At 67.6% G+C, this 109,765-nt stretch carries 105 protein-coding genes and 3 pseudogenes; 39 read left to right on the top strand and 69 right to left on the bottom strand.

Annotation, left to right across the window (positions count from 1 at the left end; all coding sequences use genetic code 11):
• Positions 1-298: pseudogene (locus A5752_RS27080) on the bottom strand (hypothetical protein); the annotation flags it as partial.
• Here A5752_RS27080 and A5752_RS10005 point away from each other — a divergent pair.
• From A5752_RS10005 to ngg, 3 genes are all read left to right on the top strand, one after another.
• Positions 245-1,558 carry an amino acid permease gene (locus tag A5752_RS10005; RefSeq protein ID WP_353612395.1) on the top strand — a complete coding sequence of 438 codons (1,314 nt, stop codon included), beginning with the start codon at positions 245-247 and terminating at the stop codon, positions 1,556-1,558. The pseudogene A5752_RS27080 and the gene A5752_RS10005 sit on opposite strands and share 54 nt — an antisense overlap.
• A 121-nt stretch (positions 1,559-1,679) precedes the next feature.
• Positions 1,680-3,485 (top strand): N-acetylglutaminylglutamine amidotransferase, encoded by a 1,806-nt coding sequence (locus tag A5752_RS10000; RefSeq protein ID WP_067084767.1) that lies wholly within the window; start codon positions 1,680-1,682, stop codon positions 3,483-3,485.
• The gene (gene ngg / locus A5752_RS09995) at positions 3,482-5,248 is read left to right on the top strand and encodes an N-acetylglutaminylglutamine synthetase (protein ID WP_067084765.1); all 1,767 of its coding nucleotides are present in this window, start codon (positions 3,482-3,484) and stop codon (positions 5,246-5,248) included. The genes A5752_RS10000 and ngg overlap by 4 nt, the downstream gene beginning before the upstream one ends.
• A 1-nt stretch (position 5,249) precedes the next feature.
• On the opposite strand, the gene A5752_RS09990 is transcribed toward ngg, so the two are convergent.
• The 11 genes from A5752_RS09990 to dxr form a co-directional block, all read right to left on the bottom strand.
• On the bottom strand, positions 5,250-5,813 hold the full coding sequence (locus A5752_RS09990; protein ID WP_067084764.1) for an alpha/beta fold hydrolase: 564 nt from the start codon (positions 5,811-5,813) through the stop codon (positions 5,250-5,252).
• Positions 5,814-5,878: 65 nt separating this feature from the next.
• Complete coding sequence (locus A5752_RS09985) at positions 5,879-6,544, bottom strand: hypothetical protein (protein WP_067084762.1); 666 nt, start codon at positions 6,542-6,544, stop codon at positions 5,879-5,881.
• Positions 6,541-8,028: a cobyric acid synthase gene (locus A5752_RS09980; RefSeq protein ID WP_082963824.1), complete on the bottom strand. Its 1,488-nt coding sequence runs from the start codon at positions 8,026-8,028 to the stop codon at positions 6,541-6,543. Before A5752_RS09980 ends, A5752_RS09985 begins: the two co-directional genes overlap by 4 nt.
• 79 nt (positions 8,029-8,107) lie before the next feature.
• Complete coding sequence (map, locus tag A5752_RS09975; protein ID WP_067084760.1) at positions 8,108-8,965, bottom strand: type I methionyl aminopeptidase; 858 nt, start codon at positions 8,963-8,965, stop codon at positions 8,108-8,110.
• 19 nt (positions 8,966-8,984) lie between these two features.
• Positions 8,985-9,569 carry a DUF1707 SHOCT-like domain-containing protein gene (locus A5752_RS09970; protein WP_067084759.1) on the bottom strand — a complete coding sequence of 195 codons (585 nt, stop codon included), beginning with the start codon at positions 9,567-9,569 and terminating at the stop codon, positions 8,985-8,987.
• A gap of 31 nt (positions 9,570-9,600) precedes the next feature.
• On the bottom strand, positions 9,601-11,409 hold the full coding sequence (locus A5752_RS09965) for a penicillin-binding transpeptidase domain-containing protein (protein ID WP_067084757.1): 1,809 nt from the start codon (positions 11,407-11,409) through the stop codon (positions 9,601-9,603).
• 141 nt (positions 11,410-11,550) lie between these two features.
• Entirely contained in the window at positions 11,551-12,207 is a 657-nt protein-coding gene (locus A5752_RS09960; protein WP_067084755.1) for a GNAT family N-acetyltransferase, read from the bottom strand.
• A gap of 35 nt (positions 12,208-12,242) precedes the next feature.
• Positions 12,243-13,097 carry a GNAT family N-acetyltransferase gene (locus A5752_RS09955; RefSeq protein WP_067084754.1) on the bottom strand — a complete coding sequence of 285 codons (855 nt, stop codon included), beginning with the start codon at positions 13,095-13,097 and terminating at the stop codon, positions 12,243-12,245.
• Positions 13,098-13,151: 54 nt separating this feature from the next.
• Positions 13,152-14,312 carry a flavodoxin-dependent (E)-4-hydroxy-3-methylbut-2-enyl-diphosphate synthase gene (ispG, locus tag A5752_RS09950; RefSeq protein ID WP_068292922.1) on the bottom strand — a complete coding sequence of 387 codons (1,161 nt, stop codon included), beginning with the start codon at positions 14,310-14,312 and terminating at the stop codon, positions 13,152-13,154.
• A gap of 15 nt (positions 14,313-14,327) precedes the next feature.
• Positions 14,328-15,551, bottom strand: a complete 1,224-nt coding sequence (locus A5752_RS09945) for a M50 family metallopeptidase (protein ID WP_067084750.1) — start codon at positions 15,549-15,551, stop codon at positions 14,328-14,330.
• The gene (dxr, locus tag A5752_RS09940) at positions 15,548-16,738 is read right to left on the bottom strand and encodes a 1-deoxy-D-xylulose-5-phosphate reductoisomerase (RefSeq protein WP_067084748.1); all 1,191 of its coding nucleotides are present in this window, start codon (positions 16,736-16,738) and stop codon (positions 15,548-15,550) included. Before dxr ends, A5752_RS09945 begins: the two co-directional genes overlap by 4 nt.
• Positions 16,739-17,053: 315 nt before the next feature.
• On the opposite strand from dxr, the gene A5752_RS09935 reads away from it, so the two are divergent.
• On the top strand, positions 17,054-17,572 hold the full coding sequence (locus tag A5752_RS09935; RefSeq protein ID WP_502686709.1) for a fasciclin domain-containing protein: 519 nt from the start codon (positions 17,054-17,056) through the stop codon (positions 17,570-17,572).
• Positions 17,573-17,644: 72 nt separating this feature from the next.
• Here the strand turns inward: A5752_RS09935 and A5752_RS09930 are convergent, their stop codons facing one another.
• Both A5752_RS09930 and A5752_RS09925 read right to left on the bottom strand, forming a co-directional pair.
• A complete protein-coding gene (locus tag A5752_RS09930) occupies positions 17,645-18,055 on the bottom strand; it encodes an ester cyclase (RefSeq protein ID WP_067084744.1) in 411 nt (136 codons plus the stop codon).
• The gene (locus A5752_RS09925; RefSeq protein WP_067084743.1) at positions 18,052-18,924 is read right to left on the bottom strand and encodes a TIGR03619 family F420-dependent LLM class oxidoreductase; all 873 of its coding nucleotides are present in this window, start codon (positions 18,922-18,924) and stop codon (positions 18,052-18,054) included. The genes A5752_RS09930 and A5752_RS09925 overlap by 4 nt, the downstream gene beginning before the upstream one ends.
• A gap of 39 nt (positions 18,925-18,963) precedes the next feature.
• On the opposite strand from A5752_RS09925, the gene A5752_RS09920 reads away from it, so the two are divergent.
• Positions 18,964-20,256 (top strand): cryptochrome/photolyase family protein, encoded by a 1,293-nt coding sequence (locus A5752_RS09920; protein WP_067084741.1) that lies wholly within the window; start codon positions 18,964-18,966, stop codon positions 20,254-20,256.
• Here the strand turns inward: A5752_RS09920 and A5752_RS09915 are convergent.
• Positions 20,249-21,106, bottom strand: a complete 858-nt coding sequence (locus A5752_RS09915; RefSeq protein WP_231983370.1) for a mycofactocin-coupled SDR family oxidoreductase — start codon at positions 21,104-21,106, stop codon at positions 20,249-20,251. The two genes, A5752_RS09920 and A5752_RS09915, sit on opposite strands and share 8 nt — an antisense overlap.
• Before the next feature lie 92 nt (positions 21,107-21,198).
• Between A5752_RS09915 and A5752_RS09910 the strand changes: the two genes are divergently transcribed.
• On the top strand, positions 21,199-21,453 hold the full coding sequence (locus A5752_RS09910; RefSeq protein WP_067084737.1) for a DUF2631 domain-containing protein: 255 nt from the start codon (positions 21,199-21,201) through the stop codon (positions 21,451-21,453).
• Here the strand turns inward: A5752_RS09910 and A5752_RS09905 are convergent.
• Both A5752_RS09905 and A5752_RS09900 read right to left on the bottom strand, forming a co-directional pair.
• Positions 21,450-22,004, bottom strand: a complete 555-nt coding sequence (locus A5752_RS09905; protein WP_082963823.1) for a hypothetical protein — start codon at positions 22,002-22,004, stop codon at positions 21,450-21,452. The two genes, A5752_RS09910 and A5752_RS09905, sit on opposite strands and share 4 nt — an antisense overlap.
• 103 nt (positions 22,005-22,107) lie before the next feature.
• Positions 22,108-23,535 carry a WS/DGAT/MGAT family O-acyltransferase gene (locus A5752_RS09900; RefSeq protein ID WP_067084734.1) on the bottom strand — a complete coding sequence of 476 codons (1,428 nt, stop codon included), beginning with the start codon at positions 23,533-23,535 and terminating at the stop codon, positions 22,108-22,110.
• 117 nt (positions 23,536-23,652) lie between these two features.
• On the opposite strand from A5752_RS09900, the gene A5752_RS09895 reads away from it, so the two are divergent.
• Complete coding sequence (locus A5752_RS09895; RefSeq protein ID WP_067084732.1) at positions 23,653-24,330, top strand: DUF427 domain-containing protein; 678 nt, start codon at positions 23,653-23,655, stop codon at positions 24,328-24,330.
• Between the two features lie 67 nt (positions 24,331-24,397).
• Here the strand turns inward: A5752_RS09895 and A5752_RS09890 are convergent, their stop codons facing one another.
• Positions 24,398-25,312: an LLM class F420-dependent oxidoreductase gene (locus A5752_RS09890; protein WP_067084730.1), complete on the bottom strand. Its 915-nt coding sequence runs from the start codon at positions 25,310-25,312 to the stop codon at positions 24,398-24,400.
• Positions 25,313-25,420: 108 nt separating this feature from the next.
• Between A5752_RS09890 and A5752_RS09885 the strand changes: the two genes are divergently transcribed.
• Entirely contained in the window at positions 25,421-26,353 is a 933-nt protein-coding gene (locus tag A5752_RS09885) for an LLM class flavin-dependent oxidoreductase (protein WP_067084728.1), read from the top strand.
• An 80-nt stretch (positions 26,354-26,433) separates the two neighbouring features.
• Here the strand turns inward: A5752_RS09885 and A5752_RS09880 are convergent, their stop codons facing one another.
• Positions 26,434-27,603, bottom strand: a complete 1,170-nt coding sequence (locus A5752_RS09880; RefSeq protein ID WP_067084726.1) for an acyl-CoA dehydrogenase family protein — start codon at positions 27,601-27,603, stop codon at positions 26,434-26,436.
• Between the two features lie 68 nt (positions 27,604-27,671).
• Between A5752_RS09880 and A5752_RS09875 the strand changes: the two genes are divergently transcribed.
• Positions 27,672-28,145, top strand: coding sequence for a polyketide cyclase (locus A5752_RS09875; RefSeq protein ID WP_067084725.1), 474 nt, complete (start codon positions 27,672-27,674; stop codon positions 28,143-28,145).
• Positions 28,146-28,233: 88 nt separating this feature from the next.
• Here the strand turns inward: A5752_RS09875 and A5752_RS09870 are convergent, their stop codons facing one another.
• From A5752_RS09870 to A5752_RS09840, 7 genes are read right to left on the bottom strand one after another with little or no spacing between them, the layout of a single operon-like run.
• Positions 28,234-29,148 (bottom strand): alpha/beta hydrolase, encoded by a 915-nt coding sequence (locus tag A5752_RS09870; protein WP_067084723.1) that lies wholly within the window; start codon positions 29,146-29,148, stop codon positions 28,234-28,236.
• A 4-nt stretch (positions 29,149-29,152) separates the two neighbouring features.
• Positions 29,153-30,661 carry a flavin-containing monooxygenase gene (locus A5752_RS09865; protein WP_067084721.1) on the bottom strand — a complete coding sequence of 503 codons (1,509 nt, stop codon included), beginning with the start codon at positions 30,659-30,661 and terminating at the stop codon, positions 29,153-29,155.
• On the bottom strand, positions 30,646-31,371 hold the full coding sequence (locus A5752_RS09860) for an SDR family NAD(P)-dependent oxidoreductase (protein WP_067084719.1): 726 nt from the start codon (positions 31,369-31,371) through the stop codon (positions 30,646-30,648). The genes A5752_RS09865 and A5752_RS09860 overlap by 16 nt, the downstream gene beginning before the upstream one ends.
• Positions 31,368-32,114, bottom strand: a complete 747-nt coding sequence (locus tag A5752_RS09855; RefSeq protein WP_067084717.1) for an HpcH/HpaI aldolase family protein — start codon at positions 32,112-32,114, stop codon at positions 31,368-31,370. The genes A5752_RS09860 and A5752_RS09855 overlap by 4 nt, the downstream gene beginning before the upstream one ends.
• The gene (locus A5752_RS09850; RefSeq protein WP_067084716.1) at positions 32,111-33,079 is read right to left on the bottom strand and encodes a zinc-binding dehydrogenase; all 969 of its coding nucleotides are present in this window, start codon (positions 33,077-33,079) and stop codon (positions 32,111-32,113) included. The genes A5752_RS09855 and A5752_RS09850 overlap by 4 nt, the downstream gene beginning before the upstream one ends.
• Position 33,080: 1 nt before the next feature.
• On the bottom strand, positions 33,081-34,304 hold the full coding sequence (locus A5752_RS09845; RefSeq protein ID WP_067084715.1) for a cytochrome P450: 1,224 nt from the start codon (positions 34,302-34,304) through the stop codon (positions 33,081-33,083).
• Positions 34,301-35,038 carry an NIPSNAP family protein gene (locus A5752_RS09840; RefSeq protein ID WP_067084786.1) on the bottom strand — a complete coding sequence of 246 codons (738 nt, stop codon included), beginning with the start codon at positions 35,036-35,038 and terminating at the stop codon, positions 34,301-34,303. Before A5752_RS09840 ends, A5752_RS09845 begins: the two co-directional genes overlap by 4 nt.
• Before the next feature lie 72 nt (positions 35,039-35,110).
• On the opposite strand from A5752_RS09840, the gene A5752_RS09835 reads away from it, so the two are divergent.
• Both A5752_RS09835 and A5752_RS09830 read left to right on the top strand, forming a co-directional pair.
• The gene (locus tag A5752_RS09835; protein ID WP_067084714.1) at positions 35,111-35,929 is read left to right on the top strand and encodes an SMP-30/gluconolactonase/LRE family protein; all 819 of its coding nucleotides are present in this window, start codon (positions 35,111-35,113) and stop codon (positions 35,927-35,929) included.
• A complete protein-coding gene (locus A5752_RS09830; RefSeq protein ID WP_067084712.1) occupies positions 35,926-36,741 on the top strand; it encodes a thioesterase family protein in 816 nt (271 codons plus the stop codon). The genes A5752_RS09835 and A5752_RS09830 overlap by 4 nt, the downstream gene beginning before the upstream one ends.
• On the opposite strand, the gene A5752_RS09825 is transcribed toward A5752_RS09830, so the two are convergent.
• Genes A5752_RS09825 through A5752_RS09815 form a run of 3 tightly spaced genes read right to left on the bottom strand, consistent with a single transcriptional unit; the run spans position 36,742 to position 38,997 of the window.
• Positions 36,742-37,503: a MarP family serine protease gene (locus A5752_RS09825; protein WP_067084710.1), complete on the bottom strand. Its 762-nt coding sequence runs from the start codon at positions 37,501-37,503 to the stop codon at positions 36,742-36,744.
• 51 nt (positions 37,504-37,554) lie between these two features.
• Positions 37,555-37,746: a ferredoxin gene (locus tag A5752_RS09820; protein ID WP_067084708.1), complete on the bottom strand. Its 192-nt coding sequence runs from the start codon at positions 37,744-37,746 to the stop codon at positions 37,555-37,557.
• A gap of 9 nt (positions 37,747-37,755) precedes the next feature.
• Positions 37,756-38,997, bottom strand: a complete 1,242-nt coding sequence (locus A5752_RS09815) for a cytochrome P450 (RefSeq protein ID WP_156613748.1) — start codon at positions 38,995-38,997, stop codon at positions 37,756-37,758.
• A gap of 44 nt (positions 38,998-39,041) precedes the next feature.
• On the opposite strand from A5752_RS09815, the gene A5752_RS09810 reads away from it, so the two are divergent.
• Complete coding sequence (locus tag A5752_RS09810) at positions 39,042-39,584, top strand: TetR/AcrR family transcriptional regulator (protein ID WP_231983369.1); 543 nt, start codon at positions 39,042-39,044, stop codon at positions 39,582-39,584.
• A complete protein-coding gene (locus tag A5752_RS09805; protein WP_067084705.1) occupies positions 39,581-40,627 on the top strand; it encodes a phosphotransferase family protein in 1,047 nt (348 codons plus the stop codon). Before A5752_RS09810 ends, A5752_RS09805 begins: the two co-directional genes overlap by 4 nt.
• 14 nt (positions 40,628-40,641) lie before the next feature.
• Here A5752_RS09805 and A5752_RS09800 read toward each other — a convergent pair whose 3' ends face one another.
• Genes A5752_RS09800 through A5752_RS09790 form a run of 3 tightly spaced genes read right to left on the bottom strand, consistent with a single transcriptional unit; the run spans position 40,642 to position 44,011 of the window.
• A complete protein-coding gene (locus A5752_RS09800; protein ID WP_067084703.1) occupies positions 40,642-41,685 on the bottom strand; it encodes a phosphotransferase family protein in 1,044 nt (347 codons plus the stop codon).
• On the bottom strand, positions 41,682-42,809 hold the full coding sequence (locus A5752_RS09795) for an Rv3169 family protein (RefSeq protein WP_067084701.1): 1,128 nt from the start codon (positions 42,807-42,809) through the stop codon (positions 41,682-41,684). The genes A5752_RS09800 and A5752_RS09795 overlap by 4 nt, the downstream gene beginning before the upstream one ends.
• A 29-nt stretch (positions 42,810-42,838) precedes the next feature.
• Positions 42,839-44,011: a CaiB/BaiF CoA transferase family protein gene (locus A5752_RS09790; protein ID WP_067084699.1), complete on the bottom strand. Its 1,173-nt coding sequence runs from the start codon at positions 44,009-44,011 to the stop codon at positions 42,839-42,841.
• Between the two features lie 44 nt (positions 44,012-44,055).
• Here A5752_RS09790 and A5752_RS09785 point away from each other — a divergent pair, with 44 nt between their 5' ends.
• Genes A5752_RS09785 through A5752_RS09770 form a run of 4 tightly spaced genes read left to right on the top strand, consistent with a single transcriptional unit; the run spans position 44,056 to position 47,690 of the window.
• Complete coding sequence (locus tag A5752_RS09785) at positions 44,056-45,159, top strand: phosphotransferase (protein ID WP_067084782.1); 1,104 nt, start codon at positions 44,056-44,058, stop codon at positions 45,157-45,159.
• A gap of 21 nt (positions 45,160-45,180) precedes the next feature.
• Positions 45,181-45,726 carry a TetR/AcrR family transcriptional regulator gene (locus A5752_RS09780; protein ID WP_067084697.1) on the top strand — a complete coding sequence of 182 codons (546 nt, stop codon included), beginning with the start codon at positions 45,181-45,183 and terminating at the stop codon, positions 45,724-45,726.
• Between the two features lie 57 nt (positions 45,727-45,783).
• Positions 45,784-47,271, top strand: a complete 1,488-nt coding sequence (locus tag A5752_RS09775; RefSeq protein WP_067084696.1) for an aldehyde dehydrogenase family protein — start codon at positions 45,784-45,786, stop codon at positions 47,269-47,271.
• Positions 47,268-47,690 (top strand): nuclear transport factor 2 family protein, encoded by a 423-nt coding sequence (locus A5752_RS09770; protein ID WP_067084694.1) that lies wholly within the window; start codon positions 47,268-47,270, stop codon positions 47,688-47,690. The genes A5752_RS09775 and A5752_RS09770 overlap by 4 nt, the downstream gene beginning before the upstream one ends.
• A 73-nt stretch (positions 47,691-47,763) precedes the next feature.
• Here the strand turns inward: A5752_RS09770 and rlmN are convergent, their stop codons facing one another.
• Positions 47,764-48,888 (bottom strand): dual-specificity RNA methyltransferase RlmN, encoded by a 1,125-nt coding sequence (rlmN, locus tag A5752_RS09765; protein WP_067084692.1) that lies wholly within the window; start codon positions 48,886-48,888, stop codon positions 47,764-47,766.
• Positions 48,889-48,956: 68 nt separating this feature from the next.
• Here rlmN and A5752_RS09760 point away from each other — a divergent pair, with 68 nt between their 5' ends.
• Positions 48,957-49,910 (top strand): DMT family transporter, encoded by a 954-nt coding sequence (locus A5752_RS09760; RefSeq protein ID WP_067084781.1) that lies wholly within the window; start codon positions 48,957-48,959, stop codon positions 49,908-49,910.
• A 3-nt stretch (positions 49,911-49,913) separates the two neighbouring features.
• Here the strand turns inward: A5752_RS09760 and A5752_RS09755 are convergent, their stop codons facing one another.
• A complete protein-coding gene (locus A5752_RS09755) occupies positions 49,914-50,387 on the bottom strand; it encodes a MarR family winged helix-turn-helix transcriptional regulator (RefSeq protein ID WP_064398791.1) in 474 nt (157 codons plus the stop codon).
• An 86-nt stretch (positions 50,388-50,473) separates the two neighbouring features.
• Between A5752_RS09755 and A5752_RS09750 the strand changes: the two genes are divergently transcribed.
• From A5752_RS09750 to A5752_RS09720, 7 genes are all read left to right on the top strand, one after another.
• The gene (locus A5752_RS09750; protein ID WP_067084690.1) at positions 50,474-51,532 is read left to right on the top strand and encodes a glucose 1-dehydrogenase; all 1,059 of its coding nucleotides are present in this window, start codon (positions 50,474-50,476) and stop codon (positions 51,530-51,532) included.
• Position 51,533: 1 nt separating this feature from the next.
• On the top strand, positions 51,534-53,348 hold the full coding sequence (locus A5752_RS09745; protein WP_067084688.1) for a glycoside hydrolase family 15 protein: 1,815 nt from the start codon (positions 51,534-51,536) through the stop codon (positions 53,346-53,348).
• A 53-nt stretch (positions 53,349-53,401) separates the two neighbouring features.
• On the top strand, positions 53,402-53,911 hold the full coding sequence (locus A5752_RS09740) for a hypothetical protein (RefSeq protein WP_156613746.1): 510 nt from the start codon (positions 53,402-53,404) through the stop codon (positions 53,909-53,911).
• A 90-nt stretch (positions 53,912-54,001) separates the two neighbouring features.
• Entirely contained in the window at positions 54,002-55,798 is a 1,797-nt protein-coding gene (locus A5752_RS09735) for a thiamine pyrophosphate-requiring protein (RefSeq protein ID WP_067084685.1), read from the top strand.
• Positions 55,795-56,919 (top strand): enolase C-terminal domain-like protein, encoded by a 1,125-nt coding sequence (locus A5752_RS09730; protein ID WP_082963822.1) that lies wholly within the window; start codon positions 55,795-55,797, stop codon positions 56,917-56,919. The genes A5752_RS09735 and A5752_RS09730 overlap by 4 nt, the downstream gene beginning before the upstream one ends.
• 15 nt (positions 56,920-56,934) lie before the next feature.
• A complete protein-coding gene (locus A5752_RS09725; RefSeq protein ID WP_067084683.1) occupies positions 56,935-59,829 on the top strand; it encodes an FAD-binding and (Fe-S)-binding domain-containing protein in 2,895 nt (964 codons plus the stop codon).
• On the top strand, positions 59,826-60,188 hold the full coding sequence (locus A5752_RS09720; protein WP_067084681.1) for an ANTAR domain-containing response regulator: 363 nt from the start codon (positions 59,826-59,828) through the stop codon (positions 60,186-60,188). Before A5752_RS09725 ends, A5752_RS09720 begins: the two co-directional genes overlap by 4 nt.
• Positions 60,189-60,195: 7 nt before the next feature.
• On the opposite strand, the gene A5752_RS09715 is transcribed toward A5752_RS09720, so the two are convergent.
• Positions 60,196-61,191: an LLM class flavin-dependent oxidoreductase gene (locus tag A5752_RS09715; RefSeq protein ID WP_067084777.1), complete on the bottom strand. Its 996-nt coding sequence runs from the start codon at positions 61,189-61,191 to the stop codon at positions 60,196-60,198.
• A gap of 36 nt (positions 61,192-61,227) precedes the next feature.
• Positions 61,228-61,776 (bottom strand): methyltransferase family protein, encoded by a 549-nt coding sequence (locus A5752_RS09710; RefSeq protein WP_067084679.1) that lies wholly within the window; start codon positions 61,774-61,776, stop codon positions 61,228-61,230.
• Positions 61,777-61,869: 93 nt separating this feature from the next.
• Here A5752_RS09710 and A5752_RS09705 point away from each other — a divergent pair, with 93 nt between their 5' ends.
• On the top strand, positions 61,870-62,463 hold the full coding sequence (locus tag A5752_RS09705; protein WP_067084775.1) for a TetR/AcrR family transcriptional regulator: 594 nt from the start codon (positions 61,870-61,872) through the stop codon (positions 62,461-62,463).
• On the opposite strand, the gene A5752_RS09700 is transcribed toward A5752_RS09705, so the two are convergent.
• The 4 genes from A5752_RS09700 to A5752_RS09685 form a co-directional block, all read right to left on the bottom strand.
• A complete protein-coding gene (locus A5752_RS09700; protein ID WP_067084678.1) occupies positions 62,460-63,338 on the bottom strand; it encodes a phosphatidate cytidylyltransferase in 879 nt (292 codons plus the stop codon). The two genes, A5752_RS09705 and A5752_RS09700, sit on opposite strands and share 4 nt — an antisense overlap.
• Positions 63,338-63,895 carry a ribosome recycling factor gene (gene frr / locus A5752_RS09695; protein WP_067084676.1) on the bottom strand — a complete coding sequence of 186 codons (558 nt, stop codon included), beginning with the start codon at positions 63,893-63,895 and terminating at the stop codon, positions 63,338-63,340. Before frr ends, A5752_RS09700 begins: the two co-directional genes overlap by 1 nt.
• A gap of 72 nt (positions 63,896-63,967) precedes the next feature.
• Positions 63,968-64,750, bottom strand: a complete 783-nt coding sequence (pyrH, locus tag A5752_RS09690) for a UMP kinase (protein ID WP_067084674.1) — start codon at positions 64,748-64,750, stop codon at positions 63,968-63,970.
• Between the two features lie 87 nt (positions 64,751-64,837).
• Positions 64,838-65,515 (bottom strand): class I SAM-dependent methyltransferase, encoded by a 678-nt coding sequence (locus A5752_RS09685; protein WP_067084672.1) that lies wholly within the window; start codon positions 65,513-65,515, stop codon positions 64,838-64,840.
• 45 nt (positions 65,516-65,560) lie between these two features.
• Here A5752_RS09685 and A5752_RS09680 point away from each other — a divergent pair, with 45 nt between their 5' ends.
• Together A5752_RS09680 and A5752_RS09675 are read left to right on the top strand one after the other, a co-directional pair.
• Positions 65,561-65,986 carry a MarR family winged helix-turn-helix transcriptional regulator gene (locus A5752_RS09680; protein WP_067084671.1) on the top strand — a complete coding sequence of 142 codons (426 nt, stop codon included), beginning with the start codon at positions 65,561-65,563 and terminating at the stop codon, positions 65,984-65,986.
• Between the two features lie 20 nt (positions 65,987-66,006).
• Entirely contained in the window at positions 66,007-67,128 is a 1,122-nt protein-coding gene (locus A5752_RS09675) for a glycerate kinase (RefSeq protein WP_067084669.1), read from the top strand.
• On the opposite strand, the gene A5752_RS09670 is transcribed toward A5752_RS09675, so the two are convergent.
• The 3 genes from A5752_RS09670 to rpsB all read right to left on the bottom strand — a co-directional run bounded on the left by A5752_RS09670 (position 67,125) and on the right by rpsB (position 70,344).
• Positions 67,125-68,534 (bottom strand): amidase, encoded by a 1,410-nt coding sequence (locus tag A5752_RS09670; RefSeq protein WP_067084667.1) that lies wholly within the window; start codon positions 68,532-68,534, stop codon positions 67,125-67,127. The genes A5752_RS09675 and A5752_RS09670 overlap by 4 nt on opposite strands.
• A gap of 120 nt (positions 68,535-68,654) precedes the next feature.
• A complete protein-coding gene (gene tsf / locus A5752_RS09665; RefSeq protein ID WP_067084666.1) occupies positions 68,655-69,482 on the bottom strand; it encodes a translation elongation factor Ts in 828 nt (275 codons plus the stop codon).
• Between the two features lies 1 nt (position 69,483).
• The gene (rpsB, locus tag A5752_RS09660; protein WP_067084664.1) at positions 69,484-70,344 is read right to left on the bottom strand and encodes a 30S ribosomal protein S2; all 861 of its coding nucleotides are present in this window, start codon (positions 70,342-70,344) and stop codon (positions 69,484-69,486) included.
• 292 nt (positions 70,345-70,636) lie between these two features.
• Here rpsB and A5752_RS09655 point away from each other — a divergent pair.
• Positions 70,637-71,128 (top strand): annotated as a pseudogene (locus A5752_RS09655) (murein hydrolase activator EnvC family protein); the annotation flags it as partial.
• 106 nt (positions 71,129-71,234) lie between these two features.
• Here the strand turns inward: A5752_RS09655 and A5752_RS09650 are convergent.
• The 7 genes from A5752_RS09650 to A5752_RS09620 all read right to left on the bottom strand — a co-directional run bounded on the left by A5752_RS09650 (position 71,235) and on the right by A5752_RS09620 (position 78,218).
• Positions 71,235-72,119, bottom strand: coding sequence for an alpha/beta fold hydrolase (locus A5752_RS09650; protein ID WP_067084662.1), 885 nt, complete (start codon positions 72,117-72,119; stop codon positions 71,235-71,237).
• Positions 72,119-73,021, bottom strand: a complete 903-nt coding sequence (locus A5752_RS09645; RefSeq protein ID WP_067084774.1) for a tyrosine recombinase XerC — start codon at positions 73,019-73,021, stop codon at positions 72,119-72,121. The genes A5752_RS09650 and A5752_RS09645 overlap by 1 nt, the downstream gene beginning before the upstream one ends.
• A 33-nt stretch (positions 73,022-73,054) precedes the next feature.
• Entirely contained in the window at positions 73,055-74,215 is a 1,161-nt protein-coding gene (locus tag A5752_RS09640; RefSeq protein ID WP_067084660.1) for a lactate 2-monooxygenase, read from the bottom strand.
• A gap of 24 nt (positions 74,216-74,239) precedes the next feature.
• On the bottom strand, positions 74,240-75,088 hold the full coding sequence (locus tag A5752_RS09635; RefSeq protein WP_067084772.1) for a siderophore-interacting protein: 849 nt from the start codon (positions 75,086-75,088) through the stop codon (positions 74,240-74,242).
• 128 nt (positions 75,089-75,216) lie between these two features.
• Positions 75,217-76,341, bottom strand: coding sequence for a DNA-processing protein DprA (dprA, locus tag A5752_RS09630; protein ID WP_067084658.1), 1,125 nt, complete (start codon positions 76,339-76,341; stop codon positions 75,217-75,219).
• Positions 76,338-77,849: a YifB family Mg chelatase-like AAA ATPase gene (locus tag A5752_RS09625; RefSeq protein WP_067084656.1), complete on the bottom strand. Its 1,512-nt coding sequence runs from the start codon at positions 77,847-77,849 to the stop codon at positions 76,338-76,340. The genes dprA and A5752_RS09625 overlap by 4 nt, the downstream gene beginning before the upstream one ends.
• Positions 77,850-78,218, bottom strand: a complete 369-nt coding sequence (locus tag A5752_RS09620) for a YraN family protein (protein WP_067084655.1) — start codon at positions 78,216-78,218, stop codon at positions 77,850-77,852. It lies immediately after the preceding gene.
• Positions 78,219-78,355: 137 nt separating this feature from the next.
• On the opposite strand from A5752_RS09620, the gene A5752_RS09615 reads away from it, so the two are divergent.
• Entirely contained in the window at positions 78,356-79,174 is an 819-nt protein-coding gene (locus A5752_RS09615) for a DUF1206 domain-containing protein (RefSeq protein WP_067084771.1), read from the top strand.
• Here A5752_RS09615 and A5752_RS09610 read toward each other — a convergent pair whose 3' ends face one another.
• Positions 79,175-79,543: a heme-binding protein gene (locus A5752_RS09610; RefSeq protein WP_067084653.1), complete on the bottom strand. Its 369-nt coding sequence runs from the start codon at positions 79,541-79,543 to the stop codon at positions 79,175-79,177.
• 263 nt (positions 79,544-79,806) lie between these two features.
• Here A5752_RS09610 and A5752_RS09605 point away from each other — a divergent pair, with 263 nt between their 5' ends.
• Genes A5752_RS09605 through A5752_RS09590 form a run of 4 tightly spaced genes read left to right on the top strand, consistent with a single transcriptional unit; the run spans position 79,807 to position 85,927 of the window.
• Positions 79,807-80,823: an iron ABC transporter substrate-binding protein gene (locus tag A5752_RS09605; protein ID WP_067084651.1), complete on the top strand. Its 1,017-nt coding sequence runs from the start codon at positions 79,807-79,809 to the stop codon at positions 80,821-80,823.
• Positions 80,824-82,404, top strand: coding sequence for an ABC transporter permease (locus A5752_RS09600; protein ID WP_067084650.1), 1,581 nt, complete (start codon positions 80,824-80,826; stop codon positions 82,402-82,404).
• Entirely contained in the window at positions 82,401-83,450 is a 1,050-nt protein-coding gene (locus tag A5752_RS09595; RefSeq protein WP_067084648.1) for an ABC transporter ATP-binding protein, read from the top strand. Before A5752_RS09600 ends, A5752_RS09595 begins: the two co-directional genes overlap by 4 nt.
• Entirely contained in the window at positions 83,447-85,927 is a 2,481-nt protein-coding gene (locus tag A5752_RS09590; protein ID WP_067084646.1) for an AMP-binding protein, read from the top strand. Before A5752_RS09595 ends, A5752_RS09590 begins: the two co-directional genes overlap by 4 nt.
• An 8-nt stretch (positions 85,928-85,935) precedes the next feature.
• Here the strand turns inward: A5752_RS09590 and A5752_RS09585 are convergent, their stop codons facing one another.
• The 5 genes from A5752_RS09585 to A5752_RS09565 form a co-directional block, all read right to left on the bottom strand.
• A complete protein-coding gene (locus A5752_RS09585) occupies positions 85,936-86,739 on the bottom strand; it encodes an acyl-CoA thioesterase (RefSeq protein WP_067084645.1) in 804 nt (267 codons plus the stop codon).
• Positions 86,736-87,956: a CoA transferase gene (locus A5752_RS09580; RefSeq protein ID WP_067084643.1), complete on the bottom strand. Its 1,221-nt coding sequence runs from the start codon at positions 87,954-87,956 to the stop codon at positions 86,736-86,738. The genes A5752_RS09585 and A5752_RS09580 overlap by 4 nt, the downstream gene beginning before the upstream one ends.
• A 33-nt stretch (positions 87,957-87,989) precedes the next feature.
• A complete protein-coding gene (locus A5752_RS09575; RefSeq protein WP_502686708.1) occupies positions 87,990-88,730 on the bottom strand; it encodes an HAD-IIA family hydrolase in 741 nt (246 codons plus the stop codon).
• Between the two features lie 64 nt (positions 88,731-88,794).
• Positions 88,795-89,136: a heme-binding protein gene (locus A5752_RS09570; RefSeq protein WP_067084639.1), complete on the bottom strand. Its 342-nt coding sequence runs from the start codon at positions 89,134-89,136 to the stop codon at positions 88,795-88,797.
• A 469-nt stretch (positions 89,137-89,605) separates the two neighbouring features.
• Entirely contained in the window at positions 89,606-90,394 is a 789-nt protein-coding gene (locus tag A5752_RS09565; protein WP_067084638.1) for a spirocyclase AveC family protein, read from the bottom strand.
• Between the two features lie 202 nt (positions 90,395-90,596).
• Between A5752_RS09565 and A5752_RS09560 the strand changes: the two genes are divergently transcribed.
• The gene (locus A5752_RS09560) at positions 90,597-91,253 is read left to right on the top strand and encodes a TetR/AcrR family transcriptional regulator (RefSeq protein ID WP_067084636.1); all 657 of its coding nucleotides are present in this window, start codon (positions 90,597-90,599) and stop codon (positions 91,251-91,253) included.
• On the opposite strand, the gene A5752_RS09555 is transcribed toward A5752_RS09560, so the two are convergent.
• From A5752_RS09555 to A5752_RS09510, 10 genes are all read right to left on the bottom strand, one after another.
• Positions 91,250-92,128: a mycofactocin-coupled SDR family oxidoreductase gene (locus A5752_RS09555; protein WP_067084634.1), complete on the bottom strand. Its 879-nt coding sequence runs from the start codon at positions 92,126-92,128 to the stop codon at positions 91,250-91,252. The genes A5752_RS09560 and A5752_RS09555 overlap by 4 nt on opposite strands.
• 23 nt (positions 92,129-92,151) lie before the next feature.
• The gene (locus A5752_RS09550; protein ID WP_067084633.1) at positions 92,152-93,420 is read right to left on the bottom strand and encodes a cytochrome P450; all 1,269 of its coding nucleotides are present in this window, start codon (positions 93,418-93,420) and stop codon (positions 92,152-92,154) included.
• Positions 93,417-94,328: an SDR family NAD(P)-dependent oxidoreductase gene (locus A5752_RS09545; protein ID WP_067084631.1), complete on the bottom strand. Its 912-nt coding sequence runs from the start codon at positions 94,326-94,328 to the stop codon at positions 93,417-93,419. Before A5752_RS09545 ends, A5752_RS09550 begins: the two co-directional genes overlap by 4 nt.
• The gene (locus tag A5752_RS09540) at positions 94,325-95,548 is read right to left on the bottom strand and encodes a cytochrome P450 (protein ID WP_067084629.1); all 1,224 of its coding nucleotides are present in this window, start codon (positions 95,546-95,548) and stop codon (positions 94,325-94,327) included. The genes A5752_RS09545 and A5752_RS09540 overlap by 4 nt, the downstream gene beginning before the upstream one ends.
• Positions 95,549-95,557: 9 nt before the next feature.
• Positions 95,558-97,009, bottom strand: coding sequence for an aldehyde dehydrogenase family protein (locus A5752_RS09535; RefSeq protein WP_067084769.1), 1,452 nt, complete (start codon positions 97,007-97,009; stop codon positions 95,558-95,560).
• A 19-nt stretch (positions 97,010-97,028) separates the two neighbouring features.
• Positions 97,029-97,916: an SDR family oxidoreductase gene (locus tag A5752_RS09530; RefSeq protein ID WP_067084627.1), complete on the bottom strand. Its 888-nt coding sequence runs from the start codon at positions 97,914-97,916 to the stop codon at positions 97,029-97,031.
• Complete coding sequence (locus A5752_RS09525) at positions 97,909-99,051, bottom strand: spirocyclase AveC family protein (protein ID WP_067084623.1); 1,143 nt, start codon at positions 99,049-99,051, stop codon at positions 97,909-97,911. The genes A5752_RS09530 and A5752_RS09525 overlap by 8 nt, the downstream gene beginning before the upstream one ends.
• A gap of 3 nt (positions 99,052-99,054) precedes the next feature.
• Positions 99,055-100,167 (bottom strand): ABC transporter substrate-binding protein, encoded by a 1,113-nt coding sequence (locus tag A5752_RS09520; protein ID WP_067084621.1) that lies wholly within the window; start codon positions 100,165-100,167, stop codon positions 99,055-99,057.
• Positions 100,168-100,228: 61 nt separating this feature from the next.
• Positions 100,229-101,035: a CbbQ/NirQ/NorQ/GpvN family protein gene (locus tag A5752_RS09515; protein WP_067084619.1), complete on the bottom strand. Its 807-nt coding sequence runs from the start codon at positions 101,033-101,035 to the stop codon at positions 100,229-100,231.
• Positions 101,036-101,091: 56 nt separating this feature from the next.
• Positions 101,092-102,792 (bottom strand): nitric oxide reductase activation protein NorD, encoded by a 1,701-nt coding sequence (locus A5752_RS09510; protein ID WP_067084618.1) that lies wholly within the window; start codon positions 102,790-102,792, stop codon positions 101,092-101,094.
• 78 nt (positions 102,793-102,870) lie between these two features.
• Between A5752_RS09510 and A5752_RS09505 the strand changes: the two genes are divergently transcribed.
• Together A5752_RS09505 and A5752_RS09500 are read left to right on the top strand one after the other, a co-directional pair.
• On the top strand, positions 102,871-103,800 hold the full coding sequence (locus A5752_RS09505) for an SDR family NAD(P)-dependent oxidoreductase (RefSeq protein WP_067084617.1): 930 nt from the start codon (positions 102,871-102,873) through the stop codon (positions 103,798-103,800).
• Positions 103,801-103,973: 173 nt separating this feature from the next.
• Positions 103,974-105,275 (top strand): TetR/AcrR family transcriptional regulator, encoded by a 1,302-nt coding sequence (locus tag A5752_RS09500; RefSeq protein ID WP_231983368.1) that lies wholly within the window; start codon positions 103,974-103,976, stop codon positions 105,273-105,275.
• Here the strand turns inward: A5752_RS09500 and A5752_RS09495 are convergent.
• From A5752_RS09495 to A5752_RS09485, 3 genes are read right to left on the bottom strand one after another with little or no spacing between them, the layout of a single operon-like run.
• Entirely contained in the window at positions 105,272-106,468 is a 1,197-nt protein-coding gene (locus A5752_RS09495) for a cytochrome P450 (RefSeq protein WP_067084614.1), read from the bottom strand. The two genes, A5752_RS09500 and A5752_RS09495, sit on opposite strands and share 4 nt — an antisense overlap.
• Entirely contained in the window at positions 106,465-107,454 is a 990-nt protein-coding gene (locus A5752_RS09490) for an LLM class flavin-dependent oxidoreductase (protein ID WP_067084612.1), read from the bottom strand. The genes A5752_RS09495 and A5752_RS09490 overlap by 4 nt, the downstream gene beginning before the upstream one ends.
• A gap of 6 nt (positions 107,455-107,460) precedes the next feature.
• A complete protein-coding gene (locus A5752_RS09485) occupies positions 107,461-108,537 on the bottom strand; it encodes an NAD(P)H-dependent amine dehydrogenase family protein (protein WP_067084611.1) in 1,077 nt (358 codons plus the stop codon).
• A 131-nt stretch (positions 108,538-108,668) separates the two neighbouring features.
• On the opposite strand from A5752_RS09485, the gene A5752_RS09480 reads away from it, so the two are divergent.
• Positions 108,669-109,655 carry an LLM class flavin-dependent oxidoreductase gene (locus A5752_RS09480; protein WP_067084609.1) on the top strand — a complete coding sequence of 329 codons (987 nt, stop codon included), beginning with the start codon at positions 108,669-108,671 and terminating at the stop codon, positions 109,653-109,655.
• Positions 109,652-109,765 (top strand): annotated as a pseudogene (locus tag A5752_RS27465) (dihydrodipicolinate reductase); the annotation flags it as partial. The gene A5752_RS09480 and the pseudogene A5752_RS27465, both read left to right, overlap by 4 nt.

Genomic DNA, 109,765 nt, shown 5'->3' with positions numbered 1-109,765 from the left:
CGGCCGACATCTCGCCGATCGAGAAGAGCATGCCGAAGTACATGACGACGATCAGGATCGACGCGATGGCCAGGCCGCCCCAGCCGGCGGCGCCGATACCGAAGTTCCATCCGGAGAAGTCGCCGGAGATGACCGCGGCGATGCCGATGCCCCACAGACCCCAGAACCCGGCAGTCCGCTTGAGTTGCCGCTTCTCGAAGTAGCCGTCGCCGGCCTGGCCATCGCGTCGATCCTGATCGTCGTCATGTACTTCGGCATGCTCTTCTCGATCGGCGAGATGTCGGCCGCGATGCCGCACACCGGCGGTGCGTACTCGTTCGCCCGCGCGGCGATGGGCCCGTGGGGCGGCTTCGTCACCGGATTCGCCGAGACCATCGAGTACGTGTTCACGACGGCCGTCGTCGTGTTCTTCTCGGCGTCCTACGCCAACGCGGTCACCACCGACCTGTTCAACCTGTCGCTGCCGATGTGGCTGTGGTGGATCATCCTGTACGCGATCTTCGTCGGCCTCAACTCGTGGGGCGCGGAGTTGTCGTTCAAGTTCGCGCTGGTCGTCGCGATCATCTCGATCGGCATCCTGGTGCTGTTCGGCATCCTCGCGATCGCCAACGGCGCGGTGGACTTCTCCAAGCTGTTCGACATCGCGCCCGATCCGGAGGCCGCGGGTTCGTCGACGTTCCTGCCCTTCGGCTGGGTCGCGGTCCTCTACGCGCTTCCGTTCGCGATGTGGTTCTTCCTCGGCATCGAGGAGCTGCCGCTGGCCGCCGAGGAGGCGCACGACCCGGCCCGCGACATCCCCCGCGCCGGCATCTGGGGGCTGATCTCGCTGATCGGCTGCGGCGCGATCGTCTTCTTCCTGAACCCGGCGGTGACCGGTTCCGAGTCGCTGGGCAGCTCGGACGAACCACTGCTCGACGGCTTCCGGGCGTTCCTGCCCGCCAACCTCGCCGCGGTGCTGTCGGCGTTCGCGTTGATCGGCCTGCTGGCCAGCCTGCAGGGCATCATGTACGCCTACGGCCGCAACATGTACTCGCTGAGCCGCGCGGGGTACTACCCGAAAACGTTGTCGCTCACCGGTTCCCGGCAGACGCCGTATGTCGCGCTGTTGGCGGGCGCGGTGATCGGCTACGTCGCACTGCTGATCGTCAACTACAACGAGGGCGCCGGCGAGGTGGTGCTCAACATCGCGGTGTGGGGTGCGGTGCTGGCCTACGGGTTGCAGATGATCTCGTTCATCCTGCTGCGCCGCAAGTTCCCGAACGCGCGCCGGCCGTGGGTCAGTCCGACCGGCAACTGGGGCGCGACCGTGGCGCTGATCATCGCGGCGGTGACGTTCGTCGGCGTGCTCGTCAACCCCGACTACCGGCCCGCGGTCATCGCGATCGTCATCTTCTACATCCTGGGTCTGCTGGTGTTCGGCTTCTACGGCAGGCACCGCCTGGTGCTCTCGCCCGAAGAGGAGTACGCCGTCACCGGCGGGCTGCACGGCTTCGACCCCGAGGCCGAGGGGCTCGGGGGGACCATCGAGGACGAGATCCTCAAGGGGCACACCGAGTAAGCGAACCCGTTGCCCGCGGCAGGTCCGGCGGTGCCGCTTTCGCGGCGTCACCAGCGCGGACTAGACCCAAGTCACACCCGTACCAGGTTTCGCTGGCGTCAACAGGGGTAATGTCGAGGGCGTGTGTGGAGCCACCGGCGAGGTGCGTCTCGACGGCCGGGTACCTGACGTAGCAGCTGTCTCGGCGATGGCCGAGGCGATGACGCCCAGGGGTCCCGACTCGGCGGGCGCGTGGTCACAGGGCAGGGTCGCGCTCGGTCACCGACGCCTCAAAATCATCGATCTGTCCGAAGCGGGCGGCCAACCCATGCTCGACTCCGACCTGGGGTTGGCGATCGCGTGGAACGGCTGCATCTACAACTACAAGCAGCTGCGGAACGAGCTCAGCGAGCAGGGCTATCGGTTCTTCTCGCACAGCGACACCGAGGTGCTGCTCAAGGCCTATCACCACTGGGGCGACCGCTTCGTCGACCACCTTTTCGGCATGTTCGCGTTCGCGATCGTCGAGCGCGACAGCGGCCGGGTGCTCCTCGGTCGCGACCGCCTCGGCATCAAACCGCTGTACATCAGCGAGAACTCGTCCCGCATCCGGTTCGCGTCGTCGCTGCCCGCGCTGCTGGCCGGTGGCGACATCGACACCCGCATCGATCCGATCGCCCTGCACCACTACATGACGTTCCATTCGGTGGTGCCCGCGCCGCGCACGATCCTGCGCGGGGTGAGCAAGGTGCCGCCGGCGTCACTGATCGCGATCGAGCCCGACGGCCGGCGCACGACGAAGACGTACTGGGAACCCGACTTCACCCGCAGCGCCGACCGTGCCGACTGGTCCGAACAGGATTGGGAGGACGCGGTTCTCGAGTCGCTGCGCGTCGCGGTCGAACGACGGCTCGTGGCCGACGTGCCCGTGGGCTGCCTGCTGTCCGGAGGTGTCGACTCCAGCCTGATCGTCGGGCTGCTCGCCGAGGCGGGCCAGCACGGGCTCAAGACCTTCTCCATCGGCTTCGAATCCGTGGGCGGCGTAGCCGGCGACGAGTTCAAGTACTCCGACATCGTCGCTCAGCGCTTCGACACCGACCATCACCAGATCCGCATCGGCACCGACCGGATGCTGCCCGCGCTCGACGGCGCGATCGGCGCCATGAGCGAGCCGATGGTCAGCCACGACTGCGTCGCCTTCTATCTGCTCAGCCAGGAAGTAGCCAAGCACGTCAAGGTCGTGCAGTCCGGTCAGGGCGCCGACGAGGTGTTCGCCGGCTACCACTGGTATCCGCCGCTCGGCGGGCCGGATGCGGCGTCCGTCGAAGGCGCGGTGGCCAGCTACCGCAACGCGTTCTTCGACCGTGACCGAGCCGGTTACGACGCGCTGGTGTCCCCCTCGTACGCCGTCGACGGCGACCCGAGCCTGACCTTCGTCACCGAGCACTTCGCGCGGGCCGGCGCCGAGTCCGGCATCGACCGCGGCCTGCGGCTCGACACGACGGTGATGCTCGTCGACGACCCGGTCAAGCGCGTCGACAACATGACGATGGCCTGGGGCCTGGAGGGTCGCGTGCCGTTCCTCGACCACGAACTCGTCGAGCTCGCGGCGACGTGCCCACCCGAGCTGAAGATCGCCCACGAGGGCAAAGGCGTGCTGAAGCAGGCCGCGCGCAAGGTGATTCCGTCCGAGGTCATCGACCGCCCCAAGGGCTACTTCCCCGTGCCGGCGCTGACGCACCTCGAGGGCCCGTACCTGGACATGGTGCGCGACGCGCTCTACGCGCCCGCCGCCAAGGAACGTGATCTGTTCCGGCCGGCCGCAATCGACCGGTTGCTCGCCGACCCGAACGGGCGCCTGACGCCGCTGCGAGGCAACGAACTGTGGCAACTGGCGCTGCTCGAACTGTGGCTGCAGCGACACGGGATCACGGGACCCGCGGCATGACGGCACTGGGGCCGGACGCCGAACAGACCGAGGCCATCACCCTCGGCCTTCACGATGCCTCGCCCCAACATCTCGTCGACGCCATGGCCGACGATGTGGTCATCGAGATGGGTTGGGGCCGACTGATATTCGGTCAGACCTTCGCTGACCCCGCGAAGTTGGCCGAGGTGCTGCGGCACGAAGGGCCGGGGCGCCGCGACATCTGTATGTACGCCCGCGAACCCCACGTCCTGGTGTCGATGGCGCCGGCCGAACTCTTCATCGACCCGAGCCACACGTACCGGCTGCGGTTCGGTGACGACGACCTGGACAAGGCGCCGACAGGCTTCACGGTGCGCACGCTGGAGAGCGCCGACGACGCCGACGAGATGAACCGCGTCTACGTGCGCTGCGGCATGGTGCCCGGGCCTGTCGAGGTGTTGTGGCAGAACCACCTGAATCAGGCTGCGGTCGACTACCTGGTCGCGGTGCGTGACGACGACGGGTCCGTGCTGGGCACCGTGACCGGCGTCGACCACAAACGGTTGTTCTCCGACCCCGAGAACGGATCGAGCCTGTGGACGTTGGCGGTCGACCCGACGACGAGCCTTCCCGGGGTCGGCGCCGCGCTCACCCGGGCGCTGGCCGCGATCTACCGCGACCGCGGCCGGGCCTACATGGATTTGTCGGTCAGCCACGACAACTCCGCGGCGATCTCGCTCTACGAGAAGCTCGGGTTCCACCGCGTGCCGGTCATGGCGGTCAAGCGCAAGAACGCGATCAACGAACCACTGTTCACCCATCCGCCCGAGACGGTCGAAGACCTCAACCCGTACGCGCGAATCATCGCCGACGAGGCCATGCGCCGCGGCATCTGGGTCGAGGTGCTCGACGCCGAGGCCGGAGAGATGCGCCTGTCGCACGGCGGCCGCAGCGTCATCACCCGGGAATCGTTGTCGGAGTTCACCTCTGCCGTAGCGATGGCGCGCTGCGACGACAAGCGCCTCACCCGACGCCTGGTGGCCGAGTCCGGTATCGCGGTGCCCAAGGGCAGGCTGGCGACATTCGACGAGCACGACCACGAGTTCCTCGCCGAGGTCGGCGACGTCGTGGTCAAGCCCACCCGCGGCGAGCAGGGCAAGGGCATCACGGTCGGCGTCAGCAGCGCCGAGGAACTGGACGCCGCGCTGGCACGCGCCCGCGAGGAACATCCGCATGTGCTCATCGAGCAGCGCGCGGAGGGCGATGACCTCCGGTTGGTGGTGATCGACGGCAAGGTCGTGGCCGCAGCGCTGCGCAAACCCGCCGAGGTCGTCGGCACCGGACACCACACGGTGCGCGAGCTGATCGAGGCGCAGAGCCGGCGACGCGCGGCCGCCACCGGCGGCGAGTCCCGCATCCCGATCGACGCGGTCACCGAGTCGACTGTCGCCGAGGCGGGCTGGTCGTTCGACGATGTGCTGCCCGAAGGACAGCGTCTTCGGGTGCGCCGCACCGCGAACCTGCATCAGGGCGGCACCATTCACGACGTGACCGCGAAGGTCCACCCCCACCTGTGTGACGTCGCGGTCCGTGCCGCCCACGCCATCGGCATTCCCGTCACCGGCATCGACCTGTTGGTTCCCGACGTGACCGAACCCGAGTACGTCTTCATCGAGGCGAACGAGCGTCCCGGCTTGGCGAACCACGAACCACAGCCCACCGCAAAGGCTTTCGTCGACTTCCTGTTCCCGGGAAGCCCGGCACTCCCCCAGGCGTGGACGCCGGAAGAGGCGGCCACCTAGGTCACCAGGTGCTGGTGCGCATCACGATCTCGGCGGCCAGTTGCGCCGTCGACTCCGCGGCGTTGCGCCTGCCGAGCAGATCGACCATCCGGTAGTCGCCGTACACGTAGCGCTGGCTGGCCTTGGCGACCGCACGCGCCGCGGGTGTGCTCACCAACGCGGTGGTGTTCATTTCGACCGGCGGACAGTGCTCATCGCGGATCACGCCGGCGGCGTCGGCGACGCGCGGATGCCCGCGGTCGATGACGACCAGCCCGATGAAGCGGTCGAGCCGGGTGGCGGCCAGTTCCCACGCCAGCTCACCACCCACGCGGTCCCCCACCAGCAGCGCCCATTTCACGTCGAGCGCATCGAGGATGGCCACCACCGATTTCGCCGTGAGCCGCGGATCGGGCGGTACGACGACGGTCCGCAACGACGCGGTGTGCAGCCGCTGGCACACGGCGTCGTAGGCGGCGAGCGGCTGGTGTCCCGCCCCGAGCACCACCACGACCGACCCCTTGTCGGGGCCGGCGACGTCGACGGGCACGGAGATTCCCTCGACGGTGACCGTGGTGGATGGCATTTGGGCCACGCTACAGCGGCCGCAGGTCCGACGCGGTCGTTTCGCCGGGAGTGAACGGCCCGAAATCAGAGCGCCGCGACGCGCTCGGCCTGTTCGACCGCGATGTCCAGAAAGGTCTGGGGCAGCGTGGCTTTGACCGGAATCGTCGGATTCGGCGTCGGGAAAGCCACGCCGTAGACCGCCATGTCGCCGATGTTCTCGAAGGTGAAGTAGACCCGGTTGTCGACCCCGCCGAGCTTCATCGTCTGCTCGTAGACGAGCGCCTCGGCGCGGGAGGTGTCCATCCTGGTCGTCGTCATCGGGAGGCCCGGCGAGGATTCGTCGAAGAACGTCTCGAAGCGCGCGCATCGGTCGGCCATGGCCGCCAGCTTCTCCAGGTCCAGCCGCCAGGTCAGCACGGTCATCACGATGCGGGCGCCGTCGTAGCCGACGACGTACTCCGCTGCGCTGCCCGGCCCCCGCTCGCCGGACTGGGCGATCACCCGGGTGAGCCCGTCCGAGCAGCCCGAGGGCCGCGACAGCATGGCCGGCGGGGCGCCTGCCCCATCGCCACCTTCCCCGGAGTCGCGGACGACGCGGTCGAACTGCACGCCCGGCGGGAAGTCGGCCGCGGTCAGCAGCACCTTGTCCAAGCGCGCACCGGGCCACGTCGCCGAGCCCTCGATCGAGTGCGCGCATCCGGTCAGTGTCAGCGCGGTGAGCGCGACCGCCGCCGCGAGTCGCCGGATCACCGCCGCAGTCCCGCCACCACGGTGGGCCTCGGCGGGGCGCCGTCGTCGAGCAGGTCCAGGACCGCGTCCACATCGAGGTGACTGGTCAGCAGGTCGGCCATCAGGTCGAGCTGGGCGTCGCGGCGGGCACGGACGTCGACGTCGTCGGCGACGACGAATCCGCTGCGGCCGGCCGCCTCGGCGACCTCGGTCAGCCACGAGCGCCGCACATCGTCGTTGTCGAGCACACCGTGCCAGTGGGTGCCGTAGACCGCCCCGCGGCGCAACCCGATCCCGAGCCACTGCTCTTCGGCACAGCGGCCGATCTGGCCGTGGTGAATCTCGTAGCCCGCCAACGGTTCTTCGTGATGACGCAACGTCTTTGCCGGCGCGAAGACGATGTCGGCGTCGAGCAGATCCAGTCCCGCGACGACGCCGGCGCCCGACTCCACCGGATCGTCGATGTGCGAGCACAGCATCTGGAAGCCTCCGCACACCCCCAGCACGGGCAGCCCGCGGGCGGCGTGTTGCCTCACTGCGTCGGCGAGGCCGCTGCGGCGCAGCCAATCGAGATCGGCGACGGTGGCCTTGCTGCCGGGCACGACGATGACGTCGGCGTCGACGAGATCGGCGGCATCGCTGACCCAGCGCACCAGCACACCGGGTTCGCACGCCAGCGCCTCGACGTCGGTCGAATTCGAGATGCGCGGCAGCCGGATCGCCGCCACCCGCAGCCACTGCTCACCGCGCGGCGGTTGCGGTTGGCCGACCACGCGCTGGGCCACCACCGAGACGGAGTCCTCGGTGTCGAGCCACAACCCGTCGGCGTACGGGATGACACCGTAGGTCGGCCGCCCGGTCAACTCCTCGAGTTGCGCCAGGCCCGGCGCGAGCAGCGACGGATCACCACGGAACTTGTTGACGACGAAACCGGCGACCAGCCGCTGGTCTTCGGGGTCGAGCACCGCGACCGTGCCGAACAGGTGCGCCAGCAGGCCGCCGCGGTCGATGTCGCCGACGACGATCACGGGCAGATCGGCCGCGCGGGCCAACCCCATGTTCGCCAGATCGGTTGCCCGCAAGTTGATTTCGGCGGGCGATCCGGCGCCCTCACAGATGACGGCGTCGAACTCCGAGCGGAGGTGCGCCAGTTCGTCGGCGACCACCGCGCTCAGGCGGTCGCGGTGGTGGATGTAGTCGCGCGCGCTGACGGTGTCGACCACCCGGCCGCGCACCACCAGCTGCGACGTGCGGTCGCTACCGGGTTTGAGCAGCACCGGGTTGAAACGGGTGTGGGGCGCCAGACCCGCGGCGCGGGCCTGCATCGCCTGCGCGCGGCCGATCTCGCCGCCGTCGACGGTGACCGCGGAGTTGTTCGACATGTTCTGCGCCTTGAACGGCGCGACCCGAATACCCTTGCGGGCCAACAGCCGACACAGGCCGGCCACCACCATCGACTTGCCGGCGTCGGAGGTGGTGCCGGCGACCAGCAGCGCGCCGCTCACGTTTCCTCCGCGAGCAGTCGCAAAAGTGCCCAATTTCGCCGTTTTCTAGGCAGTTTCGCGTCTGCTCGCGGGGAGGGTCTCACAGCTGAGTCAGGATCTCGGCGCCGTCGTCGGTCACCACCAGGGTGTGCTCGAACTGGGCGGTCCACTTCTTGTCGGTCGTGGCGACGGTCCAGCCGTCGTCCCAGATCTCGTAGTCCAGGTCGCCGAGGTTGATCATCGGCTCGATGGTGAACGTCATCCCCGGCTCCAACACGGTGTCCACCGCGGGCTGGTCGTAGTGCAGGACGACAAGCCCGTTGTGGAACGTGGTGCCGATGCCGTGGCCGGTGAAGTCGCGAACCACGTTGTAGCCGAACCGGTTCGCGTAGGACTCGATGACCCGGCCGACGACGGACAGCTGGCGCCCGGGTTTGACGGCCTTGATCGCCCGCATGGTCGCCTCATGGGTGCGCTCGACGAGCAGCCGGTGTTCCTCGGAGACGTCACCCGCGAGGAACGTGGCGTTGGTGTCCCCGTGCACACCGTCGATGTAGGCGGTCACGTCGATGTTGACGATGTCACCGTCCTCGACGACCGTCGAGTCCGGGATGCCGTGGCAGATGATCTCGTTGAGCGAGGTGCAGCAGGACTTCGGGAAGCCCTTGTAACCGAGGGTGGACGGATAGGCGCCGTGATCGATCATGTACTCGTGCGCGATGCGGTCCAGCTCGTCGGTGGTGACGCCCGGCGCGACGGCCTTACCCGCCTCGGCCAGCGCGCCCGCCGCGATCCGGCCCGCGACGCGCATCTTCTCGATCACTTCGGGCGTCTGGACCCACGGCTCGCTGCCCTCGTCGACGGTCTGCTTCCAGGCGTACTCCGGACGCGGGATCGAGTCGGGCACCGGGAGCGTCGGCGAGAGCACGCCGGGGCGAAGAGCGGTACGAACGGGCATGTGACCAGCGTAGTCGAGGCTAGCGGCGGTCGAACGGGCTGAACCGTAACGACCGGCGGGGCCCACGGATGTCCACCGAGCCGCAGACCACCTTGCCGGTCAGGATGACGTGCGGGTTGCCTTCGGCCGGTGCATCCTTGCGGTGGTCGCGGGCGCTGCCCACGTTGACCTCGACGTCGTCGATCGAGGCGCTGGCGCCGTCGGGCAGCCGCAGTTCGAGCCCGCCGAACTTCAGGTCGAGCTCGATGACCACCATCGGACCGGCGAAGCGCGCCCGCGTCAGGTCCAGGTCCACCGATCCCATCCGTCGGTGCAGGGCGAGTCGGCTGGGCACGGTCCACTGGCCCTGGCGCTTGAGCGAGCCGAGCACGCCGCGCAGCTCGACGCGGTCGGCGGCCGATGTGACGATCGCACCAGGTCCGGGCAGGTCGCCGACCAGCGCGTCCAGGTCGGAGTGCAGCCGCGCCCGCGCCACCGCCGCCGAGCGCTCCTCGAACTCGTCGATGTCGATCAGGCCCAGTGCGACGGCGTTGTGCAGCCGCCGCAGGGTGCCGTTGCGGTCGGCATCGGAGACGCGCATGGCGTCGTGGTTGATCTCGGTCATCGCACGTCCACGGTACGGCGACGACGCCGGATCAGGCCAGGTAGTCCGGCGGCAACCCGTCGAGCATGCCCTTGAGCATCCGCACCGCGTACTCCGAGGACCCGCCCCCGACGATCATCGCGGCGAAGGCCATGTCGCCGCGGTAGCCGGCGAACCACGAGTGCGATCCGCCCGCGAACTCCGCCTCACCGGTCTTACCCCGCACGTCGCCCGCGCCGGCCAGATCGTCGGCGGTGCCGTTGGTGACCACCAGCCGCATCATCGGCCGCAGGCCGTCGACGATCTTGGGGTCCATCGGCGCCGGGCTCTCGGCGACCTCGGTTTCCTTACCCTGAATCAGTTGCGGGACAGGGGTTTCCCCGGCAGCGACGGTCGCGGCCGCCAGCGCCATGCCGAACGGGCTGGCCAGCACCTTGCCCTGACCGAAGCCGTCCTCGGTGCGCTCGGCGAGGTCGACGGTGGGCGGCACAGATCCGGTCACCGTCCGAAGGCCCGGGATGTTGTAGTCCGCGCCCAGGCCGTACTTGGCCGCGGCCATCGTCAACCCGCGCGGCGGCATCCGGCTGGCCAACTCGGCGAAGGTGGTGTTGCACGAACTGGCGAACGCCCGCGACATCGGCACGGTGCCGAGGTCGAAGCCGCCGTAATTCGGCACCGTGCGGTGGCCGATGTCCATCGTGCCGGGACACGGGAGCATCGTGTTCGGGGTGGCCATATCGCGTTCGATGGCCGCCCCCGCGGTGACCATCTTGAACGTCGACCCGGGCGGATACAGGCCGGTGGTGGCGATCAGGCCCTCGGTGTCGGCGGCCGCGTTCTGCGCGACGGCCAGGATCTCGCCGGTGGACGGTTTGATGACGACGATCATCGCCTTCTTGCCGGTGAAGTTCACCGCGTTCTGCGCGGCGGTCTGAACCGAGCGGTCGAGGCTGATCCGCACCGACGGCGCCGGCGTGCCGGGCACCTCGTTGAGCACGTCGACGTCCACACCGTTCTGGTTGACGGTGACCACCCGCCAGCCGGCCTGCCCGCTCAGCTCGTCGGCGACGGCGGACTTGACCTCGTTGATGATCGCCGGCGCGAAACTCTCGTCGGTGGGCAGCATTTCGGCCTGCGGCGTGATGACCACACCTGGTTGTGCGCCGATCGCGGCGGCCACGCGGTCGTGGTCGGCCTTGCGCAGCGTGATCAGGCTCAGCGGCTGCTTGGACGAGCTGGCCTGTTCGGCGAGCCGCTGCGGATCGAGCGTGTTGTCGAAGGGCCGCAGGGCGTCGACGACGGTCCGCGCGGTCTGCATCAGCGCCCCGCCCGCCGCCTTCGCGTCGAGTGCATAGCTGTACAGATATCCGGGCACCAGCACCTCGGTGCCGCTGCGCTCGATCACCGACGCCCGCGGCGGCGAGTCGGCGCGCAGGGCGAAGGTCTGGTTCTCGCCGAGCCGCGGATGCAGGCCGGTCGCGCTCCAGCGCACCCGCCAGCGGCCCTCGTCGCGGACCATGTTCAGCTGCCCGTCGTAGGTCCACGTCCGGTCCTTGGGCAGATGCCAGGTATAGCGGTAAGTGACGCTGCCGGTGTCCTCGGCGTACTTGGAGCCCAGGATCTGCGTGTCCAGGTGGGTGGCCTGCAGCCCGGCCCAGGCCTCGTTCAGGTCCTCGCGGGCGTCGGCAGGCCGGTCGCTGAGTTCTGCCGCACCCTCGGTGTCACCGGTCGCGAGCGCCGCGAAGAACTTCGCCGCCGTGGGTTCGGGTCCGGCGGGCTTCGGCGTGCAGGCGCTATTGAGGCCGACGACCACGATTCCGACCGCCGCCAGAGTCGCTATGCGTGTTACTGAAGATGCCATTGGGGCAGATGTTACGAAGTCGAGACCTGCAAACCCGGTAGGCGCACCGAAATGACGCCGCCCAAAGCCTTAACGGGTTGATTGCCCGCACCCGGTGCGTGGGATCAACCCGTCAACGCGATTGCAGCCGGGTGTCGAGGGTCAGCCCGCGGCGGGCGCCCGCACCACCAGCGGCACGCCCGGGAAGTACGCGGCCATCTCCGACCGCGACTTGCGCAGCGCCGCGGTGCCGTAGCCCTGCTTGCGGTGGTCGGGGTGAATCCAGATCCGCAGATTGATCTCACCGGAGACCAGGTCGCCGAACACCATGCCGATCTTCTCCGTGCCGTGGATCGCGACCAGCCACGCCGCCTCCTCGGCGTCCACGCGTCGCAGGCCGGCGCTGATCTCGTCGTCAAGATCGCCCGCCGGGGCGCGCGACCCGTCACCCGCTTCGCGCACGTCCTGGGTGCGCGCGGCGAAGATGTCGCGATCGGCCTCGGCGAGGAACGGGCGCAGCACCATGCTGTCGGCGGAGCGGACCGGTTCGCCCATCGTGAAGCTGAGCTGATTGTTGAGGTCCTCGAGTTCGGCGGCGATCCGGCGCCGCGAAACCTTGGTCAGCCGATCGAAGGACAACCGCAGCACCGCTTCCGCGGCCGCCTGCGATGCGCCGAGCATGCCTGCGATGGCCTCGATCGCGGCGTCGTAGTCCTCGGCGTCGACGATGACGTCGAGGAGTTCGTGCCGCCGTTCGAGGGCGCGCACCATCGTGTCGGCGATCTCCCTGCGCGCGATTGTGCGATCGTCGTCAGCCATGCCGTGAGCGTAAATCAGTCGGGCGGGCAGAACCGTCAGTCGAGCAGAACGGTCGCGAAGGTTCCCACTTGTTGGAAGCCGACGCGGTCATAGGTGGCCCGCGCGACGGTGTTGAAGTCGTTGACGTACAGGCTCGCCGTGCGACCGGACCGCACCACCGCCTCCGAGAGCGTCGCGGTGCCCGCGGTGCCCAGGCCGTGTCCCCGCCAGTCGGGATGCACCCACACGCCTTGAATCTGGCCGACCGTCGGCGACTGCGAACCGACCTCGGCCTTGAACACCACCTCACCGCGTTCGAAGCGGGCCCAGGCCCGCCCCGCGGCGATCAGGCCGGCGACGCGCCGGCGGTAACCGCGGCCGCCGTCGCCGAGCCGCGGGTCGATACCGACCTCACCGATGAACATGTCGATGGAGGCGACCAGATAGGCGTCGAGTTCGTCGGCACGCACCTGGCGCACGGCGGGATCGGTGGGGCACGACGGCGGTGTGCTCAGCGCCAACAACGGCTGCTGCTCGCGCACGTCGCGGGCGGGGCCCCAGGCCTGTTCGAGGCGCCGCCACATCGGCAGCACCAGCTCGGCCCTGCCGACCAGCGACGAGCAGCGGCGCGCGGTGCTCATCGCCTTCTCCGCGAACGCGTGCAGGTCATTCAGCTGGCCGCGCAACGGAATCAGGTTCGCCCCGGCGTAACACAGCGATTCGGTGGGCCGGCGCCGCGTCCATAGTTCCCCGCCGATCGCCGAGGGCTCCACACCGTATTCGGCCACCCGGCACGCCACCATGCATGACCCGACAGGGTCCTCGTCGAGCACGCGAATCACGGCGCCGACGTCGCGCACCACCGACACCCGTCGTTCGTCGACGTGACGAAACAGCGGCGGTGCCGACATGGGAACTCTTTCTAACCGACGCCGGGCGAGGTTACCCAGTGTTTGGGATCACATTCAGCTTACGGTCACGACCGGCGAACCGCTCGCATCTGTTCCACGCTCTTCCGCGATTCGCATGGCCTCTTCGATCAGCGTCTCGACGATCTGCGCCTCGGGCACGGTCTTGATCACCTCACCCTTGACGAAGATCTGGCCCTTGCCGTTGCCGGACGCGACACCGAGATCGGCTTCGCGCGCCTCGCCGGGACCGTTGACGACACAACCCATCACGGCGACGCGCAACGGCACGTCCATGCCCTCCAGCCCGGCTGTCACCTCGTTGGCCAACGAGTAGACGTCGACCTGGGCGCGTCCGCACGACGGACACGACACGATCTCCAGCGACCTCGGCCGCAGGTTCAGCGATTCGAGGATCTGGTTGCCGACCTTGACCTCCTCGGCGGGCGGCGCCGAGAGTGACACGCGGATGGTGTCGCCGATGCCCTTCGACAACAGGGCGCCGAACGCGACGGCGGACTTGATGGTGCCCTGGAACGCCGGGCCCGCCTCGGTCACGCCGAGGTGCAGCGGGTAGTCGCACTGCGCAGCCAGCTGTTCGTACGCGGCGACCATCACGACCGGGTCGTTGTGCTTGACGCTGATCTTGATGTCGCCGAAGCCGTGCTCCTCGAACAGCGACGCCTCCCACAGCGCCGACTCGACCAGCGCCTCGGGTGTGGCCTTGCCGTACTTCTCCATGAACCGCTTGTCCAGAGATCCCGCGTTCACCCCGATGCGGATCGGAATGCCCGCTGCCCCTGCGGCTTTGGCGACTTCACCGACCCGGCCGTCGAACTCCTTGATGTTGCCGGGGTTGACGCGCACGGCCGCGCAGCCGGCGTCGATCGCGGCGAAGATGTACTTCGGCTGGAAGTGGATGTCGGCGATCACCGGAATCTGGCTGTGCCTGGCGATCTCGGCGAGCGCGTCGGCATCCTCCTGGCGCGGGCACGCCACCCGCACGATGTCGCAGCCGGACGCCGTCAGTTCGGCGATCTGTTGCAGCGTGGCGTTGACGTCGTGAGTCTTGGTGGTGCACATGGACTGCACGGCGATCGGGTGATCGCTGCCGACGCCGACATCGCCGACCATCAGCTGACGGGTCTTGCGTCGCGGTGCCAGAACCGGAGCCGGGGGTGCCGGCATGCCCAGTCCTATTTGTTGGCCGGAGGCCATTTACTCTCCTACTGCTTACTGAAAGATTCGGATGGGATTGACGAAGTCGGCCGTCACGGTCAACAGCATGTAGCCGGCCACCACGACGAGGATCACGTACGTGGCGGGCATCAACTTCAGGTAGTTGACCGGGGCCGCGGCAACCTTGCCGCGTGCCGACCGGATCGAGTTGCGGATCTTCTCGTAGAACGCGATCGCGATGTGGCCGCCGTCGAACGGCAGCAGCGGCACCAGGTTGATCGCGCCGAGCACGAAGTTCAACTGCGCCAAGAAGAACCAGAACGCCACCCACAGGCCCTGATCCACCGCGTCGCCACCGATGATGCTGGCGCCGACGACGCTGATCGGGGTCTCGGGATCGCGCTCCTCACCGCCGATGGAGCGCACCAACGCGCCCATCTTGGTCGGCAGCTTCGCCAGCGACTTACCGATCTCGACGGCGAGGTCGCCGGTGAACGCCACGGTCGCGGGCGCCGCCGACAGCGGGTTGTACTGGATGGGCCCGAATTGCGCCGCGGTGATGCCGACCGTGCCGACGGGGGCCGGTTCGGCGGAGTCGCCCTTGGCCACCCACCGCTGCGCGGGCACCACATCGACGAGCGTGGTGAACTCCTCGCCGTCGCGATCGACGGTGAAGTAGGTCGGGCCGTCGAGCGCGCGTACGGCGGTGACCATCTCGTCGAAGTTCGCGACGGGCGTGTCGCCCACCTTGACGACCGTGTCGCCGGCCCGGATGCCCGCGGCCGCGGCGGGCGAGGGCGCCAGGCAGTCACCGAGCTGTCCCTTGCTGACTTCGGCCTTCACACACGACGTCTCTCCGACGATCGCGGTGGTCGGCGCGTGCAGATTGGGCAGACCCCAGACCACGGCGATGCCGTAGATCAGCAGCAGGCCGATGACGAAGTTCATGCCCGGTCCGGCCGCCAGCACCGCGGCGCGCTTCCACGTCTTCTGCTTGTACATCGCGCGGTCGTGCTCGTCGGGCGCGAGTTCTTCCACCGAGGTCATTCCAGCGATGTCGCAGAACCCGCCGAGCGGCACCGCCTTGACGCCGTACTCGGTGCGGTCGCCCCGCTTGTTCGCGCGCCACGTCGACCACAGCGTCGGGCCGAAGCCGACGAAGTAGCGGCGCACCTTCATTCCCGTGGCGCGCGCCACCCACATGTGGCCGCATTCATGCAATGCCACCGAGACCAAAATGGCCAGTGCGAACAGCACGACACCGGTCAGCCACATCATCTGGTGGTGATTACCTCCCGCTCGACCGCACGCGAGGCGCGGTCACGCGCCCACTGCTGGGCGTCAAGTACGTCTTCCACGGTAGCTGGTTCGGCGGCCCACTGGTCGGCAGCGCGCAGCACGTCGGCGATGGTGCGCACGATCGCGGGGAAGCGGATGCGCCCGTCGAGGAACGCCGCGGCCGCCTCCTCGTTGGCCGCGTTGTAGACCGCGGTCATACAGCCGCCCGCCTCTCCGGCCTGGCGCGCCAGCGCCACCGCCGGGAAGACCTCGTCGTCCAGCGGCTCGAAATCCCAGGTCGAGGCGGTCGTGAAGTCGCAGGCCAGCGCCGCGGCCGGGACCCGTTCCGGCCAGCCCAGCGCCAACGCGATGGGCAGTTTCATGTCCGGCGGGCTGGCCTGGGCCAGCGTGGAGCCGTCGGTGAACGTGACCATCGAATGCACGATCGACTGCGGGTGCACCACCACCTCGATGCGGTCGTAGGGCACCCCGAACAGCAGATGCGTCTCGATCAGCTCGAGACCCTTGTTGACCAGCGACGCCGAGTTCAGCGTGTTCATCGGCCCCATCGACCAGGTGGGATGGGCGCCGGCCTGTTCAGGGGTGGCCGACTCCAGCCGCTCGGCGCTCCATCCGCGGAACGGGCCGCCCGAGGCGGTCAGCACGATCTTGGCGACCTCGTCGGGGGTGCCGCCGCGCAGGCACTGCGCCATCGCCGAGTGTTCGGAGTCGACGGGCACGATCTGGCCTGGTCGGGCGGCCTTGAGCACCAGTGGCCCGCCGGCGACCAGCGACTCCTTGTTGGCCAGCGCCAGGCGCGCGCCCGTCGCGAGCGCGGCCAGCGTCGGCTTGAGACCCAGTGCGCCGACGAGCGCGTTGAGCACCACGTCGGCCTCGGTGTTTTCGACCAGCTCGGTGACGGCGTCGGGTCCGGCGAACGTGACGTCGCCGACGCGGGCTGCGGCGGCCTCGTCGGCGACCGCGATATTGGTCACACCCGTCGCCGCGGACTGTTTCGCGAGCAGCTCGGGGTTACCGCCTCCGGCGGCCAGGCCCACCACCTCGAAGCGGTCGGGATTGGCGGCGATGACGTCGAGCGCCTGCGTTCCGATCGATCCGGTGCTGCCGAGGATCAGGACGCGCCGTCGATCCGAACCACCGCGCTGTGCGCCACCGGTAACACTCACCGAACCATTGTGCCGCTTGCCGGTGGTCGGTCGTGAGTCCCCGCGTCTGCGGGATCAGAAGTGTGACACGAATCTGACGGGATCCATCCGCGCCCCTCACGGGTCCGAATCCCGGATGTCACAGCAGCGAGGCGGGCACCGGACCCGTCCACCACGAGGGAGCAACGCATGAAGATCGATTTCCGTAGGTCCGTCACCGCGGCGGGTGTGGCGGCGGCCGCGATCCTGACCGTCTCGGCGTGTTCGAACGACACCACCTCCGCGGCGCCCACCGCGGCGGCGGAGTCGACGTCGAGCAGCGTCGCGCCCGCTCCGATGAACCAGCCCATGGATCCGGCCGCCGGCCTGGTCGGCCCCGGTTGCGCCGATTACGCGGCCCAAAACCCGACGGGTCCCGGATCGGTCAACGGGATGGCGCTGGACAAGGTGACGGTCGCGGCGGCCAACAACCCGATGCTCACCACGCTGAGCGCGGCACTGTCGGGTCAGCTCAACCCGAACGTCAACCTCGTCGACACCCTGAACGGCAGCCAGTTCACGGTGTTCGCGCCGACCGACGATGCGTTCGCCAAGATCGACCCGGCGACCATCGAGACGCTCAAGACCGACTCGGATCTGCTGACGAGCATCCTGACCTACCACGTGGTGCCCGGCCAGGCCGATCCCGCGCAGGTGATCGGCACGCACAAGACTGTGCAGGGCGCCGACGTCACGGTCGCGGGCGGCGGACAGGACATCAAGGTGAACGACGCGGGTGTGGTGTGCGGCGGAGTGCGCACCGCGAACGCGACGGTCTACCTCATCGACACGGTGTTGATGCCGCCGGCGAATTGACCTGTGTAGCAACAGGTTCGGAGGGCAGCCCGGCACCCCGGCTCGGGCTGCCCTCCCCCCGTCGATGCGGCGTCAGCCCGCACCCAGCTGGTGCAACAGGCCGTACATGTCGAGCTGACCGCGATGCGCGACCAGCATGTCGCCCTGGAACCTGTCGATGTGGATCCCGGCGACCGTGACCTTGGTGCCCGACGGCGGTGCGCCGCGGAACTCACCGTCGTGAGTGCCGACGAACTTGAACCGCGAGATGCCGTGCGAACCGTCGACGAGCACTTCCTCGATTTCGTGCCTGCCGTCGGAAAAGCCCCGGGTGAACTCTTCGAGGTGTGTGCGCCACTCCTGCCACCCGCCGACGGCCGCACCGGCAACCTCGACGACCAAGCGAGGCGACACCAACGCCTCCACCGTCGCCCAGTCCCGACGATCGATCGACGTATAGAGGCACTCGACGAGGTCGCGGACTTCGTCCTCGGAGAAGCTCACGGCCGCACCTTGGCGATGATGGTCTCGGCGAACCGTTCGATGGGCTCCCGATACCGTTCCACGCCACCGGGTTCCAGGTCCATGCCCATCCACGGGCTGCACATCACCGCGGTGATCCCGGCATCTTCGGCCCGCTTGTACAGGTCCGGCGACGGGGGTTCAAGCAGCGCCAGCATGATGTCGAACGGTTCGTTCTCGCGGCCGTACTCGCGAAGCAGCGCGCGCAACTTCTGCGCGTAGCCGACGGCCTCGTCCCACTGATAGGCGTAGCCGACCCAGCCGTCGCACAGCCGCGCAGCGCGCCGCAATGCCGCCTCGGACTCCCCGCCGCACAGAATCGGCACCGGCGCAACGGGATGCGGTTCGATCATCATCTCCGGCACCTGGTAGTAATCGCCGCTCCACGACACCCAGCCGCCGCGCCACAGCTCACGCAACGCCGGGATCATCTCGTCGAGGCGCTTACCGCGAGTGCCGAAATCCTGGCCCATCAACTCGTATTCCTCGCGCATCCACCCGACGCCCGCGGCCAGCGACACCCGACCGTCCGACAGCACCGACGCCGTCGCGACCTGTTTGGCCACCTCGAGCAGCGGGCGTGCGGGCGCGATGTAGACGGCGTTGGAGAACCGCAGCCGGTTCGTCACCGCGGCCATCGCTCCGATCTGCACCCAGCAGTCGGGCCAGGAGGTCTCCGGCGCCCACATCGGCTTACCGGTCGGCGAGTCCGGATACGGCGATCCGAGCTCGCGGGGATAGATCATGTGGTCCGAGCACACCATCCCGTCGTAGCCGGCCTCGTCGAAGGCGCGGGCGAGCCCGAGAATCTCTGACGTTTTCATGAACGCGGTGCCCGACCAGAACTCCATCCTGTTTCTCTATCGCGAAATCGGGGCAGCATCAATGCCATGCCCACATTGTTGTGGTTTCGTCGCGATCTGCGGTTGCGCGATTCGCCCGCGCTGTCAGCCGCGGCCGCCGCCGATGGTGACGTGCTGGCCTGCTACGTCCTCGACCCCAGGCTCGAAGCGTCGGCCGGCGCCCGTCGGCTGCAGTACCTCTACGACGCGCTTCGCGTTCTACGCGACGGCCTCGACGGCAGGCTGTTCGTGACGCGTGGGCGGCCCGAGAAACGAATCCCCGCTGTCGCCAAGGCGATTGGCGCGTCCGCGGTCCACGTCTCGGCCGACTTCACGCCGTTCGGGCGTCGACGCGACGACGCCGTGGCGGCCGCACTCGGCGACATCCCGCTCGAGGCGACGGGCTCGCCGTACCTCGTATCGCCGGGGCGGGTGACCAAACCCGACGGCAGCCCGTACAAGGTCTTCACCCCGTTCTACAGGGCCTGGCGTGAACACGGTTGGCGCGCGCCCGCTGCGTCGAGCCCCGAATCGGCGCGTTGGCTGGACCCCTCGAAGATCCGCGGCGCGGTGCAGATTCCCGATCCTGGGGTCGAACTCGACCTGCCCGCCGGCGAGACCGCCGCGCTACAGCAGTGGAAGTCGTTCGTGAGCGACGGACTCGACACGTACGCCGACGACCGCAACCGCCCCGATCTCGGCGGCACCAGCCGCATGTCGGCGCACCTGAAGTTCGGCACCATCCATCCCCGCACCATGGCCACCGACCTGGGCCGGGGCAAGGGCGCGCAGGTGTACCTGCGGGAGTTGGCGTTTCGCGACTTCTACGCCGCGGTGCTCGCCGAATGGCCCCGCAGCTCGTGGTGGAACTGGAATTCCGCGTTCGACGACATGGAGGTCGACGACGGCCCCGAGGCGCAGGAGCGGTTTGAGGCCTGGAAGCGGGGCCAGACGGGCTTTCCGATCGTCGACGCCGGTATGCGCCAGCTCGCCGAGACCGGGTGGATGCACAACCGGGTCCGGATGATCGTGGCGTCATTCCTGGTCAAGGACCTGCACCTACCGTGGCAGTGGGGTGCGCGCTGGTTCCTCGACCAACTGGTCGACGGCGACATGGCCAACAACCAGCACGGCTGGCAGTGGGTCGCGGGCACCGGGACCGATGCCGCGCCGTTCTTCCGCATCTTCAACCCGACCACGCAGGGTGAGAAGTTCGATCCCGACGGCGGCTACGTGCGGCGATGGGTGCCCGAGGTCGACGACGACGGCTATCCCGCGCCGATCGTCGACCACGCCGCCGAACGCAAAGAGGCGCTGCGCCGCTACGCCGACCTCACTTGATGATCTGGCCGCCGTCGACCGGCAGCGCCACCCCGGTGACGTAGCGCCCGGAGTCGCCGCACAGGTACACCATCGCGTCGCTGATCGCCTCCGGCTCGACGGGCGGAACGTTGAGCAGTGGCTGCTGGGAGGCGCTGAAAGCGGGATGCTCACCGGACCATTCGGCCAGCGCCTCGTTGTAGATCATCGGCGTGGCCACGCCGCCGGGATGAACGGAGTTGACGCGAATGTTCTTCTCCGCCAACCCTCGTGCGAAGTGGCGCATCACGCCGATGACACCGTGCTTGGCGACGGTGTATCCCGCCGCGCCGTGGTTCATCGTGCCGAAGTCGACGGTGACGGGTTTGAACGCGGCCGCCGAGCTGGTGATCACGATCGCGCCGCCGTCGCCATGGGCGAGCAGGGCGGGCAGCGTCGCGGTGATCGTGTAGTAGACGCCGTTGAGCATGACGTTGACGGCGTCGATGAACGCGGAGATCTCGCCTCCCTGCTCCCCCGCCGCCGGCAGGATCCCCGCGTTGGCGAGCACGAAGTCGATGCGGCCGAGCTCCGCGGCGCCCTTGGCCGCGATCTCCTGCAGCCGCCCGAGGTCGCGGACATCACCGCGTTCGGCGACGATCCTGCGGCCGGTCTTCTCCACGAGGTTGATGGTCTCGTCGAGGTCCTCCGGCGTCGCCATCGGATAGGCGACGCTGTCGATCTGCTCGCACAGGTCGACCGCGATGATGTCGGCCCCTTCCTCGGCGAATCGAACCGCGTGCGCGCGACCCTGGCCCCGCGCGGCACCGGTGATGAACGCGACCTTGCCCTCGAACATCTGCCGTTGTGCTCCTTGCGCCCGCGGTGTCATGACGCATCACCCTACGGTCCGTGCAGTAGGCCCCCTGTTTTGGGCATATGCCAGAATGTCGGCAGTACAGAGCCCGACCATGAGGAGCAGCCGTGGCCAACACCGAGGTGCAGCGACACACCGGGGTCGACGTCGAAGACGTGCCGTCCGCCGAGTGGGGCTGGTCGAAGGAGAACCCGAAGTTCTTCCACATCGGCGGCATCATCGCGGCGCTGTTCCTGCTCGCCCTCATGCACGGCAATCACGTCGGGCGCGTCGAGGATCTCTTCCTCATTGGATTCGCCGTCGTGATTCTGGCCGCGGTCGCCCGCGACTGGTGGCTGCGCCGCCGCGGCTGGATTCGCTAGACCGGGTTCAGCGGCCGGAACGACTCGATCCCCAGGTCGAAGAGCGTCTCGGTGGCGCCGATGGCGGTGGTCACGTCGGCCGCAGCCAGGGCCCGGGCCTTGAACGCGCGGGCCGCGACACTCAGCCGATGCTCGGTCGCCTCGACGCGACCGCCGAGTTCGGCCGGCCACTCGTCGCCCCACACCATCACCTCGGCGCCGCGCTTCACCAACTCGAAGACGTGGGCCCGCACCCGTGGATCGTCACGCAGTAGCTCCGCACCGACCGCGAGCGCACCGTCTCGGGGCGCGTCGCGCAGGGCGCTGTGTGCGCCCTGACGGGTGGCGCTGGCGCCCAGGATGGTCAGCGCCCGCACATCAGTGCAGTCCTCGACCCAGACGTTGACGTCCCAGCCGGCCCGCGCGCGGTCGAACAGCCAACCGCCCGCGCGTCCGACCAGGTCGGCGAGGTTCGTCGCCAGAATGCTGAGCTGATGCTGCTTGACCGGGTCGTCGGCGGCCAGGGCGCCGTCGGCCGACACGACGTCGTCGGTAGAGGGTCGAGTCGCCATAGTTCCTATCCGATCGGGTCAGCGACGCCGGTCGAGGGGCGTCACGGCGCCCCTAGAGCGTGACACTATTGTCGCGATCTGTAAAGGTTCGGTGTCGCGTCGGTCAGCGCGAGGCGACGGCCAGAGGCAGAGTCGAAGCCACCGGGGTCAGCTCGCCGGGCAACCCCGCGGCGCGGCGGATCTCGACGAAGGACTCGATCAACGCGTCCGTCGCCTCGTGGGGATCGTCGAGCGTGCGGTCGTCTGTCAGCACCGAGATGGCGAGCTGGTCGACATAGCTCCACACCGTGATGTTCATCCCGCTGCCGGTGACGACCGGTCCGACAGAGTAGATCTCGCTCAGCACACCACCTGCGATGTGGCCGCGATCGCGGGGTCCCGCGACGTTGGAGATGGTCAGGTTCATCACCGCGCCGGACTCCATTCGGCTCGCCTGCATCCGAAAGAACCTGGGCGCCAACGCCGGTGGCAGATACGACATCCACGCAGGCAGCACCGTCGGCCCGAGCAGCTGGTGACTCTCCTTGGCGATCTTGGTCGCCACCGCGGTGAGCCTGACCCGTTCGAGCGGATCGGCGATGTGCACCGGCAACGACGGCATCATGTAGGTGAACTCGTTGCCCGTCAAGCGATCTCGCGACGGGTCGGTGCTGACCGGCACGCCGGCGATCAACGGCTCGTCGGCGGCCCCGTCGTAGCGCTGCAGCAGCGTGCGCAGTGCCCCGGCCGCGGTGGCCAACACGATGTCGTTGAGCGTCACGCCCAGATGTCTGCTGGTCTCCTTGACCTCCGCCAACGACAGCGGCGCGGTCGCGAATCGCCGCCCCGGCGACACGACGTGGTTGAGGAACGTTCGCGGCGGGGCGAAGTTGCGCGCCAGATCGGGATGACGGCCCCGCTCCCTGGCGCGCTTGCGCACCCGCGACACGCCGGCCGCCGTCTCGTTGAGCAGCCGGGGCAGCCGGCGGATCAGCTGGGCGTGGTCGCGGCCCGCAGCCTTGAGCAGTTGCGCGGTGGTGCGCAACGCCGGGTCGGCGACGACCCGAACGGGCGACGGCGCCTCGGATTCGAGTGCCTTGGCCAGTTGGTTGGCCGAGGCGACGCCGTCGGCCAGCACGTGATGCACCTTGTGGACGATCGCGACGCGGCCGTCGGCGAGGCCCTCGGCGACGTACATCTCCCACAGCGGGCGGCTGCGGTCCAGCGGTGTGCTGGCGATCTCGCCGATGAGGTCGTCGAGTTCACGCCTGCCGCCCGGCGGCGCGACGCGCGCCCGGCGCAGGTGGTAGTCGAGGTCGATGTCGTGGTTCTCCCACCACATCGGGTGGTGAAGCCGAAGCGGGATGTCGACGAGTTGGTAGCGCAGCGCCGAGAGCGCCATCAACCGCGGATAGGCGACCCGCCGGAACATGTCGAAGCTGTAGTCCTCGATGCCCAACACGTCGAGAATGCCGATCTTGAGCGTGTGCATGTGGATCTCGGGCGTCTCGCTGTACAGCATCAACGCGTCCACACCGTTGAGTCGCTTCATTCCTCCCCGCATCCCGCCTCGCCCAGGCAACGCCTACCGGTTTCCCAATCGTGCTCCTCCTCAAGCACGTTCGCTGGGGAGGTGACGATGAGCCCGAAATTTGTAAGGCTGACCGGCATGAGTCTCGTCGCCGCCCGCGGACCGCTGGGCAACGATCCGGCCGGCTGGTTCACGCCACCACTGCCCGACGACGTGGTGTTCGTCGAACCGCATCCGCGCCGGGTGCAGGCACTGCGCAACGGAAACACGGTGCTGGACACCGAGCGCGCGTTGATGGTGCACCGTCGCGGCCACCCGCTCAGCTACGCCTTTCCCATCGACGAGGTCGGCGACCTTCCGCGCGAGCCCGTCGTCGAGGCGCCCGGCTACGTCCGCGTGCGGTGGGACGCCGTCGACACTTGGCTGGAGGAAGGCCGCACCCTCGTGCACTATCCGCCCAACCCGTATCACCGCGTCGACTGTCGGCCGACGCATCGCGCGCTGCGCGTGACGGTGGCGGGCGAAGCGCTGGTCGACACGGCCGAGACCGTGATCGTCTTCGAGACGTCGCTGGAGCCTCGCCTCTACGTCGACCCGGCGCACGTGCGAACCGACCTGCTGCGGCCGTCGTCGACCACCAGCTACTGCAACTACAAGGGCTACGCGTCGTATTGGTCGGCCGTCGTCGGCGACACCGTGGTCGAGGACGTCGCGTGGAGCTATCCGGACCCGCCGCCCGAGACGCTGCCGATCGCGGGCTTTTTCAGCTTCGACCCCGAGCGCGCCGAGGTGTCGGCCGAACTGCCCGGCACCTGATCACCGCCGAATCTGAGCCTCTGCGCGAGTTTCGCCTCCGATATCGCGCACAAGTTCAGTCTCGGCGTCAGGACTTGGCGATCACCGACTCGCCGAACCGCTGGATGGCTTCGAGCACGTGCGCGAGGCTGTCGCCGGGCAGACCGACCTGAACCCACGTCACCCCGAGCTTGGCCAGCTTCTCCAATCCGGAGAGGTATTCATCGGGGTTGAAGTCGCCGCCGGGAGTGCCGCCGTCGGGGTTGGTGAAGGTGATGTCGATGAGCGACCAGTCGCGGCCGGCTTCGTCGAACCGGCGCCGCAGATCCTCGATACCCGATGCGAGGGCCTCGACATCCATGGGCGCCGTACGCGCGGTCTGGGCCAGCACGCCCTGCGCGGGGAACGGGCACCATCCGTCACCGTGGGCGACGACGCGCTTGCGGGCGGCGGTGGTGTTGCCGCCGATCCAGATGGGTGGATACGGATCGCTGACCGGCCGGGGGTGTGCGGTGATGCCGCTGGCGGTGAAATGTCGCCCCTCGTAGGAGAAGTCGTCGGTGGTCCAAATGCCACGAATGACCTCCAGCGCCTCTTCGAACAGCGCGGCCCGCTCCTCGAAATCCACGCCGAGCGCGGTGAATTCCCGCTTCAGATAGCCGACGCCGACGCCGAGCGTGAACCGCCCGCCGGACAACAGGTCCAGGGTGGCACCGGATTTGGCGACGACGAACGGATTGCGATACGGCAGCACGACGATGTTGGGGATCAGCCGCAGGCGGGTGGTGACCGCGGCGGCGTAACCCATCGCAACGAACGGGTCCACCGCGTCGTGACCACCGGCCTGGAGCCAGCGCTGTGTCGGCGCCGGGTGGTCGGTGAATCCGAACCCGTCGAAACCCGCGGCCTCCGCGGCGGCCGCGACCGTCGCGATCCCCTTGCCGGTGACGAGCTCCGGGTTATACGGGTGGGTGTGCATCGGGTGGGTGAAGGTGAACCGCATATCGTGTCCCGTCTAGAACATTCTTCTCGTTTTCCGAGAATGTCGTTACCATGCGAACCGCGGAAAGTACAGCTTCAAGGTGAGGGGAGGGCGATGGGCACTACTGACGTGGCGAGGCCCGAGATCGGCGTCTACCTGCCCCAGATGGGCTTCACCTACGAACAGATGCTGGATCGCACCCGGCGCTGCGAGGCGCTCGGCATCGACTCGTTGTGGCTCTACGACCACCTCTACGGGCCCGGCGTGCCGGACTATCCGTCACTGGAGGCGTGGACGCTGGCCACCGCACTGCTGAGCAACACCGAACGTATCCGGATCGGACATATGGTGCTGTGCAACCAGTTTCGCCATCCCGCGGTGCTGGCCAAGATGGCGACGACGCTCGACCAGATCTCCGCCGGCCGCTTGCAGCTCGGTCTGGGCAGCGGTTCGATCGAAGACGAGCACATCCGCACCGGGCTGCCGTGGGGATCGTTTCGTGAGCGTTCCGAGCGCCTCGGCGAGACGCTGGAGATCCTGGCGCAGGCCTTCGCCGACGAACGAATCGACTTCAGCGGCAAGCACTTCACCATCACCGACTTTGCGGTGAAGCCCGGTCCGGTCCAGCGGCCGAGGCCGCCGATCGTGGTCGGCGGCATCGGCGAGAAGTACACGCTGCCGCTGGTGGCCCGGTATGCGGACGTGTGGAACGTGCCGACGTACGCGCTGGGCGAACTGCAGCACAAGGTGTCGGTGCTGCAGACCATATGCGAGGACGTCGGCCGGGATCCGTCGACCATCGTGTTGTCGGTGGAGGCCGTGATGGCGCTCGCGCCCGATGACGCATCGGTGCCGGAGGTGCGCGGTCTGGCCGAGAAACGCTTTGGGGCACCGGCGTTCGGCCTCGAGGAGGCGGGCCTGATCGGGACACCGCCGACGATCGTCGACCGTCTCCACGAACTGCGGGAGCTCGGCTTCGGCCAGATCGTGCTGTTCACACACGACCGGGCGTCCGACCGGACGCTGGATCTGCTGGCCGCCGAGGTGATCGCGAAACTCTAGGGAGGCGACTGGATTTTGCACGGAGGGTCGTTCGATCCGCTATTTCACGACCCTCAACGCAAAATCGAGCGTTCGCGACTCTAGGCGGGCCGCTTCGCCGGGGGCGAGTAGCTCGGGCGCCCGAGTCCCAGCGCGTGCTGGGCGATCATGTTGCGGAACACTTCCAGCGTGCCGCCGTAGATGCCGGCCGGCCCGGCCAAGCGGAAGGCGTACTCGACTCCCCCGCCGCCCGTGACACCCTCCGCCCCGACCGGCAGGCTGCCCGCCGTGCCCAACAGGTCCATCAGGTCCGGTGCGACGTCGCGCATCGTCTGCGCGTTCGCCACCCGACCGAACATGTCCGGCGTGCTCAGGGCCGCCTCGATCCGCGCGACAGCGCGACCGAGCCGGTACCGCGCCGAATCCTCGTCGCTCACCACTGCGGCAATATGGTCGACCGACTCGGCGAGCAGTGTCAGGTGCTCGCTCATCGTCGCCAGCTTCTGCAGGCCCTGCGCGTCGCGTTCGATGGTGCCGTGTTCGGCGTTGAGCGCCTCGCGCAGCACCGACCAGCCGCCGTTCACTGGGCCCACACGGAACTTGTCGTCGACGCGGACGTCGCTGTAGAAGGTGATGTTGGTCCGGTCACCGTCGACGGTGCGGATCGGCTGGATCTCGATGCCCGGAGACGACAGCGGCACCAGGAACATCGTGAGGTTCTTGTGTTTCGGCGCCTCGGGATCCGTGTTGGTGATCAGGAAGACGTACTGCGCGTTGTGGGCGTTCGACGTGAACATCTTGGAGCCGTTGATGATCCAGCTCGACCCGTCCGCCTCCCGCACCGCGCGGGTCTTGCACGTCGCGACGTCCGAGCCGCCCTCGGGTTCGGTGTAGCCCAGGCACAGCCGGTAGTGCCCCGACAGCACGTTCGGCAGCACGTCCTGCTTCAACTCCGGCGTGGCGAACTGCTCCAGGCAGCGCGCCACCATCATCGTGGTGGGCCAGTGGAACCAGGGTGCGTGGGAGCGGCCGATCTCCAGCTCCCAGATGCGGCGGCGAATGGCGCTGAAGCCGCCGTCGGCCTCGGAGTTGAATTCCGCCGCGAGGTAGCCTCGCTCCGCGAGCGCGAGATGGACGCCCTCGTCGAAGTTCTCACCGGTTCGGCGGTCCCGTTCGATGACCTCGTCGGTCACGACGGACCGCAGGACGTCACGAACCTCGTCCTGGAACGCCCGGTCGTCCTCGCTCAACTGCACGCGGGAGAAGTCCACCTGGACACCGTGACACTTCTCCGGTTAGTTGTAAAGTCTGAACCCGTTCCTCCACGGAAGGCAGCACATTGGGCATCGTCACGACCAGTTCGCAAACCGCGTTCGCCGTCGGAGCGGAGACGATCTACGACTTCGTGACGAACCCGGCGAACTGGCCCAAGACCTACCCCACGAGTGCCCACATCGGGGGCCTACCCGACCATCTGCCGCTGAAGGTCGGAGACACCTGGACCGAGACCGGTCCCGACGGCGACCGCATCTTCACCTGGCACCTGGCCGTCGCCGCGCGCCCGACCATCTGGGTGTTCACCTCGATCGGCCGCCTCGGCCACGACCGCGACGGCAATGGCGGCATGGAGGGCCGAATCACCGTGGAGTACCACTTCACCCGCCCCGGCGAGGACATCACGCTGTTCACCCGGACGATGACCGTCGAGGCCTACAAGCACGCCCCGTTGCCGGACGGGTTCTTCCGTGCGGTCAACCCGGCGCACATCGACGATTACCACGCCGCGATCGCCCGCGAACTCGCCAAGGCTTAACACTCCGCGAGCGTGCGTGTCTGTACACGACACGCCGCCACATCTCGGCACTTTGCGCACCGTCGCGGCCGGCGAGCGTGCGCACGCGTCACGGACCGTGCAGCGCCCGACGCAACGCCGCGCCCTGCAGTTCGAACAACCGGACGCTGGTCTCCCACTCCGGAACCATCGAGTCGAACCCGTGACACGTGCCGGGAAACACGTGCAGTTCGGTCGCGACACCGGCGTGCATCAGCCGCTGCGCGTACTCCACCGCCTCATCACGCAGCGGGTCGAGTTCCGAGCAGCTGATGAACGCGCTTGCCACACCTGCCAAGTCAGCGGCCCGACCGGGGACCGCGGCGACGTCGGCGGATGCGTCCCCCAGGTAGTGCCGCCACATCACCTCGGTCGCGGGCCCGTCGAAGCCGGGCGTCGTGACGAACTCTCTCTTGGATTCGGTGGATCGGTCGTCGAGCACCGGCTGGTGCAGCAGCTGGAACACCACCGCCGGCGCCGCCGACGCCGCCGACCGTTGCGCGAGCCCCGCCGCCAGCGCACCACCGGCGCTGCTCCCCGCAACCGCGAGCCTGGTCGCGTCGAGCCCGAGTTCCGTCGCACATTCGGCGGCCCAGTTCAGCACCGCCAGCGCGTCATCCAGCGCGGCCGGGAACGGGTGCTCGGGCGCCAGCCGGTAATCGACCGATAGCACCGTGCAACCCCCGCGCCGGGCCAGCTCGACGCACTGCAGATGGTCGGTGTCGAGGTTGCCCAGCACGAACGCCCCGGCGTGGCAGTAGATCACCGCCGGCGATGGGGCGGCCGCTCCGCGGTAGATGCGTACCCGAACCGAATCAGCCACGCGCTCTTCGATTTCCACGACGATGTCGTTGACCGCCCTGGCGGTTTCGGCGCGGCGCTGATTGAGTGAGTCGCGGACGACGCCGAGCAACCCCGGCGACAGATCGGTCCGGGCCTCCGCCAGGTGGCGCAGCGCGGGGTCGAGCCGGTCGACGATGGTCACGACGTCAAGGCCTCGCGGCGGTCCGAGTCTCTGCTTCCGCCACCCGGTGCTGCCGAGCCGGCTCGAATGTGTAGTCGGACGCCTTGAACCGTCGCGTCATACCCCAGAACGCGCGGGCGCTGCGCGGCCACTGGGTGACCACACGGCCGTTCGCGGCGCGGAAGTAGTTGCTGCACCGGGTGAGCCATACGGTGCCCTCCATCCAGCGATCCACCTTGGCCAGGAACGCCGCCATCGCACTAGGCCGGACCGCAATGTACGACTTGCCCTTGCGCCGAAGGTGTCTCAGCGCCCGCACGATGTAGTGGGCCTGCGCCTCGAGCATGAAGATCACGCTGTTGGACCCGACGTTGGTGTTGGGGCCGTACAGCATGAAGAAGTTGGGAAAGCGCGGCACCACCATGCCCAGGTAAGCGTACGCGCCGTCGCTCCAGGTCTCACGTAACGAGACCCCGTCCTCGCCGACGACGTTGATCTGGCCGAGATAGTCGGCTGCGGCGTAGCCCGTCGCGCACAACACGACGTCGACGTCGAGTTCGGTTCCGTCCTCGGTGATCAGCGACCTCGCTCGCAGCGATCGCGCCGGGCTCGCGACGACCTCGACGTGCGGTTGCGTCAGGGTCTGCAGGTAGTCGGTCGCGAACACCAGCCTCTTACAGCCGAGCGGATGATCCGGGGTCAGCCTGCGCCGCAACTCCTCATCGGGAACGGCCGCCTCGAGCACCTTGAGCGCGATGTCCGTGAACTCCTGCGTCTTGTCGCTGCCGTTCTCGATGACCGAGATGTTCGACTCGCTGCGCAGCCACAGCCGGGTCCGGTAGATCCTCTTGGCGAGGGGGACGTACCGGAACATCCACCTCTCCCGCTCGGTGTAGGGCCGATCGGGTTTGGGCAGGATCCACGTCGGCGAGCGTTGCACCGAGTACACCCGATCGGCCACCTTGGCGACCTCCGGAACAAGCTGTGCCGCAGTCGAGCCCGTTCCCAGCACCGCGACGCGCTTACCGGTCAGGTCGACGGAGTGGTCCCACCGAGCCGTATGCATCACGGCGCCGGTGAACGGCTCCTCTTGCACGAGGTCGGGCATGACGGGCCTGGTGAACAGGCCGACGGCGGAGACCACCACGTCGAAAGTGAACTGTTCACCGGTCGCGGTCGTCAGCCGCCAATCCTCGCCCGACCACCGCGCCGAGGTGATCTCGGTGTTGAGCCGCAGGTGCGGGGCGAGTTCGTAGCGCCGCGCGCAGCGTTCGAAGTACTCGAGGATCTCCTTCTGGCCCGACCACAGCCGCGACCAGTCCGGGTTGAGGTCGAACGAGTAGGAGTACAGGTGCGACTTCACATCGCACGCCAGGCCCGGATAGGTGTTGATGCGCCAGGTGCCGCCGACGCCGTCCTCGCGGTCGAAGATCGTGAAGTCGCGAAACCCGGCCTTGCGCAGAAAGATCCCGAGCGCTAGGCCCCCGGGTCCTGCGCCGATGATCCCCACCGAGAGGTTCACATTCGGAGGCATTGACCACCGTCCACGACGAGTTCTGCGCCGGTGATGAACGATGCGTGGTCCGACACCAGATAGGCGACCGCATCGGCCACCTCCATCGGCTGACCGAGTCGACCGAACGTCGCGGTCAACCTGCTCTGTGTCGCGTCGTCGAGCATGGGCGTGGCGATCGGCCCGGGGAACACCGCGTTGACGCGGATACCGTCGCCCGCCAGTTCTGCCGCGCACACCTGGGTGAGCCCGCGCAGCGCCCATTTCGACGACCCGTAGGCGGCGTGCGCGGGGAACGCCCGCACGGCGCTGGTGCTGCAGGTGTTAACGATCGCCGCGCCGTCGGCCTTGCGGAGGTGTACGAGTGTGGCCTGAATGCCCAGGAACGGTCCGAGACAGTTGACCCGCCAGCTGGATTCGAACCCTTCCGGGGTCTCGTCCGCCAACGACGCCCGGTGCAGCACCCCCGCGTTGTTCACCAGCGTCGACACCGGGCCGAACGTATCCGCGACGGTCCGGACCGCGACGGCCCACTGTGCGGGCGACGTCACGTCGAGGTCGACCGCGATCACGCCGTCGTCGCCGAGTTCGCCGACGGATCGTTTCAACTCGTCGCCGAGCACATCGCAGGCGGCGACGCGGAAGCCGTCCCGGCGCAGGCGCGCCACGATCGCCGCACCCTGTCCCCGGGCGGCGCCCGTCACCAACGCGACCCGTTCATCGGCGGTCATCGGGCCTCCCGCAGGATCTCCGACGCGCCGTGCCGCAGCGCCTGCGACTCCGAGGCGAGCGTCAGCATGCGAAAGCCCAACTCGGCCATCTTCTTTCCCGTCTTCGCCGCACCGGCGTGGATGGCCGGGATCAGTCCCGCGGCCGTGGCGGTGGCCGCAATGCGGGTGATCGCGTCTTGTACGGCCGAGGCGTTCCACGCTTCGGCGGGCGTGTGCCCCAGCGAGATCGCCAGATCGGCCGGCCCGACGTAGACACCGGTCAGGCCGGGTACGGCGCAGATCTCGTCGAGTGCCGCCAACCCGGGTGCGCTCTCGATCATCACGAAAACGCTCACCCGTAATTCGTGTTCGTCGGGTTCGCGGCCGAGGCTGGCCCGCAGCGGCCCGTAGCTGCGCACGCCTGCAGGCGCGTAGCGGGTGGCCGCGACGGATGCCGCCGCCTGCTCGGCCGATTCGACCATTGCCACGATGACGGCGTCCGCACCCGCGTCGAGCACCCGGCCGATCGGCGCGGGATCGGGCGACGCGACGCGCACCGCGGTGGCGATCGGTACGTGTTCCAACCGTCGCAGCAACAGGGCGACATCGGCGTCGTCGAGATAGCCGTGCTGGATGTCGAATCCGACGTAGTCATAGCCGGCTTGGGCGAATTCTTCGGGTCCGATGATGGTGGGTCCGACGATCCAACCGCCCCAAACCCGCTCTCGCGCGGACAATGTGTCCTGCAACCTGCTGGTGGTCATTCCACGATCGCGATCTTGATGCGGTCCGGCGACGGACGGCACGCGAGCTCGAATGCCACCTGGGTGTCCTCGACACCGAAGGTGTGCGTCACATAGGCCGGTAGCAGATCGGGATGGTGCCGGGCGAATTCGTTGGCCGCGGCCAGCATCCGGCGCCGTTCGAGGGTGACGCCGGACTTGAGCGTCAGGTTGTTGCGGAGCATGGTCCGCATGCTGATCGGGTAGCTGTCGTCGTCGGGCACACCGAAGTAGAAGACGGTGCCGCCGGGGGCGGCGGCTTCGATCGCGTGCCCGAGCGTGGCGACCTGATGGCCGACGGCCTCGATCACGACGTCGGGACGGTCGCCGGCCTCGAGGTGGCTCACCCAGCGGTCGCTGGTGGCGCGCACGATCGTGTCGACGCCGAATTCCTTGGCCACCGCATCTCGGTCCACGGGGTCGACTCCGGTGACCCGCCGCGCGCCGAACGCCTTTGCCGCGTAGGAGAACAGCAGGCCGATCGACCCTTGTCCGATCACCGCGACGTGCAGGCCCTTGAGTTTGGGCAGTTGTTCGATCGCATAGAGCACGCACGCCAACGGCTGCAACGCGACGGCGTGCTGCGGGCTCAGGGTGTGGTCGTAGTAGGCGATCCCGTCACCGTCGGCGACGACGTGCTGCATCAGCCCGTCGAAGCCCGACGCCCAGCCGACGACGCTGTCCCCCACACCGTGGCTGCGATGTCTGCTGGCGATCACCTCGCCGACGACCTCGTGGATCGGGAAACCGGGCATCTCGGCCGCGCTCAATCCGCGGTCACCCGGAATCTTGCCCCGCACACCGCGAAACGGCGGAAGGTCGCTGCCGCAGACGCCCGCCGCGCGGAACCGCAGCAGCACCTGCCGGTCCCCCAGCGACTCCGGGGTCTTCTCGGGAATGTCCTGGCGTTCGAACGTGTAGGGGGCGGCTAGGCGATAGGACCACATGTCACACCTCCACCGGGACGCTGCTCCAGCCCCACTGGAAGCTCGACGGCGGCCGGGACGAGGCCTCACCGTCGATGCGCCACCCGCCCACACGCTTGAGCCATTCGGTCACCATGATGCCGATCTCCAACCGCGCAAGGTGTACGCCGAGGCAGAAGTGTTGTCCGCGACCGAAAGCCAGCAGCCGTTCGATGGGGCGGTCCCAGATGAACGCATCGGGGTCGGGATACTCGCGATCGTCGCGATTGGCCGACGCCAGCAGCGTGATGATCCGCTGCCCCGGCTGCAGAGTGGTGTCGTGGATGGTGAACGGTTTGCGGACCGTGCGCGCAAACCATTGCGCCGGTGCGCAGTAGCGGATCATCTCCTCGCGCGCGACGGGCACGTTGGCGTCGAGATCCCCACGCACGGCGGACAGCTGGTCGGGCCGAAGGCCCAGCTCCCACAGGCCGTGCGCGACGATCTTCGGCACCGTTTCCGTTCCGCCGATGAAGATCCCGAGCAGCTGGGTGGCCGCCTCGACGTCGTTGAACGCCGAACCGTCCGGCAGCCGGTACGCGATCAGGTTGTCGGCGATCGGATTCTCGCCCGGCGCGACCCTGCTGCGCTGGATGATCGGGACGAGGTACTCGAGATAACCGGGCCGCGCGTTGGCCACTTCCACCCCGCTGCCCGGTTGCGCCAGGCTTCCGGCGTTGACCGTCGCCAGCACATCACTCGCCAAATCGACCGGAAGGCCGAGCAATTCGCACACTACCGAGGCGGCGACGATACCGCCGTAGTCCTGGGTCAGGTCGAACGTGCCCCTCGGCAGCAGTTCGTCGAGGCGCTCGTTGGCCAGGGTCCGGATCCGGTCGGCGAGCTTGCTGACCGACCTCGGCCGGAACGGGGCCGACGTGCACCGGCGCACCGTGTCGTAGATCGGCGCGTCGAAATTCGCGTGGAACGGCATCGGGTGTAGCGCCGGATCCTGCACGGGACCGTCGTTGCGGGTTCCGAGAACCGTTGCGGCGGGCAGCGTTCCCTCCGAGGCGACGAACGTGCCGTCGTTGACCTCCAGCACCCGCCAGATGTCGTCGAACCGCGACAGGGCGTAGGTGTCCCATTTCTCGACGTAGTACACCGGATACCGGTCGCGCAGTATCCGGTAGTACGGCTGCGGATCGGCCATCACCGCCGGATCGAACGGATCGTAGGAGAAGGTCTCGAGCACAGAAATGTTCATTGCAGCGGCGAGGGTGGTAGGGCCTGCAGGATCGAGTCTTCCCAGCCGTCGCGAAGCGCGGGCGCGACGCTCATCCATGTGACGATCTCGGCGGGCGGACTGTCCTTCCACGACGGGTAGTGGTTGGCGAAACAGTCCCAGTCGCCGTCGAGCGCCCAGTAGTGGATGACCTCGTTGAAGCGGAACGTCGTGATGAACGAACCGAGCCAACGCTTCCCGGTGCGCTCCGACCACGGCACGTAGAGCCGTTCCAGCTCGCGGATGTAGTCGTCCTGCCGGCCCGGTTTGGTTTGCATGATCTCCTGGATCACCAGGCCCGCACCGAAGTTCGCCTCCTGTAGTTGTGCGAGCGTCCGGTTGTATTTGCCCGCGTACATGATCCGGCCCTCCCCGGAGGCGCCGATCTCGGCGAGAAACGTCGACCACTTCGTCGCCGCTTCCTCATGGGTGCCACCCCTGGCCTGCGCCTTGCCGATGCGCGCATAGTCGGCGAACTTGTCGATCTCCCAGATGATCGTGACCTGCGGCCAGTGACCGTTGTACGGAGTTGTTTCCCACATCGCGAACAGCCGCGCACCGAGATCGGTCATCATCGGCTGGTACACGTCGCTGAACACCTCCGTGAATTGCTCTTCGCGCGAGCGCTCATCGCCCGCGAACCGGTCGGAGCGCCCGGATCCGAGCGCGATCGTCTCGTGGAGATAGAGCAGTGTGTGACCGTAATACTTCTTCATGACCTGCACCCATTTGACAGTGACACCCTGCGAGCGTGACACTTGTCGCGTGTTTTGTAAAGGTGTGTGGGGATGAGCCTGACCCCGCTTGCGAAGGGCTTCTGCTTCGGCGAGGGGCCGCGCTGGTTCGAGGGTCTGCTGTGGTTCTCCGACATGCTCGGCGAGGCCGTGCACACCGTCGACCTCAACGGTGACCTGACGGCGCTGCCGTTACCCGGACACGCCCCGTCCGGCCTCGGGTTCCGCCCCGACGGGTCGTTGTTGATCTCCTCCACCGAGTCGCGTCAGATCCTGCTCTACGACGGCGAGCACATCACCACGATCGCCGATCTGTCCGCGACGGTCCCGGCCCCCCTCGGCGACATGGTCGTCGACGACGACGGGCGCGCCTACGTCGGATCCCAGGCCCGCGAGGGTGGGGTGGTCGTGCGGCTCGATCCCGACGGCTCCTCCACCGTCGTCGCCGACGACCTCGATTTCCCCAACGGCATGGCGATCACGCAAGACCGCGCGACGCTGATCGTCGCGGAGTCGACCGGACGCCGGTTGACCGCGTACTCCATCGCCGGCGACGGCGCGCTGTCCGATCGGCGGACCTTCGCCGACGGGCTGGACGGACCGCCGGACGGCATCTGCCTCGACGCCGAGGGCGGAGTGTGGGCCGCGATGACGTTGGCCCATCAGTTCGAGCGGATCATCGAGGGCGGCGTCGTCACCGACCGCATCGACATCGGCGACCGCACCGCAATCGCCTGCGCGCTTGGCGGTCCCGAGCGGCGCACACTGTTTCTCTTATCCAGCACCGACGCCTACCCGCAGCGGCTCAAGGGCACCAAGCGCTCGCGCGTCGATGCGATCACCGTCGACATACCGGGAGCCGGGATACCGTGAGCGATTCCTATTACGAGCTCATCGACGACGCCGATCCGCTCGGCGAGCGATTCCGCGCGACCGACCTGGTCCGCAGCACCTGGTCGGCCGCGATCCAGCACGGAGCCCCGGTGTCGGCCATCCTCGTGCGGGCGCTCGAACGCTGCGAAGCCCGCGACGACACACGCCTGAGCCGGGTGCTGATCGACCTGCTCGGCGGTGTGCCCGCCGAGGGCGACCTGTGGGTGCGGTCGCGAATCGAACGCTCGGGCAAGCAGATCGAGCTCGTCAGTTCCGAACTGCTGGCCCAGCGTCCCGACGGTGATCCGCGGCCCGTCGCGCGCGCCAGCGGATGGCGGCTCAAGACCGTCGACACCGGCGCCGTACAACACGCGCCGGCGACGGCCCTGCGGCCGCTGTCCGAGGCGAAAAGCCGTGACATGAAGAAGGATTGGGACCGCAACTACGTACACAGCCTCGACTGGCGGTGGCTGACCGAACCGTTGAGCGAGGGCCCAGGCGAGTCGTGGATCCGCCCCGAGGTCGATCTGGTCAAGGGTGAGACGATGACACCGCTCCAGCGGTTGTTCGCGGTGGCCGACGACGCGAACGGCATCGGCACCAAACTCGACATCCGCCGCTGGACGTTCATGAACACCGACCTCGTGGTGCATGTGCACCGGATCCCGGCGGGCGAATGGATCGGCATCCGCGCGGAGACCAGCTACGGGCCGGACGGCATCGGAACCACGCTCGGCACGCTGTTCGACGAGTCCGGCGCGGTGGGCGCGATTCAGCAGTCGGTGCTCGTGCGGCCGATGCCGGGGCGCTGATCAGGGCGTGCAGGCGCCGGTCGCGACCGGCGTGTGGGCCCGCGCACCGTCCGTCACCAGTGTGGAGACCTGCTTGGCGGTCAGCACGAAACCGGTCTCGGGATCGTCGATGGCCGCGCCGAAGCTGATCCCGAGCACCCGGCCGTTCAGGTCGATGAGCGGTCCGCCCGAACCGCCGTGCCGGATCGGCCCTCTGATGACATAGACTTCGCGATTGACCGTCGTCGTGCGGTAGATGTCCGGCACGAGAAGCTCCATCACCCTGCGGATGCGCGCCGGGGTGGCCACGAACGGCCCTCCGCCGGGATAGCCGAGCACCAGGACATCGGTGCCGGTGACGGCGGGGTGCTGGTCCAAGGGCAGCGTGGGAGCCTGCAGCTCGGGCACGTCGAGCACGGCGACGTCCATCGCCGGGTCGTAAACCACCACGGTGGCGGGTATTTCGCGATCACCGAGGAAGACGCTGACCGTGTCCGCGCCGGCGACCGCGTGCGCGGCGGACATCACCCTGTTCGGCGCGACTACGACGCCGCTGCCGTCCACCGTCCTCGCGCACTGAAGCGCCTCGGTGTGGATACGGACCACACTGCGCGCCGCCTGCGTGACGACCGCGGCATCGGCCAGCGTTTCGTCGGGTGCGGCGACCGTGGTGATCGCGATCGGAGTCGGCTCCTGCGGGATGAGGTCGAACGATTCCCTGAGGGCACCGCAGCCGGTCACGCCGATCGCGACCAGGCATACCGCAAGCAACCTCGACCTCATTGCGGAAACGATAACTCCGCCGAGCCGGATTGGCGGCCAAGCCGCTCGACGCTAGTCGATCAGGCGCAAGGCGGCGGCCGGACACTGGGTCACGGCTTGGCGCATCCGCTCCCTGTCGGACTCTGGCCGCTCGGGCTCATGGATCAGCACGATGCCGTCGTCACGCACCTCGAACACCTCCTCGGCGATCGACTCGCAGATCCCGTGCCCGGTGCATCTGTCCAGATCGACTTCGACGCGCATGCCCAACTCCTAGCGAACGACGGCGGGTAGCCGTTTGACGCCGTGCACGAAACTGCTGTAGAGCAGGTCGGGTTCGCCGAACTCGATCGTCGTCAATCGGGTCAGCAACTCTCCGAACAGGTTTCGCAACTCCGTCTTGGCCAGCTGGCTGCCCAGGCAGAAGTGCGGACCGCCGCCGCCGAACCCGAGATGCGGGTTGGGTGAGCGCGACAGGTCGAACGCGCCGGCGTCGGAGAACACGGACTCGTCCCGGTTCGCCGAGCAGTAGAACAGCGCCACCTTGTCCCCGGCCTCGACCGGATGGCCGTTGATCTCGGTGTCCTCGGTGACGAAGCGCGCGAACTGCAGCACCGGTGAGGCCCAGCGGACGAATTCCTCGACGGCAAAGCCGATCCGGCCGTCGAAGTCCTCCATCAACCAATCGCGTTGGGCCGGGTTGTCGACCAGCGCCATCATCGCGTGCGTCGTCGCCTGCTTGGTGGTGTCGTTGCCGGCCGAGGCCAACAGGATCAGAAAGGCTCCGATCTCCTCGTCCGTCAATCGGTGACCGTCGACCTCGGCGTTGACGATGCTGGTCATCAGGTCGTCGCCGGGGTGAGCGCGCCGGAACTTGGCCAACTCGACGCCCGTGTTCGACAAGAGCGCGATCTGCGCGACGGGGTCGGCGAGGCGTTCGTCCTCGGTGGCGTACTCGTCGTCGCTCATCCCGAACAGCTTCTCCGCGGCGTAGGCGACGGCGGGCTGGTCGGCACTGGGCACGCCGAGCATGTCCATGATCGTCAGCATCGGCAGCTGAGCCGAACACGCCGACACAAAGTCGACTTCGCCTGCCCCGACGAGGTTTTCGACGATGGTGACGGCGTTCTTGTGGATCTGCTCCTCGATCAGCCGCACGTTACGGGGGGTGAACGCCGAACTGATCAGCCGGCGGTACACGGTGTGCTGCGGCGGGTCCATGGTCAAGAAGAACGAGGCGAACCGCTGGATCTCGGCGGGCATCGGGTTCAGCGCGACGCCCTGCGCCGAGGTGAACAGCTCGGGATGTTGGCTGACGTACGCGATGTCCGCGCGCCGAGTCAACGCCCAGAATCCCGGCTCCTCCAGCTCGAACATGGAGGGCAGCGGCGGATGCCAGGTCAACCCGTCCGCGGCGCGCAACCGCGCGAACGTCTCGTCGCGCAGGGCGAACGGCCGGCTCCAGAACTCCTCGGTCGTGATGTCGACAGCGCTGTATTCGCGGGCTGATGTCACCGATTCAGCGTGACACTTCGTCAAATGTTTGTAAAGCTAGTGCGGTGCCGGTAGCCGATGCAGATTCTTCGACGCGCGAACGCATTCTCGCCGCGACCGCGGAGGTGCTCGGCCGGCACGGCATGACCAAGCTCAGCCTTTCCGAGGTGGCGCTGCAGGCGCAAGTTTCGCGGCCCACGCTCTATCGCTGGTTCGCCTCGAAGCGCGACCTGCTCGACGCGTTCGTGGTGTGGGAGCGCCAGTACTACGAACGCGCCGTCGCCGAGGCCACCGCGGACGTGCCGCCGGGCGAACGCCTCGACGCGGCGCTGCGGGTGATCGTCGACTATCAGCAGTCCTATCCGGGACTGCGCATGATCGACATCGAACCCGAACACGTGATCAAGCGGCTCGCCCGCGTGATCCCGTTGATGCGACAACGGCTGGAACGGCTGGCGACCGGACCCGATCCCGGCCTGGCCGTGGCGACGGCGGTGCGGGTCGCGGTGTCGCACTATCTGGTGCGCAGCGACGACGACGCCGACTTCCTCGCGCAACTGCGCCACGCGGCGCGGGTCAGGCATCTCGCCCCAGAGGACCAGCGGTGACCATCCCCGGTTCCGTAGATGAGCTGACCGCGGGCTGGTTCAGCGAGGTGCTCGATGCACCGGTCCGCGCCGTCGATGTGCTCGACGCTCACTCGGGTACCACCGGCCGCGCTCGGGTCGCGTTGTCGTCGACGGCCGACGTACCCGCCACTGTCTTCGTCAAGCTGCAGCCGTTCGCTCCCGAACAGCGGGAGTTCCTCAAGCAGATCGGGCTCGGGGTCGCCGAGGCTCGGCTGTACGCACATGTCGGGGGCGATCTGCCGGTGCGCACGCCCCGGGTATGGCACGCCGACTACGACGAGGCCGACGGTTCGTTCATCATGGTCCTCGAGGACCTGCAGGTCACCGGGTGCCGCTTCCCCACTCCCTCGGACGACGACATCGTCGATGTCGCCGCCTCACTCGTCGACGAACTGGCTGAGTTGCACGCCTGTTTTCGATCGCGTGACCTCGGCTGGTTGCACACCCCGACGGGGATGCAGAACAAACCGCAGAACGCCGAGATCGCCGCGAAGCGAGCGCGGTTCATCATCTCGGCGCTCGACCAGTTCGCCGACGAGATGCCTCCGGCCTTCGGCCGCATCGGCGAGTTATACGCGGCGCGCTCGCTGGACATCGTCGCGATGTTCACCGAGGGCGACCGAACCCTCGTCCACGGCGACACCCACAGCGGCAACCTCTTCGTCGACGGCACGCGCACCGGCTTCTTCGACTGGGCGGTCGCAGGCCGGGCGCCCGGGGTACGCGACGTCGCGTATTTCATGTGCAACTCGCTGCCGATAGAGGCGCGCCGCGCCGAGGAACGCAGGCTGCTGGACCGGTATCGGGCCGGCCTGGCCCGCCATGGCGTCGTACTCGAGGAGAGCGTCGCCCACGAGCAATACCGATTGTTCTCGGTGTATTCCTGGATCGCGGCCGCTTCCACCGCCGCGATGGGTTCGCAGTGGCAACCCATCGACGTGAGCCGGGCCGCGATGGTGAGCACGACTCAGGCCATCGAGGACCTCGACGTCGTCGGCCTACTGGAGAGCCGGCTGGGCTGACCGCACGCGAGGGTTCAAGCGCTCCTCGTCGGCATCACCGGACCGTCGTCGAGCTTGTCGGTGACGCCGAGGTCGGCAAGGCCCATCTGGGTGAAGAGTGGTATTCCGTACGCGTTCAACAGAAATCGTTGATCGTCGGTGACCCCGCTGTCGAAGAGGTGCGCGCCGACGAGGTTGATCACCGCAAGCTTGAACGCATTGAGCGCGCGGTACCACTCGCGGTTCCGGACCTCGATCCCGCTCGAGGCTTCGTAGCGGGCGATGATCTCATCGATCGGCGGGGCGGCTTCGTGCGCCGGGATGCCGACCGGCATGCGCCAGAGCAACTCGAGATAGCCGATGTCGGTCAAGGGGTCACCGACCGTGGTCAGTTCCCAGTCGAACACCGCGCTCACCTCCTCGCCAGCGAAAGCGAAGTTGCCGGGCTTGGCGTCGCCGTGCACCAACGTGACCTTTGGATACTGTCGCGGGCGAGATGCTTTGAGTTCTGCCAAAAGCCGTTCCAGCGCGGGCAGCGGACCCCGCTTCACGCGCTCCATCTCACCGGCCCAGTGGTCGATCTCGCGGTCGAGGTGACCGTCGCCCGCATCGAGGGTCGACAAGCCCAGTGCGTCGATATCGGCGGCGTGGATGGCGGCGAGTTGATCGGCCATGTCCTGGCACATCCGTTGTATCCCTGCACGATCCGCGTCGGGCGCTTCCATCTCGTAGACCGCTCCCGCGACCCGCTCCATGACGAAGAAGGGACGACCAAGAACATCGCCGCTGTCCTCCAGCCACAGTGCCCGAGGCACCCGCACCTTGGATTCTTCCAAGGCCCTCAGGACGGTGAACTGCTTGGCCAGATCGTAGGGTTCGAGCAGTGCCGGTGGCCGCGGACGCAACCGGACCACTACGTCTCGCCGGGCCTCACGGGTGACGATCGTGAGCACCAACATTTCTGCTGAGTGGCCGAACTCGACGCGGTCGAGGCCCTCCACGGCGACGGCCTCGGCGTGCGGAAGTTTCGCCGCCAGCCACTCGGTGAGGCGACCGCGGACTTCTGTGCCGTAGGTCACGCCCGCGCCTCCGACGCGGGAGGACGGTCGACCGCTTTGCGGTCCTGTTTGAACTTCGACATGTCCAGCGGACGCCAGTTCGGGTAGCGGCGATAAGCCTCACCGCCCATCAGGATTTCGAAGATGCCCCATCCGGTTCGGCCGTCGAAATCGAAGCGCATCAACTGGTCGAGCGCCATCGCCTTGTCTTCGTTCTCCACGAGCTCGTCGCGGTCGTTACTGTCCCAGCGGAAGTGGATGAAGTACCCGCCGCCCAGGTCCTCGTACTTGCACTTCGACATCGGCAGTCCGTAGTAGGTGTTGACGTGCTGATGCGGAGAGTCCGCAGTGACGCGGTACTGGACGCCGTCCTCGTCGGTGAAGACGAGCGCCGCTCGGGCGGGTCGCTTCCGGTCGGCGTCGAACTCGACGTCGTGCTCGATCTTGACGAAACGTTTCGACAGGGTGCCGTCGTTGTGGGTGATACCCCCGTCCACGTATGTCACCTTCCCGTCGGCCGTTTCGAAGATCCAGGCCTCGATCGCCCGGTCCTCGAACCCTGCGTCGAGCCACAGCCAGAAGTCGATCTCGTCGGCGACCCGTACGCCGAACGTGCGGTCGCGACCCCCGTGGAAGCCGTCGACCGAGATGCGCTCACCCTCAATCTCGACCCAGCCGGACCATCGTCCCGGCTCCTTCATGTGGTACATGTCCGCGATGACCCTGCCGTCCGCGCCGGTGACGTGCAGCGGAAGCATTTCCCACATGGGTGCGGTGGGTTCGTAGTACAGCTCCCAGGCGATCCCGGAATTATTGGGCTCGACGTCAAGCCGCCATTTCTTCAGCGGCTCAACGCATGTCCACCGCAGGGGCCCAGCGCCGACCTCGGCCCGCGCCGCACCGTCGACCGGGCGCGCGGCCAACAGGTCGTAATGCCGGCCGTCGGCGAGCGTCACCTTGACGTATCCCATGCCCGTCTTGGTGTTGGGGTTGTTGCCGTATCCCGACGCCAACAACAGATCACCGGTAGGCGACGCGGCGAAGAAATAGCACCGGTCCGACCACGTCGCGTCCGGGTGGTGCACCTCGTCGAACGGCCGGGGCAGCTGGTGGGTGAACGATTCGTCTGCAGCGCTGTATCCCATAGACAGCAGAGCGTGACACTTTTATTGGATTATGTAAAGGTGCTGCGGTCTTGCAGTTCGGTCAGGATCTCCTCGGTGTGCTCCCCCAGTCGCGGTGCAACCGAGCGGGGCTCCCACGGTGTGCCTGCGAAGTCGGCCGGCGAGGCGACCATCGGCGCGGCGCCGTCTCCGTCGGGCACATAGACGATTCCGCCCGCGGCGTGGAACTGCTCGTCGGCGACGACGTCCTCCAGCGAGTTGATCGGCGACCAGAAGAGCTCCGGTTCTTCCGCGAAGGTCTCCGCCCATTCGGCGAGTGGTTTCGACGCGAAGATCTCGTCGAGTTCGGCGATGAGTTCGACCGCGTTGACCGCTCGCGCCCGCGGGCTGTCGAAGCGCGGGTCGGTCAACCACTCGGGGCGCCCGACCGCGCGGCACAGCGGCGGCCAGTGCCGCCCGGCCTCCAGCCCGACGATCCAGAAGCGTCGCCCGTCGGCGGCCGCGTAGTTGTTCATGCAGGGGTTGCCCATCGTCTCGCGCTGACCGATCGCGATCGAATTGCCGGTCAGCAGAAAGGTGTTGAGGTCGAAGCTGACCGTGTAGGCGCCCTGGCGGTACAGCGACGTGCTGACCAGCTGGCCCTCCCCTGTGCGGACCCGCGCAACCAACGCCGCGCAGACCGCGGCGGCCAGCGTCATGCCCGCGGCGTGGTCGCCCATCCCGCCGCGCTGAAACGGCGGAGTCTGGCCGGGCCGGGTAAGCAGGTGCGCCAGACCCGCCCGCGCCCAGAACGCGGCGACGTCGTAGGCCGCACGGTCGGCGTCCGGCCCGCTCTCGCCGTAGCCGGTGATCAACCCGTACACCAGCCGCGGATTGTGCGCGGCGACCGCCGCGAAGTCCAAGTCCATGCGCGTCAGCGCGCCCGGCCGCACGTTGGTGAGGAAAACGTCTGCGCCGCCGAGCAATTCGCGAACCGTGGCGCGGCCGTCGGTCATCGTCAGGTCGAGCACGATGCTGCGCTTGCCGCGGTTGTCCATCTCGAACGGCGGGCTCACGTCGCCCTCGACGCCGAGCATCTTGCCGAACAACCGCGCCGGATCGCCGGTCGGTGGTTCGATCTTGACGACGTCGGCGCCCCAGTCGGCGAGGATTCCTCCGGCCGCCGGCCCGGCCACCCAGACGCCGAGTTCGACCACACGCACACCCTCGAGCGGACCCGCCATCGACACCTTCTTTACATTTATCCGCAAATTTGTAAACTGGCGTGGTGAAGCACGCTGCGCCGGTGGTCGGCCTGGCCGCACATCTGGGCCGCGGGGTACAACGTATCGCCACCGACGCCGCAATCGGTCGTCTCCGGTCACTTCCACGGTCCGTGTCCGAACTGGATGCGACTGTCCTGTCGCGGATCATCGGCCGTCAGGTGACCGCGCTGTCGGTGCTCAGCGGCGACGCCGGCACCTCGTCGCGCGCCCGCCTCGCCCTCACCGGCGACGACGTACCGCCGACGGTGTTCGTCAAGCTGGCCGCCGAGACCGTCGCCACCCGCCTGATGGGCGAGATGGGCCGGTTGGGCGCCACCGAAACGCGCTTCTACCGCGAACTCTCGCCGCGGCTGTCCGGGCTACCGGCCTTTCACGGCTCAGCGTTCGATTCGGTGACCGGTCGCTACGTGCTGGTTCTGGAGGATCTGCCCGCCGACGAGTGCGAATTCCCCGACACCCTGCACCCGATCGGCGCGGACCGGGCCGCGAAGATCGTCGAACTTCTCGCGAAACTGCATGCGACCTTCTGGAACCAGGTGCCCGACTGGCTCTACACCGCATCGGGTGACACCGCCTCGCTGCTCACCGGCCCCCTACTCAAGACGTCGGCGCGCCGCATCGCCGAGCGCACCGACATCGACGTCGCCGCCGGACGCTTCATCGACGAGAACTACCGCGCCGTGGCCCGGCTCATCGACGAGCCACCGCACACGGTCATGCACGGCGACGCCCATCCGGGCAACGTCTACTTCCGCAACGGCGAGGCCGGGCTGCTGGACTGGCAAGCCGTCCGGCGCGGGCATCCCAATCGCGAGCTGGCATACACACTGGTCACCAGCATGACGCCGGCTGAGCGCCAAGCACACCAAGGTGAGCTGCTCGACGTCTACCGCCGCGCGTTGGCCGCGTGCGGCGGACCCGAACTCGACCGTGGCGAGCTCTGGGACCGGTACCGGCAAGGCGCGCTCTACGCCTACGTCGCCGCGCTGATCACCGCAGGCATGGGCGGTATGCAGGACGAGGGCATCGCGCTCGAGGGCCTGCGCCGGGCGGTCGCGGCGCTACAAGATCTCGACACAGTCGCCGTACTACAGAAGTCGGTGTGAGGAACGATCTACGCTTGCCCCGTGAACGAACCGCTGCGCGACGCACTCGGACCCGAGGACACCTCGACGCGGCACCGGATCCTCGTCGCGACCTCGGAGGTGCTCGCCCGAAGCGGCCAGACCAAGCTCAGCCTGTCGGAGGTCGCGCTTCAGGCCGGGGTGTCCCGGCCCACGCTCTACCGCTGGTTCGCCTCCAAGGGAGAACTGCTCGACGCGTTCGGGGTCTACGAGCGCGACCTGTTCGACAACGGCATCAGCAAGGCCACGGCCGGTCTTCGGGGCGCCGAGAAGCTCGACGCCGCGCTGCGGTTCATCGTCGAGTACCAGCACTCGTATTCCGGTGTGCGGCTGGTCGACATCGAGCCCGAGGTCGTCATCTCGCAGTTGACGAAGATCATCCCCGTCATGCGGGCGCGCCTGCAGAAGCTGCTGAGTGGCCCGAACGCAGCGGTCAAGGCGGCCACCGCAATTCGCGTCGCCATCTCGCACTACATCGTGCGCAGCGACGACGACGACCAGTTCCTCGCGCAGTTGCGGCACGCGACTGGCATCAAGCCACAGGGCTAGATACTTCGGCTCCGCCGAAGGGCTGACACTTGCGCAAAAATTTGTAAAGCTGTCCGCATGACTCAGGTTGAGACCGATACGGGTGTGCTGGCCGGCGACGAGCGGATGCTGATCGACGGCGAGCTACAGAGCACGGCCAGCGGCGCGACGTTCGACGTGATCCATCCGGCCAGCGAGGAGGTCGCGGGCCGGGCCACCGACGGCACGGTCGAGGACATGGCGCGCGCCGTCGGCGCCGCCCGCCGAGCCTTCGACGAGACCGACTGGTCCCGCGACCTCGACTTCCGCTACCACTGCCTGACCCAGCTGCACGAGGCCCTCGAGCGCAATAAGGAGCGGTTGCGCCGCGTCCTGATCACCGAGGTGGGCTGCCCGGTGTCGGTGTCCGGCAGCCAGATCGAGAGCCCGATCGACGAGGTCAAGCACTGGGCCGAGCACGGCCGCAACTTCGAGTACCTGGTCGACAACGGTGTGCACGAGACCCCGCTGGGCCCCGCCCGGCGCAAGATCCACTACGAGCCGGTCGGCGTGGTCGGCGCCATCACGCCGTGGAACGTGCCGTTCTACCTCAACGTCGCCGAGACCGTGCCCGCTCTGATGGCCGGAAACACCGTCGTCCTCAAGCCGGCGCAGCTGACGCCCTGGTCGGGCAGCGAGTACGGCCGCATCGTCGCCGAGGAGACCGACATCCCGGCCGGGGTGTTCAACGTGGTGGTGTCCAACGCCAACGAGGTCGGTGCGGCGCTGTCCGCCGATCCGCGCGTCGACATGATCACCTTCACCGGCTCGACGGCCACTGGCCGGGCGATCCTGGCCGCGGGTGCAGCGACTGTGAAGAAGACGCTGTTGGAACTCGGCGGCAAATCGGCCCACATCGTGCTCGATGACGCCGATTTCAACTCCGCGCTGTCGATGGCGGCCATGATGGCGTGCGTGATGAGCGGCCAGTCCTGCATCCTGCCGAGCCGGATCCTGTTGCCGCGCAGCCACTATGACGAGGGCATCGAAATCCTCAAGACGATGATGGAGGGCTTCCCCGTCGGCGATCCGTGGACGCCGGGCAACATGCAGGGGCCGCAGATCAGCGAGACCCAACGCCAGAAGGTGCTCGGCCTGATCAAGAGCGGCATCGACTCGGGGGCGCGACTGGTCACCGGCGGCGGCATTCCGGAGAACCTGCCGAAGGGCTACTACACGCAGCCGACGCTGCTCGCCGACGTGGACCCGAATTCACAAGTGGCGCAGGAGGAGATCTTCGGACCGGTGCTGACGGTCACGCCCTACGACACCGACGACGAGGCGATCGCGATCGCCAACAACACGATCTACGGTCTATCGGGCGAGGTCAGCGGCGGTGACGTCGAGCGCGCGTTCGCGGTGGCCTGCCGGATGCGCACCGGCAACGTGACGATCAACGGCAAGAGCCACTTCGGCATCAACAGCCCGTTCGGCGGCACCAAGCAGAGCGGGCTGGGCTACCGCAACGGCGAAGAGGGCTACAAGGAGTACCTCGAGGCCAAGACGATCGGCATGCCCGACCAATGAACGATCGGCGGGTCCGCGACGAACTCGAGATCGCCGCGCTGCTGCATCGCTACGCCCGGGCGGTCGACACCAAGGACTGGGAGCTGTACCGGTCGGTGTTCACCGACGACGCGCACATCGACTACTCGTCGGCCGGTGCCGTCGTCGGGAGCCGCGACGAGGTGGTGGACTGGTTCGCCGCGAATTTCGGTGTGATCCCGTGGAGCATGCACCACATCACGAACGTCGAGGCCGACATCGACGGTGACAGCGCGCGGGTGCGGGCGATGTTCTACAACCCGATGCAGTTGCCGGGCATGACCGATCCGAGCTTCTGCGGCGGCTACTACCACCACGAACTCGTGCGCACCGCCGACGGGTGGCGCAGCCGCCGCCTGGTCGAGGAGAACGTCTGGTTCACCAACAAGCCGGGCGGCTAGAACTCGTTGAGTCTGCGACAGGGCGCACTTCCGGCGTGGAATCGCACCCTACGCGCAGAGTCAACGTGGGCAGTCAGCCCTGCGCCGCCAATTGTCCGCAAGCAGCGGCGATTTCGCGGCCACGCGTGTCGCGCACGGTGCACGACACGCCACGCTCGCGCACCCGTCGAACGAACTCGCGCTCGGCTGGTTTGGGGCTGGCGTCCCATTCGCTGCCAGGCGTCGGGTTCAGCGGGATGACGTTGACGTGCGCCAGCGGGCCCAGCGCGCCGTGCAGCTTTTTGCCCAAAAGGTCTGCGCGCCAGGGCTGGTCATTGACATCGCGGATCAACGCGTACTCGATCGACACCCGACGGCCGGTCACGTCCGCGTAGTAGCGCGCCGCGTCGAGCGCCTCGGACACCTTCCACCGGTTGTTCACCGGGACCAGCGTGTCGCGCAGTTCGTCGTCGGGGGCGTGCAGTGACAGCGCCAGCGTGACGCCGAGTCGTTCGTCGGCGAGTTTGCGGATCGCCGGCGCCAGCCCGACCGTCGACACGGTGACCGAGCGGGCCGAGATGCCGAAGCCGTTCGGAGCGGGAGCGGTGATGCGTCGCACCGCGGCGAGCACGCGGTTGTAATTGGCCAGCGGCTCCCCCATGCCCATGAACACGATGTTGGACAGCCTGCCGCCACGGGCCGCGGGCGCGATCCCGTCACCGTCACGGTCACGCAGTTCCACCGCGGCGGCACGCACCTGCTCGAGGATCTCAGCCGTCGACAGGTTGCGCTTGAGCCCGCCCTGACCCGTCGCGCAGAACGGACAAGCCATTCCGCACCCGGCCTGCGACGAGATGCAAACGGTGTTGCGTTGGGGGTAGCGCATCAGCACCGACTCGAATGTGGTGCCGTCGACCGCACGCCACAGCATCTTGCGCGTCTCGCCCGCATCGGTCTCGATCTCGCGCACCGCGTCGAGAAGCGTCGGGAACAGTGCGTCGGCGACCTGATCGCGCACACCTGCGGGCAGATCGGTCATCTGGCGTGGATCGGCGATCAACCGCCCGTAGTACTGATTGGCCAGCTGTTTCGCGCGAAATGCCGGTAGACCGAGGTCCTTCACCGCCGCGGCACGACCCGATTCGTCGAGGTCGGCGAAATGCCGCGGCGGCATGGCGCGGCGCGGCGCTTCGAAGACGAGCGGCAGAGAAGTGGGCATGTGCGCACCAGTATCCCACTTCCGGCGACCCAGAAATTAATTCGCCAACGGTGGCGTTGGTCGCCACCATGGGATCCGTGCCTCGCCCCACCATGCCGCTGCGTGCCGCGGCGCCGCTGACGTTCTTCTATGCGTTGGGCTATCCCGTTGGTGCGCTTGCTGTTTCGGTGATGTCTCCGATGGCGGTGCTGGTGTTCAGGTTCGGTTTGGCCGCCGCCATTCTGTCCGGATGGGCAGCGGCCGCCCGCGTGACGTGGCCCACAGGACGCGCGCTGGTGCATGTGATCATCAGCGGATTGCTCGCTCAGGGCGTGCTCTTCTCGTGCCTGTACCTGGCGCTGCTGCACGGCGCGCCCGCAGTGCTGGGTGCCGTGATCATCTCGATGAATCCCGTGGTCACCGCGGTGTTGGCGGCGATGTTCCTCGGCGAGGGCATGACGCTGGCGCGGGTCGGCGCGTTGGCGCTGGGCGTCGCGGCGGTGCTGGCGGCCTGCGCGGGACGGTTGATTGCGGTCGGCGGCGTCGACACGGCGGTGCTGTTGATCCTCGTGTCCCTGTTCGCCGTGGCCGCGGGCGGCGTCTACCAGCAGAAGTTCTGCTCCGGGGTCGATTTCCGGGCGACGGCGGCGCTGCAGAACGCCGCGTGCGTGTTGCCCGTCGTCGTGCTGGCCGCCGTCACCCCGTGGTCGGTGACCGATCCGTGGAAAGCCGCGGCGACGGTCGCGGCGGTGGTGCTCTTGAACGCCGTGCTGTCGATGACGCTGTACGTGCGCGGAATCAATGAATACGGCGCCGCGACCGTCGCGATGTTGTTCACGGTCATACCCGCGGTGGCCGGGCTGTTGTCGTGGCTGATGCTCGGCCAGCGGCCCGACGTCGGCGTCGCGGTCGGCCTCGCGGTCGGCGCCGCGGCCTGCTGGCTCAACGCCACCGATGCGCGCCGGCGCCGCCAGCGTTCGGTCGCCTCGCGGACGGTCAGCGTTCGACACAGCGACCCCGCGACGTCGACTCCCGCCGGCTGAACCTCAGATGAGGGCGTGCCGGTGCTCCTCCTGTGGTTCACCGGCGACCGTGGCGAACGCGTCGAGCGCCGTGGCCAACGCATCGCGTTGGGTCGGCGACATCTCTCGGAGGATCCGGCGGATCGCGATGCGGCGGTGATGAACGACGCGATCGATCAGCGCCTGCCCGTCCGGGGTGAGCGTCAACGCGATGTTGCGCCGGTCGGCGGGGTCGTCCCGGCGGTCGACCATGCCGATCTTGAGCAGCCGATCGCAGATCCGGCTGGCGTTTGACGCGCTCACCTGCAGGCCCGCCGCCACCGCCGCGAGATTGACCGCCCCGCGGGTCGCGATCATCATCATCACCCGTAGCTGAGGCACGGTCACCAGGTCATCGACGGTCGAGATCGATGCTGCCGTGATGCCGACGAGAGCCCGTGACGCCCTCATCACCGACTCCACCTGCTCGTTCGTCACCCCAGTGCCGCGACCGGCCATCTTTCCTCATTCCATGTTCGGGAATATTTATCGAACCGCAATTATTCTTGGTTTGCAATTACTGCACACCGGCAAGTCTTGATTTTATGCAGGCATTGACGGTACGGCCGGGCAAGGCGGACACGCTCGCCGTAGACGACGTCGACGAACCCAGTCCCGGCCCGGACGAACTACTTGTAGACGGCCTGGCCATCGGTGTGTGCGGGACCGACAAAGAGATCGCGGGCGGACAGTACGGCTGGGCGCCCCCCGGCCGGGACACGTTGGTGATCGGACACGAATCCCTGGGCCGGGTGGCGACCGCGCCGCCCGGCGCATCGTTCTCACCCGGCGACCTGGTGGTCGGCGTGGTGCGCAGGCCCGACCCAGTGCCGTGCCGGGCCTGCGCCCACGGCGAGTTCGACATGTGCCGCAACGGTCGCTACACCGAACGCGGGATCAAGGAGATGGACGGCTACGGCAGCCAAAGATGGTGCGTGAAAACCGATTACGCGATGCGCATCGACGACGACCTGCGCGACGTCGGGATGCTGATGGAGCCCACCACGGTGGTGGCCAAGGCATGGGAGCAGGTTCGGCGGGTGGGCCAGCGAGCCTACTTCGAACCCGAACGGGCGCTGATCACCGGCGCAGGCCCGATCGGACTACTGGCGGCCCTGCTGTCCGTGCAGTCCGGACTCGACACCCACATCCTCGACCGCGTCACCGACGGACCCAAACCCGCAATCGCCGAGGCTCTCGGTGCGACCTACCACCACGACGATATCGACGACGTCGCATCCCGGCTGCAGCCCGACGTCGTGATCGAGGCGACCGGCGGCGGACCGGTCGTGTTCGGAGCCATCGCGAACACCTCGGCATACGGCGTCGTCTGCCTGACTGGAGTCTCCCCGGCCGGGCGACGCCTCAAGATCGACGCGGGCGCCATCAACCGCGAGTTGGTGCTGGAGAACGACGCGGTCGTCGGATCGGTGAACGCCAACCTGCGCCATTACCGGCAGGCCGCCGACGCATTGGCCAAGGCCGACAAGGACTGGCTGGCCAGCCTCATCACCCGGCGGGTGCCGCTGCATCGCGCCGCCGACGCCTTCACGGCCCAACCCGACGACGTGAAGGTGGTCATCACCCTCGACGACGCGAGCTGACATGGCCGAGATCGAGGACTACGCGCTGATCGGGGATCTGCAGACCGCAGCCCTCGTGGATCGCAGCGGAGCCATCGACTGGTTGTGCCTCCCGCACTTCGACTCACCGGCCTGCTTCGCGGCTCTGCTCGGCGGGGCCGAGGCAGGAAACTGGCTGATGGCACCGGCGGGCAGCGGGCCTGCCACGCGACGGCACTACCGCGACGACGCATTGATCCTCGAAACAGAATGGGACACCGCGGACGGAAGCGTTCGTCTGATCGATTTCATGCCACCGCGCGGCGTGGCCGCCGACGTCGTCCGCATCGTCGAGGGCGTGCGCGGCACCGTTCCGATGGCGATGACCCTGTGCCTGCGCTTCGACTACGGCCACGTGGTGCCCTGGGTACGACGCCGCGACGGAGGCCTGTCGGCGATTGCGGGGCCGGATGCGGTGTGGCTGCGCACACCCGTCCCCACGCACGGGCGGGACCTGACGACGGTCGCGGAGTTCACCGTCACCGAGGGGCAGCGCATACCGTTCGTGCTCACCCACCAGCTCTCTCATCTGCCGGCACCGCAACCGGTCGACGCCGAGCAGGCGCTGGCAGAGACCGAACGCTGGTGGAGCGCGTGGATGGCGCAATGCAGCTACACCGGATCTTGGCAACCTGAGGTGCGCCGGGCGTTGATGCTGCTCAAGGCCCTGACTTTCGCTCCCACCGGCGGCATCCTCGCTGCGGCCACCACGTCATTGCCCGAACAACTCGGCGGGCCGCGCAATTGGGATTACCGCTACTGCTGGCTGCGCGACGCCACCTTCACCCTGCAGGCGCTGCTCGGCACGGGTTTCGTCGACGAGGCACGCGCGTGGCGCGAATGGCTGGTGCGCGCGGTGGCCGGCGACCCCGCCGATCTGCAGATCATGTACGGCGCCGACGGACGGCGACGGCTACCCGAGTTCGAACTCCCCTGGCTGGTCGGTTACGAGAACTCGAGCCCGGTGCGGGTGGGCAACGCCGCCGCGGCCCAGCTTCAACTCGACGTGTGGGGCGAGGTGCTCGACGGGTTGCACCTGGCCAGGGACAGCGGGCTGCCGACCGACGACACCGCCTGGGACGTCCAGCGCGCACTTCTGGATTTTCTCGAAGGCAATTGGCAGCGATGCGACTACAGCCTCTGGGAGATCCGTGGGCCTGCACGCCATTTCGTGCATTCGAAGGTGATGGCGTGGGCCGGGGTCGATCGTGCGGTACGCACGGTGGAGAACCATCAGCTCGAGGGCCCGCTGTCACGGTGGCGAGCCCTGCGCGACGAGATCCATGCCGACGTCTGCGACCACGGCTACAACGCGCAGCGCGGTTGCTTCACTCAGTCATACGGCTCCGACCACCTCGACGCAGCGCTCTTGCTGCTGCCGCGTGTCGGCTTCCTGCCCTACGACGACCCGCGCATCGTCGGCACCGTCGAAGCGGTGCAGAAGGAGCTCTGCTGTGACGGGCTGCTTTTGCGCTACCTTCCCGAACGAAGCGACGACGGCCTCCCGGGCAGTGAAGGCGCCTTCCTGGCGTGCAGCTTCTGGCTCGTCGACGCGCTCTGCGGCATCGGCCGCCCCGACGAAGCCACCGCGCTTTTCGAGCGGCTTCTGAAACTTCGCAACGACGTCGGACTGCTCAGCGAGGAGTACGACCCGAAATCCGGTCGCCAGCTGGGCAATACACCACAGGCCTTCAGCCTTGTCGGGCTGATCAACAGCGCCCGGCAACTCAGCGGGCACCACACCACGACGTCCGCACACCACCGGCAACAGCATCCCCACTCGACGGCACGACAGTGAAGGGAGACGACGATGCCCCCACCCCACGCACCTCCGCACCGCAGCTGCCGACGATGACCGCTCCGCGGACGCGGTTGGTCGAGGTCAGCCTGAACCGGTCGCGGTATCGCAGCGGCCGGTGGCTGATCGTCGCCGAGGGGTTGGCGTGCGCCGCCGTCGGAGGCGCCGCTGCCATGAGACACCTCGCCCACGAATCTCGTTCGGAGACCGGGATATCCGTATTCGGGCTGCACATCTCCCCCGTAGAGAGCCTCGTCCTGGCGGTGTTCGGTGTGCTGGCCGTGGTGGCGGCGTTACGACGGGGCACGGCGGTGGCTCTGAGCGCGATCGGTGTCGTCGGCGGCATGACGATGGTGATCGTCACCTCCGTGGCGGCCGTACACCACGCCGACGGACCGATGGGCTTCGAGTTCGGCGACATCCTGCTCTCCGGTCTGCTCGGCGCCTACAACCTGGCAGCGCTCATGTGGCTGTGTTCGGACGCCGTGGAGGGAAAGGTGTGGCGATACCGACGCAGACCCGCGACGAGCGGGTCGAGGGGCCGCCGACGGAGACTCAATTAATTCCCAGGAAGCAATCGTTGCTGCACAGCAAATAAAAGCGTAGGACGGAGATGACGCCCCGTCCACGGATCCAACCGAGAAGGAGCAGCCATGCCCGACCAAACCGTTGCCGACTACCTGCTCGAACGGTTACGCGCCTGGGGTGTGCGCCACGTGTTCGCATATCCGGGGGACGGGATCAACGCGACCCTGGCCGCCTGGGCCCGCGCCGGCGACGAGCCCCAATTCGTGCAGTCCCGCCACGAGGAGATGAGCGCCTTCGAAGCGGTCGGATACGCCAAGTTCGGCGGAGCGAAATTCGGCGTCTGCATGGCGACGTCCGGCCCCGGGGCGGTGCACCTGCTCAATGGCCTCTATGACGCCAAGCTCGACCACGTGCCGGTGGTCGCCATCGTCGGGCAGACCAATCGCAGCGCGATGGGCGGTTCCTACCAACAGGAGATCGACCTACTGAGCCTCTACAAGGACGTCGCCTCTGACTACGTGCAGATGGTGACCGTGCCCGAGCAGCTTCCCAACGTCCTGGACCGGGCGATCCGGACCGCGGTCGCGCGACGGTGCCCCACGGCCCTGATCATCCCGGCCGATGTGCAGGAACTCCCCTACAGCCCACCGCAACACGCCTTCAAGATGGTGCCGTCAAGTCTGGGTGTCGACTGGCCGGCGGTCACCCCTGACGACGCGGCGATCGCGCGGGCCGCCGAAATCCTCAATGCCGGGACGAAGGTCGCGATGCTGGTCGGCAACGGCGCCCGCGGTGCGCAGGCCGAACTGGCCGAGACCGCTGAACTGCTCGGCGCCGGAGCTGCCAAGGCCCTGCTCGGCAAGGATGTGCTGCCCGACGAACTGCCGTGGGTGACCGGGGCCATCGGCCTGCTGGGTACTCGGCCCAGCTACGAGTTGATGCGTGACTGCGACACGCTGCTCACCATCGGATCGAGCTTCCCCTACACCCAGTTCCTTCCCGACTTCGGACAGACCCGCAGCGTGCAGATCGACATCGATCCGACGATGATCGGAATGCGCTACCCCTACGACGTGAACCTGGTGGCCGACGCGAAATCCGCCCTGCGGAGCCTCATTCCGCATCTGCAGCACAAATCCGACAGGTCGTGGCGGTCCACGATCGAATCGAACGTCAGCCGCTGGTGGGAGACCATGGCCAAGGAAGCGGCCGTCAATACCGACGGCGTGAACCCGCTGCGCCTGTTCTCCGAACTCTCCGCACAGCTCCCCGGCAACGCGATCGTCACCGCCGATTCCGGATCCGCCGCCAACTGGTATGCGCGGCAACTGCGCTTCGGGCCCGGCGTGCGCGGTTCGTTGTCCGGAACGCTGGCGACCATGGGTCCGGGTGTTCCCTACGCCATCGGCGCCAAGTTCGCCCATCCCGACCGGCCGGTCATCGCGCTCGTCGGCGACGGCGCCATGCAGATGAACGGACTGGCAGAGCTCATCACGATCAAGCACTACCACCAGCAGTGGAGAGACCGCCGCCTGATCGTGGCGGTGCTGCACAACAACGACCTCAACCAGGTGACCTGGGAGATGCGCGCGATGAACGGATCGCCGAAATTCGCGGCGTCACAGACGCTTCCGGATGTCGACTACGCCGCCTTCGCCGCCGGCCTCGGCCTCGAGGCGCACACCGTGCGCGACCCCGACGGGCTCGCAGACGCTTGGCGTTCGGCGCTCTCGGCCGACCGGCCGACGGTGCTCGACGTGCACACCGACCCCAACATGCCGCCCATCCCGCCGCACGCCACGTTCGAACAAGCCAAGGCCACCGCCACCGCGGTGCTCAAGGGTGACGAGGACAGTCGCGGCTTCATCAAGCAGGGCCTCAAGACCAAGATGCAAGAGTTCATGCCGCACGCACGCTCATGATCACCGACGACGCCGTCCGTACCGTGATTCCCGCTGCGACCGTCGATGCGCTGCGCGTTGCGGCGTACCGCATCCCCACCGACACGCCGGAGGCCGACGGGACCCTCGCCTGGGACCACACCACGCTGGTGGTGGTCACCGCCGACTGCGGCGACATCACCGGTACGGGCTGGACGTACGGACATCCGGCCAGCACCGACGTCATCACGCGTAGCCTCGCCGGTCATGTCCTGGGGCGGGATGCGCTCGACGTCGCGGCCACCTTCGACGCCATGGCCAAAGCTGTGCGCAACATCGGCCGCAGCGGCGTTGCGGGACAGGCGCTTTCCGCGGTCGACGTGGCGCTGTGGGACCTCAAAGCCCGAGTCCTTGGCATCCCGCTGCACCGACTACTCGGTGCCGTTCGCGACAGCGTTCCCGTCTATGGGAGTGGCGGGTTCACCACGTATGGCCCCCACCAGATGCGGGACCAACTGCTCGGTTGGGTGCGTGATCACGGCGTCACCCGCGTAAAGATCAAGATCGGCCAGTCGTGGGGCACCCGCACGAGGCGCGACGTATCGCGGATGCGTCAGGCCCGGGCCGCGATCGGCGACGAGATCGCACTGATGGTCGACGCCAACGGCGGCTATACCGCCAAACAAGCCGTGCGGTTGATGTCCGAGGTCGCCGACCTCGAGATCACCTGGCTGGAAGAGCCCGTCTCATCCGATGACGTCTCTGGTCTGCGTGCCGTTCGCGACGCGGTCGACGCCGATGTCACCGCGGGCGAATACGGCCATCGGCTGGCCGATTTCGTACCGTTGTGTTCCGCGGTCGACTGCCTGCAGATCGACGCGTCGCGGTGCGGCGGGATCACCGAATGGCAGCGGGTGGCCGCACTCGCCGCCGCACACCACCTCGAAGTGTCGGCGCACTGCGCGCCGTGGCTGCACGCCGCGGTCGGCACGGCAACACCTAATCTGCGACACCTCGAGTGGTTTCACGACCACGCCCGTATCGAGACCCGCTACTTCGACGGCGCCACGTCGCCGATCGACGGGGCAATCCGCCCCCCGGCCAGCCCGGGACACGGCCTGACCGTACGCAGTGCGGACCTCGAGCCCTACCGCGTCAGCTGAAAGCGATACCGCCACATGAGCCCTTCCTCACTGCTCTATTCCACGCTCGCCGCCGAGTTGGACCGCCGCATCGCCGGTGAGGTCCGATTCGACCCCGGCTCGCGGGCGGCCTACTCCACCGACGCCTCGAACTACCGTCAGGTTCCCATCGGCGTCGTCGTGCCGCATACGCCTGACGATGCGGTCGAGGCCATCGCGGTGTGCCGCGACAACGACATTCCCGTCCTGTCGCGAGGTGGCGGCACCAGCTTGGCGGGTCAGTGCTGCAATGCCGCCGTCGTGCTCGACTGGAGCAAGTACTGCACCCGTATCCGCGCCGTCGATGTCGACAGGGGCACGGCGGTGGTCGAACCCGGCATCAAGCTCGACGTTCTCAATGACAACCTCGCGGACACCGGATGGATGGTGGGCCCGAAACCGTCCACACATGTCAGTTGCACCATCGGCGGGATGATCGGCAACAACTCGTGCGGCTCGACCGCGCAGGCGTACGGAAAGATGGTCGACTCGGTTCGCGCCCTTCAGATTTTGACCTACGACGGCATTCAACGTTGGGTCGGTCCGACCGACGACCGCGACATCGACCGGATCATCGCCTCGGGAGGACGGCTCGCCGAGATCTACGGTGGGCTGCGGTCGGTTGTCACCGAGTTCGGGGACGACATTCGCAGCCGCTACCCCCACATTCCACGGCGGGTGTCGGGATACAACCTCGACAGTCTGTTGCCCGACAACGGCTTTGACCTGGCGAAGGCATTGGTCGGAAGCGAGAGCACGCTCGTCACCGTGCTGTGCGCCGAGATCGACCTGGTTCGCCGCCCCGCCGCGAGCGCGCTGGCAATACTCGGCTTCGACGACATCGCCGCCGCCGCCGACGCCGTGCCGGTCGTGCTCGAGCACGAACCCGCGGCGCTGGAAGGCCTCGATCAACGGCTGGTCGAACTCGAGCATTCACGGCGGTTGGCAGAACAGGCCCTCAATCAGCTCCCCCGCGGGGGCGGTTGGCTGATGGTGCAAGTGGACGGAGAAGATCAGGATCAGGCCGACCACCGCGCCAAGGCGATGATCGAGGCCGTGCAGGCCGCGGCCGACTGTGACGCCAGGATCGTCAGCGATCCGGTACACAAGAAGCAGGTGTGGGCGGCCCGGGAAGCCGGACTGGGCGCGACGGCCTATCCACCCTTCGGACCCGAGACGCATGAGGGTTGGGAGGATGCGGCGGTCCCGCCGCACCGGCTGGGTGATTACCTGCGCGACTTTCACGCCCTGCTCGACCGCTACGGCTACGGAACATCCTCGCTCTACGGACATTTCGGCCAGGGTTGCGTGCACACCCGGATCCCGTTCGATCTGCGCACCGCCGACGGCATCGCCGCCTACAGACGGTTCGCCCACGACGCCGCGCACCTCGTCGTCGACTACGGCGGGTCGCTGTCCGGGGAACACGGAGACGGTCAGTCGCGCGGCGAACTGTTAACGATCATGTTCGGCCAACGCGTCGTTCGCGCGTTCGAGAAGACCAAGGCGCTCTTCGACCCCGACAACCGGATGAACCCGGGGAAGGTCGTCAAACCGTATCGGCTCGACGACAACCTGCGATTCGGCACCGGGTATCTCCCGATCGAGCCGGCGACGGCATTCGCGTACCCCGATGACGGGCACCGCTTCTCGCACGCCGCCGCACGGTGCGTCGGTGTCGGGAAGTGTCGGGGTGACGAGTCCGGCGTGATGTGTCCGAGCTATCGCGCCACCGGAGAGGAACACCATTCGACCCGTGGGCGGGCGCGGTTGCTGTTTGAGATGCTGCAACGAGACGTCATCACCGACGGCTGGGCGTCCACCGAGATCCGCGACGCCCTCGATCTGTGCCTGGCGTGCAAGGGGTGTCTGAGCGACTGTCCGGTCAACGTCGACATGGCAACCTACAAGGCGGAGTTCCTTTTTCACCACTATCACCGTCGACTGCGTCCGATGGCCCACTACACCATGGGATGGATACCGCTGTGGGCTCGCATGGCCGCGGCCGCACCTCGAGCCGTCAACGCCGTGATCCACATGCCGCGCCTGGACGAAGCCGTCAAGGCCATCGGCGGGATCGATTCGCATCGCGACCTCCCGCGGTTCGCGGCGCAACGATTCACCCGCTGGTGGCGTGATCAGCCGTTGCGAACAGACGGACGCGAGTCGGTCGTCCTGTTCGCCGACACCTTCACCAACAACTTCGATCCGGGCATCGGTCGCGACGCCGTCGAGGTCCTCCAATCGGCCGGCTTCACCGTCACCGTTCCCGGTCGATCACTCTGCTGTGGGCTCACATGGATCTCGACCGGCCAACTCGGTGTCGCGAAGAAGGTTCTGACACGGACGCTGCGCGCCCTGCGGCCAGCGCTGCGCACCGGCACTCCGGTCGTCGTGCTCGAACCCAGTTGCGCGGCGGTGTTCCGCTCCGATGCGACAAACCTGTTGAACGGCAACGAGGATGCGCATCGACTCGCCGAACAGACCTACACGATCGGTGAACTTCTGCACCGCAAGGCAGGCGACTGGGACCCTCCGCGCGTCGGGGGCCGCGCGGTCGTGCAGCCGCACTGTCACCAGCACGCCGTACTGCACTACGCCGACGAGAAAGCGATTCTCGAGGATGCCGGTGTCGACGCCCAGGTGCTCGACGCCGGATGCTGCGGCCTTGCCGGGAATTTCGGCTTTCAGCGCGGACATCACGACGTATCGGTGGCGTGCGCCGAGGACAAACTGTTACCCGCATTGCGCGAAGCGGACCCCGAGACGATGGTGCTCGCCGACGGATTCAGCTGCCGAACGCAGATCCGCGACCTGATGGAGAACCGCACCCCGCGTCACACCGCTTCCGTCCTCGCCGAGGCCCTACGAGATCGAAAGGAGAAACAATGACCCTCACCTTGTCCGACGGCGATCGGGCCACCCGACCGGCGGCCGCTGCGCCGGTCACCGAGGCCGAACGCCTGCGGGTGGAAATCGCTCAGCTGCAGGACAAGCTCACCGGCCTGCCCGTGATCGAACAGGCCAAAGGGATGCTGATGCAGACGTTCGGCCTCAGTGGCGAGCAGGCGTTCGACCTCCTTCGCGTGCTTTCTCAGGTCAGCAACGTCCGGGTCCGTCAGGTTGCGGGGTGCGTCGTCGAGATCTGGACCCGGTGTGGCCCGCGGCCCGACTTCGACGCCGCGACCGAATTCCTGGTGACGGTGCGGGAGGGGCTGCGCGCGACCGCCGAGGGTGCGGGCGGGAAGTGAAGCCGCCTCAGCGCGCGGTCGCCTCGCCGATGGCGGACATCATGCGGGCCAACTCCCCGGCGACGTCGGGCCCGGCCGGCTGATACACCAGTTCGGTGACGCCGCCGGCGGCATACTCGCCCACCCGCGCACGCAATTGCTCCGGGGTTCCGCTGAAGGTCAACTGCGGCAGGAGATCTGCGGCCAGCCCGACCGCTTCCTCGTCGACCTTCGTCAACCGCACCAGGTGGCCCTCGTGTGTCACGAGATGTCGTTCGGCGGGTGGAATCGCCTCGATCGCCGACACCCATTCGCGCCCGCCCGGAAATTCGGCCAGCGCCTCGGCGCCCATCCGTTCGTACATCGCGTGGAACACCACCGCGAGACCGTGTCCGGCCCGGTTCAACACGTTCGGGCTGGCGAGGTCTTCACCGTCGTCGAGGACGGTGCCGAACTGCAGCAGGGCGTAGGGCCGGCCCGCGGCGGCCGGGTTGGGCACCCCGGCGGCGAAGACGCCGTCACCGACGCGTTCGGCGACGGCCGTACCCTTCGGGCCGTCGGCGCCGATCAGGACTTCGACGTCCACCGGCCGGTCGGCGACGAATCCGTCGGTGTGCAGCATCCGGATCGCTGCCCCGTCCCATTGGACGGTCTCCCCGCGCAGCAGGCCCAGCAGAGTCGTGACGTACTCCTCGACGTACGCCCAGCGCAGGGGTTTCTTCCCGAGCGTGTAGCGGCCGGTGAAGCCGGAGCCGACCGCGACCGCGACGCGCCCGGGCGCGAGGGCCGCCAGGTTGGCGAGCGCCGCGGCGTTCGTCATCGGGTGACGCAGGCTCGGCACCAGCACACCCGGGCCGAGCCCGATCCTCGAGGTGCGCTGCACCGCCAGTGCCAGCGCGACCCAGACATCGGAGGTGATGGCCGGCGAGTCGTAGAGCCATGCCCGGTGATAGCCGAGGCGTTCGGCTTCGACGACGAGGTCGGGTGAATCGAGGTTGGTGACGAGCGCGCACGACAGCTTCACGCTCGGCACGCTATCGCGCTGAGCAGGCCGAAAGGGTCAAGATGACGGTGACGGCTGCGGCCGCCACGCTGTGACGCGCGGCAGCCATCGCGGCACGTTGCGCCGGTAGGTCAGGTACTCCTCACCGAAGCGCTCGGCCAGATGCGGCTCCTCCCACAGCTGGATGGCGGTCGTGAGCATCACGAAAAAGGTTGCGGCCCAGAGCAACAGCCATCCCGAGGCCGCGATCGCCGCCTCCCCGAGCGAGATTGCGACAACCCCGCTGATCATCGGGTTGCGGACATGCCGATACGGCCCGTGCACGACCAGGTTGATCGGCTGACCCATCACGTCGTTGATGCCGAGCGTGCCCTTGCCCAACCGGTCGAACAGGTACACGGTCCATAGCAGCATCCCCACGCCGCCGGTGACCAGCAGGCACCCGACGATCAGCAGGCCGACGGTCAACGGCGAGTCGTAGTCCGGGAGTCGAATGTCGGCCCAACTCACGATCAACGCCGGGATGAACACCGTCATCGTCACGGGCGCAACGAGAAACGACAGCGCGTGGCGCCACCACAGCCGACGGTTCCGTGTCTCGGTCATCGGATCCTCCTTTTTTTCATCAACAGACGTTGAAGAATCGACGCTACGCCGCCGGGTCACTTACATCAACACGTGTTGAAGTATTCTGGGCCGGTGACGGAGAAGAGGCGCGCGGGCCGCTGGCGCACCGGCCGGGAGAGCAAACAGCGCATCGTCGACGCGGCGAGGAAGACTTTCATGCGCGACGGTTACGAGCGCGCCACCGTGCGCCGGATCGCCGCCGATGCGGGTGTCGACGTCGCGATGGTGTACTACTTCTTCGGCAACAAGGAGGGGCTGTTCGGCGCCTCCGTGCTCACCGGGCCGCAGCACCCGCTGTTCCAGCTGGATGCGCTCCTCGACGACGGCACCGACGACGTGGGCGGTCGGCTGGTGCGTGGCTTCCTCGAGCGATGGGACGAAGGTGGCGCGTTCGAACCACTGTTGACGTTGTGGCGGTCGGCGGCGATACAACCCATGGCGCGCAAGGTGTTACACGACGCACTCGCCGGCCCGATGGCCGAGCGGGTCGCCGCAGAGTTCGGCGTCGACGATGCCGAGCTACGGGTGGAACTCGTGGCCAGCCATCTCATGGGGCTGGCATTCGCGCGCTACCAACTCAAGATCGAGCCGATGGCTTCGACGTCGGTCGACGACCTGGTGGCGTTCGTCGGCCCGACCGTCGAGCGCTATCTGACCGCGGATTAAGCCAGCAGGGTCAGGACGATCCAGCCCGCGACCGCCGACGGAAGCATCGCGTCGATGCGGTCCATGATGCCGCCGTGCCCCGGTAGCAGCGTGCCCATGTCCTTGATTCCGAGGTCGCGCTTGACCTGCGACTCGACCAGGTCGCCGAGCACACCGGTGATCACGAGCATGAGCCCGAGCGGCACGCCGACCCAGGCCGGCTTGTCGAGCAGGAACGTCACCGACACCACTGCGGCGCCGATGCCGAACACCATCGAACCGCCCAGCCCCTCCCACGACTTCTTGGGGCTGATCGCCGGGGCCATCAGATGCTTGCCGAACAGGACTCCGGCCACATAGCCGCCGATGTCGGCGAACACCACGGTCGCGATCACCGTGAAAACCCGTCCGCCGCCGTGGTCCTGGAAGATCAGCAGCGCACTGAAACTGGCGAACAACGGCACCCACGTCGACAGCAACACCGAGGCGGCGATGTCGCGGAGGTAGTTGACCGGCTGGTGGCGCAGCCCGTGCCCGACGAGCCGCCACACCATGCAGATGACGATCGTCCCGCCGTATGCGCCGAGCACCCCGGCCGGGCCGAACGGCCAGCTCAGCCAGATCATCGCCTGCCCGCCCAGCAGCAATGGAACGGCGGGGAGGTCGTATCCGGCCTCGCGCAGTCGGCGGATCACCTCGTGGGTGGCGATGGGGATGAACACCGCCAGCACCGGCAGCCAGCCGATCGGCCAGAAGAGGAGCGTGCCGATGGCCACCGCGCCGAGCACGACGCCGACCGCGATCGCGGCGGGCAGGTCACGGCCCGCCCGCGACTTCTTCTTGGGCGGTTCGTCGACCGGCGTCTCTGCCACGGGACCCTTGTGCTGTTCGGTCACTAGACCTCCAGCAGCTCGCCTTCTTTGTGCTTGACGAGTTCGTCGATCTGGTGGGTGTAGGTGGCGGTGGACTTGTCGAGGTCCTTCTCCGCGCGGGCCACCTCGTCCTCGCCGGCCTCGCCGTCCTTCTTGATGCGGTGCAACTCCTCCATCGCCTTGCGGCGGATGTTGCGCACCGCGACCTTGGCGTCCTCGCCCTTGGCCTTGGCCTGCTTGACCAGATCACGGCGACGCTCTTCGGTGAGCTGCGGGATGGCCACGCGGATGACGTTGCCATCGTTGGTGGGGTTCACGCCGAGGTCGGAGTTGCGGATGGCGTCCTCGATGTTGCGCAACTGGTTCGCCTCGTACGGCTTGATCACCACCAGCCTGGCCTCGGGCACATTGATGCTCGACAGCTGCGTGATCGGCGTCGGTGACCCGTAGTACTCGACGTTGACACGCGCGAACATCGCCGGATTGGCGCGACCGGTGCGGATGGAGGACAGGTCATCGCGTGCGACCGACACCGCCTTCTCCATCTTCTCCTCGGCATCGAAGAGGGTTTCGTCGATCACGTCCTTCTCCTTCGTCTGTGCGCGTCGGTCACTGCTCGCGCGTGCGCATCGTCGCTCGCTCGCGCCGGTGTCTCAGGTGGTGACCAGTGTTCCGATCTTCTCACCCGCGACCGCCCGCGCGATATTGCCGTCCGTGAGCAGGTTGAACACCAGGATCGGCATGCCGTTGTCCATGCAGAGGCTGAACGCGGTCGCGTCGGCGACCTTCAGTCCGCGGTCGATCACCTCGCGGTGGCTGATGGCGGTGAGCAGTTCGGCGTCGGGATCCTGGCGCGGGTCGGCGGTGAACACCCCGTCGACGGCCTTGGCCATCAGCACCACCTCGGCGCCGATCTCGAGCGCGCGCTGCGCGGCGGTGGTGTCGGTGGAGAAATACGGCAGGCCCATGCCTGCCCCGAAGATCACGACGCGGCCCTTCTCGAGGTGCCGCACGGCCCGCAGCGGGATGTACGGCTCGGCGACCTGGCCCATGGTGATGGCGGTCTGCACCCGCGTCGCGATGCCTTCCTTCTCCAGAAAGTCCTGCAGCGCCAGGCTGTTCATCACGGTGCCGAGCATGCCCATGTAGTCGCTGCGGGTGCGCTCCATACCGCGCTGCTGCAACTGCGCGCCGCGGAAGAAGTTGCCCCCGCCGATGACCACGGCAACCTGCACACCGCTGCGGACGACCTCGGCGATCTGGCGCGCGACGAGGTGTACGACGTCCGGGTCGAGGCCCACTTCCCCACCGCCGAACATCTCACCGCCCAGCTTGAGCAGCACCCTGCTGTACATGGGACGGATGGAAGCTGACGCGGCGCCGTTGGGACTGGTCGAGTCCGGAGCCGCCTGACCGGCGACATTGGGGTCCGCCATCCGACTCCTTACGGGTCTTCGCTGAGATCCCCCTCATCCTGCCTCATGGACGGCGCCGCGGCGGCGAGTGGGTCGCGACTCGCCGAATCAGTCGGGAAGGTGCGCGCTCAACAGCCACGCAGGTACCGATCGGCGGCCTTTCGGCTCGTTCCGGATGTCGAGCGCCGGGAAGAACTCCTCGAAGCCCTCCGGGAAGACGCCGTGGATGCGCGCCGGCCTGATCTCGTCGATGGTCCAGTACTTGGAGACGACGTCGCGCAACTCGTCCTCGGTGACAGGGTTGGCAGGCCCGTTGGGCATCCCCGCCCTGTCGAACACCAGCACGAAGTACGACGCACCGGGGGCGGCGGCCCGCACGATCGAGCGCTGGTATCCCTCGCGCAGTTCGACGGGCATCGAGTGGAACAGCGTCGAGTCGACGATGGTCCCGAACCGGCCGTCGTAGCCCCCGAAGTCGCTGATGTCGGCGACCTCGAAGGTGGCGTTGGTCAGTCCGCGCTTGGCAGCCTCCTGCTTGGCCAGTTCGATCGCGGTCGGCGACTGATCGAGGCCCACCGTGGTGAAGCCCCGCTCCGCGAGGTGGATCGCGATCGCGGCTTCGCCACAGCCGGCGTCGAGCACATCGCCGTGGAACTTGCCCTGCTCGATGAGGACGGCGAGCTCCGGCTGCGGTTCACCGATGCTCCACGGCGGCTTCGCGCCGCTCATTTCGGGCATCTCGCCCTTGTACGCGTTGTCGAACAGTTCACTCGTCGGTTCGGTCATAGGACTTTGATATCAACGTGGTTGATATATGTCAATATAGTTGACATGAATGGGCCGCTCGAGGATCAGCCGCTGGGCTTTCTGTTGTCCCGGGTGGCCAAGGCGCTACGTGCCGAGGTCACGTCGACGGTCCTCGAACCCCTCGGCGTCGCGTTCCCCCAGTACTTGTGCATGCGGATCCTGTCGCAGCACGAGGGGCGGTCGAACGCCGAACTGGCCCGCGACTTCAACGTCTCGCCGCAGGCGATGAACATGGTGCTGCGCGGCCTTGAGGACCGCGGGCTGGTGTCACGGCCCGAGAGCGTGTCGTCGGGCCGCTCGCTGCCTGCGCAGCTCACCCGCGAGGGCCGGGAGTTGTTGAAGCGCACCGATTCCGGCGTCCGAGCGGCCGAGCGGAAGTTGATGGCGAATTTGACGCAGCGCCAACAGCGGGATTTCAAGCAGATCCTCGCAGCGCTCGGAACGGACTGAGTTCTGCGAGACTACGGGCCATGAAGATCGTCCTGGCGCCGGATTCGTTCAAGGAATCCATGACCGCGTCCGAAGCGGTCGCCGCCATGAGGGCCGGCGTCGCGGCGGTGCTGCCCGGCGCCGACGTCGTCGGCGTTCCTATGGCCGACGGCGGCGAAGGCACCGTCGACGCGGTCGTCGACGCGTTGCATGGTGAGCACGTGGAGGTGCAGGTCTGCGACGCGCTGGGCCGCACCGTCACCGCCCGCTATGGCTTTGTGCCCCTGCGCCAATTGGCGGTGATCGAGATGGCGGCCGCGGCGGGGCTCGAGATCATCGCACCTGAGGAACGAAACATCCTTTCGGCGAGCACATTCGGAGTGGGTCAACTGATCCGCGCGGCGCTCGACCGAGGCGCCGAGGATTTCCTGATCGGCCTGGGCGGATCGGCCACCAACGAAGGCGGAACGGGCATGCTCACGGCCCTGGGCGCGGTGTTCCTCGACGCCGACGGCAAGCCGTTGGCGCCCGGCGGCGGGAATCTCGAGCGCCTCGAGCGCATCGACCTGACCGGCCTGGACCCGCGCCTTCGGCAGGTCCGGATCCGGGTGGCCTCCGACGTCACCGCGCCGCTCTTGGGGCCCAGCGGTGCCAGCGCGGTGTTCGGCCCGCAGAAAGGGGCTGGGCCCGACGACGTGACGCGACTCGAGGCGGGTTTGGCCCGGCTGGCCACCGTCGCGTCCGCAACGCTCGGTGGCACCCAACCACAGCGCCCCGGCGCGGGCGCGGCGGGCGGCGTGGGATTCGCGCTCGTCGAATTCCTCGGTGCGGTAAGCAGATCCGGCGTGGAGGAGGTGGCAGAGACCGTCGGCCTGGAGCGGGCGCTGCACGGCGCCGACTGGGTGTTCACCGGCGAGGGCAGCGTCGACGCTCAGACCGTCATGGGCAAAACCCCGTACGGCGTCGCGCGGGCGGCGGTGCGCGCCGGGGCCCGCGTGGTCATCTTCGCCGGCCGGGTTGCTCCCGATGCCGCGGTGCTGCTCGACCACGGCGTCGAGCGGCTCGTCGCGATCACCGCCGACGGCACGCCGACCGAGCAGGCTCTCCTCCAGGGCGCCCAGTCGCTCACCCGCGCCACCGCCGAGGTCTGCCGCTCGCTCTAGCGCGGGGCCTGAATGCGCTTGAACGGCCGCGCTTCTTCGAGTTCGTAGGCCAACTCGAGCAACCTGCGTTCATGGCCCACGGGTGCAGCGAACATCATGCCGACCGGAAGCCCGGAGGCGGATTCGGCGAGTGGCAGCGAGATGGCCGGCTCCCCCGTGGCGTTCTGCAGCGGTGTGAACGCCACCCAGTCGACGAGCCGGTCGATGATCGTCTGGTAGTCCTGCGTCGGGTCGAGATGTCCGATCGGGGGCGTGACGTCGGCGAGCGTCGGCATCAGCACGACGTCGTAGTCGTCGGTGACTCGTGAGGTGATCCGGCGGATGCGCGACAACCGCGCGATCGCCGTCGGCAACCGGTGCAGATTCCGCGACGCGTAACGGTCGAGGCCGAGCGTGAGACTGTCCAGGCGCGCGCGGTCGAAGTTCGGCCCCAACGTGCGGCCGCTGCGCACCAGTGCGAACGCCAGGAACGACCAGTAGAGCAGGAAGTCGTTCATGAAGTGCGACGGCACGGGATTGTCGATCACCGTGACCCGATGCCCCAGTTCCTCGAGTAGCGCGGCGTTCTTCAGCGTCAGCTCACGCACCTCGGGGCTCGCTTCGCGCGAGATCGACTGTGTGCACACCGCGATTCGCAGCCGTTGGGTCGCGGGCCGCGTGACGGCGCCGATAGCGGGCAACCGCGGATTGCGGTACACCCGCTCGATTTCGCGGTAGAACGCCGCGGTGTCGCGCACCGACCGGGTGACGACGCCGTTGGCGACGATGCGAAGCGGCATCTGCCGCAGCTTCTTGTCCAGCGGCAGCCGGCCGCGCGACGGCTTGAGACCCACTAAACCGTTGCAGGAGGCGGGAATTCGGATCGACCCACCGCCGTCGTTGGCGTGCGCGATCGGCACCACCCCGGCGGCGACGAACGCCGCGGAGCCCGACGACGACGCACCGGCGGTGTGCTCGGGGTTCCAGGGATTGCGCACGGGGCCGATGCGGGGATGCTCGGCCGAGGCGCTAAAGCCGAATTCCGACATCTGCGTCTTGCCGATCGGCGCCAGCCCGGTCGCCAGGAACGAGCGCGCGAAGTCGCCGTGTGCCCGCTCCGGGTGCGGATCCCACGCGTCGGTGCCACTCATGGTCGGCATCCCGGCGACCGCCACGTTGTCTTTCAGGAACGACGGCACTCCGTTGAAGTAGCCGCCGTAGGGATGCGGATCGGCGGCGCGGGTGCGCGCCTGGTCGAACGCCTCGTACGCCAATCCGTTCAGCGACGGGTTGACCGCCTCCGTGCGGGCGATCGCGGCCTCGATCAGTTCAGCTCGCGACACCGCGCCCGACTGCAGCGCCTCCACCAGGGCGACGGCGTCGAGATCGCCGAGGGCATCGTCACCGAAAGCACTAATGCAACCCATGAGGCGACGGTACCAGCCCGTACCGCGTCGTGGGCCCACCCTCCACATGCGCGAGCGCTCACCGTTGTACAGATTTCGGCCTTTCGGCCGTACAACGATGAGCGCTCGCGGTGGAGATCTCTAGGCTTGGCCGACCTCGAAGCGAACGAAGCGGGTTACGGTCACGCCCGCCTCGTCGAGCAGGGCCTTGACGGTCTTCTTGTTGTCGGACACCGACGGCTGGTCGAGCAGCACGACGTCCTTGTAGAAGCCGGTCACACGGCCTTCGACGATCTTGGGCAGCGCCTGCTCGGGCTTGCCCTCGGTACGGGCGGTCTCCTCGGCGATGCGACGCTCATTGGCGACGACGTCCTCGGGCACGTCCTCCCGGGTGAGGTACTTGGCCTTGAGCGCGGCGATCTGCAGCGCGACCGCGTGAGCGGCCGCGGAGCCTTTTTCGTCGTCGCCCCCGTTGTACTCCACCAGCACACCCACGGCCGGCGGCAGGTCCGCGGCACGCTTGTGCAGGTAGGTCTCGACCGTGCCGTCGAAGTACGCGACGCGGCGCAGCTCGAGCTTTTCGCCGATCTTGGCCGACAGGTCGGCAATCACCTGCTCGACGGTGGTGTCACCGACCTTGGCGGCCTTAAGCGCGTCGACGTCGGTGGCCTTCGCGGCCGCGGCGGCGGCGACGATCTGGTCGGCGACGGCCTGGAACTCCGCGTTCTTGGCGACGAAGTCGGTCTCGGAGTTCAGCTCGATCAGTGCGCCGTCCTTGGCGGCCACCAGGCCCTCGGCGGTCGCGCGCTCGGCGCGCTTGCCGACGTCCTTGGCGCCCTTGATGCGCAGCAGCTCGACGGCCTTGTCGAAATCGCCGTCGGCCTCGACCAACGCGTTCTTGCTGTCGAGCATGCCGGCGCCGGTCAGCTCCCGCAGTCGCTTGACGTCAGCGGCGGTGTAGTTGGCCATATCAGCTCTCCGTGGTTTTCGGTTCGGTCTGGACGTCCGCCTCGGGGGTGCCGGGGGCGGCACCTGCGGCGGTCGGGGATGCGGTGGCGGTCGCGCCGGCCAGCAGCTCCTGCTCCCACTCGGCGAGCGGCTCTGCGGCCTCGGCGTCGGGCTTGTCGCCGTCGCGGCCCACACCCGCGCGGGCCTGCAGACCCTCGGCGACCGCGGCGGCGATCACCTTGGTCAGCAGCGCGGCCGAACGGATCGCGTCGTCGTTGCCCGGGATCGGGTAGTCGACGAGGTCGGGATCGCAGTTGGTGTCGAGGATCGCGATGACGGGGATGCCGAGCTTGCGCGCCTCGCCGACGGCGATGTGCTCCTTGTTGGTGTCGACGACCCACACGGCCGAGGGCACCTTGGCCATGTCGCGGATACCGCCCAGCGAGCGCTCGAGCTTGTTCTTCTCGCGGGTCAGCATCAAGATTTCCTTCTTGGTGCGACCCTCGAACCCGCCGGTCTGCTCCATCGTCTCGAGTTCCTTGAGACGCTGCAGCCGCTTGTGCACGGTCGAGAAGTTGGTGAGCATGCCACCCAGCCAGCGCTGGTTCACATACGGCATGCCGACGCGGGTGGCCTCTTCGGCGATCGACTCCTGCGCCTGCTTCTTGGTGCCGACGAACATGATCGTCCCACCGTGGGCGACGGTTTCCTTGACGAACTCGTACGCCTTGTCGATGTAGGTCAGCGTCTGCTGCAGATCGATGATGTAGATGCCGTTGCGGTCGGTGAAGATGAACCGCTTCATCTTGGGATTCCAGCGACGGGTCTGATGCCCGAAGTGGGTGCCGCTGTCGAGCAGCTGCTTCATGGTTACAACAGCCATGAGTCCATGGTCCTTTTCGTCGGTTGATGCCGGCGTCGGGTGACGCCGAGCCCTGGTGACTGCTCGGAAGCCAGAACCCGTCCGGAGGACGGGACCGACGGCATCCGGGATACGACCTAGTGGAACGGGTCGTGCGCAGACACGCGAAGTCAGCCCGCGCAAGCGAGCTGCGGTTAGCAGTTTACACCCTGCACAGGGTGCTTTTTCCACGACGATCCCGCGCCGGGCCGGTTGTCCACAGATTCTCGTCGCGGTCTGGCGCCGACCGGCCATAGTGCGCTGAGCTGGGGTTATGCGCTGGGTCGTGCTCTTTGCCGCCGTCACGGTGTCCGCGCTGGTGTGGGCGGTGCCCGTCGCCGCGCAGGACGGCCGGCTGGCCTGGCCGCTGCGACCGCGCCCCGAGGTGACGCGCGGCTTCGACGTCCCCACCCCTAACTGGCAGAGCGGGCATCGCGGGGTGGACCTGGCGGGAACGCCCGGTCAGCGGGTGCTGGCGGCGGCCGAGGGCACCGTGGTGTTCGCAGGAGAGCTGGCGGGGCGGTCGGTCGTCTCGATCGCTCATCCCGGCGGGTTGCGGACCACCTACGAACCGGTCCGGGCGACGGTGGGGCGCGGACAGCGCGTCGACGCGGAGTCCGCAATCGGCGTGCTCGAGGCCGGACACCCCGGCTGCCCGCGATCGGCATGCCTGCACTGGGGCGCGATGTGGGGTTCTGCTGCGCGCGCCGACTACGTCGATCCCCTGGGCCTGGTGGTCACGACCCCGATCCGCCTCAAACCGATCGCATTCCCTTTCCCCGCGAGCGTGCGTGTCTGCACACGACACGCCGCCGCTTTTCGACAGTTTGCGCACGCTCGGGCCGCGACGATGCCGGACATCGCCGAGGTGATCAAGCTGCTGCGTTGAGTGTGTCGAGGAATTCGATCATCGCGGCCACGACGATGTCGGGTCGGTCGCGCTGGACCCAATGTGCGGCGCCGACAACCACTTCGAGTCGTGCGTCCGGGATCAGTTCCGCCGCCGCCCGCGCCGTCGCCACCGGCACGCTGGTGTCCTTGTCGCCGTGGATGATCAGCGCGGGCCGCGGGAATTCCGGGAGCCGGGCGCGGTAGTCCGTGGCGAGGCCGTTCCACCTGACCTGATCGCGCTGCCATTGACCGAACGCGCCGAATGCGTTTTCGGCTCGAGCGGCCGACAGGATCTCGTCGACGAGTTCGGGCGTGCGTTGCGTGGGGTCGGCGATCAACGCGGGCATGACCCAGGTCATCGCGCGTCGGCTTCGCCCCGACCACCGGCTCACCGCGCCCAGCAGCCCGGTGCGCACCGTGAGCCACGTCAACGCCTGCCGGGTTCCGGACAGCGGTCCCTCGGAGAGCCGGGGCATCAACCCGTAGCTGCCCAACAGCATTGCGCCCGTGACCTTTTCCGGGCGGTCCAAAACGTGCCCGATCGTCATTCCGCCACCGAGTGACAGACCGCCGATCGCGTAGCGGTCCAGCCCGAGTGCGTCGACGAACTCGCCGACGTAGGTCACCAACCGGTCCTGGGTCGACGGCCAGGCCGCCGGCGGACTCCCGCCGTATCCGGGGTGGTCGGGCGCGAGCACGCGGTAGCCGCTCGCCGCGAGCCGCGGCCCGACACCACCCCACGACAGTGACGCGCTATCGACCCCGCCGCCGTGCAGCAGCACCACCGTCGGCGCGCCGGCCTGCTCGGGTGCCCACTCGAGGTAGGAGACCGTCCCCCACGGGAAACTGACCGTCGCCCTCCGCATTACGCGCGCGGGTGCGCCTGGTCGTGGACGGCCCGCAACCTCGCGACCGTGACATGGGTGTAGAGCTGGGTGGTGGCCAGGGTGGAATGGCCGAGAAGTTCTTGCACGACGCGCAGATCGGCGCCGCCCTCGAGCAGATGCGTTGCGGCGCTGTGTCGCAACCCATGCGGCCCGATGTCGGGCGCACCGTCGACCGCGCCGACGGTCTGATGTACGACGGTGCGCGCCTGCCGCGGGTCCAGTCGACGCCCCCGCGCCCCCAACAGCAGGGCCGGCCCCGAGTCCGGCGTCGCCAACGCAGGCCGGCCACGGTCGAGCCACGCCGACAGCGCCTCCTGCGCGGGAACGCCGAACGGCACCGTCCGCTGTTTGTTGCCCTTGCCCAGGACCCGCAACAGGCGACGTGGCAGATCGATGTCGTCGATGTCGAGCCCGCACAGCTCGCTGACACGAATACCGGTGGCGTACAACAACTCCACGATCAGCAGGTCGCGAAGCGCCATCGGATCGCCCTCCTGGGCGCCGGATTTCGCCGCGGCCATCGCGTCGAGCGCCTGGTCCTCGCGCAACACCGCGGGCAGCTCGCGGCGGGCCTTGGGCACCTGAAGCCGCGCGGCGGGGTCGCTCGCGATCAATCCGCGCCGCACCGCCCACGCGGTGAACATCTTCACCGCCGAGGTGCGCCGGGCCAGCGTCGTACGTGCGGCGCCGCCGGCGGCCTGCGCGGCCAGCCAGGACCGCAGCACCGGAAGGCTGAGGCCGCCCGGTCCGGCGTCGTGGCCGCGCTCGGCCATGAACCCGAACAGCGCGCGGAGGTCACCGAGGTACGCGCGACGGGTGTGCTCGGAGCGACCTCGCTCCAGCGCGAGGTACTCGTCGAACTCCTCGAGTACGGCTTCCACGAATCCCACCGTGGCAGAGGCCGGCCGCAACGCTCAGGTGACGCGCCGCAGCGTGTCCGGAGTGAGATCGGCCAGGGTGGGATAGCCGTCGACGGCCATAGTCAGATCGGCTTCGGCCAGCAGCGAGCGCAGCACGTGAACGACCCCGTCCACACCGCCGAGCGCCAGCCCGTAGGCGTAGGGCCGCCCGATCCCGACGGCGGTCGCGCCGAGCGCGAGCGCTTTCACGATGTCGGAGCCGCTGCGGATGCCCGAGTCGAACAACACGGGCAGCCCGTCGGCGGCCTCGACCACGCCGGGAAGGCAGTCGATGGCCGCCAGTCCGCCGTTGGCCTGTCGTCCGCCGTGATTCGAGCAGTAGATCGCGTCGACGCCGCCGTCCTTGGCGCGCCGCGCGTCGTCGGGATGACAGATGCCCTTGACGATGAGCGGCAGGTCGGTCAACGAGCGCAGCCACGGCAGGTCGTCCCACGTCAGCGGGTTACCGAAGAGCCCGACCCAGTGCAGGACGGCGGCCTGCGGGTTCTCCTCGGGCGACTGAGCCAGCCCAGCGCGAAACACCGGGTCGCTGGTGTAGTTCGACAGGCAGCGTCCGCGCAGCTGCGGGAAGTTCGACGTCGACAGGTCACGGGGTCGCCAGCCGGGCACCCAGGTGTCGAGCGTGACGATGATCCCCTTGTATCCGGCGGCCTCGGCGCGGTGGACGAGGCTCGCGGCCAGCTCCCGGTCGGTCGGCGTGTAGAGCTGGAAAAAGCCGGGGGTGTCGCCGAATTCGGCGGCGACATCCTCGAGCGGGTCCTCGGTGAGCGTCGAGACGACCATCGGCACACCGGTCCTGGCCGCCGCGCGGGCCGTGGCCAGGTCACCGTGACCGTCCTGGGCGCAGATGCCGATCACCCCGATCGGCGCCATGAACACCGGCGACGGCAACTTCAGCCCGAACAGATCGACGGTGAGGTCACGGTCGCGGGTCGCGCGGAACATCCGCGGCATCAGGCCCCAGTTGTCGAACGCGGTGCGATTGAGCCGCTGGGTCCGTTCGTCACCGGCTCCCCCGGCGACGTATGAGTACACCGACGGCGGCATCGCCGACTCCGCCTTGGCTTCCCACTCCGCGAACGTCATCGGCAGGTTCGGCACGATGCCGGAGAGGCCTTGCAGGTAGATCTCGAACTGGTAGTTACCGAACGTCATGCGGCAAGCGTGCCAGGCCTACGGTCAGGCGTTGGCTTCGGCCTTGGCCAGTTCGCGCTTCCACTCGCGGAAGGTCTCCTCGGTGCGGCCCCGACGCCAGTAGCCGGAGATCGACGAGGCCCACTTGGCCTCGACACCGCGCTCCTTGCGGATGTAGGGCCGCAGGTTGTGCATCACCGTCTGCGCCTCACCGTGGATGAACACCTGCACCTGTCCGGGCAACCACGGCGTCTCTCTCACCGCGGCGATGAGCGGGGCGTGGTCGCCGGCTTGATCTTCGGGGACCAGGTCCGCGCGACCACCGCGATAGACCCACCGCACCTCGACACCGTCGGGCTTCTTCAACGGAACCTCGTCATCGGGCCCGGCGACCTCGATCAACACGTGCCCGATGGCATTGTCCGGCAACGCTTCCAGCGCATTGCTGATCGCGGGGACCGCTGCTTCGTCGCCTGCCATCAGATGCCAGTCGGCGGCGGGATCCGGCGCATAGGCGCCGCTGGGCCCCATCAGGTACGCGGGCTGACCGGGGGTTGCAGCGGCAGCCCACGGTCCAGCGACACCGTGGTCACCGTGCACCACGAAGTCGACGCAGATCTCCCGACGCTCGGGATCGACGTTGCGAACGGTGTACGTGCGCACGGTCGGCCGCTGTTCCGGCGGCAGCGAAGAGAACGAGTCGATGGTCAGCGGTTGCGGCAATGCGGCGACGTCGACCGCCGGATCGACGATCACGATCTTGACGTAAGCGTCGGTGAACTCGTTCGGGGTGAACGTGTCGAACCCCGGGCCGCCCAGAACCAGCCGGAGCAGGTGTGGGGTCAATTGCTCAGTACGCACCACTTCGAAAGTGTGTATCGGTCGCCTTGCCAACAGAAATCCTTCCAAAACTCGCTAGCCGGTTCGACCGAACTGGGTACGAGCCGGCCTCACCGACTATACGAGCAGGTCGCGCCGGCCGGGGTTCTACCTTGTGCGCCTGCGGTCGCGGACAACGCATGTCACCGGGGCGCCAACTTCCACCTCCCGTCGCGGCTGACCACCAGTCCGCAAAGTTCGAGGGTCGCCAGCGGACCCAGCACCTGGCGCGCCGGCAGGCCGGACGCCACCGCGATCTCTTCGGCGGTGCGCCCGCCGCGGCGCGGAAGTGCGTCGTAGACCCGCTTGTCGGCGTCGCTGAGCTCGTCCAACGGTGATACCGGTCGCTGCTCTTCCGGCGCCAGTTCGCCAATCCGACCAACCAGCTCGACGACGTCGGCCGCGCGCGTGACGAGGTGCGCCCCGCTGCGCAACAGGGCGTGACACCCGACCGACGCCGACGACGTGACCGGGCCGGGAACCGCACACACCGGGCGGCCGAGCCCACGCGCCCAGGCCGCGGTGTTGGCCGCACCGCTTCGCGCGCCGGCCTCCACGACGACGGTCGCCCCCGCCAGCGCGGCCACCAAGCGGTTGCGCGTCAAAAACCGATGACGTGCAGGCCTGACACCGGGCGGATATTCGCTGAGCAGCAGCCCTTGTTCGGCGATCCGCCGTAACAGCGCGGTATGGCCCGCCGGATACGGCACATCGACGCCTCCGGCGAGCACCGCGACGGTGACACCCTCGACGGCAAGCACCGCGCGGTGCGCGGCACCGTCGATGCCGAACGCGCCACCGGACACCACCGCGACATCGCGCTCGGCCAGTCCGGTCGCCATGTCGGCCGCCACGAACTCGCCGTAAGTTGTCGCTGCACGCGTCCCGACGACGGCGGCGGACCGGAAGGCGACTTCGTCGAGCGCGGCGGGACCGATCGCCCACAACACCAACGGCGGCTGTGCCTGCGGCCGCAACCGGTCGGGTGCACCTCCGAACCCATTGAACGACAGCAGTGGCCACTCGTCGTCATCACAGGTGACCAGCCGGCCCCCGAGCCGTGCCAACACGGCCAAATCCTTTTCTGCGCAGTCGATGTCACGCCGGGCTTCGGCTCGACGGTCGACCTCTTCACCCGCTATGCCGCGACGCACCCGCGCCGCGGCCTCCACTGCGCCCACCCGTCGTACGAGTGCGGCCAGTGCCGGACACGGGGGTTCGACCACTCGGGACAGATACGCCCAGGCCTTCAGGGTTTCGTCGCTCACAGCGCACCCCCGGCCGGACGGAAACTCAACGCCGTGGTGACGTCCTCGAGAACCGGCGATGCCCGTCCGGCAAGATCGCTGAGCGTCCACGCGACCCGCAGGGTCCGATCCATTCCGCGGACGCTCAGCGTGCCCCGGTTCAGCGCCGCCTCGAACGGCTTCATCACCGCGGGAGGCAGGCGAAACTTGCGGCGTAGCAACGATCCGCTGACCTCGACGTTGGTGCTGATGCCGTAGGGCCGCCACCGCTCCGCAGCGGCCGCCCGCGCCGCGGCGACCCGCTCGCGCACCACGTCGGTGGACTCGCCGTCCTTGGCGACGATCGCGCCCGCCCGTAGTGAGTGCATCCGCACGTAAAGGTCGACACGGTCGATCAGGGGACCGGACAGCTTGCCGAGGTATCGCCGTTTCTCATGTCCGGTGCACACACAGTCCCGCGGGTCGGGGCGCGCACACGGACACGGGTTGGCCGCCAGAACCAGTTGGAAGCGGGCCGGATACCTGGCGACGCCGTCGCGGCGCGCGAGGCGGATCTCCCCGTCTTCCAAGGGTGTTCGTAAGGCCTCGAGCACGCTGCTGCCGATCTCGGCGCACTCGTCGAGAAACAGGACGCCGCGGTGCGCACGACTGACCGCGCCGGGGCGCGCCATTCCCGACCCGCCGCCGACCATCGCCGCCACACTCGACGTGTGATGCGGAGCGACGAAGGGCGGGCGGGTGATCAGCGGCGTTTCCTCCGACAACAGCCCCGCCACCGAGTGGATTGCGGTGACTTCGAGGGCGTCACTGTCGGACAGCGGCGGTAGAAGGCCCGGAAGACGTTGCGCGAGCATCGTTTTCCCGACGCCTGGAGGGCCGGTCATCATGAGGTGATGGCCACCGGCCGCGGCCACCTCGACTGCGTAGCGCGCTTCCGTTTGACCGATGACGTCGGCGAGGTCGGCCCGGGGTTCGGGGCGCGACGACGGAGACGCGATGCGCGCTTCGAGCTGCCCCGTACCCGTGATCCACGCCTTCAGCTGAGTCAACGTGCGCACGCCCCACACATCGATGCCGTCGACGAGGCTGGCTTCGGCCAAGTTCTCGGCGGGCACCACCGCCGCGGGCCACCCTTCCCGTTTCGCCGCCAGCACTGCGGGCAGGATGCCCTTGACCGGCCGGACCCGCCCGTCGAGAGCCAATTCGCCAAGCAGCAGGGCCTTTTCGAGTCGCGGCCACTCTTCCTTGACGTTGGCCGACAGCACCGCCATCGCCAACGCCAGGTCGTACACCGATCCCATTTTCGGCAAGGTCGCCGGTGAGAGCGCCAGCGTGAGGCGAGCCTGCGGCCACTCGCATCCGCAGTTCGTGATCGCGGCGCGAACCCGGTCGCGAGACTCCTGGAGCGCTGCATCGGGGAGACCGACCAAGTGGACACGGGGCAGCCCGTTGCCGATGTCGGCCTCGATCTCGACGATCTGACCGTCGAGCGCGGTCACCGCAACCGAATACGCCCGCCCCAACGCCATCTACCCCACCCCCTGGAAGTGGATGATCTCCGGCGCGCGGCGCCGCCCGATCCGGACCCCGACGACGTCGATGCGCACACTCGGCCATCCGGTCTGCTGGGCCGCCAGCCACAGCCCGGCGAGCCGCCGCAGCCGCCGCACCTTCTGCGGTGTCACCGCTTCTTCGACACCGCCGAACCTATCGCTCGTGCGGGTCTTCACTTCCACGAACACCACGGTGCGGGTCGTGTCGTCGATCGCGATCACATCCAACTCGCCGAACCGGCACCGCCAGTTGCGCTCGAGCACCCGCAGGCCCACCGACCGCAGGTGATCGACCGCGAGTTGCTCACCCAGCGCGCCGATCTCGGCACGCGTCCATGAAGTCATGGCTTGACCGTCGGTCAGGTCACCGACACATCGACGCGCCGCCCGCGCCCGTGCAGACCCTTATCCCCAACGCCGGTTTCATCCACAGATTGCGCCGGCACCGTTTCGCCGACGTCAAAAAGCGGGTACAGGTCGGCATGACCGACAACTCGTTACACGGAGTCGCCGACCGTGCCACCGACAGCGACGCCTTCGAATACACCGCGCGGGCCGGCTTCGCGGTCAGCGGTGTCCTTCATCTGCTCGTCGGCTATCTGATCCTGCGGATCGCGTTCGGATCCGGCGGCAACGCAGACCAGTCGGGCGCTCTGGCGACACTCGCGCAACAGACCTTCGGCGCCGTGCTCCTGTGGCTCGTCGCCGCGGGTCTGCTCGCGCTCGGATTGTGGCGCGTCGCCGAAGCGGTCGTCGGCCCACGGCCGGGCGAGGGATCGGGCCGTTTCAACGACGACACCCCGGCGTGGAAGCGCGTGAAATCGCTCGGTCTGGCCGTCGTGAACTTCGCCATCGCCTTCTCCGCGGCCCGCTTCGCCGTGGGCAGCGGCCAGCAGAGCTCGCAGCAGAACGCCGGCCTCAGCGCGCAGATGATGCAATCCGGCTGGGGTAAAGCCGTGCTGATCGCGGTCGCACTCGGACTGATCGCGGTCGGCGGCTACCACGTCTACAAGGGCGTGACCAAGAGATTCTTCAAGGACCTGCGCAGTACCGGCGGAACCGGAGTCAAAGCGGTGGGGATCACTGGCTACGCCGCCAAGGGCCTGGTCCTAGCGGGGGCGGGCGTGCTCGTCATCGTGGCCACCCTGCAGGCCGACCCCGCCAAGGCCACGGGGCTGGACGCCGCCGTCAAGACCCTCGGACAGGCGCCGTTCGGCAAGATCCTTCTCGTCCTTGCGGCCATCGGCATCGCCGCGTTCGGCGTCTACAACTTCGTTCGTGCCCGCAACGGACGGATGTGACTATTCGCCCATCGCGTCGAACAACGTCGCCAACTGCGCCGGGCTGACGGCGATACCGCACTGCGCGCGCATATCCGTCAGCGGCGCCGCGATTCCCCGCAGGTCGAGGTACTCGTTGGGATGCGCGGTGAAGTAGCCGCGCACGGCGGCGCGAGCGTCCTGCGGCGGCTGTGTCGCGGCCGCGGTCAGCACTTCGTTGGCACCGGGGTGGGCCTCCAGATAACCACCCGCCTGGCTCAGCACGCCGCTGGCCGTCGTCGCCAGGCCACTGGCCGTGCACGGTGCGGCACCGGCGGCCGGGGCGGCCCACATGGCACCGGCCACGATCAGCGCTCCGCAAACCAGTCCCGAAAGCTTGGATCCGTTCATTCGACCATCCTCGGAGTCCGTGCCGCGGGGCGCGCCGCCCCCGATCCAGGCAAACGTACCCCGGGGAAGGCGACGCCGGAGTGCTGTGCCGAAACGGGACCGCCTCGCCCTCCAGCTACACCGAAACCCGTCGGTTCGCCGCCGCCTGCGTCGAATCACGAGACAGCCAGCGATCCCGGAGGCCGGGAAGGGTATGTTCATTAGGTAAACCTCAGCTAAAGATTGCGGCCTGACCTGCACGTACCCGCGAAAGGATCTCCTGCATGCGACCAAGGTGGAGGCTGATCGCCGCCGTCCTGTCCACCCTCGCCCTCACCGTCACCGCCACCGGATGCTCGGACTCGGGCGACAGCGACGAGTTGCTGATCTACAACGCCCAGCACGAGTCGCTGACCAAGGAGTGGATCGACGCCTTCACCAAGGAGACCGGGATCAAGGTCGCCTACCGGCAAGGCGGTGACACCGAACTCGGCAATCAGCTTGTGGCCGAAGGGAAGGCATCGCCTGCCGACGTGTTCCTGACCGAGAACTCCCCCGCGATGGCCGCCGTCGAACGCGCCGGGTTGTTCGCCGAACTGCAGCCCGAGACGCTGGATCAGGTTCCGCCGCAATACCGTCCGCCGTCGGGCAAGTGGACCGGGGTGGCCGCGCGCAGCACCGTGTTCGTCTACAACACCTCGAGGCTGCAACCCGACCAGCTGCCCAAGTCGCTGCTCGACCTTCAGCAGCCGCAGTGGAAGGGGCGGTGGGGCGCGCCCCCGACCAAGGCCGACTTCCAGGCGATCGTCTCGGCGCTGCTGCAGCTCAAGGGCGAGCCCGCGACAGCGCAATGGTTAGCCGCGATGAAGGCCAACGCCAAGCTCTACAGCGACAACATCGCCACGCTCAAAGCCGTCAACGCCGGTGAGGTCGACGGCGGCGTGATCTACCACTACTACTGGTTCCGCGATCAGGCGAAAACCAAAGAGATGAGCGGCAATACCGCTCTGCACTACTTCAAGAACGAAGATCCCGGCGCGTTCGTCAGCCTGTCCGGCGGTGGTGTGCTCGCCTCGACCGACCGCATGGACGAGGCGCAGCAGTTCATCAAGTTCATCACCGGCAAGGCGGGCCAGGAGGTGCTCGAGAAGGGGACGTCGTTCGAATACCCCGTCGCCAGCGGCGTACCCGCGAATCCCGCTCTGCCCCCGCTGGACACGCTGCAGGCGCCCAATGTCGACCCGTCGAACCTGGACGCGCAGGAGGTCACCGATCTGATGACGAAAGCGGGCTTGCTGTAGGTGGTCACCGCCGCTCCTCCCGTCCCTCCGCCCACGGCACCGGTGTCGCGGTCGGACAAGACGGCCCGGCCCGGCCCGCTGATCTCGGCCACGGTCGCGATCCTCGTCGCCGCGACCTGCATTCCGCTGGGATACGTGGCGTGGGCGACCATCTCGGTGGGCTGGACGCGGGCGTACGAGCTCGTCGTGCGCCCGCGCGTCGGTGAGCTGCTCGTCAACACGGTCGCGCTGGTCTTCATCGCCGTTCCGCTGTGTGTTGTGATCGGGGTCGGGGTGGCGTGGCTGGTGGAGCGCACGGGCCTTCCGGGTCGGGCGTTCTGGCGGCCCCTCTTCGTTGCGCCGCTGGCCATTCCGGCCTTCGTCAACAGCTACGCCTGGGTCGGGGTGATCCCGTCGCTGCACGGGCTGCCTGCGGGTGTTCTGGTCACGACCCTGTCCTACTTCCCGTTCATGTATCTGCCGGTCGCGGCGACGTTGCGACGCCTCGACCCCGCCGTCGAGGAGTCGGCACGGGCGCTGGGATCCGGTTCGGCGGAGGTCTTCCTACGCATCGTGCTTCCGCAACTGCGGCTCGCGATTCTCGGTGGTGCGCTGCTGGTCGGCGTGCACCTGCTCGCCGAGTTCGGTGCGTTCGCCATGGTGCGGTTCGACACCTTCACCGTCGCGATCTTCCAACAGTTCCAGGCCACCTTCGATGGTGCGGCGGGCAGCATGCTGGCCGGTGTGCTCGTACTGCTGTGCCTGGCGCTGCTGGTCAGCGAGGCCGCGGCCCGTGGTAACGCGCGGTTCGCCAGGATCGGGTCGGGAGCGCCGCGTGCGTCATCACCGATACACCTGCGCCACAGCAAGGTTCCGGCGACGCTCGCGCTGACGACGCTGGCGGTGCTGGCCATCGGTGTGCCTGTCGGCACGATCGCCCGGTGGCTGTGGTTGGGCGGCCGAGACGTCTGGATCGTCGACGACATTCTCTCGGCGCTGGGCCAGACCATCGGATTGGCCTCCGCCGCAGCGGTTCTGACGACAGTTCTCGCGTTCCCGGTCGCGTGGGTGGCGGTGCGCTCCAGCGGAGTGCTGGCGCGGGTCGTCGAGGGTGCGAACTACGTGACCAGTTCGCTACCCGGCATCGTCACCGCCCTGGCGCTGGTGACCGTGACGATCCACTTCGTGCGACCCCTCTATCAGAGCCTGGCGCTGATCGTGTTCGCCTACGTCCTGCTGTTCATGCCCCGCGCACTGGTCAACGTCCGCGCCGGCCTGGCCCAGGTCCCGCCGAGTCTCGAGGAGGCGGCACGGTCGCTGGGCAGCTCGCCGACAGCGACGTTCCTGCGGGTGACGCTGCGGTTGACGGCGCCCGCCGCGGCCGCGGGCGCCTCGCTGGTATTCGTCGCGGTGGCAACTGAACTGACCGCTACCCTGCTGCTCGCGCCGACGGGCACCCGCACACTGGCGATGATGTTCTGGTCCTATTCCAGCGAGTTGGACTACGCGGCGGCCGCGCCGTACGCGTTGGTGCTCGTCGTCCTCGCCATACCGGTCACATTGCTGCTGTACCGGCAGTCGACGAAGGCGGCGGCGCTGTGAGCATTGTCGAAATCCACGGCCTGGCGAAGGCTTTCAACGGTCATACCGTGCTCGACCACATCGACCTCGAGATGAAGGCAGGGACCATCACCGCGGTCGTCGGATCGTCGGGGTGCGGCAAGACGACGCTGCTACGTCTGATCGCCGGATTCGAAACACCGGACGACGGAACCGTCGTCATCGAGGGTCGTCAGGTGGCCAGTCCGCGAAACGCCGTGGCGCCGCACCGACGGGCCGTCGGTTATGTCGCCCAGGACGGGGCGCTGTTCCCCCATCTGACCGTGGGCCAGAACATCGCCTACGGTCTGCACAAGTCCGCGCGCCGCGCCGAGATTCGCGCGCGGGTGGGCGAACTGCTCGAAACGGTCTCGCTGGACCCGTCGTTCGCATCGCGCCGGCCCCACGAACTCTCCGGCGGTCAGCAGCAGCGGGTGGCCCTTGCCCGTGCGCTTGCGCGCAAACCAGTGGCGATGTTGCTCGACGAACCGTTCAGCGCACTCGACACCGGGCTACGGGCGTCTACTCGGAAAGCCGTCGCCCGCTTGCTGATCGATGCCGGCGTCACCACGCTGCTGGTCACCCACGACCAGGAGGAGGCGCTTTCGGTCGCCGATCAAGTGGCGGTGATGCGCGACGGTCGTTTCACCCAGGTCGGACCCCCGCAGCAGGTGTATCGGCAGCCGACGGACCACTTCACCGCCGCATTCCTCGGTGACTGCATATCGCTGCCCTGCACCGTGACCGCCGGCGTCGCCGAATGCGTACTCGGACGAATCCCCCTGCAGGGCGCACAATCCCATCCTTCCGGCCCCGCGACGCTGCTGCTGCGTCCCGAGCAACTCGTCGCGACGGTGGTTTCCGACGCCGAGCGACTCGAAGGCGTCGGCACAGTTCTGGCGGTCGAGTTTCTCGGCCACGACGTGCTGTTGACCGTCGATCCCGCCGGTGATGCCGACCCCATCATCGTTCGCCAGCACAGCCTCGCGCCGCCCCAGGTCGACGCCAAGGTTCACATTCAGGTCGTCGGCAGCGGAGTCGCGCTGTGACAACCCTGATCGATCACTTACGCGGCCACCGTGACAACGTCGCCGTGTACACCGAATCGGAGTGCCTGACATACGACGCGCTGGCCGACCGGGTCGCGGGTGCGATGTCCGAGCTCGGCGAGGACCGCCGCCTCGTGCTGCTCGAAACCCGCAACGACGTCGACACTCTGGTGCACTACCTCGCCGCACTCGCCGGCGACCACGTGGTGCTCCCGGCGCCAGCCGGACGCGATCACACCACGATCCTGCGAACCTACGAGCCCGACACCGTGATCAGCGAGGGCATGGTCACACACCGACGCCGAGCGGGCGGACGCCGCCTGCACGACGACCTGGCCGTTCTGATGTCCACGTCGGGCACCACCGGATCACCGAAGTTGGTCCGGCTGTCGCGCGAGAATCTGCTGTCCAACGCCGGCGCGATCGCGGACTACCTCGATATTCGCCAAACCGACCGTGCAGCAACCACACTACCCATGTCGTACTGCTACGGGCTCTCGGTTGTGAACAGCCACCTGATCCGCGGCGCCGGCCTGATCCTCACCGACCTCTCGGTGACCGACGAGCGGTTCTGGGAGCTGTTCGGTCGTCACCGCGGCACGTCGTTTGCGGGTGTGCCCTACACCTTCGAACTGCTCGAGCGCGTCGGGTTCGACGCGATGGATCTCCCCCACCTGCGGTACCTGACGCAGGCGGGCGGGCGTATGCTCCCCGAGCGGGTACGACGCTTCGCTGAATGGGCGCGCGATGGCGGTTGGGAACTGTTCGTCATGTACGGGGCAACCGAGGCGACCGCCCGAATGGCTTACCTGTCACCGGATTTGGCGCTGTCACGCCCCGACGCGATCGGCCGCCCGATACCCGGGGGTGCGTTCGCGATCGAAGCGTCCGACGACTCCCCTGGCGTCGGCGAATTGGTGTATCGCGGCCCCAACGTGATGATGGGCTACGCCCACGGACCGGACGACCTCGCGCTCGGCAAGACCGTCGACTCGCTGCACACCGGTGACCTCGCTCGCCGCGCTCCCGATGGTCTCTATGAGATCGTCGGGCGCACCAGCCGATTCGTGAAGATGTACGGTCTGCGCGTCGATCTGCAGCGCGTCGAATCCGCGTTGAGCGCCAGCGGGATCACCGCCTTCTGCACCAATGACGACGACCGGCTCGTCGTCGCCGCCGCGGGCGCACACACCGAGCGCGACGTTCAGCGCATCGCTGCCGAGACGGCCGGTGTGCCCGCCTCCGCGGTGCGCGCGGTCACGGTGGACGAGCTGCCGTTGCTGGAATCCGGGAAACCGGACTATCGCACCGTCCGTGAGCTCGCGGGAGGCCGCGATGCGCCGGCCGCGACCGACCTGCACGGGTTGTTCGCCGACGTACTGCAACTCGACCCGGCGGCCATCGACCCGGACGCCAGCTTCGTCGACCTCGGCGGAAACTCGTTGTCCTACGTGGCGATGTCGGTGCGGCTGGAGCGGGCGATCGGGCAGCTGCCCGTCGAATGGCAGCAGCGGCCGCTACGCGAACTCGAAGGCCTGGTGAAGCCGCGGCGACCGCGGTGGCGGCTGTGGGACGCGACGCTGGAGACCAGCGTGGCGTTGCGGGCCGTGGCGATCGTCCTGATCGTCGGGTCGCACGCCGAACTGTTCGAACTATGGGGCGGCGCCCACTTGTTGCTCGGCATCGCCGGATACAACTTCGGCCGGTTCTGCCTCACCCCGGTGCCCCGCGCGAAACGGGTGCGCCACCTGCGCAACACGATCGGCTGGATCGCGGTGCCTTCGGTGCTGTGGGTGAGCATCGCGCTTCTGTGGACACGCGACTACACCTGGTCGAATCTGCTGTTGGCCAACAAGTTCCTCGGTCCACACGACAGCATGACCGCCGGGCGCCTCTGGTTCGTCGAAGTCCTGGTGTGGACGCTGGTGGCGCTGGCGCTGCTGTTCTGGATACCGGCGATGGACCGTGCCGAGCGCCGACGGCCGTTCACGGTCGCGGTGGTGTTCCTAGTGTTCGGCCTGGCCCTGCGCTACGACGTGCTCGGATTGGACATGGGCCGCGAGGCCTGGTTCACGATCCTCGCGTTCTGGTTCTTCGCGCTCGGATGGGCGGCGTCGAAAGCGACGTCGACCCTGCAACGCGCGCTGCTCACCGCGGTTTTGGCGGTCGCGCTGCTCGGTTACTTCGACACCATGCTGCGGGGTCTCGTCGTGTTCGGCGGCCTCGCCCTGGTCATCTGGCTACCCACCATCCGCTGTCCCGCGATGCTGACCGTCGCGGCCGGCGTGCTCGCCGAGGCATCGCTGTACACCTACCTGGTTCATTACCAGGTGTATTCGTGGTTCCCCGGACACCCCGGCGTCGGGGTGATCGCCTCGCTCGCGGTCGGGATCCTGATCACCTATCTCGTGACGGCCGCGCGCCGGTGGCTGCGGGTGCGCAGGGGACAGAGCGCGACGGCACCCGCGCTGCATTAGACCGACGCTCAGTCCCGCTCGGCGATCAGCCCCTCCTGCGCCAGCGTCGCGGCGATGACACCGTCGGCGCGGATCAGGCTTCCTGTCACGACTCCCCTGCCCCGCGCGGCGGCGGGCGACGTCGACTCGAGCAGGTTCCACTGGTCGGCGAAAACCGGTTGATGGAACCAGATCGACGAGTCCGTGGTACCGCTGCGGTGCGTTCGCGCCCGCATCGAATGGCCGTGAACTCCAAGCGCCGGATCGATCATGTACACGTCGCACACGTAGACCGCGATCAGCGTGTGCAGCACCGGATCCTGCGGCAGGGACACGGTCGTGCGCCACCAGAAGCGACGCACGAACTCGCCGGAGGAGCTGTCGTCGAAGATCCGGATGTCGAGTTCCTCGAGCGGCATCGACGGCGCCGGTCCGGCAGGACCGGTGCGGGGCAACGTCTCCGGATCGTAGAGCGCGGGCAGTCGGTGTCCGTGCTCCGGACCACGCATCGGCACCGCGAACGACACCGTCGCCGTCGTCAGGAGCCGTTCCGCCTGCCGGGATTCGACGCGCCGCGCCGATGACGTGCGACCGTCGAACACGCGCGTAACGCCGTACGCGACTTCGTCACCCGCCTCTCCACCACGAAGGAACTGCAGGTGCAGATTGGTGGGCAGCCGGTCCCCGTCGACGGTGCGGCAGGCGGCAGCCAGGCTCTGCGCGACGAACTGCCCGCCGTAAGACCGTTTTCCGGCCGGGCCGCTCGCCGGACCCACCCAGCTGTCGGTGTCGACACCGGGCCGCAGCTCGAGCAGGTCGAGCAGTCTGCTCATTCGGCCCGTCCCGTCGCCACGGCGCCCGACGAGACCAGGCCGTCGACCTGCTGCTCGGTCAATCCCAGCCAGTCGCTCAACACGCCCACGGTGTCGTCCCCGAGCGCCGGCGAGGCGACCGCGGGCGGATACTGCCCGCCGATCGAAATCGGTAGTCCCGGCGCCAGATAGGTGCCGATCCGCGGCTGGTCGAGCGGCGTGAACAACGGGTTGGCGGTGACCTTGTCCTCGGTGGTGGCCTCGGCGAAGGTGCGGTACCGCTCCCACAGCACCGATGTACCCGACAGCGCCGCGCCGATTTCCTCGGCCGTGTGCGCGCTGAACCACTCGGCGAACAGCCCGCTCAATGCGTCACGGTGCACGAACCGCTGACCCTCGTCGGAGAAGTCGGCACCGAGTGTCTCCGCCAGCGCGGCAACTGCTTTCGCCGTGCCGGTGAGTTCGGTGAGGTCACGGAAGTGACGCCCCGTCAGCGCGACGACCATGAACGAGACCCCGTCGCTGCTGACGAAGTCCTGACCGTACTGGCCGTACACCGAGTTGCCGATGCGTTCGCGTGCGGTGCCGTTGACCATCACCTCGGTGAAGAAGCCGAGGTTGCCCGCCGTGGCCAGCGCGACGTTCTCGAGCGGAATGCTGATCCGCTGGCCCTGTCCGGTCGCGTCGCGGTGCCGCAGCGCGGTCACCACGGCCAGCGCGGTGTAGAGCCCGCATGCGACGTCCCACGCCGGCAGGACGTGGTTCACCGGGGATGCGAGTTCGGACGGACCGGTGACGAGCGGAAAACCGATGCCCGCGTTGACCGTGTAGTCGACGCCCGTGCCACCGTCGGCGCGGCCGGAGACCTCGACGTGGATCAGGTCGGGGCGCAGCTCCGACAGGGCGTCGTACGAATGCCATTCGCGCCCAGCGACGTTGGTGATCAGGACCCCGCTGCTCGCGATGAGCCGTTTGATCACGTCCTGACCCTCGCCGGAGCGCACGTCGGCCGCGACCGAACGTTTGCCCTTGTTCAGCCCGGCCCAGTAGATGCTCTCGCCGTCGTCGGTGACGGGCCACCGGCGGTAGTCGGCGGCACCGCCGATCGGATCGACCCGTGTCACCTCCGCCCCGAGCTGGGCCAGCGTCATGCCCGCCAACGGGACGGCGACGAAACTGGAGATCTCGACAATACGCACGCCGGCCAGCGGCCGCGTCGCCTCAGATGTGCTGGTCATCGGGGTCAGTGTAGGCAGCGGCCGCGCCGCGCCTCACACCAGTTCGATGGCCTCGGCGATGGACGGCAACACGCGGCTGGGCCGGAACGGGTACCGCTCGACCTCGTCGACGGTCGTCGACCCGGTCAGCACCAGGATGGTCTCCAGCCCGGCCTCGATGCCCGCGACGACGTCGGTGTCCATCCGGTCCCCCACCATGACCGTGCTCTCCGAATGCGCCTCGATTCGGTTGAGCGCGCTGCGGAACATCATCGGATTGGGCTTGCCGACGAAGTAGGGTTCGCGGCCCGTGGCCTTGGTGATCATCGCGGCGACCGACCCGGTCGCCGGCAGCGGCCCCTCCGCCGACGGCCCGGTGACGTCGGGGTTGGTGGCGATGAACCGCGAACCACCGAGGATCAACCGGATCGCCTTGGTGATCGCCTCGAAAGAGTAGGTCCGGGTTTCGCCCAGAACGACGAAGTCCGGCTCGACGTCGGTGAGGGTGTAACCGGCCTCGTGCAGCGCTGTGGTCAGACCCGCCTCTCCGATGACATAGGCCGACCCGCCCGGCAGCTGATCTGTGAGGAACGACGCAGTGGCCAGCGCGGAGGTCCAGATGGACTCCTCGGGCACGATCAGGCCCGACCGCCGTAGACGCGCCGACAGATCGCGGGGGGTGAAGATCGAGTTGTTGGTCAGAACCAGGAACGGCCGCTGCAAGTCGACGAGCCGCTGCAGGAACTCCGCGGCGCCGGGCAGCGCGTGTTCCTCGCGGACGAGCACGCCGTCCATGTCGGTGAGCCAGCACTTCGGTGTGTCGCGCACGCCTCCAGTCTGTCAGTTCCGCGCTTGATCGTTAGCCCATCGGCAGGTCGGGCATCGCGACGTCACAGCGCGCCCGGAAGTCGGATGCGGCCTGTCGGACCGCCCGCAACTCGTCGCGGACCCGCGGATTGGCGTCCAGGTACGCCTGAATCTCCTCAGTCATCTGGTCCCTCGGCTTGCCTTTCAGCCCGGTGAAGAACGCGTTCACGTCCGGGTGGGTGAACAGGTACGACGACGTGCCCGCCGAGACGCCGGACATGACGCCGGCCAGATCGGCGGCCGTGCAATTGGGCGGGTCGGCGGCGGCCGGTGCGGCACCGAAGAGGATCGCGCCGGCGAGCACACCAACACCGAAAACGTTGCGTGAGAACATTCCAAGCTCCTTGCTCGATTGGACGGAGGACAAATCGACAGTATTCAGCGCGGCCCGATACCCGGCCGTCCCGGCCGATCGATTATGGGCGGTCTCGGCGGTCTCGGCGGACTTGGGTCGACGATGACATCGAGTCCCCAATCATCGCTGCAATACCATGGGTCGGCGCAGTAGCCGGGGTAGACCGGACCGGCCTGGGGGGCACTGGGTCCACCGCCGCGGACGTCGCCCTGCGCGCACACGGTGGCAGCGCCCGCATTCGTGCATTCCGCCGATCCGACGGGGGCGACAGCGACGGCAATCGGCACCACCGATATCGACAGCGCAACCAGTAGGCAGCGATGGGTAGATCTCATGGCCGACTCCCTTTCGTAGGCGGGTGGCGAACCTCCGCACCCGGTACGCCGGCTAGCTGAATGTTCGCAGCTTACTGCGATGCGCGGATTCGTGCTCGAAATTGGCGTCGTAGTCAGCGGGGCTGGTTCGGGATCCCAGGGAACAGTTGCTCGGTCGGACCGGACGTCACGTAGCCGCCGAGCTTGGTCGCCAGGTGCGGGGCGAAGACCGCGCCGTACATCACGTGCCCCACCACGACGACGGCGGCGACCGACAGCAACGCCGATCCGAGGCGACTCGTCGACCGCTTGTCCGCCCACACCTCGATCACGTTGCGCCCCTGACCGTCGACGCGCCCCAGTAGGTAGGTGAACACCATCATCTGCAAGCCCATCGCGACCGCGTCGTAGATCGGGTACTGGAACTTGCTTCCCTCGAAGATCGCCAACCCCGGGATCACGTATCCGTAGTAGAAGACGCCGGCGCGGGGACCGAAGAAACCGTTGAACAGCAGAGCCCAGCAGAACCCGACCAGCAGACCCACGATCAGCAGGGTTTGCGGTCTGCGCCAACCGAATCGCCGGATCAGCCACCGGCCGAGCGCGGCGCCGATCACCGCGGGCAGCACGAAGTAGGCGATGTACCCGATCGGCACCGACGACGGAAGTCCGCCGCCCCACGTCATGTTCATCGGCCACCACGACGGCATGCGCGGAAGTGCCGGCGGGAATTGGGCGTACACCGCCCAGTCGTACGGCGCCTCGATCCACGAGAACGAGATCGCGGAAATCGACACCAGCAGCAGTGGATGAAGGCGGCCACGACGAATGCTCAGATACACGCCGTAGGCCAAAAACAGGAGGCCGCCGACGTAGGCGAAGGACAGGCCGACGATCAACGCCGGTGTCAGCTCGGTGCTCATCGGTCGTCCTCGGCAGCGCTCTTCTCGCCGCGCGCTTCGGGATCGAAGTACAGCACCACGCCGACGATCAAGACGAGCAGCCCGAACAGCGTTCCGAGCATGATGAGTTGGCCCATGACCACGTCCTTCCACACCGGCCCCAGCTGTAATAGTGGACACTATTACCGGCGTTGGGGTCAAGAGGCGACTATCGTCATGTGCCGTGCCGCAGCGACGTTCGTCGAAGAAGGGATCCGCCGAAGAGCCGCAGGCTTCGCGCAGGGCCCCCGGCGAGGCCCGGCGACTGCTGCTCGACGCAGCCCGGGATCTGTTCGCGCGCCGGGACTATCGCAGCACGACCACCCGGGAGATCGCCGAAGCCGCAGGCGTCACCGAGTACCTGTTGTTCCGTCACTTCGGCTCGAAGGCCGGACTGTTCCGCGAGGCGCTGGTTCTGCCCTTCACCGACTTCGTCGACGACTTCGGTAAGACGTGGCAGGCCGTCATACCCGACAAGGTCACCGAAGAGGAACTGACCCGTCAATTCGTCGGGCGTCTCTACGACGTGCTCATCGAGCACCGGGGCCTGCTGCTGACTCTCGTCGCATCGGACGGACTCACCGACGAGGAAATCGACAGCGCCGGTATAGCCGACATCAGGCGCGCGCTCACGCTGCTCGGCCAGATCAGTGCCGAAGGCATCCGGCTGCGGGGCCTTCGGTCGGATCAACCCGATCTCCCCGCGCACTCGACGGTCGCAATGATCGTCGGCATGGTGGCACTGCGTTCCACCTTCTTCGGCAGCAAGCCACCGTCACGCGAGGCGATCGTCGACGAACTCGTGCAGGCGATTCTGCACGGGTTCCTGCACCGGCCTTAGCCGCCGGGCCCGTTGGGCCACTTGAGCAGTGAGCCTGCGTCAACCCGGATGTGCTGGCCGGTGATGTAGCGGCTGTCGTCGCTGGCCAGGAACACGCCGAGGTTCGCCATGTCCTCGGGCTCGATGTACGGGATCGGCATGGCCTGAAAGAGCGAGAAAAGCGGTTCGGCATCTTCGCGTGTGGGTGTCTTGCCCTCGGCCTTCAGGTCGGGCCGGAACACGCCGTACATTCCCTCGTTCTGCAACAGGTGGGTGTTGCAGTTGGTCGGGTGGATGGCGTTGATGCGAATCATCCTCGGCGCCAGGTGAAGACACATCTCGTCGACGTACTCGATCACGATGCGTTTGCTCCAGCCGTATCCGGCGCCGCCGGGACCCATGTCCGGGCTCGTCGTGGTGCCGCGGATCATGCCCGCGGTGGATCCGGTCACGATGACCGACGCACCGTCGGGCAGGTGCGGAAGCGCCACCGCGACCGTGTTCATCACCCCGACCAGGTCGACGTCCGACGCGTCGACGAAGCCCATCGGATCGGGATTGCCCATCGCCATCGGCAATATGCCGGCGTTGGCCACCACGATGTCGATCTTCCCGAGATCGGCCACCCCCGCCTCCACCGCCTCACGAAGCTCGTGGCGCTCACGGACATCGGCCACCCGGGCGACGACGCGCCGGCCGGTCTCCTTGACCGCGCGCTCGGTTTCGGAGAGGTCTTCGGGCGTGGCAAGCGGATACGGGTTCGACGGGATGTCGCGGCAGATGTCGACCGCGATGATGTCGGCGCCCTCCTTCGCCATCGCGATCGCATGCGCGCGACCCTGACCGCGGGCGGCCCCCGTGATGAAAGCGACCTTGCCCTCGAGCTTTCCGGTCATGTGCTACTCCTTCGATTTCTGGGTCAGCCGATGGGGGTGAAGGTGATGTGCAGTTCGCTGAGCCCGCGCATGATGAATGTCGGCTCGTAGCTGAAGCGCCGGTCGTCGGGTGGGCCGTGGTGTTCGGCGGAGATCGTGATGTCGCTCATCCGGTCGAGGATCCGGTTCACCGATATCCGCCCTTCGGCGCGGGCCAGCGGAGCGCCCGGGCACGAGTGGACGCCGCGGATGAACGCGATCTGCTCGCGCACGTTCGGTCGATCCGCCCGGAAGGTATTGGGGTCGGCGAACTTACGCTCGTCACGGTTGCAGGCGCCGGGAAGCAGCATGACGGTCGTACCGGCAGGCACCTCGACTTCACCGATCTTGGTGGTGGTGCGTGCCATCCGGAAGTGCGATTTGACAGGGCTTTCCATCCGCAAGGTCTCCTCCAGGAAGGCGGGGATCTTGCCGCGGTCGTCCCGCAGTTCCTTCTCCGAGCCCGGATTGTCGGCGATGAAGCGCACCGCGGAGCTGACCAGTTTCGTCGTCGTCTCGGTGCCGGCCGCGAACAGGAACGTCGACAGGTTCATGACGTCCTCGATGTCGGGGGTCGAGCCGTCCTCGTGCTTGGCCTGGGCCAACTCGGTCAGCACGTCGGCGCGCGGTGAGCGCCGCCGGTCCTCGATGTAGGAATGGAACTTCTCGTTGAGCCACTGCAGCGGGTTGTGCGTTGTCGGCGCCTCCTTGCCGAGTTCGCCGACGGTTTCGAGCGCGAAGACCTCTTTGAACTCGTCATGGTCTTCAGCAGGTACACCGAGAAGGTCCGCGATGACCAGTAGTGAGAACGGTTTTGCGTATGCCGCAAGAAACTCGCAGCTGCCCTTCTCGAGGAAGGTGTCGAGTTGCTGATCGGCCAACCGCCACATGAAGTCCTCGTTCTCCTTGAGGCGCTTGGGCGTGATCAGCTTGTTCAGCAAGCCGCGTGTGCGGGTGTGCAACGGCGGGTCCTGCGTCGTGATGTGCTCGGCCATCGGGACGGCACCGCGGTGCTTTTCGATCAGCTCGCTGACGTCGTCGGATTCCCCGGGTCCGAAGGGCAAGCCCGAGAACGGACCGGCGACCGACACGCACGACGAGAAGGCCGGGTCCTTGTAGACGGCGAGCGCCTCGTCGTACCCGGTGACCGCAAGCACGTTGAATGGGGTGGCCTGAGCCACCGGGCATTTGGACCGCAGTTCGTCAAAATACGGATACGGGTCCGGGATCAACGTCTCGTCGGTGAAGAAGTCGAGGGCTTCAAAATCGGTCACAGGACACTCCTGGTAGCTTCGGTCACGTAGGCGTCGTCGACGGTCATGATCTCCTCGAGGTTCTCGGCGATGTCTTCGGCAGTCAGCGGCTGCTTCCAGATGCCCTGGGTGCGCACGACCGCCAGCCGCGCGACACCGCCCATCCCCGTCAGCAACACCTCGCCGTTCAACGCGCATGACTCATGGGCAAGGAAAACCGCAGCGGGAGCGCATAGTTCGGGAGGCATGCTGGCGTTGATCTCCGACATCGTCTCTTCCGACATGCCGTACAGCTCGGCCAACTGCTGGCCCTGCGATGCGGACATGCGGGTGTAGGCCCGCGGCGCGATCGCATTGACCCCGATGCCGTGAGCCGCGCCTTCGGTGGCGAGGTTGCGGGTCAACCCCCACACCGCTCCCTTGGCCGCGCCGTAGCTCGTGAGCTCCGGTATGCCGCCGAGCATGGCTTCGGAGACGGTGTTGACGATCCGGCCCGCGCCGGCCTCGGCGAGATGGGGCCATGCGGCCCGCGTGACGAAAAGCGTTCCGAAGTAATGCACATCGAGCATTCGGCGCACCCGGTCCGCCGACAGCGTCTGGAAAAGACCCGGGTCGTGAACGCCCGCGTTGTTGATCACCGCGTCGATACGTCCGAACGCCTTGTGAGCGGCATCGATGATCGACTGCGCCCCCGCCTCGTCGGCGACCGAAGCGCAGCAGGCCACCGCTCGTCCGCCGGTCTGGGTGATCTCCTCGGCCACCGCGTCGGCCGGCCGCGCGGCAGATGTGCGGCCGTCGATCTCGGCGCCGTTGTCGGCGACCACGACGGACGCCCCCTTGGCGGCAGCCAGCAACGCGTGGCCGCGGCCGATTCCGCGGCCGCCGCCGGTGACGACCACCACGCGGTCGTCGAAGCGCAGATCGGTCATGGGCTGACCGACGGGTCGAACACGATGGGCAGCGCGGTCGGAGACCGGAACACCTGGCCGCGGATGTAGGCCTCCTCGGCCCCGGGGTCGAGCCGCAGGTTGGGCAAGCGATCCAGTAGGAGATTGAGCGCGACGCGCATCTCCAACCGCGCCAAGTGCATGCCGAGGCAGACGTGCACACCGTGGCCCCACCCGATGTTGGCCTTGGATTCTCGGAAGATGTCGAATTGATCGGGGTCCGGGAAACGCTCGTCTTGCCGATTGGCCGCGCCCAACACCGGCATCACCGACGAACCCTCGGGAATGTGAACGCCGCCGAGTTCGGTGTCGCGGCTTGCGATCCGGGTAATCATGCTCAGCGGCGGCTCCCAGCGCACCGCTTCCTCTATCGCCTGCGGTATCAGTGACCGGTCGACCCGAAGGGCTTCCAGCTGTTCGGGATTGGTCAGCAGCCCGAACATCAGGTTGCCGAACGCCCGGTACGTGGTCTCCACACCGGCGGGCAAGAGCAGCCGCAGGAACGAGAAGATCTCTTCGTCCGAGAGCTGCTCGCCGTCGATCTCGGCCCCGGCGAGCCGGCTGATCAGATCGTCTCGCGGTTCCTCGCGACGCGCGGCGAGAATGGGCCTGAAGTAGTCGGCCAGCGCCGCGGACGCTTCCTTCCCGCGTTCGGGGTTGACGGTGAACGACAGCAGCGAGATGGACCACTTCTGGAACTGCGCGTAGTCGTCCTGCGGCAGGCCCAGCAACCCGGCGATGATCAGCGTGGGGTACGGGAAGTTGAATTCCTTGACCAGGTCGACGCTCCCCCGCTCGGCGAACCGGTCGATCAACGCGTTGCCGATTCTGGTGACCAACGTGTCTTCCCAACGGGCCAGGGCCTTCTGCGAGAACGCCTTGGCGACCAGACCCCGGTGCCTGCCGTGTTCAGGCTCGTCCATGCCGAGCATCACGTGCTTACCGAACACGTCCCCGAACGCCTGGATGATGATCGCCGAGGAAAACGTTTCGTTGTCCCGCAGCATCTGCTGGGCCTCTTCATAGCGGTAGACCATGACGATCGGCTTGCCCTCTTGCCCAGGGATTCCGGGGATCTCGATCTTCTGGACGGGCTCCTCGCGACGCAACCTGGCCAGCTCGGTGTAGGGGTCGCGCACGTCGCCCGACACGAAGTCGTCGAACTCGCCGAAGTCCTCGAGGTCCTCGAACAACAATTGCATGGCTTCCTCCTAGGAACCGGCCGGATAGGCGACGGACTTGATCTCGGTGTACTGGTCGAACCCGGCGACACCGTTCTGGCGACCGATTCCGCTGGCCTTGTAACCGCCGAACGGCGTGTCGGCTCCGTAGCCCGCAGTGCCGTTCAACCCGATGAACCCGGCACGAAGCCGTCGTGCCACCGACAGTGCGCGGTCCAGCGTTCCCGCCATCACGTTGCCCGCCAGCCCGTACGGGCTGTCGTTGGCGATGCGCACCGCGTCGTCCTCGTCGTCGAAGGGGATCACCGAGAGCACGGGCCCAAAGATCTCCTCCTGCGCAATGGTCATGGAGTTGTCGACGTTGACGAACAGAGTGGGCTTGACGAAGTAGCCCTTGTCCATGCCGTCGGGCGCTTCGGCTCCACCGACCAGCAGGGTCGCGCCCTCCTCGACGCCCTTGTCGATGTATCCGCGGATGCGGCTGCGCTGTTTGTCGGAGATGACCGGTCCGCACAGAGTGGCCGGATCCTGCGGATCGCCGGGTGTGACACCTTCGTAGATGCCCTTGAGGATTTCGACGCCTTCGTCGTAACGCGACCGCGGCAGCAGCAGCCGGGTGGGGTTGGCGCACCCCTGGCCCGCGTGCATGCAGGGCGCGATGCCCATCATGCAGCCCACCGCGAAGTCCGCGTCCTCCAGCACAATGGTGGCCGACTTGCCGCCGAGTTCGAGGAACAGCCGCTTCATCGTCGCGGCGCCCTTCTCCATGATGCGGCGTCCGACGACGGTGGATCCGGTGAACGAGATGAGATCCACCTTCGGCGAGAGGGTGAGTTCTTCGCCGACGAAGTGGTCCGATGCGGTGACAACGTTCACGACACCCGGTGGGATGTCGGTGTTCTCGGCGATCAGCCGGCCGAGCCGCGTCGCGTTGTAGGGGGTGTTGGGTGCCGGCTTGAGCACGACGGTGTTACCGGTGCCGAGGGCCTGTCCTATCTTCTGGATGGTGACCTCGAACGGGAAGTTCCAGGGCACGATCGCACCGACGACGCCGACGGGCTCACGCCAGACCTTCCGTGTGGTGTTGACTCCGGTGACCGATACGAGCGCGTCGCCCAACGAAGTCTCCCAGGGATATTCGTCGATCAGCCGGGCGGGGTACCGCAAGGCGTCGGCGAGCGGGGCATCGAGTTGGGGGCCGTGCGTGATGGCGCGCGGGCAGCCCACCTCGAGGATGAGCTCCTCACGCAACTCTTCTTGTTCGGACTCGAGTGCCTCCTGCAACTGCAACAGACATCTCTGGCGGAACGCATGATTCGTCGACCAGTCGGTCTCGTCGAAGGCGCGGCGCGCCGCATCGATCGCGCGGTGCATATCGTCCTTCGAGGCGTCGGCCACCTCGCCGAGCACCTCTTCGGTCGCCGGGTTGACGTTGGCGAAGGTGCCCGCCTCACCATCGACGAGTTTGCCGTCGACCATCATCTTGGTCTCGAACCGGACGTCAGCCATGGTCTCTGCTTCCTCGTAGTGCGCCGAACCGCGGGATGCCCATCATCAGCCGGATCATCTGGTGCAACCCGGCGGAGGGAACTACGCGGTTGGCGATCAACAACATTCGGGCATCAGGGCCTACCGGTCGCTTCACGAACGGCTTCGAGCTCTGCAGGGCCTTGGCCAAGCCCGTCGCGAACTTCTCGGGCGACCTCGCGGCCATGCGCATCGCGGCCCGGCCACGTTTGTCCATCGTGCTGTGATGCTCGGCGTACGGACCGTCGAGATCGCGGCAGTCGGTGGTTCCCGCGTCGGTGATGATCTCGGTGTCGTAGGTTCCGGTGACGAGGATCGTGACACCGATGCCGAACGGGGCGACCTCTGCGGCCATCGACTCACCCCAGCGTTCCAATGCCCCTTTGACCGCCGAATACGGTGCCGTGGCGGGCATTCCGCGCACGCCACCCTGACTCGACACCAGCACGATGCGGCCGCGCCCGGCGTCCCGCATGGCCGGCAGCAGCGCCTTGGTCAGCGCGACAGGGCCGAAGATGTTGGTGGCGAACATCCGCTCCCACAGGCTTATCGGTGTCTCCTCGACCATCCCGGCCGCCGAGATCCCGGCGTTGTGCACCACCGCATACGGTGCGCCGACCGCCTCCACGATCGACTTCGCTGCCGCCTCGATCGACGCGGTGTCGGTCAGATCGAGGGTGACGCCGATCAGGTTCGGATCGTCAGGCGCCGCGCCCGTGGCCTCGCGTAGCCGCTGCATGCCGGCGTCGACGGAACGCATGGCCGCGACGACCCGCCAGCCCTGCCGGTACAGATGGGTGGCCGACGCCAGTCCGAGCCCACGCGAGGCGCCGGTGATGACTACGGTTCGCCCTCTATCCATTCGACTCTTCCGGCGCACATCGATCACTCTTGGCGCCCAGTTCCACATTGGGTCGTCCGTCGGGCTGACCGCTCATCCAGGTCGACATGATGCCGACGGAATACGGGCCGGGTTGTCCATTCTCCTCGTAGAAACCCTGCGGATCATAGATTTTCACTTCTGGATACGGCCAGGGGCAGGCCACCGAGGTGGAGATCTTGGTGGCTTTGACGATCGCGAACAAACCGCCGTAGCAGAGGTAGGCGATGTTGATGATCACGAACATCACGACGAAGGTGCCCAGTCGCGGCCTGGAGGCGAAAATCCTGGCCCGCTGAGCGAGCTTCTCGGCGACGGACTTGCCGGTGTCGTCGCGGTAGAGCAGCACTCCGGCGGGGATCATCACGAAGGTCACCGCCACGACTTCCCAGATCAGGGGGAACTGGTGCGGCTCTCCGTTGAAGATCGACGCCCACGGCGGCACCTGCGAGTAGATGTACATACCGGTGCGCACCAGGGTGATCTCCAGCGCCGCATCCACCACCACCCCGATCGGGAAGATGATGGCGGCCAGGCTGATCAGCGGGTGACGCCACACGAACGAGTCAACCGAGCTGCGCGCCTGCAGTTTTCGCAGAATCCAGATTGCCGGGAAGTAGGGCCCGAGATAGAACATCACGTAGCCGAGAACCACGAAGGGTTCGACCGTCGGCGACAGGGACACCAGCGGCCAGTCCTCGGGCAGGTGTGCCAGTTCCGGGTTGTAGACCGCGAACGGCGACCAGTTCATGATGGGGTCTTGCCACACGATCAACGAGGTCACCAGCGCCATCAACAACGTCGGATTGTGCGGGTTACGCCGCCAATGGACCACCCACAGGGTGACAATGACGACCATCGTGATGACGGTGAAGGTCTCGAGGATCACCACCCAGGTCGACGGGCTCCACCCGAACAGCGCTTCGACCGGCCGCGGCGCGCCCTCGACGTCGGGGTTGGCGATTCGCGGAGACCCCGGTCCCTTTCGCGTGTTGATCCCGAAGAACACCGCAACGGCCAGGAGCGCGGCGATCGAGATGGTCGGTCCGAGCCACGCGCGCTTCGGTGGTTCGGCGGCCTGCGGCGCGAGGTCGGCCTTCGGCGCTTCAGTGGTCATCGGTTACTCCTCACCGAATCGGTCGACGAGATGCGAGTTGACGCCGTCGGCGTCGAGCTTTCGGGCCACCAGGTAGCCGGCGCCCATCCAGGCCCGGCGCGTCCAGTTGCCGAACGACACGCGGGTGCCCGGGGCACCGGCGGCCGCGGGCATCATCTTGACGCGCTCCAGCGCCTCTTTGACTCCCCGCGGGCTCAGCGGATGAGCATCGGCACAGGCACGTAGCAGCGCCGATGCCACATCGCAATTGACAACGGGCACACAGTATTCCGGTCGACGGCCGAACTTCTCCTGGTACTTGTCGAGGAACCTCTGGCCGACCGGATTGCCCTCGTCGTACTGGTCGACACCCGTCCACCCCATGAATGCGTTCCACATGATCGGGTTGATCCACGCGTTCTGGAAGGCGGTGCTGGTGAAGCGAGGCGGGTCCCATTCGAGCGCTTCGAGCGCCGGGTTGACGAACACGATGCCGAATCCGAAACCGGCGTGCACGACGGCCTGCGCCTTGGCTTCGTACAGGGTGCGCACGGCCTCCGAGACGTCTTGCGCCGTCTGCGCGATCGCCGCTTCGGCGACGATGCGTATCCCCTTGCGCCGACAAGCGTTCCGGAAGTTCTTCACGTAAGTCTCACCGACGAGCGACTGCTCCATGAGAACGCCGACCTCATGGTGTCCGCCCTTGGCCAGCAGGTCCGCCCAGAAGATCGGCTCGTCGGTCAGCGAGCCCTGCGGGAACGAAAACGTCCACTCCCCCAGCCACGCGTCGCTGCCGGTGACGCTCAGCGCGGGCACTCGAAAACGCTCCTCGATGGCCTCGCGGGTCGGCACGCAGTTGTCGGTGATGTGCGGGCCGAACACCGCGAGACACCCCCCGTCGACGAGCTCGCCGTACGCGTCGATCACGGCCTTGACCGAACCCTTCGGGAGGCCTTCGACCTCTTTGTAGATGATCTCGATGGGTCGATCGATCACGCCGTCCTCGACAGCCTCGGCGAAGATCAGCTCGAAGGGGTTGGACAGGTCTTCCTTCATCTCCTGCGGGTACAGGTCGGGCAGCTTGAAGTCCATGAGGTACCCGAACTTGATTGGTTCCGCGGTGCTCTCGTAGGACATGCCACCTCCGTCGTTGGAAACCTAAGATTTGTTCAGACAGTAATCACGGTCATGATCAGCGTCAATCGTCCGGCCGCGAGTCGGCGAGGTACGCGTCGATCATTTCGAGCAATCCGCGGGTCACGGTCGCGTCGTCGGTGAGCGGACCCGCGATGGCGGCCCGTGCGGCGTCTCGCGGGGTCAGTCCCTCGGCGATCAGTCGGCCCGCAGCGATCAGGACACGCGTCGAGGCGACCTCGCGGAGTCCGCCTGTCTCCAGCCGCCGGATCGCATGGCCGAGCCGGACGAGTTCGGCGGCGCGGTCGTGGTCGATGGCCGCTTCGCTGGCGACGATCTTCTCCTCGACATCGGCTGTCGGGAAGCCGAATTCAATCGCGACCATCCGCTGTCGGGTGGAGTCCTTCAGATCCTTCAGCACGCTCTGATAGCCGGGGTTGTAGGAGACGACCAGGCAGAATCCCGGCGCCGCGTCCAGGGTGACCCCGAGCCGTTCGATCGGCAGCTGCCTGCGATGGTCGGCCAGCGGGTGCAACACCACGGTGGTGTCCTGGCGGGCCTCCACGATCTCGTCGAGATAGCAGATCGCCCCCTCGCGGACCGCACGGGTGAGGGGGCCGTCGACCCATTCGGTGTCACCGCCGCGCAGAAGGAACCGGCCGACGAGGTCGGCGGTGGTCAGGTCGTCGTGACAGGCGACGGTGATCAGCGGTCGGTCCAGATCGTGTGCCATCGCCTCGACGAACCGTGTCTTACCGCACCCCGTCGGACCCTTCAACGCGACCGACAGGCCCTGTTTGTAGGCGGCCTTGAACACCTGTTCCTCGTTCGCGACGGGCACGTAGTAGGGGCGCGGCGGCTTCACCTGCATGGCTTCCCTTCGGTATGCCTGGTTGTAGGGACCCTAGCGCGGAACAGATGTTTGGTTCAAGGTCTGGGCGGTGTTGGGATACGCCGACGCAGGTCGGCCGTCCGCAGGGCCGAGCGGAACAGCGGTCCGATCACGCCGGCCAACTGTGCGGGCTTCGGGATCGACGCGTGCGCGGCGCTGCCGAACACCCTGGCCAACTCGCCGGAATCGGTGGCCGCACCAATCGTCAGGCACAGGCAGCCGATCCCCTCGCGACGCGCCTCGCCCAGTGCCTTTCGGACGTCGGCCGCACCGTACAACCGTTCGTAGCCGTGGTCATAGGCCAGACCGTCGGAGAGCACGACCATGAGACGGCGTGACGTGCCGGCCTTCTCCGTCATCACCGCGGCCCCGTGGCGGATCGCCGCGCCCAGCCGGGAGTAGGCGCCGGCGGTGAGGCTGCCAAGCCGCCGCATGACCATCGCGTCGAGATGATCGTCGAAGCGCTTGACCGGCATCAGATTTACCGCCGAACGGCCTTGTGACTGAAATGCGTACAGCGCCACCCGGTCCCCGAGTTCGTGGAGTGCGACGGTCAGCGCCGCCGCGGCCGCGCGCTGCTGCTCGTGCACGGTCTGCCCGAAAGTGCCCGCTTCCCCGGCCGATCCGGAGATGTCCAGCAGGACGAGCACCGCCAAGTCACGCCGCCTGCGCAGGCTGTCCACATACACGGCCTCGTCGGGTGTGGAACCCGCCAGGGTTTCCGCGCGCGCCTCGACTGCCGCGTCGACGTCGATGTCGTCCCCCTGGGTCTGCCGGTGGGATCGGTCCAGGCCGATACCGAGCCGGGTGAGGGGACGCCGCAACGCGTGAACATCCGGGCGTGAGAGCGCGTGCCCCTTCTCGATCGGCGGATCGATCTCGAGCACCGTGCACCAGTCCGGTCGGTAGCAGCGCCGTTGAAAGTCCCACTCGGGGTATGTGCGGCCCTCGTTCCCGGAAGCCTCCCAGCCGTCGGCGTCCAGCGCTTGAGCCGCCCTCGAGGTCACCGCACCTGCTCCGCGGAAACCCTTGCGCGAGCGATGTGTTGGCGTGTCGGCACCCGGTGTACCGCCGCCTGAGAGTTTGCGCACGCTCTTCGTCATGCCCCTGAGGAGCTTGCCGAGTGCGCCGCCCCCGCCGACGGGGCTCGAGAAGGGATCGATCACGTCGTCGCCGTCTGCGGCCTCATCATCGTCATCGAGCTCGGCAAGTTCCCTGTTCGAATCGCGGCGCGGTGCGTGGCCGCCGGCAGGTTCCACATGCGCGGCCGCGGCGCGCGCCGCCAACAGCTTCTGTGCTTTGATCACGCCAAAGCCCTCGGGCGGCTCGCCGATGTCGCGGTTCTCTACCGCCACCCTCAGCGAGCCGAGCGCCGAATCCGCGCGCGCCGCAAGATCACAGTCGAGGAGCGACCGGACGCGCGACGGCAGCAGGTCCTCGTTCTGCGACAGCGCGCGCTGGCCCTCCACCGCGAGGTATCGCCGCGCCAATGCCGGGCGTCTGACGAGTTTGCGCACCACGTCGGGGTTCAGTCCCCCACTGGCCAGCAGCGACGCCTGCACCGTGACCGACTCGAGTTGGCGGGGCGCTCCCGCGGACGGGTCGACGAACACCGTGATGCCGTCGGTCCATGCCGCTTCACCGGGGGTCGCCGGTGCGACCGCGATCGTGCGGCCGGCCAGCGCCGAGGCCAGCAGCACCAGCCGCTTTGGATCGTCGGCGCCCTCGCTCGTCATCGAGCCCTTTCCGCGTTGACCAAATATCTGTTCCAACGTAAAGTCCGGCGGCACCGCCGTCAATCACCGGGAGGGACGATGATCGACTTCACCGACCAGGTCGCCGTGGTGACCGGGGCAGGCCGCGGCCTCGGCCGCGTCTACGCGCTCGAGTTGGCAAGGCGCGGTGCCTCGGTGGTCGTCAACGACCTCGGCGGCACCATGCACGGTGCGGGCGAGGACAGTGCGGTTGCGGACCAGGTGGTCGAGGAGATCACCGCAGCCGGCGGCACCGCCGTCGCGTCGTACGACTCGGTGGACAGCCCGACCGGTGGTGAGGCGATCGTGCGGACCGCCGTAGACGCATTCGGTCGGCTCGACGCGGTCATCAGCAACGCGGGCATCTTCGACTCCATCCCCTTCGACGAACTGACACAGGACGATTGGCGACGGATGTTGTCCGTTCATCTGGACGGCGCGTTCTATCTGTCGCAGCCCGCTTACCGCGTGATGAAGGCGCAGGGTTACGGCCGATTCGTGTTCATCGCCTCGTCGGCCGGAATGTTCGGCCAGCATCTGGAGGCGCACTACGCGGCGGCCAAGGCGGGCATAGTCGGCCTGACCAACGTCATCGCCCTAGAGGGCGAACCGCACGGCATTCGCGCCAACACCGTGCTCCCCTTCGGGCTGTCGCGCATGGTCACCGAAACGCTGGGCGATCCGAAACTGCTCGAGGACAACGGTTTCTTCGCCGCGATCCGGCCCGAACTCGTCGCCCCGATCGTGGTGTATCTGGCCAGTCGGGCATGCGAGTTCAGCCACCAGAACTTCTCGGCCTGCGCGGGCCGGTTCGCCAGGGTCTTCATCGGTTTGAGCGAGGGTTGGCTCGCGCCGCGCGAAGGCGATGTGACGGCCGACGACGTCGCCGCACATCTCGATGAGGTGGCGGCCGTCGAACCATTCACCGTTCCTGGCGCAATCTATGACGAGGTCTTCGCGGTGACTCAGCGCCTCGGTGTCACCGGCTGATCGTCGCCGACTAACGCCGGCTGTCCCACTGACCGAGCGGCCGCGTCACAAGCGCTTTCACATCGAGCGACACCGTGCCGTGTCGCAGTTCTGGTAGCGTTAACCAAACTTTGGGTCGGATCGACCAAACAGGTGGACAGGAGCCTGGCCTTGGAGGTGCTGTGGGGCCTCGCGTGACGCCGAAGACGGACCTCGCGAAGCAGGCAGGCCATTCCTACGACGACGGCACTCGGCGGACCGAGATCCTGCAGACGGCGGCGTCGTTGATCGCCACGTCCGGGCTGCGGACGTCGCTTCAGGAGATCGCGGACGCCGCCGGCATCCTGCCGGGCAGCCTCTACCACCACTTCGAATCCAAGGAAGCCATCCTCGTCGAGTTGCTGCGCCGGTACCACGAAGACCTCGACCGCATCGCGGAGCAGGCCCTCGCCCGGCTTGACGATCCCGCACCGCTGTCGGCGTTCGACCGGATCGTGGAGTTGGGCGCGGCCATCGCCCAGTGCGCGGTGACCCACAGCGCCGCACTACAGATGACATTCTACGAAGCCCCGACATCGAACCCGGAACTCGCCGCGCTGGCCCAACAACGCCCAGCGAGGATCCTCGAAGCGATGGTTCAGACGCTGCGCGCAGCTCGCTGGAGCGGCTATCTGCGTCCCGACGTCGATCTCCCGATCCTTGCCGACCGGATCGTCCAGGCGATGCGGCAGGTCGGCCTCGACGTCATCCGGCACACCGCAGGCGCAGACAAGGTCGCGGCCACGTTGTGCCGAATCCTGCTCGAGGGCCTGGCGACCGTTCCTCCCAGCGACGCCGAACTCGATCGTTCCGCGGCGTTCATCGCTGCCGACGACGCGGTGAAGTCATGGATCGCAGACGAACAGAACGCACCCGACGACAAGGCCTCCCACGTACGCGCGGTTGCACGCGCGGAGTTCGGGCGAAAAGGCTACGAAGTCACCACGATCCGCGATATCGCCGCGGCCGCGGGTCTGGGCACCGGAACCGTGTACCGCTTGATCGGCTCGAAAGAGGAGCTGTTGGCTTCGATCATGCAGTCGTTCGGCGAGAAGGTCGCGGAGGTGGGATGGACCAGCGTGCTGCAGTCCGACTCGTCGGCCGTCGAGAAGCTCGACGCGCTGAGCTGGATCCACACCAATGCACTCGCCCACTTCGGCGACGAGTTCCGGATTCAGCTGGCGTGGATGCGACAATCGCCACCCGACACCCCGAACATCGCATGGCTGTTCACCAAACGTGTCCGGCAGATGAAATCCCTTATCACCGAGGGCATTCGCTCCGGCGAGATCTCGATCGAAGGCCCCTCGAACGAGACGCTCGCTCGCGTCGTGATCGGGGTGTCGTGGATCCCGGAAAACCTGCTGCACGACCTCGGCCCCCGTGCCTCGCAGATCCACGTGCGAGACACGCTGTTGCGCGGCGTCACCGCACGCAAGTCCGACGAGGGACGCTAACCGACGGTGACCGGCAGCCTGCCCCAGCCCCGCACACTCGACGTGTGAGCCATGGCGGCGTCGGTGTAGTCGACGTCCCACTCGGGCCAGCGCCGCAGCATCTCCTCCAGCGCGACCCGCGCCTGCATGCGGGCCAGCGACGAGCCCAGGCAGAAGTGCAACCCCTGCCCGAATGACAGGTGCGAGCCGCCGCGGTGGATGTCGAAGCTCTCCCCGTCGGGATAGCGCCGCTCGTCCCTGTTGGCAGAACCGTTGAGCAGCAACATCACCGAGCCCTCGGCAATCGTCTGCCCATAGCACTCGGTCTCGCGGGCGACATATCGGCCCTGAACCGGCGAGGGCGCCTGGTAACGCAGCACCTCTTCGATCGCCCTGGGGATCAGCGAGTAATCGTCGACCAGTTCCCGGCGCTGATCGGGATGCTCGGCAAGCATCTGGGCGATGAATCCGATCAGCCTGGTGGTCGTCTCGTTGCCCGCGCCGGCGATCATGCTCGTGTACGTCAGCACCTCGATGCGCGACAGCGGCCGAAGCCGACCCTCGTCCTCGACCTCGGCGTTGAGTAACTGCGTCATCAGGTCGTCGGACGGATGCTCCGCCCGCCATTCGATGTAGTCGGCGAACAGTTGGTAGGCGTTCTCGAACGTGGCTGCCGAGACCGCCTGAAAACTACCCTCCTTCAAGCCTATGGACGCGTCGGTGTTGTCGCGGATCTGCTGCTGCCCCTGCTCCGGGATGCCCAGCAGGTAACCGATGGTCCGCATCGGGATCAGCGCTCCGAAGTCGCCGATCACGTCGAAACGGGAAGCCCCTGCCAGCGAGTCGAGCGCACGCACGCAGAACTGGCGCACCAGATCTTCGATGGCCTCCATCCGGCGCGGGGTGAAGACCTTCGACAGCACTCGTCGGTGGATGTCGTGGAGGGGCGGATCTTCGAACAGGATCACCCCCGGCGGCACGTCGACGCCACTCATGATGACATCCATCGTCGTGCCCTTACCCGAACGGTAAGTGTCCCAGTCGTGTAATCCCTGTGCGACGTCGTCATAGCGGCTCAGGGCGTAGAAGTTGTACTTCTCGTTGTAATACAGTGGCGCCTCGTCGCGCATTCGCTTCCAGATCGGGTACGGATCGTCGTCGATGTCGAAATCGAACGGGTCGTAGTACAGGTCGACGGTGCCGATGTCGGTCATGCATTGCTCCCTCTTGTCGTCGTCAGGTTCGTGACCAGCTCGCCGGCGCGCCTCAGATACGGCCACGCGATCTCAGGTGGGATACCGCCGCACAGCGGCGACAGGTTGAGAAGTCCGCCACCGCGGACGATTTCGGTCGCCTCGGCGGTGTCGATGATTCGGTGCGAGGTGTAGGCGGTGCGCAGTTCCGCGACATCGCGCGCCGCCGAGATCCCCGCGGATGCGCGGTTCCCGGGGTTCCACTGCGCATACATCCTGGCGTCGTGCAGCAGGTACATGCCGAGTTCCTCCCACGCGTCGTCGACGTCGTCGGCGACGAACGTGACCGTGGGCGTGTCGGGCGGCGGCAACAGCATCCCGCCGGGCTCGTGCCCGTGCTCTCGCGAGGCGGCCTCGTATGCCTCCCGCATGCCGGGCACGCAGCCGTTGGCGAGAAGCCCGAGACCGTACCGGCCGGCGCGGCGCGCCGCCGCGACGCTCGCGCCGCCCCACATCATCATCGGACCGCCGGGTGTGCACGGCGGTGGTGACACCGTGATGCGGCGGTCGCCGTGGACGACGGGCAGGCCGGTCAACAGTGTCCTCAGCAGGGCGAGGTTCTCGTCGGCCAGCGTGCCGCGGTGGGAGAGCTCGAGCCCGAAATGCTCGAATTCCTCAGGCCGGTAACCCAACCCGAACACGTACGACGTTCGACCGCGGCTGAGGATGTCGAGCACAGCAATGTCTTCCGCCAGCCGCACGGGATCGTAGAACGGCAGGATCACCACCACGTTGAGCATCAACCGGTCGGTGCGGGCCGCGATCGCCGATGCCAAGATCAGCGGCGCGGGCAGATACCCGTCCTCGGATCCGTGGTGCTCGCACAAGATCGCCGCCACACAACCGTGTTGCTCGGCCCACGCCGACATGTCGATCGCGGCCGCGTACAGGTCTGTGGTCGACGCGCCGAAGCTCGGTGCGCGCATGTCGAAGCGTATCGAGAACACCGGTGATCACCCGAAAGCGTGCCGGGGCAACGTGTTCGGCAGATCCAGTGAGCTCAGCAGGCCAGCGGGGGCCTCCACGACATACGGGATCGCGTTGACCACGCGCATCGCGGTGGCCGCCATCGCGGCATGCCCCGCCCCGTGGCCTTCGGCGGCGCCGACGTTCATCGCGCAGTGGATGTCGGGATCACCGTCGATGTCGACGCGATAGGTCGCAGCGAACTCCGACGACAGCCAGTCCGGCGCGACGTCGCGTGCCATCCGGATGATGTGCTGGACGACAATGGCTTCTCGGCCGTTGACCACGCCCGCGGCGCGGGTGCTCACCGCACCACACGTCCCCGCCTCGATCGTGCCGAACGCCACCTCGATGTCGCGGTCCGTGACGCGGCGGTCGAGGGTGCCACGGACCTCCTCCACCTCCACGCCCAGACCGGCGGCCATCAGATGAATCGGTGCCCGCCAGGCCATTTCGATGAAGCCGGGCGTCTTCAGGAGCGGTTCGAAATCCAGGGGGCGACCGAAGCCCATGCCGTTCATCATCACGTCGGCCACCGGGTAGTGGTCGTTGAGCGCGACCTCGGTGACGGTCAGACACCGGATTTGCTTCGATTGCGTGGCGAGCACCAGCGCGAGCTGGTCGGAGCCGAACCCGGGAAAGATTCCGGAGGCGTAGAAGGACGCACTCCCCTTCTTCGCCGCCTGTTCCATCTGGTCGCGCCATTCGGGCGAGTAGTAGGCGGGTGGATAGATCAGCGTCGTCGACGATGTCGACACGACGTTGATCCCGGCTTCGAGGAGCCTCAGGTAGTCGGGCACGGCCCCCGCGTCGCGTTCGGGCCCGCTCGCGGCGTAGACCACGCAGTCCGGTTGCAGTGCGATCAACGCCTCGGCGTCATTGGTGGCCGCCAGCCCGATCGGATCACCACCGGCCAGCTCCCCGGCGTCCTTGCCGATCTTTCCCTCGGAGTGCACCCACACCCCGACGAGGTCCAGGTCGGGTCGCTGGGAGATCGCGCGGATAGCGATGGAGCCGATTCCGCCGGTCGACCAGACCGCTACTCGGTGTTTGCCTCCGGTCATCGATCCTCCTCGGGGAGCCCGGTGTGGCGACAGAGCCAGCGCTGAGAATAGCATCCACTATTAATGGAAACCAGAACAAAAATTAGGTTAGAGTCGGTCGTCGTGAATACTCCGGCCTTGTTGCGGCGCTGATGTTCACGCTCCGATTCGACATGCGGGCGCCCGCCAAGGGAGCGCCTACGGCCGAGCTGTACGCGGCCGCGGTGCAGATGTGCGAGTGGGCCGAGACGCGCGGCGCGGTCGTCGCCGTGCTCTCCGAGCACCACGGCACCGAGGACGGGCACCTGCCTGCGCCGCACCTCCTGGCATCGGCGATCGCCGCGCGAACCTCCCGGCTCGCGATCATGCTGGCCGCCGTGCCGATCACCTTCTGGGAACCGGTGCGGCTCGCGGAGAACATCTCCGTCCTCGACATCATCAGCCGTGGCCGCGTCTCCTACGCGTTCGGAATCGGCCACCGGACCGAGGAATACGAGCACTTCGGTGTGGACATGCGCCGTCGCGGCGCCGCGGCCGACGCGTCGCTGGCATTGTTGCTGCGGCTGTTGACCGGGGAGCCGGTCGACGTCGACGGGCGGCGCGTTCACGTCACGCCGCCTCCCGCGTCGCCGGGCGGGCCGTACATGCTGATCGCCGGGGGCAGCAAGGCCGCCGCCCGACGCGCCGCGCGTTACGGTCTCGGGTTCATCTCGCAGGTCGCTTCCGACGAACTGAAGGAATTCTACGAAACCGAATGCCGCAACAACGGATTCGAGCCGGGCCTCATGCAGTTCCCCGTCGAGCGTGCCCCGACGGCTGTCTTCGTCGCCGACGATGTGGACGCGGCTTGGCGGGAGTTGGGGCCGTATCTGCTGCACGACGCGATGATGGCCGCGTCCTACCGCCACGGCGACGACTCCGTGGCGAGCATTTCGACGGCGCGGAGCGTGTCCGAACTGCGCGAGGCCGACGGGCCCTACCGCATCTTCCCGCGCGAGGAGGCCGCTGCGTACGTCCGAGGCGGCAGACCGCTGCCGCTGCTTCCGCTTTGCGGTGGCCTGCCGCCCAAGCTTGCCTGGCCCTATCTCGAGCGCGCCGCATCGATAAGCGCATCAACCGCAGCGACGGAGGAATCGTGACAACACCGCTGAGAACCGTTGTGTGGTCGACGGGCGGCGTCGGGTCGATCGTCATCGAAGCGATCCGGAGCAGGCCCGACCTCGAACTCGTTGGGGTGTGGGTGCACTCC

The sequence above is a fragment of the Mycobacterium sp. 852002-51961_SCH5331710 genome, assembly GCF_001665535.1.
In the GTDB taxonomy this organism is placed as follows: Bacteria; Actinomycetota; Actinomycetes; order Mycobacteriales; family Mycobacteriaceae; genus Mycobacterium.
This window is presented reverse-complemented; position numbering and strand designations above follow the sequence as displayed.

Coding starts and splice junctions, on each gene's coding strand:
- A5752_RS09965 (WP_067084757.1), bottom strand. CDS start 11,409: ATGGCATCTTCAGTAACACGCATAGCGACTCTGGCGGCGGTCGGAATC.
- ispG (WP_068292922.1), bottom strand. CDS start 14,312: ATGGCCTCCGGCCAACAAATAGGACTGGGCATGCCGGCACCCCCGGCT.
- A5752_RS09495 (WP_067084614.1), bottom strand. CDS start 106,468: ATGACCGACATCGGCACCGTCGACCTGTACTACGACCCGTTCGATTTC.
- A5752_RS09485 (WP_067084611.1), bottom strand. CDS start 108,537: ATGACCGGAGGCAAACACCGAGTAGCGGTCTGGTCGACCGGCGGAATC.
- A5752_RS09720 (WP_067084681.1), top strand. CDS start 59,826: ATGACCCTCACCTTGTCCGACGGCGATCGGGCCACCCGACCGGCGGCC.
- rlmN (WP_067084692.1), bottom strand. CDS start 48,888: ATGCCCACTTCTCTGCCGCTCGTCTTCGAAGCGCCGCGCCGCGCCATG.
- A5752_RS09530 (WP_067084627.1), bottom strand. CDS start 97,916: ATGGATAGAGGGCGAACCGTAGTCATCACCGGCGCCTCGCGTGGGCTC.
- A5752_RS09960 (WP_067084755.1), bottom strand. CDS start 12,207: ATGGCTGACGACGATCGCACAATCGCGCGCAGGGAGATCGCCGACACG.
- A5752_RS09625 (WP_067084656.1), bottom strand. CDS start 77,849: ATGGCGTTGGGGCGGGCGTATTCGGTTGCGGTGACCGCGCTCGACGGT.
- A5752_RS09510 (WP_067084618.1), bottom strand. CDS start 102,792: ATGACGAGCGAGGGCGCCGACGATCCAAAGCGGCTGGTGCTGCTGGCC.
- A5752_RS09575 (WP_502686708.1), bottom strand. CDS start 88,730: ATGGACGGCGTGCTCGTCCGCGAGGAACACGCGCTGCCCGGCGCCGCG.
- A5752_RS09895 (WP_067084732.1), top strand. CDS start 23,653: ATGAGTCTCGTCGCCGCCCGCGGACCGCTGGGCAACGATCCGGCCGGC.
- A5752_RS09840 (WP_067084786.1), bottom strand. CDS start 35,038: ATGAAGAAGTATTACGGTCACACACTGCTCTATCTCCACGAGACGATC.
- A5752_RS09860 (WP_067084719.1), bottom strand. CDS start 31,371: ATGACCGCCGATGAACGGGTCGCGTTGGTGACGGGCGCCGCCCGGGGA.
- A5752_RS09680 (WP_067084671.1), top strand. CDS start 65,561: ATGAATGGGCCGCTCGAGGATCAGCCGCTGGGCTTTCTGTTGTCCCGG.
- A5752_RS09570 (WP_067084639.1), bottom strand. CDS start 89,136: ATGTTCTCACGCAACGTTTTCGGTGTTGGTGTGCTCGCCGGCGCGATC.
- A5752_RS09675 (WP_067084669.1), top strand. CDS start 66,007: ATGAAGATCGTCCTGGCGCCGGATTCGTTCAAGGAATCCATGACCGCG.
- A5752_RS09740 (WP_156613746.1), top strand. CDS start 53,402: ATGACCGCTCCGCGGACGCGGTTGGTCGAGGTCAGCCTGAACCGGTCG.
- A5752_RS10005 (WP_353612395.1), top strand. CDS start 245: ATGTACTTCGGCATGCTCTTCTCGATCGGCGAGATGTCGGCCGCGATG.
- A5752_RS09565 (WP_067084638.1), bottom strand. CDS start 90,394: ATGAGCACCGAGCTGACACCGGCGTTGATCGTCGGCCTGTCCTTCGCC.
- A5752_RS09890 (WP_067084730.1), bottom strand. CDS start 25,312: ATGCGGTTCACCTTCACCCACCCGATGCACACCCACCCGTATAACCCG.
- A5752_RS09935 (WP_502686709.1), top strand. CDS start 17,054: ATGAACCAGCCCATGGATCCGGCCGCCGGCCTGGTCGGCCCCGGTTGC.
- A5752_RS09545 (WP_067084631.1), bottom strand. CDS start 94,328: ATGACCGATCTGCGCTTCGACGACCGCGTGGTGGTCGTCACCGGCGGC.
- A5752_RS09925 (WP_067084743.1), bottom strand. CDS start 18,924: ATGGAGTTCTGGTCGGGCACCGCGTTCATGAAAACGTCAGAGATTCTC.
- ngg (WP_067084765.1), top strand. CDS start 3,482: ATGACGGCACTGGGGCCGGACGCCGAACAGACCGAGGCCATCACCCTC.
- A5752_RS09820 (WP_067084708.1), bottom strand. CDS start 37,746: ATGCGCGTCGAAGTCGATCTGGACAGATGCACCGGGCACGGGATCTGC.
- A5752_RS09520 (WP_067084621.1), bottom strand. CDS start 100,167: ATGTCCTACGAGAGCACCGCGGAACCAATCAAGTTCGGGTACCTCATG.
- map (WP_067084760.1), bottom strand. CDS start 8,965: ATGCCCGTTCGTACCGCTCTTCGCCCCGGCGTGCTCTCGCCGACGCTC.
- A5752_RS09540 (WP_067084629.1), bottom strand. CDS start 95,548: ATGCAATTGTTGTTCGAGGACCTCGAGGACTTCGGCGAGTTCGACGAC.
- A5752_RS09620 (WP_067084655.1), bottom strand. CDS start 78,218: ATGACTTCATGGACGCGTGCCGAGATCGGCGCGCTGGGTGAGCAACTC.
- A5752_RS09580 (WP_067084643.1), bottom strand. CDS start 87,956: ATGACCAGCACATCTGAGGCGACGCGGCCGCTGGCCGGCGTGCGTATT.
- A5752_RS09555 (WP_067084634.1), bottom strand. CDS start 92,128: ATGACCGGAAAGCTCGAGGGCAAGGTCGCTTTCATCACGGGGGCCGCC.
- A5752_RS09710 (WP_067084679.1), bottom strand. CDS start 61,776: ATGACCGAGACACGGAACCGTCGGCTGTGGTGGCGCCACGCGCTGTCG.
- A5752_RS09640 (WP_067084660.1), bottom strand. CDS start 74,215: ATGACGTTCGGTAACTACCAGTTCGAGATCTACCTGCAAGGCCTCTCC.
- A5752_RS09990 (WP_067084764.1), bottom strand. CDS start 5,813: ATGCCATCCACCACGGTCACCGTCGAGGGAATCTCCGTGCCCGTCGAC.
- A5752_RS09610 (WP_067084653.1), bottom strand. CDS start 79,543: ATGAACGGATCCAAGCTTTCGGGACTGGTTTGCGGAGCGCTGATCGTG.
- A5752_RS09770 (WP_067084694.1), top strand. CDS start 47,268: ATGAACGATCGGCGGGTCCGCGACGAACTCGAGATCGCCGCGCTGCTG.
- A5752_RS09825 (WP_067084710.1), bottom strand. CDS start 37,503: ATGAGGTCGAGGTTGCTTGCGGTATGCCTGGTCGCGATCGGCGTGACC.
- A5752_RS09945 (WP_067084750.1), bottom strand. CDS start 15,551: ATGATGTGGCTGACCGGTGTCGTGCTGTTCGCACTGGCCATTTTGGTC.
- A5752_RS09535 (WP_067084769.1), bottom strand. CDS start 97,009: ATGATGGTCGACGGCAAACTCGTCGATGGTGAGGCGGGCACCTTCGCC.
- A5752_RS09505 (WP_067084617.1), top strand. CDS start 102,871: ATGATCGACTTCACCGACCAGGTCGCCGTGGTGACCGGGGCAGGCCGC.
- A5752_RS09525 (WP_067084623.1), bottom strand. CDS start 99,051: ATGACCACTGAAGCGCCGAAGGCCGACCTCGCGCCGCAGGCCGCCGAA.
- A5752_RS09850 (WP_067084716.1), bottom strand. CDS start 33,079: ATGTGGTCCTATCGCCTAGCCGCCCCCTACACGTTCGAACGCCAGGAC.
- A5752_RS09905 (WP_082963823.1), bottom strand. CDS start 22,004: ATGGCGACTCGACCCTCTACCGACGACGTCGTGTCGGCCGACGGCGCC.
- A5752_RS09650 (WP_067084662.1), bottom strand. CDS start 72,119: ATGCGGAGGGCGACGGTCAGTTTCCCGTGGGGGACGGTCTCCTACCTC.
- A5752_RS09775 (WP_067084696.1), top strand. CDS start 45,784: ATGACTCAGGTTGAGACCGATACGGGTGTGCTGGCCGGCGACGAGCGG.
- A5752_RS09605 (WP_067084651.1), top strand. CDS start 79,807: ATGCGACCAAGGTGGAGGCTGATCGCCGCCGTCCTGTCCACCCTCGCC.
- A5752_RS09855 (WP_067084717.1), bottom strand. CDS start 32,114: ATGACCACCAGCAGGTTGCAGGACACATTGTCCGCGCGAGAGCGGGTT.
- A5752_RS09685 (WP_067084672.1), bottom strand. CDS start 65,515: ATGACCGAACCGACGAGTGAACTGTTCGACAACGCGTACAAGGGCGAG.
- A5752_RS09755 (WP_064398791.1), bottom strand. CDS start 50,387: ATGGCCGGTCGCGGCACTGGGGTGACGAACGAGCAGGTGGAGTCGGTG.
- A5752_RS09795 (WP_067084701.1), bottom strand. CDS start 42,809: ATGGGATACAGCGCTGCAGACGAATCGTTCACCCACCAGCTGCCCCGG.
- A5752_RS09615 (WP_067084771.1), top strand. CDS start 78,356: ATGACCGACAACTCGTTACACGGAGTCGCCGACCGTGCCACCGACAGC.
- pyrH (WP_067084674.1), bottom strand. CDS start 64,750: ATGGCGGACCCCAATGTCGCCGGTCAGGCGGCTCCGGACTCGACCAGT.
- tsf (WP_067084666.1), bottom strand. CDS start 69,482: ATGGCCAACTACACCGCCGCTGACGTCAAGCGACTGCGGGAGCTGACC.
- A5752_RS09845 (WP_067084715.1), bottom strand. CDS start 34,304: ATGAACATTTCTGTGCTCGAGACCTTCTCCTACGATCCGTTCGATCCG.
- A5752_RS09790 (WP_067084699.1), bottom strand. CDS start 44,011: ATGGCGGGTCCGCTCGAGGGTGTGCGTGTGGTCGAACTCGGCGTCTGG.
- rpsB (WP_067084664.1), bottom strand. CDS start 70,344: ATGGCTGTTGTAACCATGAAGCAGCTGCTCGACAGCGGCACCCACTTC.
- A5752_RS09920 (WP_067084741.1), top strand. CDS start 18,964: ATGCCCACATTGTTGTGGTTTCGTCGCGATCTGCGGTTGCGCGATTCG.
- A5752_RS09670 (WP_067084667.1), bottom strand. CDS start 68,534: ATGGGTTGCATTAGTGCTTTCGGTGACGATGCCCTCGGCGATCTCGAC.
- A5752_RS09480 (WP_067084609.1), top strand. CDS start 108,669: ATGTTCACGCTCCGATTCGACATGCGGGCGCCCGCCAAGGGAGCGCCT.
- A5752_RS09865 (WP_067084721.1), bottom strand. CDS start 30,661: ATGCCTCCGAATGTGAACCTCTCGGTGGGGATCATCGGCGCAGGACCC.
- A5752_RS09750 (WP_067084690.1), top strand. CDS start 50,474: ATGCAGGCATTGACGGTACGGCCGGGCAAGGCGGACACGCTCGCCGTA.
- A5752_RS09900 (WP_067084734.1), bottom strand. CDS start 23,535: ATGAAGCGACTCAACGGTGTGGACGCGTTGATGCTGTACAGCGAGACG.
- A5752_RS09725 (WP_067084683.1), top strand. CDS start 56,935: ATGAGCCCTTCCTCACTGCTCTATTCCACGCTCGCCGCCGAGTTGGAC.
- A5752_RS09915 (WP_231983370.1), bottom strand. CDS start 21,106: ATGACACCGCGGGCGCAAGGAGCACAACGGCAGATGTTCGAGGGCAAG.
- A5752_RS09735 (WP_067084685.1), top strand. CDS start 54,002: ATGCCCGACCAAACCGTTGCCGACTACCTGCTCGAACGGTTACGCGCC.
- A5752_RS09515 (WP_067084619.1), bottom strand. CDS start 101,035: ATGCAGGTGAAGCCGCCGCGCCCCTACTACGTGCCCGTCGCGAACGAG.
- A5752_RS09970 (WP_067084759.1), bottom strand. CDS start 9,569: ATGACCGAGATCAACCACGACGCCATGCGCGTCTCCGATGCCGACCGC.
- A5752_RS09745 (WP_067084688.1), top strand. CDS start 51,534: ATGGCCGAGATCGAGGACTACGCGCTGATCGGGGATCTGCAGACCGCA.
- A5752_RS09730 (WP_082963822.1), top strand. CDS start 55,795: ATGATCACCGACGACGCCGTCCGTACCGTGATTCCCGCTGCGACCGTC.
- A5752_RS09760 (WP_067084781.1), top strand. CDS start 48,957: ATGGGATCCGTGCCTCGCCCCACCATGCCGCTGCGTGCCGCGGCGCCG.
- A5752_RS09955 (WP_067084754.1), bottom strand. CDS start 13,097: ATGTCGGCACCGCCGCTGTTTCGTCACGTCGACGAACGACGGGTGTCG.
- A5752_RS09835 (WP_067084714.1), top strand. CDS start 35,111: ATGAGCCTGACCCCGCTTGCGAAGGGCTTCTGCTTCGGCGAGGGGCCG.
- A5752_RS09585 (WP_067084645.1), bottom strand. CDS start 86,739: ATGAGCAGACTGCTCGACCTGCTCGAGCTGCGGCCCGGTGTCGACACC.